This is a genomic window from Chryseobacterium sp. GVT01B (assembly GCF_019970045.1).
Taxonomy (GTDB): domain Bacteria; phylum Bacteroidota; class Bacteroidia; order Flavobacteriales; family Weeksellaceae; genus Chryseobacterium.
In genome coordinates, this window is sequence record NZ_JAHXYI010000009.1 from 1 (window position 1) to 115,343 (window position 115,343).

Below are 115,343 nucleotides of genomic sequence, written 5' to 3' on the forward strand. Positions count from 1 at the left end.
CAATATATTGACTATTATAATAATGATAGGATAAGAATTAATTTAAAAGGAAAGAGTCCGATAGAATATCGAACTCTTTATTATCAAAAGATTATTTAATTTTGTCTAAACTTTTGGGTGCACTCTAAAATGAGGGCTTTTTGTTATTCCTTTATAAATTTCTTTTGTATGGTATTTCCACCATCTTCAATAGAGATAACATAAACACTGTTGATTAATTTACTCATATCAATCTTATTATTTAATATTATTCCACCAGATATAAATTGACCGGAAGCGTTGTACAACTTATAATTAGCTTTTTTACTAATGTTCTTTACATATAACAGAGTTCTTACTGGATTGGGATAAATAAAAACCTCATTCTGGTCAAGTAAATTAAGCACTTGCTTTTTCTGAATGACTACTTTATAGTCTTCCACTTCTCCATTTTTAAAATCTGTACAGTTTACCGGGATACCATCTCTTGACATGGCGACTCTCATTACAACATATTTATAGTCTGCCATACTTACAAAAGCATCTGCAGGTACATTGAATTTCCCTGAAACAGAGCTGTCTGAATTGGGCGAAGAGGCTAATATTCTTTCGTTGATATCAAATTCTCCATTTCTGTTGAAGTCAATCCAAACGGCTATTCCTTCGTTATAAGTGTTTCCTGTCCATTTCTTCTCAATAATGATCTCATTGTCTGTTGAACCCTGAATCAATTCGATGAAAGTTTTCTGGACTCCTGTATAATCTGTATACGTTGATGCCCCCGATTCATTTTCCATTGTTTTCGTACCGCTAGGTTTCACTGTGACTTTGGAAATATGCTCACCTGTAGAATTTTCTCCTTTCATCTTGCAGTAGATTACTGTAGGTGTTGTGAAATAGTACAGAGGAGTATAATTTCCCGGGATCCCATTACAGATATTCACTACCTGCATTTCATATTTTGTTAATTCTGTAAGACCTGTCAATACCAGATTATTAACCAATGATGGTACTTCTGTCCAGCTCGGAATACCTACTTTTCTATATCTAAGAACATAATTTGCCCCAGGGAATGGATCCCACTGGATTGCCGCTGATGTCGGTAACAATTGAGTAATTGTCAAACCCGAAGGTGGAGTTTCGCATATTCTTTCTGTTGTGAATACTTTAGGATTCGAATATGGATTTGTGACTGTATTTCCAATACATTGACTGGCAATTTGTACTTCATATGTTTTATTAGCGCCTAAACCTGTCAAGGTAAAAGTATTGGTTGGCGGTACAGGTAAAGTTACCGGATTCCATGCTGTTGTTCCTACTTCTCTCCATCTCATTATATAGGTAGAACTTGTTGAAACAGGTGACCATTCAATCAGTGCAGACGTTGACGTAATATTACTGACTATTACATTTGGAGGAGAAGGATCACATCTTGTCAAAAACTCAGTATGTGAATAAGTTCCCGTTGTTCCATTACATACTACTGCAATCTCAACTTCATATAATGTGGCAGATAATAAATTGGTTAAATTGAAAATATTCATTGTAGCCGGAGGTAACGCCATAGGTACGTTTGCTACAGTCCAACCAGTAGAACCTACAGGTCTGTATCTTATCTGAAAAGCATCTGCATCATTACTTTGCGGCCAGCTGACGGAAGCAGAATTATAAGTAATGTTACTCAATGTGACTACAGGAGATGTCATATTGCAAGATGGAGTGGTAAAACTTTCCCCGGAAACCCATGGACTTTTATCTGCTGGACTACATACTGAGCGAACCCACCAATAATAAGTGGTATTTTGTGATAATTGGGATAAATTCACAGAAACAAGACTGCTTGTACCTGTGGGATTAGTTCCTGAATTAGGCTGAACATTAGTTGTGTTATAGTAATACTCGTATCCATTCGCTGGAGCTAAAGAAGGAGCAGTCCAGTTTAATACAGCAGTACTTGGAGTAACAGATGACACTGGTATCGGAGTAGGAATAAAACAATTTCCCAATGATATATTGTCTACAGCAGCCGGAGGCTGGTTACCCCCGTTATTATTATTTACCCACTCAAATACCAACCGCATATTTGTACCTGCAAAACTGCTTAAATTCAGATTTGAATTGATGTATGTCTTCCACGTTGCCTGTATGTTGAAATCACTTCCTACTTTAATTCTTCCGGCACCAGGTGCAATATTTGTTCCCGCTGCAGGAGTGAAGGATGTAGGAACAAGCCATACTCTGAGATAATCCTGAGAACCTTCTCCTGATGCTCTCCAATCAAATGATAAAATAGTTGTATTGGTTCCCGCAGGAATAGCAATATCTACATAAGCATGAACGATACTGGCCCCAGCAACATTATAAGTGTTTGCACCTCCGTTTGTATTTGAAATATAAATAGCATTTGGAGGATTTCCTGCTGCACTACCATAAAACCATTTATTTGCCTGGGTAGCATTGACAAAGGTAAAACCGCCATTACCCGCACTAAAGTCCTGTTTGTATGGAAAAGTTGCTGTGGTACAAGAGCCCAATATAAGAACAGCAATCATAATACATAGAAAATTCAGTAAAAAAGAATGTTTTTTTCTCATTTTTTCAGTTTTAATATTCTTTAATAACTTCTAGTGTATGATTCTCCTTATCTATCCGGCCGGGTTCAAAAGAAATCTTATTGTAGACAGGTTTATTTAATTTATTGTCACAGTAATCTAATTCCCTAACTGTACATATTAATTGTTTTTTATCGAGTGCTTTTGCACTTCTCAACTGGGATTTTACTAATGAATTATCAAATGAATCATCTATTATTATTTTTCCGTCATATACTGAAAAGGTCCATTGTATATAAACAATTACGAACAAGAAAATAAAAAATAATGAAATAAAAATTTTCTTCATAGTTGGTTGTTTTTTTTATATTAATATCACAAATTTAATTAATTTATTATCAATAAAAAACACAAATAATCAATTGAATAAAAATATCGCAATAAAAGATTAAAATAATTAAAAATATAAACAGTTTAACAATGTTTAAATGAAAAAAATCAAAATACAGTGATTAATCAATAAATATTAAGAGTAATAAAAAAAAATAAGCCTCCATTTCTGGAGGCTTATTCTATTTGAAATTTAATTTATTTATTCTTTGATAAATTTCTTCTGAACAGTTTTACCGTTATCATCAATATCAATTACATAAACTCCATTAATCAATCTGCTTACGTTGATTTGGTTGTTAAGTAAGATACCATCTCCGATTACCTGTCCGGCAGCATTGTAGATTTTATATTTGGCTCTCTTGCTGATATTTTTCACAAACAGTATTGAACTTACAGGGTTAGGATAAATCATGATACCTGTCTGATCAATTGGATTAGCAACGATTGGCTTAGAGATTCTTACTGTGTAATCCTCTACTTCTCCATTCTTGAAGCTTGTACAGTTTACAGGAATACCATCTCTTTCCATTGCTACTCTCATCACAACATATTTGTAATCTGTCATACTTACAAACGCATCTGCCGGTACATTGAATTTACCAGAGATAGGGCTGTCCGTATTTGGTGGAGAGCTTAATACTCTTTCATTGATATCAAATTCACCATTTCTGTTGAAGTCGATCCAAACTGCGATTCCTTCGTTATAAGTATTTCCAGTCCACTTCTTCTCAATGATGATCTCATTGTCAGTTGATCCCTGGATCATTTCGATGAACGTTTTAGGAACTCCTGTATAATCTGTATACGTTGATGCCCCTGATTCATTCTCCATTGTTTTCTTACCGGTAGGCTTCACAGTAACTTTAGAAATATGCTCACCAGTAGAACTTCCTGAATGCATCTGACAGTAAATTACTGTAGGAGTTGTGAAGTAATATGGAGGAGTATAATTTCCTGGTGTACCATTACAGATATTTACAACCTGCATTTCATATTTAGTTAATTCTGTAAGACCTGTTAATACAAGGTTGTTAACTAATGATGGTACTTCTGTCCAGCTTGGAATACCTACTTTTCTATATCTAAGAACATATGTTGCTCCTGGGAAAGGATCCCACTGGATTGCAGCCGATGTAGGAAGCAATTGAGTGATTGTTAATCCCGGAGGTGGAATTTCACAGATTCTTTCTGTTGTAAATACTTTAGGGTTAGAATATGGATTCAGAGTTGTTTCTCCGTTACACATATTAGCAATCTGCACTTCATAAGTAGTGAACGGCTCTAATGGAGTTACACTACCTAACACATAAGTATTTGCAGGAGCTGCTGGTAAACTGATAAGAGTCCATGCAGTAGTACCTACTTTTCTCCATCTCATTGTATAGGTAGAACTTGCTGCAAGCGGAGCCCATGTAATCAATGCTGTTGTTGGAGTAATGTTCCCTACCGTCACATTCGGAGGAGTAGGATCACATCTTGTCGTGAATGTCTTGATTGGAGTAGCTGTACCCACAATATCTCCACAAATTGCTGCAACTTCAACCTCGTAAGTAGTAGCAGGAGTTAATCCACTAATTACTAATGGAAGGTTTCCTAATTGTGTAGAAGCATATACTGATGTCCATGCTGTTGTTCCCTGAACTCTGTATCTTACTACATAACTTACTCCTCCCCCTGTAATTGTAACAGTAGCTGTTGTATGAGTAGTTGTAAATGTAGGTGAGTTTGGAGTTGCATTGCTACAAGGTCTGATTCTTACTCTGTAGTCTTCCACTTCTCCATCTACAGCATTCTGACACATTACAGGAGCACTTGTACGTTTTAGCACAACTCTCATAGTAGTTGTCAACGGACCTGTATAAGATGTTGAAGGAACGGCAAACGTAGCAGTAACAGGAGTAGTTGTGTTAGCCGGAGAAATTAAAATTCTCTCAGCATCTGTAAACTGTCCGTTTCTGTCAAAGTCGATCCATGCTGTTACAGCATCATTTCCTGTTGCTCCGGTCCAACCTTTAGCTACAGAGATTTTATTATTTTGAGAATTAACATCTAAAGTAATAAGAGTCTCAGGTGTTGTATAGCTGATATAATTAGTTTGTACTGAAGTATTGTTCATTGGAGGAACTCCAAGGTTCGAAGAGGTAATCGTTACATTCGAAATATGGTCATTCGTTCCGGTACCTGTCATCTGGCAGTAAGACAACGGTGGAGTTGTAAACGTTACTGATGATGAATAAGCACCTGTAGAACCTCCACATGTTGTAGAAACCTGAACTTCATAATTTGTCTGTTCGGTAAGACCAGTAATTCCATAGAAGTTTTGACCCGCCGGCACAGTAGCCGTTTGCCATACACCTCCAGGAGTAGTTCTCCATCTAATATTATAAGTAGCTCCTACAGTTGCAACCCAAGATACTGTTGCAGTAGTTGCACCAATATTATTTACTGTAATATTCGTTGGAGCAGCCGTTGAACATGGTTGAGAATCTACAAATTTCACTGCGTAATCTTCTACTTCTCCCTGAGTAAATGTTCCACAAGGGTTAGCGTTGTCAAAATATCTCATTACGACACGCATACGAGTAGGAAGAGTTCCTGTATATACATTTCCACTCGCCACTGTAGGTACAGCAAAAGTTGCCGTTACCGGAGTAGTTGTGTTATATGTTGTATTAAGAATTCTCTCACTTGTTTCAAATGTTCCGTTTCTGTTAAAGTCAACCCAAGCTGAAACTCCATAAGATGTAGGAGAACCCGGCCAGTATTTGTTAACAGAAATTTTATTATTTGCAGAACCTCTTTCAAATATAACAACTCTTGTAGGGTCTGGTGTATAATCTTTATAGTTATCCGATCCTGAATTACTCAACATAATAGGAGTATTCGTAGGAGTAACGGTAACATTATTAATATATCCACTAGTAGCAGTATTACTTGTAGGACCTGCCGTACAATAAGTAAGAGCTGGAGTTGTAAAGGTTACAGTCGGAGAGAATGCTCCTGTAGTACCTCCACAAACAGTAGCTACCTGAACGTCATATGCTGTCTGTTCTAATAACCCTGTAAGCAATTGGTTACTTACCAAAGGTGTATTTACAGCAATCTGCTGCCATGCACCAGAAGGAGAAACTCTGTATCTTACGATATAAGTAGCCCCTGTAGTGGATGTCCAAGTAACATTAGCTGAAGAAGGGGTTACATTGTTTACCTGAATATCAGCAGGTGGAGCTGTAGTACACGCTGATAAATCAATAAGTTTAACAGCATAATCCTCAGTCTCACCATAAGAATATGTTCCACAAGCATTAATAGGACTATATTCATTCATTACAACACGCATTCTGGTAGTAAGGTTTCCTGTATAGGCACCACCTCCAGCATTTGGTATATTGAATGTAGCCGTAACCGGCGTTGTTGTATTACTTGGAGAAGTCAATACTCTTTCAGTCGCTTCAAAAACACCATTACGGTTAAAGTCAATCCAAACTCCTGTTAAGAAGCTGTATTGATAACCCGGCCATGTTTTTGATACAGAAACACTAGCAGTACCACCTCTTACCAAAGTAACTAATCTTGTAGGGTCTGTACTGTAATCTGTATAACCACTTTGATTAGAGTTACTTGTCATTGAAGGAGCTCCTTGTGCATTAACAGAAACCTGGCTTATATACCCATCAATAAAAGTACTTGTAGCAGCTGAATTACAATAGCTGAGTGCCGGAGTTGTAAAGTTTACGCTGGAAGAAAATGCTCCCTGAGTACCCCCACATATAGTAGCTACCTGAACTTCATACTGGGTTTGTTCTGTTAATCCGGTAATGAGCTGATTTCCTACCATAGGTGTTGTTACGTTAATTGTCACCCAAGGTCCTCCTGCTAAAGGTCTGTATCGTACAACGTACGTAGCTCCTGCGGAAAGGTACCAGCCTACATTAGCTGTAGCTGTTGTAAGGTTTGAAACTGTAATATTGGTAGGCGGAGCTGTTGAACAAGCTGGCAACGGATGGCTTTCCAACTGTATTCTAGGAATATCTGCAAGCCTGTCTTTTGCAGCAGGAGGTGCTGCAGGATCTGGGTTTGCAGAGTCTTCATAATAGATCATCCCTCTGTTTGCTCCTGCATTATAAGATCCCCAAGCTGTACCTGGCGAAGACGAATAACCTGGAGTTTTTTCATTTACAGCAATCACAAGATTGTCTGTTCCGTTCCACAAAAACGGAGTAGCCAATTGAAGAGTTACCCAGTTCCCATTTGTTAGGTTAGGTAAAGTTCCGGCGAAAACCTGGGTCAAAGAATTTAATGGAACCCAACTTGTAGTGGTGGCAAAGTTATTCTGGGTTGTGTTTCCCATATATACCACCCAGTCCTTATATACATCCTGAGATGTTGAAACTGTGGTGGAATAAAACTTTACAGCCGTGATATAGTTCGACGTACCTATGGCAGTCGTAAGTTCCGCAGCTGTATAAATCTGCTGGGAATAACTATACCCATAATAGGAACGTATGGGGAGATACACTGAGGTACCCGTTCCTGTCCCGATCTGTCCTGCCTGAGCTGAGACTTTGGATACAAAGCCTGTACATATCAAACAGAGAAACAGAATTAAAGAGGTAAAGAATTTCTTCATAATGTTTTCATTATAATATTAATCATACAAATCTAATCATTTTTTGTTATTAATTTACAGGTACATTTAGGTTTTTTTTGTAAAAACACAACAATATCTCCACTTATGCTTTAAATAAAGAAATCCCCGGGAAAGCCCGGGGATTTACTAATATATAAAGGTTATCTTTATTTTTTGATGAATTTAGATTTGAATTGCTCAATTCCTTTATCATCTATTGTAATTACATAACCACCTTTAACTAAAGTTGAAACATTTACTTTTCCATTATTGATATTTCCTCTATCTACTAACTGTCCAGCAGCACTATAAATTTTATAAGTAGCTTTATCTGAAACTTTAGTAACATTTAGAATATCACTTACCGGGTTTGGATAAATCTGAATACCATTGTTTTTAACAGAAGTTTCAGAAGTAGCAAGGTTACCAGTAATGACTACGTTATAGTCTTCAACTTCACCGTAATCAAAATTATTTCCACATAGATAATCTGCCGGTAATGATAAACCTGCATTTGTACTACCTACAAAAAATAATACAACTCTCATTCTTAATGGCTGCCCTTCCACTGCATTACTTGGAATTGTAACATTCCCTGTTATTACAGTTGGCGACGGAGTAACCGCTACAGGATAATTCAATACTCTTTCTGTTTCGCTGAAAACACCATCCTTATTGAAATCAATAAATGCTGCTACTGTATCATAGTCAGCAACATCCGGGTTACTAGCAGTGACAGAAATAGGGTAAACATTCCCTTTTGTTAAATTAATCTGAAGCGCAGTGTTTGTTGTGTAGTTTGTATATGTACTGCTTGCTGAAGTATTATTAATATTTGCAATTGTTACATTGGAAATATACTCATAGTTAGCATCACTTGTAGAAGCTGTACAATAAGCAAGTTGTGGCGTAGTGAAGTTTACAGAAGCTGAATATGTCCCTACAGTAGTACCACAAACTAATGCAACCTGAATTTCATATGTCGTACCATCAATTAAATTAGCTAAGTTGATTGAAGGAACTGTTGTATCAGCTTCAGTCCAAACTGTTGTACCTACCTTTCTATAACGTACCTTATAAGTTGCCCCAGTATAAGACATCCAAGATGCACTAGCTGAAGATACTGTAATATTGCTCACTGCTACATTCGTTGGAGCAGCACTGCTACATGCAGAAAGAGGTGCAATACTAACAGGTCCTACCGCATAGAAAATATTACCTATTGAAGAAATTCTTACTTTAATAGTCTGTCCGTTCAATGAAGAAGGGAAAGTGAAGTTTTCAGTTCCGTCATTAGGTGTTGATGCTGATAGCACAGTCCAGGTTGCTCCGTTATCTGTAGTATAGTCAATTTTTACAGTAGTAACATTATAAGGAGCAGCATTAGTATTTGCAACAATCCATTGAACTGGAGTTGGAGTATTCACATCAGCATATTGATTAGCTACTCTGAAAGGTCCGTTATCTCCTACAACAACTGTCTGAACTTTAAAAGCAGACTGCTGTTCAGCTACGTTAGAGTTATTATCTCTAACAGTTAATGCAAAGTTTGTTGTTCTTGCTACAGTTGATACCGCTTCCCAAGTATTGTTTGCATTATTTAATACTCCATTCATTACAGATGCAAATTTCGGGAAGTATCTTACTGGATTCGTACTTGGAACAGCAGATCTGAACGAAGCTCCCGACATTGTATTTCCTAAGTTAAACTTGTTAATAGAAACTGATGCATCATCAACTTCTTCCCAAGAATAAGTCATTGGATCATTTTCAGGATCTGTAGCACCACCTGTTAAAACAAATGCAGTCCCTTTAGGTATAGTATATGTTGGCAGATCCGTAATTACCGGAGGATTGTTGGTAATTGTAGTTTCTACATCACAAGTTTTTGCAATTAAATTAGCCTGAACCTGACCTATACTTGCTTTATGGAAATAAGGATCTGAATTAGCCTGAACATCCGTATTAGGACCAGTAATACCTGCATATCCCATAATGGTAGTTCCTGAACCTGGTTCCATATTTACACCACTTCCTTCAAGATTATGAGAGAAAGTATGGTTAGCCCCTAACTGGTGCCCCATCTCATGGGCAACATAGTCGATATCAAAGCTATCACCAGATGGAATTCCATTTGCAGGAGAAGTAAATCCTGAACCTTTTCCTTTAGGAACGGTAGTTGTAGGATTGATACATACACATCCGATACATCCGGCATTTCCTCCACCTCCTGATTTACCGAACAAGTGTCCGATATCATAGTTGAGATTTCCTACATTAGCTGTTAAAGCGGTTTGCAGCTGTGTGTTCCAAGCTCCTCCCGCTCCTGTAGCAGCAGCAGAATATGGATCTGTAGCCGGGTCAATATAAATTACAGCCGGAAAGTTTTGCAAATTCAAATGCAATGCAAAATCTTTCTCAAAAACTCCGTTTACTCTGGTTAAAGTATTATTGATTGCAACAAGTGCCGGAGCTCTTTTCTGATCATCTGTAGCTGTAGCAGGTACACCAGCAAGCCCCATAAAGTATTGAGTATACTCACCTGTAACAGACATTGCCAATCTCATTGTTCTGTATTTCTTATCAGAACTCTTGTTGAAAGTTGTTGCCTGATTTGAAAATGACTGCCCATTTTTCAATAAGGCATCTATTTCTTTTTTAGCAACAGGAGATTCTTCTGTAGAACATAAGAATCCGTTTTTATCCTTTTTAGTTTTAGGATGAACAGCATAAACTGTTTTATCTGTAGAAGCCGGGTCAATAAATTCATAATTATCTCCATGGATGATCATCGACTGAAAATCATTAGGAGCAATACTGAATCTTAAATACTTGGTCGGGTCTTCTACACTTGTTCCAACATAAGATCCTAATTCATACTTGTCTGCCAGTTCTTTTACGACTACTGGAAAACTGTATACATTAAATCTTTCAATCTTCCCGCTCATAGTGGGAAGAGAAATCACTACAGGAGTGGCATTTGTACCCATTTCCTGTGCATTCTTCAGCTGAGATCTCAGTAAGTTCAGGTCTAATTTATAGTACCCGTTACCTCTTACATTAGATTGATCTACTCTAAATCCTGTACTTCTTTTGTTATCGTCTCCTTTTTTAAAGGAAGTTGGTGTCCATTGACCGAACACAGCTCCTCCTATAAAAGTAAACATTAAAGCAGTAAATACTCTTTTCATAAATTAAAACACAATTATAATTTCCGCCAAATATAACTATTTTATAAATCTTATGGATAAAATAAGTTAATATTTTTCAACATAACACATCTATCACCCATATCTATTAAAAAAAATACAAACTTTAGACTCATCTAAAGTTTGTATTTTATATATTTTAAATACTAAGAAATTACACTTCTAAAACTTATAAGCAATATTCCATGCAAATCCCATATTGAATTTTGAAGAACTTCTTCCGAAGCCCGGAACAATCATCGGAGAAATATCATCCTGCTTGGAAGTATATACCATATATCTTGGCTGAAGATTCACATCAATATAGAAATTGGAATCAAATAATTGCACCCTGCCTCCTAGCGTTCCTTCCAGCCAAAAAGATGACTGCGATGATGAAGGAAAGGCTTCAGAAGAATTACTTCCCCCAAATCCACGAACAGGAATTGCCATATATTCCTGATTATAAAATGATCCGGCAGCTTTTCCTCCTGCATAAAATCCGTTGAATTCATTCTCTGCATCTTTTGCAAGCATATAGAATGCTCCCAACTTCACAAAAGGACCGCTTGCCTTTGCATCATACCCATTCTTTTGGTACACATTCTTTTCAAAACCTGCTTCCGCAATAGCATGGAGATTTCCTTTTATCTTTGACGAAATAAATCCCTGATACAGTTTTCTGTCTGAAAAGAATCCGGCTCCGGTATTCAGTACATCAAGGCCAACCATAAAATTGGGTTCATATTTTTCGTGAACCTTCTTTTCTGCTTCCTTTTTTTTGTCTTGTGCCCAGTTTATTATTCCCAATAAACTAAAAAGAAAGGTAAAGATTAGTCTTGTCTTCATTCTCTATTTGATTTTGTCCGGCTTCCAGTTTCAGAACAGGATTCGGAGTTACTAATTCTGAACTTAAATTCTCGTAAGATTTTTTGATTCCGCATCCGGGAGAAACATACGTTGACTTCGTCGTATAATTAATCCTTACTTTAGATTCCACTCCCTTCTTGGTAAGTTTAAAATAAACGTCTGTATACGGTGAGTTGTCTACCCGTAGAGGAATTAACCTGGAATCAATTTTTGCAAGTCCTCCCAGATCTACCTTTCCTGCACCATAATCTACTGCAACATAGAGTGAATCCAGAGTAGTTTCTTTTCCAGAATCCAGTGATCTGAAAGCCACCTTCATTCTTGGAGTTCCTTCTCCACTTTCACAAATATCATCATCTCCCCCACAGGAAAAAAGAATTCCTAAAAAACAGATCGCTATCAGAAACTTAAAGTATTTCATATTAAGATTTGAAATTCAAATTTAAATAAATTATTTTTTAATCAACAACGCGATGTTCTCAACATGGTGTGTTTGCGGGAACATATCTACCGGTAAGATCTTCACCAAAGTATAATGTTCTTTCATCAAAGCAAGGTCTCTTGCCTGTGTTGCTGAGTTACAGCTTACATAAACTACTTTTTCCGGTGAAAGTTTTAAGATTTGTTCTACAACCTTCTGATGCATTCCGTCTCTTGGTGGGTCTGTAATTAATACGTCTGCTTTTGGATGATTTTCTAAAAACTCATCATTAAAGACGTTTTTCATATCTCCACAATAGAAAGTTGTGTTGGTCAAACCATTCAATTCAGCATGTTCGATTGCTGCATCGATTGCTTCCTGAACAGATTCGATTCCGATAACCTGTTTTGCATTTCTTGCCACGTATTGTGCAATCGTTCCAGTTCCTGTATAAAGGTCATACACTACTTCATCCCCTTTCAGATCTGCAAATTCTAATGTTTTTCTGTATAACTCTAACGCTTGTTTGTAGTTGGTCTGGAAGAATGATTTCGGACCTATCTTAAACTTTAGTCCATCCATTTCTTCCATCAGGTAACCTTCTCCGAAATATACGTTGATATTTAAATCATAGATAGAATCATTCTGCTTAGGATTAATAGCATATACCAATGTTTTAATCTGCGGGAATTTTTCTAATAAGAATTCAAAAAGTTTCTCTCTGTTTTCTTTTTCTTCTCTGTAAAGCTGAAAAAGAACCATCCATTCTCCTCTGGAATTTTGTCTCATCATTAAGGTTCTTAAAAAACCTTCCTGGTTTCTTACATCAAAGAAATCCAACCCGTTATTTACTCCATACTCTTTTACAGCCAGTCTTATTGCATTGGAAGGATCTTCCTGAAGGAAACACTCTTTCAAATCAAGAATTTTGCTCCACATTCCAGGAATATGAAATCCTAGAGCATCTTTACTTCCAAAGTTCTCTTCTGAACTGATTTCATATTGAGTAAGCCATCTCGCATTTGAGAAAGAAAACTCCATTTTATTTCTATAAAAATACTGTTCTTCAGCTCCCAGAATTGGCATCGTTTCAAAGTCATCAATTCCGCCGATTCTTTTAATATTATTATATACTTCTTCCTGTTTAAAATCAAGCTGTTTTTCGTAGCTCATGTTCTGCCATTTGCATCCTCCACAAGTCCCGAAATGAATACATTTAGGATCAACTCTGTAAGGTGATTTTTCAAGTACTTCAACCGCTTCCCCTTCATAATATTTTGACTTCGCCTTTTTCACTCTTACATTGACAATATCACCGGGAATTGCGCCTGTTACCATCACAGCTTTTCCTTCTTCTGTCTTTCCTATTGCAACGCCTTTTGCTCCGGCAGTCAATAGCTTTATATTTTCAAGAATCAGATCTCTTTTTTTCTTCCTACTCATTCTAAAATTTTCTATTTTCCTAATTGAAACTTTACGTTTCAGTTTGCAAAAATACAATAAAAAAAACCTTATCCGAAGATAAGGTTTCTATACTGTGTTAAAGTTTATTATTTTGTTGGAGCCGGCTGTGGATTTGCTGGCTGTTGAGCTGCAGAAGGATCAAGCTGTAATTGTGGCTGCATCTGCATATTTGGTTCTGCCTTTGGAGCTGAAAGACCAGTCTGCTTATCCAGAATAGTTACCAATTCCTGCTCACCAAGGTTTACAAATGATCTGCTGGCAATTTTACCATCTTTATCAATGATCACAAAGCAAGGTAATTTGAATCCGTATACTCCATATTTCTTGGCAATATCAGAGTTCAGACCTCCTTCTCCATACACATTTACTCCCTGTACTCCTTTTAAAAGAGAATTACTGGTTTTAATAAACTGATCTTTTGTATCGTCTACGTTTACGAATACAAAATTCATTTTAGATTTATAGAAGTTTACTACTTCTTTTAATACAGGTACTGTAGCTTCGCTGATATAAGGATTCCATGAAGCATAGAAGAATAATATATAAGGTTTTCCTTTGTTTTCAGAAAGTTTATAAGCTTTTCCGTCTTGTTTTGCTAAAGCGGCATCCGGAGCAGCATCTCCTATTTTAAGTCCTGTAATAGCTACCTGCATTTTTAACAGGTCACTTTTAATGGTAGCATCTTTAATATCTGAATCAATGATCTTTTTGATTTTGTCAATATTTGCTGCAGGAGTTGTAGGATGAATATCAGCCTGAGCCATTACAAATGCCAAAAGATAGTCTTTTGCAGTCTGAGATAACTCTTTCTTTGTTTTTAAATATTGAGCAAACATCTCAGAAGTTGTAATTCCTGTTTTTCCTTTGCTGTTTGCTTCTGCATACTTCTGGAAATCTGGAGTCATTTTTACAAGAAGATATTGTCTGTAAAGAGGGATTGTTTTCACCATCGCGTCTTTATCTGTTTCCAACTGAGTCTCGTAATCTTTTAATGCTTTAGAAGCTTTGTAAGATGGATTTCCAGACATTGGCCCGTGAGACATTTCATAGTTGGCAAGCAAATTAAGAATAGTAACTTTCACATCATTTTTCTTCCACTCCAAAAGTGCTTTGCTAGGACTGTTTTTCTTAGCAAGATCATCTACATTTTTATTGATATCTGCTTCAATTTTATGCATCCCTTTCAAGAATGCAGCTTCATCTCCGCCCATCAAAGCACCTATATTAACTTTAGTACCGTACTCAGCTAAGAATTTTTGACTTGCTGTAAGAAAATCATTATTCTTCTTGGCATCTCCTGTAACCACAAATTCATTTGGGAAAGTAGCTCCGTTTCCTGAAATATTCACTTTTTGTCCTCCTTCAAGATAGATCAGGCTTTGTCTGCCCGCATAGTTGATCACGTACATACCGTCTTTAGGAGCATCAAAACTTCCTGAAAAGTTTCCGTCTTTATCTAAACCAATATTAATCAAAGGCAGGGTTCCTACTCCTGAAGCTTCTACAAATTCAATTCTTTCTAATGGAGAACTTCCAGTAATTTTTCCTTTTACTTCTACTTTTTTTGAACAAGACATCACAAAAGCTGTGATGATAAACAATAAAAGATATTTTTTCATTTCAATTTTTAATATTACACAAAAATACGCTTTTTAGGGCTTGTTAATTCACACTAATTATTTTTTTTGAAAATTTTATTCCTGCTGTTCAAAAGGGACATTTCTAGTTATTTTATCCATCTCTTTTGGAATAGCAAACTGTATTTGAAAGTTAAAAAAAAACGATTCAAATACCCTCCAAATATATACTTATTAAATAAAGAATAACTAAAATCCATCAATAAGTTAACAAACTTTAACAGGATAATGGCATTAATAAAAAAATCGCCTTCAAAAATGAAGGCGATTTTTTATGTATTTGAATCAATTCTATCCTTGATCTACAAGAGCAGCCATGTATTCTCTGTTCATTCTTGCGATGTTTTCAAGAGAAATACCTTTAGGACATTCTACTTCACATGCTCCGGTGTTTGAACAGTTCCCGAATCCTTCTTCGTCCATAGCTTTCACCATGTTCAGAACTCTTCTCTTAGCTTCTACTCTACCTTGAGGAAGTAATGCATACTGAGAAACCTTAGCTCCTACAAATAGCATAGCAGATCCGTTCTTACAAGTAGCTACACAAGCTCCACATCCGATACAGGCAGCTGCATCCATTGCTTTGTCTGCATCTTCTTTAGGAACCGGAATTGCGTTAGCATCTAATGTATTTCCAGAAGTATTCACAGAAATGAAACCTCCTGCTGCCATTACTCTGTCAAATGCGCTTCTGTCTACCATCAAGTCTTTGATAACAGGGAAAGCGGCACTTCTCCAAGGTTCAATAACGATAGTCTCTCCATCTTTGAACATTCTCATGTGAAGCTGGCAGGTAGTGATACCTGTATCCGGCCCGTGAGCTCTACCATTGATGTAAAGTGAACACATACCGCAGATTCCTTCACGACAGTCGTGGTCAAAAGCAATAGGTTCTTTTCCTTCGTTAATTAAATTTTCGTTCAGGATATCCAGCATCTCCAAAAATGAAGAGTCTGTAGATACATCTGATATTTTGTAGGTCTCAAACTGACCTTTAGTTTTACTATTTTTTTGTCTCCAAATTTTCAGCGTAAGATGTAAGCCTTTTTTTGCACTCATAATGTTATATTTTAGGTTGGAGATTATTTATAACTTCTAGTTTTAACCTCGATGTTGTCATATATCAGTTCTTCTTTATGCAACACTTCAGCGTTGATATCGTTACCCTGATATTCCCAAGCTCCGACGTATTTGTAGTTTACGTCATCTCTTTCCGCTTCTCCGTCCGGAGTTGAATGGTCTTCACGGAAATGTCCACCACAAGATTCATTTCTGTGTAGTGCATCGATAGCCATTAATTGTCCAAGTTCAAGGAAGTCTGCTACTCTGAATGCTTTTTCAAGCTCAGTGTTCATCCCTTCACCATCCCCAGGTACTTTTACATTTTTCCAGAAATCGTTTCTTACTTCTTCAATTTCTTTAATTGCTTCTCTCAATCCTTCAGGAGTTCTTCCCATTCCTACTTTATTCCACATAATGTTTCCTAATTGCTTATGGAAGTGGTCTACAGAATGAGTTCCTTTATTGTTTAAGAAGAAATCAATTTTTTCTTTAATTCCTTTTTCAGCCTCGTCAAACGCTCCTGAAGTGGTAGGAATAGCGCCTGTTCTGATATCTGCAGAAAGGTAATCTGCAATTGTGTAAGGAAGTACGAAATATCCGTCTGCAAGACCTTGCATCAATGCAGAAGCTCCAAGTCTGTTTGCACCGTGATCTGAGAAGTTAGCTTCACCAATTACGAAACATCCGGGGATTGTAGACTGAAGGTTATAATCAACCCATACACCACCCATTGTGTAGTGAACTGCAGGATAGATCTTCATTGGAGTTTTATAAGGATCATCAGCTGTAATCTTTTCGTACATTACGAATAAGTTACCGTATTTCTCTTCTACCCAGCTTTTACCTAAATCATAGATCTGCTGATCTGTTGGATTATGAATATGTTTTTCGATAGCGGATTCTTTACCTTTTTTCATGATCTCTGTAGAGAAATCAAGGTAAACTCCTTCCTGAGTATCGTTATTTTCGATTCCGAATCCAGCGTCGCATCTTTCCTTAGCAGCTCTTGAAGCAACGTCTCTAGGCACAAGGTTACCAAACGCAGGGTATCTTCTTTCTAAATAATAATCTCTATCTTCTTCTTTAATATTTTCAGGTCTTAATTTACCTTCTCTGATTGCTACTGAATCTTCATGTTTTTTAGGAACCCAGATTCTTCCGGAGTTTCTTAATGATTCAGACATCAAAGTCAGTTTAGACTGCTGTGTTCCGTGAACAGGAATACAAGTCGGGTGAATCTGTACGTAGCAAGGGTTTGCGAAGTAAGCTCCTTTCTTGTGAATTTTCCATGCTGCAGAAACGTTGGATCCCATTGCATTGGTAGAAAGGAAATATACGTTTCCGTATCCTCCTGAAGCAATTACTACAGCGTGAGCAGAATGTCTTTCGATTTCACCTGTTACAAGGTTTCTTGCGATGATCCCTCTTGCTTTTCCGTCAACAATTACAAGGTCAAGCATTTCATGACGGTTGTACATCTTGATTCTACCTTTACCGATCTGACGGCTCATTGAAGAATATGCTCCTAATAATAACTGCTGTCCTGTTTGTCCTTTTGCGTAGAACGTTCTTTTTACCTGAACCCCACCAAATGAACGGTTATCTAGCTGGCCACCGTAATCTCTACCGAAAGGTACACCTTGGGAAACACACTGGTCAATAATATTTGCAGAAACTTCAGCTAATCTGTAAACGTTGGCCTCTCTTGCTCTATAGTCACCACCTTTAATGGTATCATAGAATAATCTGTAAGTAGAGTCACCGTCTCCCTGGTAATTCTTAGCTGCGTTGATCCCCCCTTGAGCAGCAATAGAGTGCGCTCTTCTTGGAGAATCCTGGTAGCAGAACGCTTTCACGTTGTATCCTTGCTCAGCCAATGTAGCTGCAGCAGAACCTCCTGCCAAACCTGTACCTACAACAATAATATCAATCTTATCTCTGTTGTTTGGTGCAACAAGGTTCATATGGTCTTTATGATTTTTCCATTTGTCCTTTAGAGGACCTCCCGGAATTCTTGAATCTAATTTACTCATACTAGTATATTGATATTATTGAGTTATAAAATGAAAAACTGCAACGATGATAAATCCTGCAGGAATAAGGATTGAATACCATTTCCCGAAAGCTTTGATCACCGGCGTATATTTTGGATGTCTTGCTCCGATAGACTGGAATGAAGACTGGAATCCGTGAGCCAGGTGTAATCCTAATAAAACAAAAGAGATCACATATAAAGCCACTCTCCAAAGATCAGCAAACTTCTCATGAAGTTCCGGCCAGAAACGTTCTGCATCCGGAGTTAATCCTTCTACATACTTGTAATTGATTTCATGCAACCAGAAATCATATAAGTGAAGCGCTAAGAAAGCTAAAATAACAGCCCCTGAAATAATCATATTTCTGGACATCCATGAAGAATTCACGGCTGCATTGTTTGCTGCATACTTTACCGGACGCGCTTTATTATTCTTGATCTCAAGTACAAATCCCATAATGAAATGGAAAATTACTGCAAAACCAAGAATAGGCTGCATTAAGAACTGCACAAAAGGATTATAGCCCATAAAATCAGATGCTGTATTGAATGCATCCTTATTCAGAACTGATAACAAATTGGTCGTCAAATGCAGTATAAGAAAAATCAGCAAAAATAGAGCTGATAATGCCATAGCATATTTTCTACCTATCGTAGAACTCGTTAAACCTGCCATATAAGTTTAAATTTGAATTTCTACAAAATTAAGAAAGTTTAACAATATCGAAAAGTGAGAAATCTCACAAATAGACAGTTTGTAATCTTTCTAAATAAGAATTCCATGCATTATAAATGCAGGAAAACATATAAATTATAACCATTATTTCAAATCATAAATCTTATTCCTGAAAACTACTTTTTGAACTGAATTTGAAAAGGTTTTAATCTCAAAATGATGTATTCTTCGTGAAGAACAGTAAGGTTTCACAACAAACTGTAAAACCTTGTCCTTATTTTCCATATCTGATATCCAGAAGCAGGCCCTGTCTCCCCTTTTTATTGAAATGAGGTTGTTTTTACCGAATGTATGAATCAGCACCTCTTCTTTTTGATTTTCAAAGACATTACTTCCTGTTCTTATGATGAGAAATACAATGACTGCCATTATCAATCCTGAAGAGTTTTTAAGATTAAATTTTACGATGACTGATCTTAATAAATAGAGCACCACAAACACTATGAATACCTCTAATCCGTTCATTGGAATATTTTCAAAGAATAATACGTCAACCTCAGCAAACCAATGGATCATTTTCAACAAAATCTGAATAACAAAATCATATACCACATTCATCAATTCGAAGTCAATTCCACAAGAAACAAGAGCCGTCATCAGGAATGAAAAAACGATGATTATTTCTGAAAAAGGAACAATCACAATATTTGCAATGATTGAAATGAATGAAAACTGATGAAAATAATACAGCACCAAAGGAAGTGTTGCCAATTGCGCAGATAAAGATATTGTAATGGTATTAAACAGGAGTTTTTTAAGATAATTATCCTGTTTTGGAAAATATTTCAGGAGAGGCTGATTCAGCCAATAAATTCCTAAAACAGCCAGAAAACTGAGCTGAAATCCCACATCAAAAAACTGCTGTGTATCTCCAATCAAAATAAAAAAAGCAGATAAAGCCAATGAATGAAGCAGATCAGGTTTCCGCTGAAGCAATACAAAAATAAAATAGACACTCAGCATGATACAAGACCGCAGCACTGAATTTCCAAACCCGATAAAAGCAGCAAACAGCCAAATAAAAGCTAAGCTTAAAATAACTGCATATTTTCTGAATTTTAAGGGAATAAAACGAATCAGCAAAAAGTAAAACATCCCGAAAATAACAACAATATGAGTTCCGGAAATAGCGAGAAAGTGAACCATTCCGGATTTGTTGAAATCCTGCACAGTACCTTCATCAATTTCTGTACGATCTGCCAGAATGATTCCTTTTAAAAATTCTTTGGTCTTATCTGACATTCCGGTTTTATCGATATCTTTGAGAACCTTAAATCTATATTGGTGTAACTTATCTGTTGGAGTTAAGTCATCGCGTTCTGTAGATTGAATTTCTTTTGAAACATAAGCCTGATATTCAATATGTTTTCGCTTCAGATACTTTTTATATTCAAACTGAAAATCATACTGAGGCTCTTTAGGTTGTGTTATATAAGCATCAGCCTTGTAGTAGTGAACAAAATCCAGCTCTTTACTATCCTTGGGAACATAAAAAACTGAATTGAAGTTTATATTTTCAATCTGTCCTGCTCCTTCATATTTCTTATATTTTTCAGTAGTATTTAATTTCTGAGAGATTTTAAAAGTAACCGTTTCTTTTTTATTTACAAATGAAGAAACATCTGATGAAAAAGTATTATGATAATGAAGAATAATCCCTGCTCCAAAGAACAGAAGTCCCAGCAAAAAAGCTTTGGTTTTATGTAAAAAATAAGAATGAAAACATATTGCAGCTAGTATGATCAGACAGATTACAATAACCAGGTAAAATGTAATGCCCGCCAATACCATTTTCTCCTGAAAAAGAATTCCAAGAATAAAACAGATCACCAGAAGAAGTAGAGGCTGCTTGTGCAATTTCAATTAATTATCCTTGTAAAATAGATAATTAACCAATGAAGCATTATCTCTTGAGTAGCTAAATAAGTACTCTTCTGCTTATCAAAAGCATCAACAGAACACTTGATTTTTTGCTATGGAATTAAAGTTTGAAAGTATACTATCTCTTTTTCAAAAATTTATCCGTTAAACGCTTCGTTTCTTTGATATAAAATAACGGATCTTTCCCATAATCTTCATATTTGAAATCTCCCGCTTTTTTAGGAATAGCTGGTTCTATTTGTGTTCCTTCATGCCATTCGTTGAAAGACGTGATACCAATGAAATCCGGATTGACTTTAATGGCAGCATCAAACATTTTTTCGTAATACTTTCCATTGTTTCTGCTTTTAAAGTTAGCGTCATTCCATGGGCGGATTCTGGTATCTGAATAACCGGGGCCTACACAAGGAATAAAAATCATATTGTGATCTTTAGCATAGCTGGCCATAAAATTCCAGTTAGCAACTGTGCTTCCATATACAAATCCTTCGCTGGCAAAATAGGTATAGAAACCATCAAAGCCGGATGAATCAAAAAATTTCGCATCATCTTTCTCTACCCATAATCCAATGTAAAGCGCATCCAGTTGTGTATTTCTAACCGTTTTTTCTCCGTCTTTTGCTAACATTTTAGTCCACTCCTCTTTAGGAATTTTATAACTGTCGTAGACATAAAACAATGGCTTTCCTTCTTTTTTATAGAAAGCATGATGACCAGAATATGTTTTTACGAGATAAGAAAGCTGTTCTTTTAATTCTGAAGTATTTTTATAAAATGGCTCAATGTGAAATGCGATTTTTAAATCAAAACGATCAGCAATATCAAGGTATTTGATAAGACTTTTATCCGTGAATGAATCTTTTCCCAACCAACTCACCACTACCACTCCTACTCCGGATTCTTTGATCATTTTCATATGTTTTTCAATGATCTTTGTGTCATTGGAACTGTAGTTTCCAAGCGAAGGATAAAAATTAGCCCCGATATCATTTCCTCCTTTGTAATGCCCAAGATTGTTCCATTTCGGGTTGCTCCAGTGAGGAAGAATTTCGTGGTTCCAATGCTGATAACTTCCGTCCGTTTCAGGATTTCCATACCATCCATAATAGAATATCTGAACTTTGTCTCTTGAGCTACCCTCTTGAGCAGCACTTTTAGAGAAAAACAATGTGAATACCAATAATAACAGAAGACGGTTATAACAATTCATAGTTAAAAAGTAGATTAAATTCTCAAAAACATCGGAAAGACTATACTTTCAATATTACCTCAGCAGCATGATCACTGGCGCCTTTTCCACCAAGCTTTTCTCTCAAAAGTTCGTAATCATTCAGAACCTGTGTTCTTTTTTCACCTGATATAATTTTATTGAGTTCTTCTACCAGGTTTTTAGTATTCAGATCATTCTGAATAAGTTCTTTCACCACTTCTCTGTCCATGATCAGATTAACCAGAGAAATATAATTGATGTTTTTCACTAATCTTTTCGCAATGGCATAGGAAATTTTGCTTCCACGATAACAAACTACTTCAGGAATATTCAACAGTGCTGTTTCCAGGGTAGCTGTTCCGGAAGTTACAAGAGCTGCTTTGGAACACCTCAGCAGATCATAGGTTTTATTGGATACGAAATGAACATTCTCATCCACATATTTCTGATAAAATTCTTTAGGAAGACTCGGTGCTCCGGCAATTACAAACTGATAGTTTTTAAAATGCGGTCTTACGGAAAGCATTATTTCAAGCATCTTTTCTACTTCCTGTTCTCTGGAACCCGGCAAAAGCGCAATGATTTCTTTTTCGTTAAGACCATTATCTGATTTGAATTTTTCAATACTGATTTCCTGCAGATCCGAAATAGCATCCAGCAAAGGATGTCCTACAAAATGGGAATGAACTCCATGTTTTCTGTAAAAATCTTCTTCAAAAGGAAGAATCACCATCATTTCATCCACATATTTTTTGATAATTTCTACACGTCCTTCTTTCCATGCCCAAAGCTGCGGCGAAATATAATAAACAACTTTGATCCCAAGTTCTTTGGCAAATCTCGCAATTCTCAGATTGAAACCGGGATAGTCTACTAAAATCAAAACATCAGGTCTGTTTTTTTGAATATCCTCTTTACAGAATTTAATATTATTCAGAATGGTTCTGAGGTTCATCACCACTTCCAGAAATCCCATAAAAGCAAGGTCACGGTAATGTTTTACCAGTGTTCCGCCCTGAGCTTTCATCAGATCGCCGCCCCAAAACCTAAACTCCGCATTCGGATCCTTTTGTTTTAAGGCTTTCATCAAATTGCTTCCGTGCAAATCACCAGAAGCTTCTCCTGCAATAATATAATACTTCATTTCTATAGTAAGGATAGAGAACAAATTAAAATAGATATGATCTTAATTCGTAAATTTGTTCAAAGATAATGATAAAAAATGTCAGAAGAATTTGAAATCCGGAATAAAGTTGCTGAAAGCGGCCTTATCAATTTTGACCTTGCCACGTTACTTCCAAAAGGAGAAAGAAAAGGAATTGATCTTAAAGATTTTCTTTTTCAGGAAATGATCCTGAAAGAAAAAGATTTTCGTGAAAAGGTAGAGGCAATAGATACTGAACTATACAAAGACTCTTATATATACATTTATAACTCGGTAGATACAATCATCCCGCTTTGGGCTTATTTTGTATTGACAGCAAAACTTACTGATGTTGCAAAAAAAATAGTCTTCGGAAGCCGTGAAGATCTTGATGTTATTTTAATGCACAATGCTATCCAGACTCATGATTTTGAGGAAATGAGAGGTAAAAGAGTTCTGGTAAAAGGCTGTTCAGATAAAGATATTCCTGAAAATGCTTATATAGAACTGGTAGAACAGTTAAAACCAATTGTAAAATCTTTAATGTTCGGGGAAGCCTGTTCTAATGTTCCTATTATTAAAAACTAAGGTCTTCTGAAAGGTTATCAGAAACTTTAACAATAATTATGAAAGTCAGTCAATTCGCGAGGCATATTTTTTGATAACTTTGGTTCACTTAATACTAAATAAACACAAAAAATGAGTTTAATTGACCTACTTACAGGGAACACAGGCAATCAGGTTGCTGAACAGGCTGAAAACAAATTCGGAATCGGCAAAAACCAGGTAATCGCCCTATTAGCAGTAGCTACCCCTCTTATTATTTCTTATCTTAGAAATAAATCTCAGGACGCTAAAGAAGCAGAAGCTTTAAATAATGCTTTAGATAAAGACCATAATGGAAGTATCTTAAATGACGCTTCTCAGATTGAAGCAAGACAGGCTGAAGGCGGGTCTATTCTGGATCATATATTTGGCGGACAAAAAAGTACTGTTGAAAACCAGTTGTCACAAAACACAGGAATTTCAATAGACAAAATAGGTCCTATTCTTGCGATGTTAGCACCTGTAGTAATGGGATATATTGGTCAGCAGAAACAGCAGAGCAATGTAGGTGCAGGTGGCCTTGGAGATCTTTTGGGAGGAATTCTCGGAAATGCTTCCAATCAGGCCCAGGCTCAGCAGTCTAATCCTTTGAATGACATTCTTGGAAGTGTTTTAGGAGGAGGAACACAGTCTCAATCATCAGGAAATCCATTGAACGATATACTTGGTAGTGTATTGGGTGGTGGAAACCAACAACAAGGCGGCGGCGGCTTAGGCAGCATCCTTGGTAATATTCTTGGAAGTAAATAATTAATTTAATTTTCATAAAAAAAGACCGGAGATAAATCTTCGGTCTTTTTTATTTTAATTATTTTTTAGATTTTTCTTCTGAAGCTGTAAAAGATTTTGAGGCTTTCTTAGGTCTTCTTTTACCATAACTTCCGGAATTGATTTTTCCTCTTCTTGATTTTTTGTCTCCTTTTCCCATAGTAATTATGTATTTGTTAATCACGAATTTATAAAATACAGCTCTAAAATCCAATTAATGAAGCTGTTAAAGTTTTATAAAATAAGAAGGGAAGCTGGGAGAAGGAGGCTGGATGTTATTAATAGGTTACTATTTTTCAATTCTCAGCCAGCACATCAGTTCTCTCAATACTGCTGACAAAAGCTATTTTTAGATATTTCACACTTCATTACTTCTCTCTTCCAGCTTCCATCATCCAGCATTTAAACTTTTATCGTCTTCCATTTTCCTTTTTTGAATAAGATAAAAGCAACTATGGTAATCAGCGTTTCTGCGGCAGGAATTGAAATAAACACTCCTCTTGGACCCATTTCAAAATATTTTGACAGAAAATACGCCAGAGGAATCTGAAACAGCCAGAATCCAAAAAGATTAACCCAGGTAGGTGTCCAGGTATCTCCGGCTCCGTTGAATGCATTAATCATTACCATCCCGATTCCATAGAAAATAAATCCTGTGCTCATAATCTGAAGAGCATTTTTAGCAAAGTCTTTAATAGCCGTTTCCTGAGTGAAAAAACCAACTAAAAAATTTCCCATAAAAATAAAGATCAGGCTTACAATCAGCATAAAGATGACATTATATTTCACAGTCTTCATTACCGATTGTTCCGCTCTCAGCATTTCATTGGCACCCATATTCTGCCCTACAAGTGTAGATGCCGCATTACTCAGTCCCCAGGCAGGAAGCATAAAAAACATCATCAGTCTTAAAGCTGTCTGATAGCCAGCGGACGCATTTTCTCCCCCAGTAGTTGCTACCAATTCTGCAAGGAAAATCCAGCTGCATGAAGCAATGACAAACTGAAAGATTCCGGGAGTTGCAATCTTTATAATGGATTTTATTAATTCATAATTCGGTTTAAAATAAGGAATCTTTATACGGATTTGGGTATCTGCTACTAAAAGATGATACAACTGGTAGATCACCCCGATACTTCGGCCTATAGTTGTTGCCAAAGCTGCTCCGGTCAACCCCAAAGCAGGAACAGGTCCTAATCCTTTTATCAATATTGGACATAGAATAATATTGGCAATATTCGCTATCCATAAGCTTTTCATAGCAATCATTGCATTTCCAGCACCTCTGAAAATACCATTAATTAAAAATAACAGCATAATAATTGTGCTGCTGCTCATCATAATTCTGGTAAAATTCTTTCCATAGGCTGCTGCTTCCGGCTTCGAGCCCATCAATATCAGGATTTCTTCAGCATAGATAACTCCCAGTAAACTTAAAACAAAAGTAATAACAAATGAAACCAGCAATACCTGCGCAGCACTTCTGGAAGCCTGCTCGGGATTTTTCTCACCGATTCTTCTCGCCACCAAAGCTGTTGCCGCCATACTCATACCAATCGCAATAGAATACATCACAGAAAGTACAGATTCTGTAAGCCCAACAGTCTGAATAGCAAAACCACTTTCTTTCAAATGTCCGACAAAATACAGATCAACAAGGGCAAATACAGATTCCATAGCCATTTCCAGCATCATGGGAATCGCTAAAAGCAATACAGCACTTCTGATATTCACCTTCGTGAAGTCAGTTTCTTCGCCACTGAATGCTTTTTTCAAAAACTCAACATATTTTGTCATGATTTCTTTTAGTTTACTTAGCAAAAGTATTCATTCAAAAGCAATTAAAAGTTGGCATATGGAAAGTTTTTAATAAGATTGCTCTTGTAAGAAAATCAAAATTGTAATAAAAACCTAACGTGATATGATAAGCTTTGAAAGAGTATCAGTCATCTATCAGTAATACAATTGAGGATTATACCTGGAAATATGTGAAACCTGCAATCATTAAGCTCCTGGAATAATTTTAAATTTATGACATTCAAAACAGCAGTTTTACAATTCTATAATTAATACGAGAATAATCTGATTAATAGAACGATAATTATTATCAAAACTTAGCAATTGGTAATAAAATTTAATTTAGATTTGTATATTCTTAAAAAAGTATCCTTATGAAAAAAATAATCTCTACTACCTTTCTATTTGGAATGTTACTGTCTGGCGGTATGTTTTCTGCTCAGAAGATGACTCAGGAAAAGATGAAAGCCATCTATTCTGATGATGTGGCAACATTTAAAAAACAGTTTGCCCCGGGAGATTACAACAAATGCTTCCTCGTTGGAAACATAGCTTATTCACCTCTTGGTTTTAGTGTAATGTCTGATAGAAAAAATATTATAAATTTCCTTCTGGACAACAAAGCTAATGTTAATAAAAAATGCCAGAACAAAACACCTCTTGAAGTAGCTGATGATACAAAAGGTACTGAAGAAATAAAGAAAATTCTGACAGAAAAAGGGGGTAATAGAAATTAAAAAACCTGAAAACAACATATGAAACTTCCGAAAGGAAGTTTTTTTTATTTATAAAACCTGCAAAAATCTTATCTTTGCCAACGAAAAATTCAAGGTTCGGAATTGAACCTTAAACATTGAACTTTAAACAAATAATTATGTTTCGATCACACACCAACGGAGAGCTATCTCTGAAAAATCTGAATGAAGAAGTTACACTATCAGGATGGGTACAAACTATCCGTGATAAAGGATTTATGATTTGGGTAGATCTTCGAGATCGTTACGGAATTACCCAGCTGGTTTTTGACCAGGACCGCTCTTCTGCACAACTGATGGAAGAAGCTAAAAAACTGGGCCGTGAATTTGTTATTCAGGCTACCGGAAGAGTTATTGAAAGAGTAAGTAAAAACCCTAATATTCCAACAGGGGAAATTGAAATTCTGGTAGAAAAACTGACTATTCTAAATGATTCTCAGCTTCCTCCTTTCACTATTGAAGATGAAACAGACGGCGGTGAGGAATTAAGAATGAAATACCGTTACTTGGATATCAGAAGAAATCCGGTAAAAGATAAACTGATCTTCCGCCACAAAATGGCACAGAAAGTAAGAAATTATTTATCTGAGGAAGGTTTCATTGAGGTGGAAACCCCTGTTCTGATCAAGTCTACTCCGGAAGGAGCAAGAGATTTCGTTGTACCAAGCAGAATGAATCCGGGGCAGTTTTATGCATTGCCACAGTCTCCTCAAACTTTCAAACAGCTATTGATGGTAGGCGGAATGGATAAGTATTTCCAGATCGTAAAATGTTTCCGTGATGAGGATTTAAGAGCAGACAGACAGCCGGAATTTACACAAATCGACTGTGAGATGGCGTTTGTAGAGCAGGAAGATGTCATGAACGTATTTGAGGGAATGACTAAAACTCTGATAAAAGATATTACAGGTCAGGAATTCGGAGATTTTCCAAGAATGACTTTCGCAGATGCGATGAGAAAATACGGAAATGACAAACCGGATATCCGTTTCGGAATGGAGTTCGTAGAACTGAATGAGCTGGTAAAAGGAAGAGACTTTAAGATATTTGACGATGCAGAATTAGTAGTAGGAATCAATGTAGAAGGATGCGCAGAATATACAAGAAAACAGATCGACGAGCTTGTTGATTGGGTAAAGCGTCCTCAGGTTGGAGCTTCAGGGATGGTTTGGGCTAAATTCCAGAATGATGGAGTAAAAACCTCATCAGTAAACAAATTCTACAACGAGGAAGATTTAACAAAAATCATCGAAAAATTCGGCGCTAAAGAAGGAGACTTAATGTTGATTCTTTCCGGAAATGAAAACAAAGTAAGAGCCCAGCTTTCTGCTTTAAGAATGGAACTTGGGAACCGTTTGGGATTAAGAAAAGGAAACGAATTTGCACCACTTTGGGTAGTTGATTTCCCTCTATTGGAATTTGATGAAGAAAGTGGACGTTACCATGCGATGCACCACCCTTTCACTTCTCCAAAGCCGGAAGATATCCACTTGTTGGAAACAGATCCAGGAAAAGCAAGAGCTAATGCTTATGATATGGTTCTGAACGGAAACGAAATTGGAGGTGGTTCTATCAGAATTTTTGACAGAGATCTTCAATCTAAAATGTTTGATTTATTAGGATTCACCAGAGAAGAAGCAGAAGCTCAGTTTGGATTCCTGATGAATGCCTTCAAATATGGTGCTCCGCCACATGGAGGTCTGGCATTCGGGTTTGACCGTTTGGTAGCAATCCTTGACGGAAACGAAGTGATCAGAGATTATATCGCATTCCCTAAGAACAATTCAGGGCGAGATGTAATGATTGATGCACCGGCTTCGATTGCTGATGCACAGCTCGATGAACTGGAATTACAATTGAACTTAAAAGCATAAATGTAAAGCGGGGTATTTGCCCCGCTTTTTTTATACACTAAATTTCAGCACACTTTATTAATTTGTTAATAGAATAAACTTTACGCTAGTATAAAGTAAGGTTTTAGCTACCATATCAATCATTAGTGAAATAACTTAATTTGAAATCTGATAGTAAAAATTAATATAAAAACAGGAAATTATCGAAATTAATACACATTTAAAACAAAAACACAACAAAACAATCATTATATTATGTTATATACAAACATAATCTTTTATTAATATATTTACACTATACAGCTGAATTATAATGAAGGCTTAATCAAACTCAGGATTTGATTAATTTTATAATCTTTTGCGTAGGGTAATAATATAGCTGTTCATATTCAATCTGATCACCAAACCAAAATTAAATAATATGAAAAGTAAACTATTACTCTTATCAGCATGCCTTGTTTTGGCACTGAATTCATGTAGGTCGGATATTGAAAATACACAGGCAGATTCAATAGACCAAACAACGACAAAACTGGACAATGCAAAGATTCACAAATTATTAATTAACGGGAAATACACGTATGTTAATGAAGTAAATGGTGAATATTTTTATGCAGATGATATTACTATTAGCTCCGAGCAGTTTGATAAATTAAAGATGCAGGCCAATTCTGAAATGTCAACAGCTGAGAAAAGCACTATTGTAAGCTCCTTTATTAAGACATGGCCGAATGCAACGGTTTATTATACATTACCCAGCCAGGGAAGTCTGAGCACTCAGAATTACAATACATTCCTTACCAATATCAACAAAGCATTTGATATGATCTCTTCTCAAACCAGTATGCAGTTTGTTGAACGCACGAATCAAACAGAATACATCACCTTTACTTATACAACAAGCAACAGCTCACCACTTGGATGGCAAAAAAACAGAGTGAACGGGATTAAAATTTATAATATTACTTATCCCGCAATTATCGCTCACGAAATCATGCACTCAATGGGAATCATGCATGAACAGTGTCGTCCGGACAGAGATCAGTATATTATTGTAGATGTTAACAAAGCCGTGGAAGGCAGCCGTCATAACTTCAACCTTTACAATGATTACGCAGGACATGGTGCATTTGATTTTGGTTCAGTCATGATGTATCAGTCTACAGACTTCGCGATAGACTCAAGCCAGCCCGTAATGACTAAGCTGGACGGATCTACTTTTACAAAGCAAAGAACAGGTTTGTCTGCCGGTGATTATGCAGGAATAAATCATTTGTACGAACCTGTTAATGCTACTTCTGCAATCAACGGAACCTATACAATGAGAACAGCTTTAGCGAATGATAAAAATGTGGATATTACCGGAAGTTCCACTACAGATGGCACCAGTATCATTCTGTATTCAGCTTCTACAGGGAATAACCAGAGATTTACTTTCAGCAAATCAGATCATGGATATTATATCATCAAATCTATATTAGATCCTACAAAGGTGTTAACCGTAAAAGGTAACGGAACAACGAATGGAACAGCTGTTGAATTAAGAACCAATTCCAATACAGATTCTCAGAAATGGTTATTATTCAACCTGGGAAACAATGGTTTTGGATTTGCTCCCAAAAATGCGCCAGCACTGAGACTAGAAGTAAAAGATGGCTTAACAACCAATCTTACTCCTATTGTAATCGGCACTACAGATCAAACGGTTCAGCCTTCCACAAAACAACGCTTTATCCTTACAAAAGTTAACTAAACTTTTTTACATAAATAAAGAGGTTAGGAAATGTATTTCCTAACCTCTTTTGTTTTTATATAATTCCTGTTAAATCATTTTCAACATCTGCTCCCTTCCCGGCCCTGTCGAAAGATAAGCCACCGGAATACCTAATTCTGTTTCCAGAAATGATAGAAACTCATTTAATTCTTTTGGTAGCTCCGAAGGACTTTTCATTGTGGAAAAATCAGCATCCCATCCATTCACCCATTTCAGTATAGGCTTTCCGTTTTCAGGAAGCAATCCCGAAACCTCAACTGTATTTCCATCCTCCAGTTCATAATGAGTACAAACCGCTACAGATGGCAGACCGCTTAAAACATCAGCTTTAGTCAGAACTAACTGAGTAACTCCGTTGATCATTACAGCATACTTTAAAGCAGGTAAATCTAACCAACCTGTTCTTCTCGGACGTCCGGTATTGGAACCAAACTCATTTCCTTTTGTTCTGATTTCTTCACCCAACTCATCAAATAATTCTGTTGGAAATACTCCGTTTCCTACTCTTGTACAATATGCTTTAGCGATTCCAAATATTTCACCGATCTTTTTCGGTGAAATACCTAACCCACTGCTCGCACCTGAAGCGGTAGTTGAAGAAGAGGTGACATAAGGATAAGTTCCGTGGTCAATATCCAGCATTGCAGCCTGGGATCCTTCTGCTAATATTTTCTTTCCTTCTGCCAGCGCATTGTTTAAATATATTTCTGTTTCAGTACATCTGAATCTCTTCAGAAAATCTACAGCCTCAAAAAACTCATTACTTATTTCCTCCAGAGAAGGAAGTTCTATGCCTCCTGCTGACAGCATTTTATAATCTCTTGCTAAAATATGCTGAACTCTGCTTTTAAAATCAGGAGCAAACATATCTCCTATTCTTACATTCTGTCGTAAAATTTTATTTGAATACGCCTGTGCAATTCCGTTTTTCGTAGTTCCGATGGTTGTATAATCCGGGCTTTCTTCCATAAAAATATCCAAAAGTTTATGAGTAGGCAGCACAAAGTGAGCTTTCAATGAAATAATCACATTCATTTCCGGCTGAACTGTCTCATCAAAAGTCCGAAGATTGATAATTTCTTTTTTAAAACTCACAGGATCCAAAACGGTTCCTGTGCCAATTACATTCTCTACCCCGTTCATAAAGATTCCCGAAGGAATCATTTTAAGCGTTATTCTGCGTCCGTTTCTTTCAATGCTGTGCCCAGCATTAGATCCGCCATTAAAACGAGCTGTAATGTCATAATTTTCACTGATAAGATCAATGAACTTTCCTTTACCTTCATCTCCCCATTGTAATCCTAATACAATATCCATATTCGTACTTTAAATTTTATGGAACAAAGCTATGACAATCAATGAGAAAGACCATTGTCATTTGGCAAAAAGGAACTCAATTGTACAAAGTATAATGTAAAATGTATTAATGACTAAAAACCATCATTAATCAATTATCACCTATCATTAATAATTCTAGATGATATTCCTCCTGATCCTGCTCAGGGATGAAGGTGTCACACCAAGATAAGATGCCAGCATAGATTGCGGAACCCTGTTGGCAAGACCTGGATAATGATTTAAAAAGTGAATATAACGTGATTTTGCATCCTGATTCAGCATGATACTCGCTACCTTCAGTTTATTCTCCACTACAAAAGCATGGATTCTTGCAAATAAAACCGGCCAGACAATTATTTTCTCTTCCAGTATTTTAAAATGCTTAAGATCTATCACAAGCAACACAGCATCAGTAATAGCTTCAATATCTTCGTGAGCAGGCAGTTGATCAGTAAAACCCTGAAAATCTCCGATAAACCTTCCTTCGTAAATAAAATAACGGGTAAAATCATCACCCTGTTTATTATAATACAAAGACCGGAAGACCCCTTCTTTCACAAAAGCAATTCTTTGGCTCACCTTTCCTGCTTCTATAAAAGGTTCTCCTTTCTTCACAGTAATTTCCTGAATTCCTTCAGCAATTAAAAGTTCATCCTGAGGATTAAGTGTCCCGAATTTTTTGATATAATTAAAAAGTTCTTCCATATTTTTTGTAACCACAGATTACGGAAATATAAAGGTATAAAAGTCCGGGCTAAAAACAATTGTCATTTGACAAAAAGCCTATTAAAGGTACCACACGAGCCTCCAACGGCATGTTAATTGCTTGATTTTTAAAAACGTAAGACAATGAAAGCAATTTGGAACGGCGCCATTGGCTTCGGTTTAGTTAACATTCCTGTTAAAATTTATTCGGCAACGGAAACCACAAAACTGGATCTCGATATGCTCGACAAATCTGATTTTTCCAATATCCGGTTCAAAAGAGTAAATGAAAATACGGGAAAAGAAGTAAAATGGGAAAATATCGTCAAAGGTTATCTCATGGACGACAAATATATCGTTATTGATGAAGAAGATTACGAAGCGGCAAGCCCCGAAAAGACAAAAATACTCTCTATTGACCAGTTTGTAAAAGAGGTGGAAGTAGACAGTATGTATTTTGAAAACCCTTATTATCTGGAACCTCAGAAAAATGGGGAAAATGCATATAGACTTTTACTGAAAGCTCTTGAAAAAACAGGTATGGTAGGAATCGGAACGTTTGTGCTCCGTGAAACGGAAGCTATTGGAATGATCCGTCCTTACAAAGATGACATCCTCGTTCTCAACCGTTTGAGGTTTGATCAGGAAATAAGAGATTATAAAGATTTAAAAATCCCCACTCAAAAAGCTCCGAAACCGGCAGAACTTAAAATGGCGGTTAATCTTATTGAACAGCTTTCCCAGGAATTTGATCCTGCGATGTATAAAGACACCTATTCTGATGAACTAATGAAAATCATTAAGCAGAAAGCAAAAGGTAAAAATATAAAAGCTAAAAAAGCACAGCCTGCAAAAGAAGGTAAAGTGATTGACCTCATGGCACAGTTAAAAGCCAGTCTGAATACTTCTAAATCCAAATCTGCATCATAATGGCTCTCAAAGATTATAATAATAAAAGGAAGTTCGATGAAACCAGCGAACCGAAAGGAAAAACGAAGAAAAGCAAAGACAAACTTATTTTTGTAATTCAAAGGCATGCTGCGAGCAGACTTCATTATGATTTCCGGCTTGAAATGGAAGGTGTACTGAAAAGCTGGGCTGTTCCGAAAGGTCCTTCTTTAGATCCAAAAGATAAACGCCTGGCCATGATGGTGGAAGATCATCCTTACGATTATAAAGATTTTGAAGGGAATATTCCTGAGGGAAATTATGGTGCCGGACAGGTGGAAGTATGGGACAGCGGAACCTATGAGCCTTTGGAAGAAAACACTAAGCTTTCTGATGAAAAAGAGCTGCTGAAAGAATTACATGCAGGATCTTTAAAATTCATTTTACACGGTAAGAAACTGAAAGGTGAGTTTGATTTGGTTAAAATGAAAAATACGGATGACAACTCATGGCTGCTGATCAAACATAAAGATGATTTTGCAGAAAGTCCATATGATGCTGAAGAAAACACCTCGTCAAAATCATTGGTCACAAAATTTTTAGAGGAAAAAAAAAGCCTAAAAATAAAGGAAAAAAAGAAGTCATAACTTCCGAAAAAACTTTCAGAAATTTCAATTCTTTAACGAACGAAAAAAAATTAAAGTCTTACATCAAACCCATGCTGGCTAAGCTTTCCGAAGAAGCCTTCAATGATAAAGACTGGATTTTTGAAATAAAATGGGACGGCTACAGAGCTATTGCCGACTTAAGTAATGACGTTCCGCTCTTCTATTCCCGAAACGGGATTTCATTTTTATCCAAATTTGAAAAAATAGCACTGGAATTTGAAAAACAGAAACATCATATGCTTCTGGATGGTGAAGTGGTAGCGTATGACGAACAGGGAAAGCCTAATTTCCAGTTTTTGCAGCAAATTGGGGATAATCCTGATGCAGCCCTTGTCTATCATATTTTTGACCTTCTATGGCTGAACGGCCATTCTACCGAAGAGCTTCCCCTTATTCAACGAAAGGAACTTTTAAAAGAGGCTCTGACAGAAACCGACCATATTAAATATTGTGATCATATTCCGGAAAAAGGTATTGAGTTTTTTGCGCAGATGAGAAAAATGCAATTGGAAGGGATGATTGCAAAACGAACAGAAAGCCCATATATTGAAAACCACAGAACCAATGACTGGCTTAAAATCAAATTTTCCAACACCGAAGAGGTTATTATTTGTGGATTCACAGAACCCAGAGGTTCAAGAAAGAGTTTCGGGGCTTTAATTTTAGGAAAATATCTGAATGGAAAACTTACTTACTGTGGACATACGGGAACTGGCTTTAATAATGCTTCTTTAAAAGAGCTTTACCAGAAACTTCAGAAGCTGGTTGTGAAAGCATCTCCATTCGAGACTATTCCCAAAACCAATATGCCGGTAACATGGACAAAACCTGAACTGGTATGTGAAATCAAATATTCTGAAATTACACGAGACGGAATTTTCAGACATCCTGTTTTTATCGGGATACGAGAAGACAAAGATCTTAAAGAGATCAAAGATTCATCCTTCACCGAAAAATCTAAAGAAATGAAAACGAAAGCATCATCAAAAAAAACTGAAGTTTCTGGAAAAGAAAAAGAGATTACTTTGGACAAACATTCGGTAAAACTTACAAATCAGGATAAAATCTATTTCCAAAAAGATGGCATTACTAAAGGAGACGTTATTGATTACTATCAATCAGTAGCCGCTTATATTCTGCCTCATTTAAAAAACCGACCGCTTTCTCTGAACCGTTTTCCGAATGGGATTGAAGAACAAAGCTTTTATCAGAAAGACGCCGGAGATCATATTCCGGACTGGATAAAAACCACACAGGTATATTCTGAATCCAATGATAAATACATCGACTATATTTATTGTAATGACAAAGCAACTTTAGCCTACCTGAATAATTTAGGATGTATAGACCTAAACCCATGGAACAGTTCTTTACCGGATCTTGAGCATCCTGATTACTTGGTATTAGACCTGGATCCTTCTTCCAAAAACACATTTGATGAGGTGATTGAAACAGCGCTTCAGGTGAATGAGGTTTTAAAAACAATTAAAGTAAAAGGGTATTGCAAAACCTCCGGCAGTACAGGAATTCATATTTATATTCCCATGGGATCTCATTATGATTTTGACCAGGTAAAAGATTTTGCCCATATTCTTATGAAACAAGTGAATGAAAGGCTTCCTAAGATTACTACTTTAGAACGAAGTCTTCAGAAAAGAGATAACAAAAAAATCTATCTTGATTATCTTCAAAACAGAACAGGACAAACATTAGCAAGTGCCTACAGTCTGAGACCTAAACAGGGCGCATCAGTTTCAATGCCATTGGATTGGGATGAACTAAAGCCCAGACTGAGACCTACGGATTTTAATATTAATAATGCTTTGGACAGAATCAAAGAGAAAGGAGATTTGTTTAAGCCGGTTCTGGGTAAGGGAATTGATATGATAAAGGCTTTGGAATTGCTACAAAATAATAATGAATAAAAAAGACGAGAAAAATCCCGTCTTATATTTATTCTTTTATAAACTTATTTGTTATACTTCCAAGTTTCAGGTAATATACACCCTGTTCAAGGTTACTAACATCTATTGTATTATCTTTAATGATTGTTTTCAATACATTTCGTCCATTCACATCTATTATTTCAGCACTATAATCCTTCAATTGTCTGATATTAATATTCAGAGTATTCTTTACAGGATTAGGGTATATGATTAAATTCTCACTCTTAATTTTCTCATCTTTTACAGTCAAAATATTTCCGTTGTTTAAAACTTTCGTAATAATACCTTTATTCGGTGTCTGATGATTTCCAAAAATCAGGATTTTCTGATCAGAAGTCAGGATTGCAGATCTCATAAACTCTTTACTATTTAAGTCAACATCAACTATTCCATTATTTCCAAAACCAGAATCTACAGAACCATCAGGATTAAACTTTTTTACAAATTGATTAAGGTCTGCAGCATTTCCTGTTGGACTGGCCATGCACACTAAAAATAAATGGTTGCTATTATCTAATAATAAAGTAGGGTAAAGAATATTATTATCAACATAATAATTATTAGTATTATAATAGGATTCATTAACAACACCATTAATTCCAAAGCTATTGTCTAAATCTCCATTTTGATTCAATTTCATTAAAGTAATAGTAGATACTGGTGAGCTTGCAGAAGACGAAACTCCATACAGATAAGTATTATTATCTTTACCTGTAGCGGTACAGAAATAGGTTGAATAATTTTGAATCGGAGTATAAGATATTGAGTTATTATTATACGTATTATCCAAAATACCATTTTCCGAATATCTTGATTTTACAAAAGTCCCATCTGCTTTTTGTCCAATTAATATTAATTTAGAATCATTTTGAACTACCAGGCGCCCCAAATTTGCCTCTTGTAGCACAATCCCATTATTTCCAAACGCAGTATCAATAGAACCATTTTCGTTAAGACGAAGAACCGCCAATTTTGATGACTGACTATCTACGACAGTTGTACACAGCAAAATTTTGTTATTACTTGCTAAAATAACATTATGAAAATTAAAGGGCCCGGACAATCCAAGATTATCAAAAAATGAATTGAAAGTAGAACTAACAACCACTCCATTACTACCAAAACCTGGATCATAAGTCCCATTTTCATTTAACCGAATTAACTTAGTACCCAAAATATCCCCAAGAACAATTTTCTGATCAGGTTGAATATACATTTTGATTAAACGTGAAATTGGGCTGGAAGAAAGTGGAGGAATAAACACTGTATTAAAACTGTTATCTATGCTGCCATCAGCATTCAGTCTCTGAATAACATTAGTGGTAGATTGATTATTATTAGGTATATTAAGATAAGTTCCACTTACCATAATTTTCTGCTGTACAGTTAAAGCTCCGGTTTCATAAATAAATCCGTAAGCATTGTTAGGTGTATATGTATATACTCCATTAGTCCCAAAAGATGTGTCTAAAAATTGACTTTGGGCTGTTACCGATGATGTTACAAAGCAAATACCTATAAAAAGAAGTAATTTATTGATCATAGTTATTATTTTTCCGGCAAATATAATGTAATATTTTAGCAGAAGAGCTTAATTCTAAATATTCTATAGTAGAATCAATTGTACATTAACTAAACAATAAAAAACTCCTGCATTAAAATAATACAGGAGTTTTTATTATATCGTTTGATTATAAACATGAATATCTCGTTGTGGAAAAGGAATTCCAATTCCGGCTTTATCGAGAGCTTCTTTACAGCCTATAATCAGTTCTTCATTCATTGCCCAAAAATTCTCTGTAGATGTACTTACTCTTATTGATAAATTGACAGCACTTTCTCCAAGCTCAGTAACCACTACCTGTGGAGCAGGTACTGTAAGGGCATATTGATTATTTTTAATAACATTCATTAAAAGTTCTTTGGTCTGCTTAAGATCAGCATCATATGCAACTCCTATATCCAATGATGTTCTTCTTGTTCCCAGATGTGTAAAGTTGGTAATACTGTTGTTTGAAACCACCCCGTTAGGAATAACGATCAATTGGTTTTGCGGGGTAACCAGTTTCGTATGGAAAATATCTATTGCCTGCACGGTCCCTGAAACCCCGGAATTGGTAGAAATAAAGTCACCAATTTTAAAAGGCTTTAATAATAAAATTAAAATTCCACCTGCAAAATTCGTCAGAGAGCCTTGTAAAGCTAAACCTACCGCCAAACCTGCAGCACCAATCATCGCAACAAATGCAGAGGTCTGCACTCCCAGCTGAGTTACAACAACGATAAACAACAGAATATTCAGTCCCCAGTTAATAATATTCAGGAGAAAATGCTGCAGAGAAGCTTCCATATTTCTTTTTTTGAAACCTTTCTCCACCAGCTTTTTGATCATTCTTATCATCCATGATCCAATCAGATAAATCAATAATGCAGAAATAACTGCAGTAAAAACTCTTGGTGCCCATGAAATTGCTGAAGAAATTAACGTGTCCCAGTGTTGTTGAATCTTGTTCAATTCTAAATCGTCCATTTTTATACTATGTGTTTACTAATTATATCAATGAGATATTAAGCTCTGCAGGATTTAAAAATGAAATCGAGATATCTGTCTAAAAAGAAAATTGCCTTCCACTTCAAAAGTGAAAGTAAATGATATTATAGATTAAAATAGATTGACAGCAGAACAGATTGTTTCAGCTTTACTCAATAATCATTCAGAAATTGAATCTTGCAGGAAGAAATAATTTTCGGGTCATAGAATTACAAAAACGATACCGAAGTACTATAATTATCAAAATTAACGCTCTTTAAAACTAAAATTATTAATAAAACAGTGCCTGCTGGTGAATATTTTTATGGTAGTTTTGCTGCCAGATTTTCAGGCAACAGTCTAAGAATATGATAAATAATTTTCCATTTAAAATTCGGAACGATGGTAAAGGAATTTCCTGCATTGACAATATATTTTGCCACATAATCCGGCTCCATAATCAAGGATTCATTCAATTCTAATCCTTCATTGATTTTTGTTCTGATGTAGCCAATGACTAAAGCATTCACAATAATTTTCCGGGAAACTAATTCCTGCCTCAATCCGGCCAGAAACTGAGTAAATGCAGCTTTTGTACTTCCGTAAACAAAATTACTTTTCCTTCCTCTTACTCCGGACAGTGAAGAAAGACCGATTATTCTTTCCAGGTTTTTGTTGTCTTTATCCATTGCAATGATACTCAGGATAGATACTCCACCCATATAATTCACTTCCATCATTTGCTTAGCGCCTTTAAAATCAATTAATGCTTTTTGATTATCAACTAAGAAACCCGCAGCATATACTACAATATGAGGTTTCAAAGGAAGTTCAGAATAAAACTTCTGATGTGAATCAAAATCTGCTGCATCAAAATATAAAACAGAAACTTTTGAAGAGTCCAGATCATTTGACTTAATAAAATCTTCCAGAGATTTTGTATTTCTGGAGGCTGCAATCACGGCAAAGCCTTTTTCAACATATTGCTTTATACATTGTTTTGCTACATCTGAATTTGCTCCAAGAATAAGAACCGTTTTGTTTGTGTTTTGATTCATAGGACAAAGATAATTTTATTAAATACTAATCCCAAATGTTAGTAAACTGTATAAAAAGACTGCGGTGGGTGAACTTCGTTCACCCACCGCAGCTACATATTTTCAGACTGAATTATTTCTTTTCTTCAGTTGCTGTTTCTTTTTTGTCATCTGCTTTATCTGCAGATTTTGTTTTATCTCCAAAACGAGATTCTGTCATTTCTCTGGAAACGGCTGCTTTTTCAAATTTCAGTTTTCCTGATAATGTTTCAATAACAAAACCATCATCCTGAACCTGAGCAATTCTTCCGTGAAGACCGGAGGTAAGAACTACTCTTGTACCTACTTTAAGGTTTTCCTGAAAGTTTTTCTCTTGCTTTTGCTTTCTCATTTGAGGTCTTATCATCAGGAAATAAAATCCTACAAACATCACCCCCATCATGATCAGCATCATAGGTGAAGACCCGCCTGCTGCCTGTAAAAATAGTGTCAACATATTGTTATTATTATGGTTGGATATTCGCTGTGAATGTTAATCTGATTGGAGCTTTTTCTACGTTTACAAAAACATCCGCATACTTCTGAACGTTTCCGTCAAAGCTTGAAGAATCAAAATGCAATGTAACTTTTCCTTTTTTACCTGGCATAATAGGCTCTTTTGTGAAATCAGGAGCTGTACATCCACATCCTGGCTTAACTTCAGAAATAATTAAAGGGTTTTTACCTGTATTGGTAATTTCATATACGTGCTGTACTTTGTCTCCTTTTTTGATTTTCCCAAAATCGAAGCTGTTTTCAGATAAAGCAACAGAAGTAGATGGTTCGTTAGAAACCGGAGCAGCTACGTCACCCGCTACAGGTGTTGCCACAGAATCAGTGGTTACCGGAGCCGCAACAGCAGCAGAATCAGTAGTTGCAGTTTCAGTACTTTGAGTTTCTTTGTTTTCTTTTTTACATGAAACTAACCCAAAGCCTATAATAGACAAGGCGATAATTGATAACGTCTTTTTCATTTTATATTCTATTTTGATCTTTACAATATTTATCTAAAATACCATTGATGAAAATATTGGAACGGTCTGTAGCAAATACTTTTGCAATTTCAATATATTCATTAATAATAACTCTTGAAGGCGTGAAAGCAAAATTATCAAGTTCTGCAATCGCTGTAGACAAGATTACTTTATCCATTAAAGAAACTCTTTCAAGATCCCAGTTTTCAAGTCTCTCTCCCAGTTTCTTTTCATTGTTTTCCCAGTTGTTCAGAGTATCTTTCAACAGTTTTGCAGCGAAAGTCTTATCTTCTTCATCTTTAATCATTTTAATTAAAGTTCTGCTTTCTTCATCTTCTCTCAGGAAACCGATTGTTTTTTGTACCATGGAGTTAGCAATATGAATATCATCATACCATGAAAGTTCTTTATCTCCCAGATAATCATGAAAATCTTCATTTTCAGCAATATATCTTAAAAATAATTTTCCGATAAATTTCTGATCTTCTTCAAAAGAGTATCCATCTTCTTTCATGAAATCCTGATAACGCTTTCCAGCAGTAATTCTTTGGAAAGTTTTTACCAATAGATCATCATGCATATCCCATTTCAACTGCTTATGCTGGCCTGTAAAAAATAATCTTTCAGGATTTTCTTCCAGTTTAAGCAATACCTGGTTGTTGATGAATTTTTGGTTAGGATTAATGTCAGAATCAGTTTTAAGATATTTGTTCTTCCCAATTTCGATCTGGTGTTCTGCCAATTCTTTAAGAGCCACCAAAAAATTGAGCTGATAAATGTATAGATAATAGATTTTCTCTATACCAGCAAACATGTTTTTCTCTAAAACATCAAACTTTACAGGATTTTGGTAGTATGAATACACTGTCTGTACTACTTTTTCACGGATTTGTCGTCTTCCTAACATTCAAAGAGCTTTTTTATGGGTGCAAAGATACAAAATTTAAAATTGATGAAATTCGTAGTGTGATGACATTTTTGTAATTTTGTACAACTATATGAAAGCGCTTAAAACCTTAAACCCCTATTTTTGGAAACACAAAATACTGCTGTTTTGGGGAGTACTATTTATTATTGCCAGTAATTTCTTCAATATATATAAGGTTCAGTTTGTAGGAAAATCTGTGGATGAACTTACAAAAAACGGTAACCTTGGCTTTAACAATCAGGTTTTGATCTATGTTGGAATCATTGTTGGATGTTCTCTGCTAACTGGATTCTTCACTTTTATGATGAGACAGACTATTATTGTGGCTTCCAGAAGAATAGAATATGAACTTAAAAATAAAATTTACAGACATTATCAGGATTTATCTTTAACGGATTATAAACAGACAACCATTGGGGACTTAATGAACAGATTGAGTGAAGATGTGGTTGCCGTAAGAATGTATCTTGGTCCCGGCGTGATGTATGTTGCCAACCTGATCGTTCTGGTAGTGATCACGGCAATTTATATGGTGAAAACGGATGCATCCATGACGATGTGGACCTTGCTTCCGCTTCCGATTTTGTCTTTTGCTATTTATAAGGTAAGCTCAATTATTAATAAAAAGTCGAAGATCATGCAGAAAAGTCAGTCTGCAATTTCAACTTTTGTTCAGGACAGTTTTTCAGGAATCCGTGTAGTAAAATTTTTCGCAAGAGAGAAATACATTGAAAAAAACTACGGAATTAAGGTAACTGATTATCAGAATAAGGCATTGGATCTGGCAAAAACAGAAGCCTATTTCTTCACCATTATTCTCTTTGTAATCGGGCTTCTAAATGTAGCTATCATCTGGATTGGAGGTACAAAATATATTGCCGGAGAATTAAGTATCGGTAAGATTGCAGATTTCTTCATGTATATCAATACCCTGATCTTCCCTTTCTCTATGGTTGGCTGGGTAACTTCTGTGAACCAAAGAGCTGAAGCATCCATGCAAAGAATCAATGAATTCATGGATAAGAAATCTGAAATCATTAATACTAATTTTGAAACCTATCCTATCAAAGGAGATATCGAGTTCAGGAATGTTTCTTATGTATATCCTAATACGGGAATTAAAGCACTGGATAACTTAAGCTTTAAAGTGAAGGCCGGAGAATCTTTGGCCATTATGGGTAAAACCGGAAGCGGAAAATCAACGATTGCTCTTCTTCTATGCCGATTGATAGATCCGAGTGAAGGAGAGATTCTGATTGATGGTAAAAACCTGAAAGATCATAATCTGAGCAACTACAGAAACTTCATTGGATATATTCCTCAGGAGAGCTATTTATTCTCTGATTCTATAGAAAATAATATCGGTTTTGCTATTGATCATCCTTCTCATGAGAAAGTGGTAGAATATTCAAATATTGCAGATGTTCACAAAAATATTATAGAGTTTAAAGAGCAATATAAAACACTTGTAGGTGAACGCGGAGTAATGCTTTCGGGAGGACAAAAACAAAGAATTTGCATTGCAAGAGCCTTAATTAAAGACCCGAATATCATCATTTTTGATGATTCATTGTCTGCTTTAGACACCGAAACGGAGCAGAATATTCTGGAAAATATCGATAAAAAAATAAGTAACGCTACTTCCATAATCATCACACACAGAGAGTCTAGCGCTCAAAAAGCCGATCAAATAATCAACCTCACGGAAATTGCCAATTCTGTAACCGCTTAGCCATTTCGTTCTCAATTGTTAAATAAATCATAAAAAAAATTTTGTGATTAAAAGAATTCTTTTATATTTGTTCTTAACAAGATTAAAAAATATCTAACAATGAGTGAATACAAGGAACGCCATGAAAATGAGATTTTCACGAAGGTGTTAAAAGCAGGGAGAAGAACTTATTTCTTTGATGTGCGTGAGACGAAAGCAGGAGATTATTATCTTACAATCACTGAGAGTAAGAAAAATTTCGGAGAGAATGGGGAAGCTACATTCGAGAAGCATAAAATTTACCTTTATAAGGAAGATTTTAAGAGTTTTCAGGAGATGTTTAATGAGTCCACAGATTTCATCATTAATGAAAAGGGTGAGGATGTAATTTCAGAAAAACATGATAAAGACTTCAAAAGCAAATCATTCACAATTGATTCTGACGACGAAGTTTAAAAAAGAATATCTAAAAACACAAGCATCTGAAAAAGATGCTTTTTTTATGCCATACAATCAAAATTCAACAAACACTTATTACTACATAAAAAAACGGACTAAAGCCCGTTTAATATTATATTGAATATTTATATTTAATTTACCGTGAGTGATTTCCTATCTTATAGTTACCATTTCTTTTGATTCCTCCTTATTATAAGATGCTGATTTCAGAAAACTGAATAACACGTCTGGCACTTCATTCTGACATGGATCTGATTGTTTACTAGACTGAAGAGGGTTTCTAACAACTTGTGCTGCTGAAAACATAACTATGCCTCCATCTTTTCTAAGAGTAACCAATTCATCATTTTGAGAGCTTAAATCAAAATTCCCAAAACACATAACATTGTCTTTAGTTTGTAAGACAGGAAAACTTTCTGCGCCGAAAGCGCCTAAAATATTCCCATTTAATTTAAAAACTTTATAATCTCCATCAAAATTTCTGTGAGCAAAAATCTCGTCTACTCCATTTGCATCAATATCTCCTACAGCTAATCCTCTCCATTCTGAACCCGAACCCCAACCTGTAGATTGTGCTATTTTTGTCATAACCCCATTATCATCTATATTATAAACATATATACCATTTTGCATATTATCTTCAGCATCTACAAGCAGAACAATCTCATCTTTACCAACATTATCAAGGTTACCTGAAGCAACTGCCGTAATTTTCGAATTCACTGGTAGATTAAGAGCGTTAGTATGAACTAACTGAGGAGTCGTTCCATTAAAATTAAAAACAAGAACTTCTTTATTTAAATTTTTGACAGCAATAAAATCATCCTTTCCTCCGGTGATAAAGTTTCCTGCTGCAGCTCCTACCCAATCAGATTGTGCATCCCAACCTATAGATTTTGTATGTTCAACAATATTATTGTTTTCAATTTTTAAAATATAAGCCCCATTATTACTGGCATCGGAATGATTACTTAAAGCAATAATCTCACTTTTGCTATCTCCAAAAAAATCACCGGCAGCTATACCTCTCCAATCGTACTGTCCACTATAATATTTGTCGTTTGTAACGGAATGAAATTTTTTACCATAAGGTTGCATAGTTCCTATCATCCCATCATAATTTCTGATGACAACAAATTCATTAGCACTATCTCCATCAAAATTACCGCTCGCAATTCCTCTCCAATCGGAACCAGATCCCCATCCATGTTCCGTATTGACAGGTACAATTAAGTTTTCATAATAAGCCAAATAAGCAACTACTAAAGGAAAATTTTCAGGTGTCAAAGGTGTATAATAATTTTCTGCCGTTTGCATTTCAGCAAGTAACTGATATATTTTTTCATCATATTCAGATAAGCTCGCCCATTGAAAGCAGGTATAGGTACTTACGTCTTCGTCAACAGGGTGTGGATTCTTAAGATTCCAGGGTGAATTAAGATAATTCACTCCATTATTTATATACAAAGGAGCCTTATAGATATCTTTCGTTAAGGTGTTAGCATAGGCCTTCATATCCAAATCTGTATAAATAAGTGTTCCGCCCTTAGAGATATCATATTTACGGCACTCATAAGGAAAAGAGATTGTTAATCCGCCGTGAGAAATATCTTCCCGTAAAGTATTTTTTTTCCAATATGTCCATTTATTAGATTGTAAACCAGAATCAAAAGAGGTATTTGCTTTTAAAAAATTGGCAATTTTATCAAGCTGCCTAAGATAACTTTGATCATCCGTCGCCCTGTACATCTGTACCAAAACCCTTCCCATGGAGCTTTGCATATTAAAAGGAGAAATCACTCCCTTATTGTATATTGGAGGGGTATTAGCATTAATAGAATCTCTTTCTTTATAATAACCTATACTATCATTAGAATTAGGATTAGGATATGGCTCCTCATGCCATTGATCTTTATGATAAAGAAGAGTTTCTCTTACCTTTTGTTTAAGATCATCAGAAATAGCTTTAAAACTCATATCATTATAACGCCCTCCCCCAATATATTTTAAATGATGAAGAGTAGAGTCTTTCTTAACTATTGCGGCAAACTTAGCCATAGGGTAAGTTATGTTAGCGCTATGTACCATATGCGCATAAGTTTTTCCTGAGTCCGCCTTTGGATAATTGTAGTGATTATGAGACCAGGCAGCACCTGAAACATTACGATAATCAAAAATTTGACTTAGACCCGGCATCTGGCCCCTAAGATCATCTCTTCTGTCAATCACATTTCCAATAGTCCCTATTAAAACATTAGCATATTTCACGTCATGTGTTTTTTCATACATCATTACCAATGCTTCCATATGGGCAGATACTATCCATGAAAATTCTAGTTGGTTTGAGCTGGTTGAGTTAATAGGTACTACAGCATATCCCTTACTATCAAAAAGGTCTTTATAATAAGATTGAGCATAAGACTTTATTACGAATAAGAAAGCGAGAACTGTGAGGAGTTTTTTCATATTTTATTTTTGTGATTATTTCAAATGTATTTTAGAATAACTTCAGTTATTATGAGCCGGGCTCAGGAAACTAAACAACACTTCCGGCAGCTCATTCTTACATGGATCTAATTGTTTATTAGTAGGAGGAGAAGGACTTTTAACAACTTTTACTGCAGAAAACATCACTATTCCACCATCTTTTCTAAGGGTAATTAGTTCATCATTTTTTGAAGCAGGATCAAAGTTTCCGAAACACATTACATTGTCTTTGGTTTGCAAAAGAGGAAAACTCTCTGACCCAACACCATTCAAAGTATTTCCATTTAATTTATATACATTATATTCTCCATCAAAATTTCTATGAGCAAGAATCTCATCCGTTCCATTTCCATCCAGATCTCCGACGGCTAATCCTCTCCATTCTGAATCAGATCCCCAATTTGTACGCTCAGCAATCTTTGTCATTATTCCACTATCATCTATATCGTAAACATGTATTCCGTTATATGCTGTATTAGGGGAATTAACAAGTAATACAATCTCATCTTTATCATCATTATCCAAATTCCCAGACGCTACTGCTACAATTTTTGAATTTGCAGGAAGATTAAGTGCATTACTATAGACTGGCTGGACAATAGTTCCATTAAATTTATATACAATTACTTCTGTATTATAGTTTCTGGCTACAATAAAATCATCTTTTCCTCCATTGATAAAGTTTCCGGCAGTTACTCCAGCCCAATCAGAACCCATTCCCCAACCTGTGATTTTATCACTTTCAACAATGTTATTATTTTCAATTTTTAAAACATAAATACCATTATCAGCACTATTAGCATGGTTACTTAATGCTATCATTTCACTTTTAGTATCCCCAAAAAAATCACCGGCAGCTATCCCTCTCCAATCATATGAGTTTCCATAAACTTTGTTATTTGGAAACTTATAAAATATTCTGCCCTGAGGCTCCATAATACTTATCACACCATCAAAATTCCTGATTACAGCAAATTCATCTTTACTATCACCGTAAAAGTTCCCTTTTGTAACTCCTCTCCAATCAGAACCTGTACCCCATTCATGATCTGTATTGGTAGGTACAATTAACTTTTCATGAGTTGCCAAAAGTGCAATTGTCAGAGAAGAATAATAAGACAGATTATCTATAGGTATATTAGTATAGTAGTTTTTAGCCGCATATAGATCATCAACTAACTGATATATTTGTCTATCATAATCTGAAAGACATAACCATCTATAAGAAATATAATTATCCACTGATGCTTGAGGAGATATAACAGTTTTAACATCCCAAGGTTTACTATGATCACCAACTCCAAAATTGATGAACAAAGGAGAGGGAGAAATATCCTTAGTTAAAGTATTAGAATAGGCTTTCATATCCGAATCTTTATAAATAAGGTTTCCATTATTCAGAATCCCATACTTCCAACATTCGTATGGAAAAGCTATGGTTAGCCCTGAGTGAGAAATATCATCAGAAAGCGAACCATTCTTTTTCCAATATTTCCAAGTATTCGCTCCCAGATTGGCATCAAGAAGTGTATTTAATTTTAAAAAATTAGCAATTTGATTAAGCTGATTAAGGTACTTCACATCTTTTGTCGCCCTATACATTTGTACCAAGACCCTTCCCATAGAACTTTGCATATTAAAGGGAGAAATAATACCCTTATGCTTTATTGGAGGGGTATTAGCATTAATTGAATCTCTTTCTTTATAATAACCTATACTATCATCTGGATTTAGATTAAGAGGGGGCTCTGTATGCCATTGGTCCTTATGATAAAGAAGGGTTTCTTCCACCCTCTGTATGAGATCATTAGCAATAGTAAGATATTTTTTGTTAGCATAGCGACCAGGAGGATATGAGTCCGAGTTCAAATTGTGAAGTGTGGAATCTTTCTTTACTATTGCTGCAAACTTAGCCATAGGATAGGTTATGTTAGCACTATGCACCATATGAGCATAAGTTTTTCCTGAGTCCTGAATGATGTTATAATGATTGGTTGACCATGCAGCACCAGAAATTCCACGGTAATCAAATATATTACTTACACCTGCTTGCGGAGGTTGCAGCTGATTTCTAAGATCATCTCTTCTATCAATTACATTACCCATACATTGTATTAAAGTATTAGCATATTTATCATCATGCGTTTTTTCGTACATTAATACCAATGCTTCCATATGAGCAGATGTTGCCCATGAAAAATCGGTTTGGCTTCCACTTTTAGAATAACCAAGGTGTACATCATATCCCATGCTGTCAAACAAATTTTTATAATAGGACTGAGCATGGAATTTTATTACAAATAGCAGGGTAAGGATTGTAAAGAACTTTTTCATGTTAATAGTTTTGATTTAAGATCATTTTAAAAGAATTATTTCTCATGATTTTGGCAAAACAAATATAAAAGTTTCAATCACCAAACCCTGAATTTATTTTCAAGAACTTAAAGAGACCCATTTTTGTGTATTGACTTACAAATTATAAGCGCAGAGTGGAAAAAATTTTTAGAAAGGATATGAAAAAAGAAGTATCTGTTATTATTGAAACAGGCATAAAATAAAAAAGTACACTTGTAAAAAGTGTACTTTCTTTGGGTGAATGAGGGGTCTCGAACCCCCGACCTTCGGAACCACAATCCGACGCTCTAACCAACTGAGCTACAATCACCGTTTTGTGAGTGCAAATATAGAACATTTTCCTCAACTACCAAACAATTCCATCAAAATTTTTCAAAGAAATTAACTTCTCAGACGTAAATCCCTCAGCATAAGCAACTCCCGATAACCGCCCTAAATCCTGAGCGCGGTAAGTTAAGCTTTCATAAAAGTCTTTTGTTGTAATCGGAGTTTCTGGTTCTTTAGAAGCCGGATCATAAAACTGAGTTTTATAGGCCATGCAGGATGCAATTTTTGTCTCCAGAAATTCTGAAATGTCAATAACAAATTCCGGTTTGATATCTTTCCATTGAATATAATGAAAAACATGCTTCGGTCTCCACACCTCCTGGTTTTCGCCTTCTTCTACTGTTTCTATTTTTCTCAGTCCGGACAAAAAGCACGCATCCGATACTAATTTCGCTCCTTTTGCATGGTCTGGATGTCTATCATCAATTGCATTAGCTAACACGATTTCCGGGCGGTATTTGCGAATCATTTTTACGATCCTCATTTGGTATTCTTCAGAATTTACCAGAAAGCCATCTTTCATTCCAAGATTCTCTCTTGCTGAAAGTCCCAGAATTTTAGCAGCATCTGCCGCTTCTGCCTTTCTTGTTTCATCTGTACCTCTTGTTCCGAGTTCACCTCTTGTAAGGTCCACCACTACACATTTTTTACCCTCAGAAACCATTTTAGCAATAGTTCCGCCACATCCCAGCTCTACATCATCAGGATGTGCTCCAAAAGCAAGTATATCAGTTTTCATATAATCAAAGATAAGTTTAAAATAAAAACTTCCCAAACATTACGAATGGGAAGTTTTAATATCTGTAATTTACATTTTAAATTACTTATTGATCTCTGCATTTAATTTTACAGCATCCTGATAAGTAGGATCTAACTGTAGAGATTTAGCTACATAATCTTTAGCTTTTGCAAGATCAGTATCTTTATTCATATAAGCCACAGCAAAGTATGCATAAGCAAGAGTCTGCTTGTTGGCTTCCTGATCAGCAGGTTTTACTGTACTGATGAATTTTTCGTAAGCCATTTTTGCCGCATCATTGTTTCCTGCCTGTTGGTAAGAATACCCCTGGCTGTAATAAGCTGGAGCCCAATCAGGAAGTAGAGCTGACATTTTCTGCCATGTAAGGATTGCTCCGTTCCAGTTTTTAATATCCTGGTAAGCTGTAGCTAACTTAAATAATGAATCAGAATCCTGGCTGTTAGCAGCAACTTTCTGTTTCAATGCTTCAATAGCAGGGTTAGTAGGTCCTTTGTCAACTTCTGACTGAGAAACACCTCCACCGCCAGCGATGTTAGCTAATTCAAGATCCCACTTCATTGTTTCATCTTTTGCAGCTTTTGCAATAGCAACTTTCTGCTGAGCCTCCGTCATTAAAGCCGTTTTTTTAGCAGCATCTTTTTCATCTTTTGCCAGACCTGCAGCAATAAGTCCTTGTAAACCTTGGTCAGCAGGCTGTACTCTTGTTTTCTCAGCTTGAGAAACGAAAGTATCCATGTTTTGCTTAGCATCCGCATAGTTTTTATCTGCGTATGCATTGTAAGCTCTTAATTTGAACTTGATAGGATCCTCAATTTTATCAAAAATCTTATCTAATACCATTTTAGAGTTTGCATAATCTTCGTTTGTGAAGTATAGTTTTGCAATTTCTAATTGAGTATATGGATCTTCATCAGCATATTTTGTATAGTTGATAAGGTCTTGTGTAGCTTTTGCATTCTGTTGGTATCTGATATCATAACCAGCCAATGCTTTATATGCAGGAGCATAAGTAGCATCTACACCGATCGCTTTATCGATATTCTGCTTAGCTTGCTGCCATTGCTGTGCTGCCATCCATAAAGTTGCCATTCTTGTATAAACGGAAGCCTTATTTTTAGCAGTAGGTAATGCCTTATCATAAGCAGACATAGCCTCTCCCGGCATTCTTTTTAATCTGTAAGCATCTCCTAATGTATAATAATAATGTGCAGGAACACCTTTTTTCTCTGCTTTCTCAATAGCTTTAGTCAAAAACTGGATAGCAAGATCAGGTGAACTGTTCTTTTCAAATAAAGTTAAAGCTTCCGCAGCTCTGAAAAGAACTTCAGCATCTTTTTCTCTTGAATCAGTTACTACTTTCTGAATTTCAGCAACAGCATTTTTATCACCTTTGCCTAATTTAACAGCAGCTAAACCGATTTTGTTAAGATAGCTTTTTGAATCAGCAGCTAATCCTTTATTGAAGCTTTCAATTGCTTTAGCATAATCTGGCTCTCCCTGTCTTAAGAAAGTATTTCCCAAATAGAAGTAGTTTTCAGCTGTAGGCTCTTTAGCGATCATTTCAGTGAAGTTCGTTTTTGCCTGAGCAAATTTATCACTGTCTATACTGTTAATACCATCCTGCAGTGTCTGTGCAGAGGCAAAACCGGTAAAAAATACCACGGCTGCTCCAAAAGCAATCTTCTTTACATTCATATTCATTATATCTTTCATTTTATATTTTCTAATAATTGAGTTATATTCTACACAATTTTCAGACCAAATCAATATTTTTAATAAGGCTAAATTGTGAATTTAATATTTTTTAACGCATCTGAACTTCTCTCTTATAAATATTATAAGGCTGAAGACCTTCTTTCTGTACAATTTTCTGACCTAAATGGGTACATGAAAATCTAATAAATCCATTGGCAATATTGAAATTACCTTCGTTAATCAAGAAATAAAGAACTCTTGTAAATGGATATTCCATGGTGCGGAGCCCTTCAAAATCTGCATTGTAAAGTTTTCCTTTTTCTACAACAGGAAGAACTTTCACCATTTCTCTCAGTTTCTCAGAAGCTTTATCATAAGGACGGCTAAAAGTATTAAGCCCCACAACCCCTATTTTATTGGGATATTTTCCTAATTCCTCTATGATCTTCTGATTTCCAGGAATAATGGAAAATTGGAGATCTTTTGGCTGTTTTTTAAATTTTTCAGCAACAAAATTCAGATTACTTGAATTGGTTCCATCGAAAATGAATTCTTTTTTATCAGACATCAGTCCGCTGTTGATTTCCTCCATTGAAATACTTTCTTTCGGGGAATCTTTAGGAACAACAAAAACTACTGCATCAGCAGCAAATTTAGCAGGAAGAAACTTTAAATCGGTTCTTTCTTCGTATGTTTTTATTTCTTCAGGAGTAAGATTTCTGGACATTACCACCACTTTAGCACTTCCTTTCAGAAGATCCAGAAGTCCTAAATCTTCTTTTTTGGTTTCTACTTTGATGTGGGTTTCAGGGTAGTTGATCATATAGCCGTCAGCTAATGCTTCTGTGACACTTTGAAAGGACTCGTCAGTAAAAATTGTAAGATCACCTTTGTGATAGGAAGGAGCATTTTTCTCCTTTTTGCAGCCTGCAAGCATGATGCTTAAAACAAAAATTACTGCAAGCTTAAAACTATTCTTCATTTCTCGATTTTTTAATTCTTGAGATGGCCCTGTAAATTCTGAAAATACCATATATAACCAGTACTACACCTAGTGCATAGGCAACAGCAGGTTCTAAAATAGTAAAGAAGAATTTGTAGACAATCACTACAATTCCTAAAACGATATAAAACAATCCCGTAACCAGGGATAACCAATTGAACATCATGTAACAAAAATACCAAAAAAAATAAAAAGAGAAGCATATGCTTCTCTTTTTATTTATATTTTGAATAAATAAGTCTTATTCAAAGTTCATAGTAAATGGTACACTATAGTAAGATCTAACGCTCTCCCCGTTTCTTTTCGCAGGAGTCCATTTTTTAAGTTTCTTAACTACACGTACAGCTTCACTATTGAAGTCGCCATTTGGAGATTTCTCTTCAATAGTAACTGCAGAAACAGTTCCGTCTTTTTCTACAACGAACTTAAGCTTAGCTTTAAGCGTTCCTTCACCTCCTTCCATTAAAGAAGTATCGAAATTATCTCCCAAGAACTTTCTTAATGCTCCCATACCTCCAGGATATTCTGCAGATTGGTCAACATCTTTATAGATCTCGTTAGGATTATTTGCTTTTACCTCTACAGTACTAGCTTTAGTACCTGTAGATGGTGGCGGTGGCGGTGGCGTATAAGCCGGAGCCTTTACCCCCTCCTGATTCTGCAAACCAGTTGTTGTTTCCAACTGCTTAGAGATTGGCGGCGGTGGAGTTTCAATTTTCGGAGCTTTTACAGGCTCAGGAACTACGTTCTGAATCACCTCAATTTTCTCTTCTTCTTTTGGAGGAGGAGGAGGTGGTGGTTCTTCATCCTTAGGCTGCTCGATAATCGGTTCTTCTTCGATAATATCTACTAGATCTGCCTTTACTTCTTGCTTAGGCGGAGCTGTAAGATTTTTAATCGTAAGATAGATGAACGGAGACAAAGCTGCCAAAAGGAATAATGCTGTTCCGATGATAAAAGACTTTGTTAAAAGTCTCGGATACTGATGTCTAATATCGTAGGCACCATATTCCTTGTTTCTATTTTCAAATACAATCTCGTCTAAAGTAAGATTCTGACCGTATACATTTTCATCTGCCATAGATTAGATATACAATTTTATGGTTAAATTACTTTGTAGCAGCCGGTGCAGCAGCACCTCCTACTTTCTTGTCATAAATAGCTTTTTCCCAAGGCTTCACATCAGTAACACCGTACTGCTCACTTTTGGTAATTGCCATTTCGTCAAGAATATCAACAAAGTTCTTATATATAGCATCGTCAGTTGGCTTAATGATCACGGTAAATTTCGTTTGATCTGCAGCTCTAGATTTTGCCTGCTGAATTACTTTTCTAATTCCTTCTCTATCAAGAGTAGTTTCCATAAGCGTTTGGTCATTCAAGGATGTAGCATCCTGCTGGTGCCAAAACACTCTGTTATTTTTTCCTAATAAAATAGAAATTGAATTAGAAAGTTTAATTTCTGTTGGAGGTGGTTTTTGTTTTTCATCTTTCGGTTTAGCCGGAAGACCCAAATCCATAACATTCGGTTTACTGAATGTAGTTGTGAACATAAAGAAGGTAATCAATAGAAAACCCAAGTCCACCATCGGAGTCATATCGACTCTGGTACTTTGCTTCTTGGAACGGACCTTGCCGCCCTTGCCGCCTTTTTCCTGTACTTGTACTTCTGCCATTTCTAATGATATATTATGGTTTACCTTCTTGTGATGTAATCAACCAAAATTTAAGAAAATCAATATCTCTTAAACCCTCAAATAGGCTTTTAACTTTAGGGTACTGAGTAGTAACGTCACCTTTAATAGCTAACTTGTAGTCAGGGTTAACGCTCAAACTTTCTTTTACCCAATCAATTAATTGCTTATTTGTACTGTCCATAGGAATACCTGTAGGACTCTTATAATTTTTCTGCTCATCTCCAGACATATCCAAGTAACCTTTAAGTTGGTTCATTGGAACTCCAATTGCCTGAACTTTCTGGAAAGCTACTTTTTGGTTGTTGTCAAAAGTAATACCATACTTTTGTCCCATTTTTTCCAAAAGAGCAACTCTTTCTGATGCATTATCTACTGGTTGGAAATAGAATTTTCCGTCCGGTGTAGCGTTGATAGTCATTAAACTAGCATCAGGAAGTAATTTTTCCGAAATTGAAGATGGCGGTTTGATCTGCTCCACGTCAGGTTTTTTAAACTGAGTGGTCAATATAAAGAACGTAAGAAGTAGGAACGCAACGTCACACATTGCCGTCATGTCCGTAACTACTCCATGTCTTTTTGGTTTGACTCTCGCCATTATTATAAAATATTTTTAATTAAACTTCTTTTAATTGCTAATGCAAATACCTTGCTAATTCTTAGTTGAATTCAGCGAAAGATTGTTGGATACTCATAGAGATCTCATCGATCTTGTAAGTTAATCCGTCAATTTTAGAAGTAAAGAAGTTATAAAGGATAATAGCGATTGCTGAAGTACCAATACCTAATGCCGTGTTGATCAAGGCTTCAGAGATACCTGTAGATAGAGCAGCAGCATCTGGAGTACCACCTCCTGAACCTAATGCGAAGAACGCCTTGATCATCCCGATTACCGTTCCAAGTAGTGCTACTAACGTTGCAACAGTACCTAAAGTAGAAAGGATCATCATGTTTTTCTCAAGCATTGGCATCTCAAGAGTAGTAGCTTCTTCGATAGCTTTGTTAAGCGCTACCATTTTCTGCTCCTTATTTAATGTAGTATCGTGAGATAGTGCTTTGTAAGTAGTAAGACCTTCTTTTACTACGTTACCTACAGAACCTTGTTGTCTGTCACACTCTTCGATAGCTTCGTCAATTTTGTTTTGGTTTAGTAAGCTTCTTACTTGTACAACGAAGTTGTCTAAGTTTCCTTTTCCAGCAGCTTTACCAAGAACGAAATATCTTTCAAAAGAGAAAACGATTACAGTAATCATGAAAGTAATCAAGATTGGTACGATAACCCCTCCTTTGTAGATAATACCTAAAAACGATTCTGGGTGAATGTCTTTTCCTTCAACACTTGAAAAAGCTACAGATCCACTTCCTAGTTTATCTGCATCTTTAAAGTTTCCTGGGCTACCAAGAACGAATAAATAAATACATACTCCTATAATAAATAGAATAGGAATAATAACAGCTGGATTTAAACCTCCTGCCTTTCTAGCAACTACTTGCTCATCATTTTTTGAAACATTCATTTCCATATTTAACTAAATTATATTGTTTTAAAATTTTACAGGGTGTAAATTAAAGGCAAAATTAATTAAAATGCAAGAGTCTTAATTAAACATTTTGCTTTTTTTTGATAAAGAAATTTTAATACGATTTCGATATAATAATTATTTTTAATTATTTTATTTATTTTCCCCAAATTTAACATTTGAGTTAAAAAATCAAAAAAATAAGACACCCATTTTTTTTAATTTCCCAATGTTAAATTTTATTTAAATTACGATATTCACAATACGGTGAGGGACTACAATGATTTTTTTAGGGGTTTTGCCCTCCAAAATCTGTTGCATTTTATCACTTGAAATCACCAAATCTTCCACTTCCTTGGCAGATAATTGAGCTGAAAGTGAAATTTTGAACTTCATTTTACCATTTACGCTTACCGGATATTCAATTTCATCTTCTACCAGATAATCTTCATTTAATACCGGGAACTTTTCAAACTCAATAGATGCATTGTGTCCCAATAAACTCCACAGTTCTTCACAGATGTGAGGAGCATAAGGAGAAATGATAACGGCCAGCGGTTCTAAAATATTGCGCTTGTTGCATTTTATTTTCTGAAGCTCGTTTACAGCAATCATAAATGATGACACAGATGTATTGAAAGAGAAGTTTTCAATATCATATACTACCTTCTTTATTAAGGTATGTAAAACTTTGTATTCTGCTTTTGTTGGTTCTTCTTCTGAAACTTCAAATGAGTCTTCGTTGAAATACAGATTCCAGAATTTTTTAAGGAAGCCATATACTCCACTTAATCCTTGAGTATTCCAAGGCTTGGATTGCTCTAATGGTCCCAGGAACATTTCATACAATCTTAAACCGTCAGCTCCGTACTCTTCACAGATGTCATCAGGGTTTACCACATTGTATTTTGACTTGGACATTTTCTCTACTTCACGGTCTGTGATGTATTTTCCGTCTTCCAAAATAAATTCTGCATTAGCATAATCTGGTCTCCAGGCTTTGAATGCTTCAGTATCCAATTCGTCAGAAGTTCCTTTTAATAAGGATACGTCAACATGAATTTGCTGAGTCTGGTAATCTTTAGCTAAATTTTTAGATACATACTGGTTGGTTCCGTCAATTCTATATACATATGCACTCATTCCTAAGATCATCCCCTGGTTGATCAATTTCTGGAACGGCTCATCGTGATTGATATATCCTCTGTCTTTTAAGAACATATTCCAGAAACGGGAATATAATAGGTGCCCCGTTGCGTGTTCGCTACCACCAATATATAAGTCTACCTGTCCCCAATAATCTGAAAGATCTTTAGCACAGAACTCTCCGTCATTCTGAGGATCCATATATCTAAGGAAATACCATGAGCTTCCTGCCCATCCCGGCATTGTAGATAATTCTAAAGGGAAAATAGTTTTATCATCAACAAGATCTGTAGCAACTACTTTCTGGTTAGCTTCATCCCATGCAAATTCTTTCGCATTTCCTAATGGTGGATCTCCGTCTTCTGTTGGTAAATATTTTTCAACTTCAGGAAGTTCCAATGGTAAAGCAGAAGTCGGCAACGTGTAAGGCATCCCATCCTTATAATATATAGGAACAGGTTCTCCCCAATAACGTTGTCTTGAGAAAATTGCATCACGCTGTCTGTAGTTTGTTGTTCCATGACCGATACCTTTAGTTTCGATCTCAGCAATGATTTTTGATTTCGCTTCATTATAACTCAATCCGTTTAAGAAATCAGAGTTTACGCAAACTGAGTCTTTAGAATCAAAAGATTTCTCCTGAACGTCTTCTTCAGTTTCTACAACTTTTTTAATTTCAAGGTTGAATTTCTTTGCAAATCTGTGATCACGTTCGTCATGTGCCGGAACAGCCATAACCGCTCCTGTTCCATATCCCATCAATACATAGTCTGAAATATAGATCGGCATTTTCTCATTACTGAACGGATTGATTGCATAACTTCCTGTGAAAGCTCCACTCACGTTTTTCACGTCAGACATTCTGTCTCTTTCCGTTTTTTTGGAAGTTTCTTCAATATAAGTATCTACTTCTACTTTCTGAGCATCGGTAGTAATAGTTTCTACTAAAGGATTTTCCGGAGCCAATACCATAAAAGTTGCTCCAAAAATAGTATCAGGTCTTGTTGTAAATACCTCAACGATTTCATCGTGGTTTTCTACCTTAAACTGAACCTGTGCTCCCTGAGATTTTCCAATCCAGTATTCCTGGGAATCTTTCAAAGGTTGTGGCCAGTCCAAAGTATTTAATCCTTGTAATAATCTTTCAGAGTAAGCAGAAATTCTCATACTCCACTGCATCATTTTCTTTTGGAAAACAGGGAATCCTCCTCTTTCAGATTTACCGTCTTTCACTTCATCATTTGCCAATACAGTTCCTAATGCAGGACACCAGTTCACCGTAGTTTCAGCTCTGTAAGCAAGACGATAGTTTAACAGGATATCTTCTTTATCAAGATCGGAAGCTATTTTCCATTCTTCTGCTGTGAAATTTAATTCGTCGTTTTGATTGGCATTTAATCCTTCGGTTCCTTTTTCTTCAAAATGTTGGATTAATGAATCAATAGATTCTGCCTTGTCGGTATTTTTATTATACCAAGAGTGATACAGCTGGATAAAGATCCACTGTGTCCATTTATAGTAAGAGGCATCTGAAGTTCTTACTTCTCTGCTCCAGTCGAATGAAAATCCGATTTTTCTTAACTGCTCTTCATATCTGTTGATATTTTGTTCTGTAGTAATAGCCGGATGCTGTCCTGTCTGGATCGCATATTGTTCAGCAGGAAGTCCAAAGCTGTCATATCCTACCGGGTGAAGAACATTAAACCCCTGATGTCTTTTGTATCTTGCATAGATATCCGATGCTATATATCCCAGCGGATGACCTACGTGAAGACCTGCTCCGGATGGGTACGGAAACATATCGAGTACATAAAATTTGGGTTTATCTGTATTATTAGAGGTTTTATAGGTTTGATTTTCCTCCCAGTATTTCTGCCACTTTTTTTCTATCTGCTGATGATCGTAAAACACTTTATATATATGTTATATGTTAGACTTTAAAATATCGAATTATTTTCTCTTTTAACAAGATTCACAAAAATAATGATTTTAAAGTAAATGGAAATTTAATTTATGATGAATTGCAATTCTGTCCTCAACAAAAAAATCCCATCCGGAGATGAGATCTGTTTTATATCCTGAAGTATATACTATTATTGAATAACTCTTTTGAAGGTATATGTTCTTGTCTGGAATATAGTAGGATCCTGAGTCTCCTCTCTCACAGCAAGATTGAGCGTTGTATCATCCAAAGTAATGATCTTTGCATTTTGCGGCTCTACGATCCCCTGAATTTTCATTTGAACGTCTTTTCCTTCCTTATTATAAGTATAATTGAATTTTATATCAGAAAGAATAGCACACTGACCAGGTGTAGCGGTATCTCCCCAGTTTGTTTTCCCTCCTTTGGAGTCAGCGCTGAACCACCATCTTGTTTGTTTCTGACAGTCAGTATAAGTAATCGTGTTAGAAACCGGGTCTTCACCCACCTCAACAGTAGTAACTACTTCTTTTAACGGTTGCCAAGTCCCAACTAGAGGAGCTTCCAGAACAGGATCATTATCACTGCTACATCCTGTAGCGGCAAACAGAGACAAACCTGCAAATAGTAATGCTAATTTCTTCATAGATCAATTTTTTCAAGCGCTAAAATTATAATTTTTTTGATTTATATTACTATTTTTTATGAAAAATTATTTCATCGACCTTTATTTATATATATTTTAAAACCCTCAGACCTCATTTTCCCTTTATTTAACAAATAATGAATACAGGCACCCATTCATTTTATTAAAAAAGTTATTTTTGCAAGAAAGAAAATACAAATGCAGGATATTACGAAAAACAATTTTGATTTCATACGTGTTCTCCTTGCCTTTATTGTCTTTCTTGGACATCTTGGCACCCTCAGCGCTTCTCCCGATCTTAAAATTTTTGAGCACAGCCCTATAGAAATTGCTGTTTTCGGTTTCTTTGCAGTGAGCGGATTTCTTATTGCGAGGAGCTATGACAGGTCTTCAAGCCTGAAAAGTTATTTAAAAAAGAGAATCAGAAGAATTGTTCCCGCTTATTTATTGGTTATTTTCTTATGTGCAATTTTATTAAGTTTGGTTAGCACGTATTCTCTCACCGAGTATTTCAGCAATACACAAGTTTATAAATATCTTTTCTGGAATTCATTATTTTTAAATTTTAAAGCACCGTGGCTTCCCGGAGTTTTTGGAAATCAAGCAGTGAATGGTGCCTTATGGACACTGAAAATAGAAATGTGCTATTATTTCTCAGTACCATTGTTGTTTTTGCTTTTTGGAAAGAATAATAAATACAGGAATATAAGCTTGGTTATTTTATACTTCTTATCACTTATTTATCTTAATTATTTTGAATCTTTACATAAAATTTCAGTTGCCAAGCAGCTTCCAGGAACATTATCCTATTTTATCCCCGGAATGCTGATTTACTTTAATTTTGATAAATTCATCAAATATAAAAATATGCTCTTCATCATTGCGCTCGCTACGGTGTGGATTGATTTATATTTAAATATTCAACTTTTTTCCCCAATGATGATTGGTGTTATCGTAATGTATATTGCCTATTCATTCAAATTCTTAAACAATTTCGGAAAATATGGTGATTTCACCTACGGAATCTATATTTTCCACTTCCCTATTATCAGAACTTTCCAGACTTTAGGGCTGTTTGAAGATTACAATCCATTTGTAATGGCTTTGGTATGTATGTTGGTGGTTATTGCGGTAGGGGTAAGCTCCTGGCATTTTTATGAAAAAAGATTTTTATAATTTTACAGTCTCAAAAAGCATAAATGAAAGATCTTGTCTCCATTATCACTCCCTGTTATAATTCTGCTGAATTTATCGAGGAAACCATACAGTCTGTTCTTAACCAAACCTATGAAAACTGGGAATGGCTGATCACTGATGACCTTTCCAAAGATAATACTGTTGAGATCATCAGAAAATATAATGATCCCAGAATAAAACTGCAGGTACTTGAAAAAAACGGTGGGGCAGGAAATGCCAGAAATAACAGTCTGGAAAGAGCACAGGGAAGATATATCGCTTTTCTGGATTCTGATGATTATTGGTATCCCGAATATCTGGAAACAATGACAGATTACATGCAGGAACATAATGCAGAACTGGTTTACTGCAATTATTCAAGATGTGATGAACAGCTTCAGCCTATTCTGAAAGATTTTCTGGCTGACAAAGTCGTTACTTTCTCCAATCTGCTGAAGACATGCCGCCTGGCACCGGTTTCCACAATGTATGACACCAAAAGGGTTGGAAAGTTTTTGTTTCCTGTAAAAAGCAAGCGTGAAGATCATGTGATGTGGCTTAATCTTTTAAAAGTAATTCCTGAAGGGATTCCTGTAAAAAAAACACTGGCAAAATACAGAATGCGCGAAAACAGTGTTTCCAGAAAGAAAAAAAACATCATCAAAGATCAATATCTTGTTTATAAAGATTTCATGGGCTTTTCAACATTAAAATCATTGTACTATACGGCAAACTGGGCACTGAACGGATTCATGAAGTATTCGAAAATTTTCAATTAATGGAGTATTCAAAAGAGTTCAAAGCCGCTCTGAGCGCTTTTTCCAGTACCGAGAAAGACAAACTTATTTTCAGACTTCTGAGAAAGGATAAATTATTGTCTAAAAAGCTGTATTTTGAGCTTATTGATCCGGAAACTACAGATGACAAGAGAAATGCAATGGAGGAAATTGTAACTGAAAAGATTCTTCTAGCCTCAAAATATACCGGAAATGCTCCTTATTTTCTGACTATTATCCGAAAGATAAGTGCAGAAATCACTGAACACATCAAAATTACCACCGATAAATTCGGGGAAGTTTCACTGAATCTTCTTCTTATCAATAAAATTCTGGAAAACAACAGTGACCTCAGCAGACAGAGGTTTGACAATGTTTATAAACTTTATATTTATATCATCAACAAAGTATTCAAGTCTTTGACTCTTATTAAAAAACTGGATGAGGATTACTGGATGGAAATTGATGAATATTTGCGTGACACTCAAGAGAAAATATTAGAGAACCATTATCTTCAAAAACTCTGTATTAACAATGGTCTTGACTTCAATTGGTTTGAATGTGAAAAAATACCAGAAAATATTGATCAAATCATGAAGGAAATAAAAAGTCAGGGATTTTTAAGATAAAATTTTCTGCAGAATCATTTGGGTAGAATTAGGTTTTCCGTCTACGAATTTTCCTGCATTCTGAGACATTTCTGTTAGCTCTTCCTGATTATCTTCATTCATAAGAAATAAAACAAATTCTGCTGCTGTATATTCGTCTGGAAATGATTTTCCGCCATTCGCAGCGATCAGATCATCGGCTTCCGGATTCTTTTTATAATGATTTCCAAAAACCACAGGAACACCAAAAGTTGCCGCTTCCAGAATATTATGAAGTCCGGCATCATGAAATCCTCCTCCTACAACAGCTGCATCTGCATAAGAATATAGTTTTGATAATAAACCGATACTGTCTATAATCAGAATTTGAGCATTGTTGGTTAATGGCTGAGCATTTTGTATCTCACTGTATAATAATACATTCGGAAATATACTTTTCAAATGCTCTACTCTTTTCAGATCATGTGGGGCGATAATAAGTTTCACCTTATTATTTTTACGGGAAACTATTTCTGCTATTTTTTCTTCGGCCTGCCATGAACTCCCAAAAACCACAGCTTTATTTTCTCCTATAAAATCCGCTATAAAATCAACGTGATTGTTTCGATCACGAAGTTGCTTTACTCTGTCAAACCTTGTATCTCCCGTTACGGAAGACTTCATCAACCCCACGCTTTTAGCCAGGGCTAAGGAAAACTGAGTCTGATGAAAAAACCAATCTACATCTTTCTGAAGCTGCTTTACAAACCATTTACCATAGGAAGTAAAGAAGGATTGTCTTTCATAGAACAGAGCTGAAATAACGTAGATTTTTGTCCCTTTACTTTTCAGTTCAGCTAGCAGATTATACCAGTAATCATATTTAACCGTAAAAAATAGTTCAGTATTAAACTGTGATATAAATTCTTTCACAGTGCTTTTTTTATCGAATGGCAAATAACAAATGACGTCTGCGATATGTTTCTTTTTAACGACATTCTCATACCCTGATGGAGAAAAAAATGTCACCAGAACTTTATAATGGGGAAAATTCTCCTTAAGCTTTTCCAAAACAGGCAGTCCCTGCTCATATTCTCCCAAACTGGCAGCATGCATCCAGATTACTTTATCTGTTTTTGTAAATGCAGATTTTACTTTATCTAGCGACTGCTTTCTTCCTTCAACGCCTTTTTTAGTTTTGCTGTCAATTAATGCAAAAACCTTCATTCCGAAAGTAAGGAGACTGATAAATATATTGTATAGAAAAGCCATGTTTATTATTCTTTTATTTCAATTCTATCATGATCCGCAGGTGGATTGGATATGACTAAAAATTCGATTTCTTCGGTGGATTCATTGGAGATAAAATGTTTTGATTCCGGTGCAACAGAAATAGATTCTCCTTGTTTAACCGGGTATTTCTCTTCATTAATATAGAATACAGCCTCTCCTTTCAGAATATAAAAAAACTGTTCTGACACTTTATGATAGTGTGGTTTTTCTGACGTTCCTGCAGGCATCTTTTCCTGCTTCACAGATAAGCTTTGCGTATTTTTCAGGATCCAGCTGTCACAATGGTTTCCCCAGGTATAGTGTTCTGAATTATCTTTAGAATATATCATTTGAATAGATGGGCAATAAAAAGCAGTGTTGGAGTAAATAACACGACTGATATAAAAATAGTGGCAAATGAAATTCTGGGTTTAGCTTTATCATCAACAGCATATCTGAACATATAGTCCTGAATATTTGTAAAAATGACTGCCAGAACCACAAAAAGAATTCTCAATCCAATTTTCATAATTAAAAACTGAGCATTCATATTCTGATCTGTAATTTCTACAGGGAAATTAGTATCTTCAGGATGTTTTAATCCATACACGAACACAGCATATAGTCCAAGAGCTAATACAGGCATCAGAAATGCATATATTTTCCCACCAAATCCATCAGCTTTTCCTTCCATATCAAAATGTACCGGAATTCTCTCCGGCAATGCGATATAGTTTTTCAGGGTAAACCACCACAAGAAAGCGACCCATCCAAAATTAAAAATATCAAAAATTGTAAAAAGAATATTTTCCATTTCAGATGAGATTGAATGAGAATTAAATTACACTTTTCAACACTCTCAGTTTGTGAGTATGTTTGTTCATTTCTTTGTTGAAAATCCCTGTAGAATCCAACGTGTCAATTCTTACTTTTCCGGAAGCGTGAATGATCTTTTGATTATCCAGCATAATCCCTACGTGAATAATTTTTCCTTCTGCATTTTCAAAGAAAGCAAGATCTCCTGGCTGTGCTTCTTCTACAAAGGTAAGTGGTTCTCCTACCTCAGCCTGTTGTGAAGCATCTCTTGGAATTTTAATATTGTGAATTTTATAGACCAATTGAGTAAATCCTGAGCAGTCTACTGCAAAAAAACTTTTGCCACCCCATAAATAAGGTACATTAAGGAATTCTTTTGCCGCCATAGCAATACTTTCACGCACATCATGACTTCTCCTTGAAGCAACCACCGGAAACTCCACTTCTGACCCCATAGACAATAGTGTCTTCCCGTCATTCATCAATACAGAGGAAAAATCTTCAGTAACCACAGTCACTTTTCTTGCTGCCAGTTCTTCATCTGTTACCGGTTTCAACTGTTTGGTATCCATCCATCCTTCATAGCCGTCATAGTGCATTTTTATTTTGGTCCAGTTTTTATCTACTTCCAAAATATCTGCACTTTCTCCAAACAATATTTCCGTAACAATTTCAGCTCTGTCAGAATTCTCTGCACGAACCGGCGCTACTGTAACAATACAAATTCCTTTATTCATTAACTCTCAGTTTAAAGATTGAATAATTTAAAGATTAAAAATACGATATGTACCTCTTTAAATGTTTAATCCTTGAATGTTTTAATTACTTTCTGCGAAGAAAGTTGACTCCATCACGCAAAGGTAAAATAAGATTTTCAAAATCTTCGTCTTTTGCCGCCAAATCATTCAATTCCTGGATAGACTGGGTAGATTTCAGCTTTGGATTTTCTTCAAGTACTTTTCCATACCACAAAACATTATCAAACAGGACTACCGTTCCGGACTTAGTGTGAGGTTTTATCAGTCTAAAATATTCCGCATAATTTTCCTTATCAGCATCCACAAAAATCAGATCAAAAAACTCGTCTGTTTCTTTTAAAAATTCTTTAGCATCCTGAAGTTTAAAATCAATCTGACTGGCATATTCACTGGACTCAAAATATTTTTTCGGCAGATAAGCAAGATCTTCGTTCACATCCAGCGTAGTAATTTTCCCGCCTTTCGCTAGTCCTGATGCAAGACATAGTGTAGCATATCCTGTGAAGGTTCCTATTTCCAAAATACTTTTTGGCTGCAGCATCTGGGAAATAATAGTCAATAACCTTCCCTGCTGATATCCGGAAATCATATGAGGCTGTGTCGTCTTCTGGTAAGTCTCTCTTCTCAGTTTTTTCAGCATTTCGGATTCTGAAGAAGCGTGTGCTTCCAAATATCTGTCCATTTCAGGATTCTTTTCTTCAAAAAAACTCATACCATTTTAATTTAAAACAAATTTAAGGATTTTAAAGCTAGTTTTTAAATTCAACAATAAGATACAAAAAAAGAGAGAAATTAATCCCTCTCTTTTTCTTAGCCAGATCTAAATTTTATATAAAAATCATTATACGGCTATACAATATTGTCTTATACCAGCACAAACCCATCCCGGGCAGCACTCTGTTTGTGGGCTAGTACAAAATATCTGTGGGTTACACCCTCTGATAGCACCTTGTACAGTTTTCATTTCCACTCTTGAAAGTTTTTTTGAATTTTTCATAATTATTTTGTTTAGTATTAATTTCCTACTCTTTAGATTTTCGGATACCTCTTTAATTATTTCCTTTAATAGAGATTTAAATATACATATTCTTTTATTAATCAACTAATTAAATGCATAAAAATCTACATATCAGTGAAAACCCCATATAAAATACCGTGAAAACACGGATGGTATTTTTGTGGTATTAGTTATAAGTTTGCAATGAGAATAAGGGGTAAAAACACTAAGAGAAACAAGATGATTGCAGGAGAGACACAAACTAACCATGAGAATCACAAAAAAGTTATGCTGAAAGGCACAACTGATTCTTCTGCAGCAAAAACTAAGAAAGAAATATCCACTTCATTTTTGCTACGAATTATTTCGCTCCTGAAAAAGGAAGAATTAATTTGATTAAAAATAAATCCCGGCCACCTTCGGGATTTGTTTTTTTTAAAGTCATCCTATTTCTATTTAAGCCACTTCAGTTATTCTATCTGATCTTCTGATCAAAACCTAATTCCATTCCGAAATTACGTTTTCCCAAACTTCAACTCAAAAAAACTTTTCTGAGTTCATCCAAAAAAATATTTCTTCCAAGCATCAACAAAAACAGTCTGAATTAGCCTTGGACAGCCCGTTCTTTCGGGATTCTCATTCTTTACATTCTTTACATTTCAATCTTAACAGGGTAAAGTCCTTGTAAAAAAACAGGATAAACACTTATTCTTAAGCACTCACATAATTCTACATTTGATCTAAGTTTCTCGACCATGAAACACTCATACCAAGGAGGTATCCGAAAATCCTAAAAACAGAGTAGGGATATTTTAAAACAACCACATGAAAACAAAGACTTTATTTTTAATTGGAGCAATAGTGGGAATTGTGATGATATTTTCCCAGCTAAAGCCTCAGGAAATGTCTTTTTATAAAGAAAAAGGCAATTACATTGTAGACAACAATTACATCCTTAAAGATGTCAAAAAAATTTCTGATGAAGACATAAAGAGTTTACTAAGACTACAAAAACTCCATCAGAACAGTTTGGGTACCAATTTTATTATTTACAAAATCAACAGACAGTATATCATCCGCGGATGTTTAATGAAAGCGAATATTGACTGGAAAAAATATGGAGATCTGAGAGCTAAGGTAGATGGCATCCTGAAAAAATACGGAGCCAAAGAACTTGGAACAGATTATTATGCCATTCAAAATAATCAGGTGGCCACTAATGTGGCATTGTTGACTCAGAAAGATATTGCATCTTTAGGTAAACTTACCATAAGAGGAGCTGAAGAATACACGATCTGTCCGCCAACTATGGGAAGAAAGAATCTTACCAATGTGATTATAAAATCTTACAAAGTCAATACAGCTATTGATCCAAGAATCAATGTTAAGCTTAATAATGTATTGGTTAACTACAAATAACCGTTAAAGGCTGTTTTTGTTCTGAAGGCAGCCTTTTTTTTAAATCTTTTGTCATGAAAAAAAAGCTTCAGTTATCGGGAATTTTTATTGTTCTTTTGATCGTATTTACAATAGGCATGAAGGGAACATTTGATGGCTACTACGGTTTTTATTATGAAAACAAGAATTATGATAAACCTCTGGCGTATGTGATATCAGAGAATATTGCCCAATCAAAACCTATCAATATGCTTACTTCTTATACCGGTTTTGATACAGGATATGGTTTTTATGCACCGAATGTTGCCAGTGACTTTGTGATGAGCTTTGAAATGAAAGATAAAAATGGAAATATCTTAGAACAAAAGAATATGCCTTATTTCAAAAGTAAGGAAAGCAGAGTGAGATATACTACCGTCTTCAATATGTTTCTGGATAAAATTTCCGACAAGAACACTTATGACCGCAAATATTATCAGTATCTGGACATTATTATCAAACAGATTGCAACACATGTGATGAAAGAAAATCCAAAAGCATCAAGTGTTACGACAAAACTTTATCTGTACGACTACCCCACCATTGCAGATTTCAAACAGGGAAGAACGAATGAAAATCTTATTCTTATTGATGAATTCAAACATTAAAGTGATGAAAAAGCTAGATGTACTTTATACCAAAATTGAAAACTTCTTTTTCAAACAGGATAATCAAACGGAATTCTTAAGCTTCTTCCGCGTTGCTATAGGAAGTGTTATCCTTCTACAATTTATCGCAGTGATACCGGATTTTGACAAATTATTTTCAAGCAGCAGTATCATTCCACAGGATATTATGAGTGTTTTCACGCCCGACTGGCTGATTACTTTCTCAAAAATCGTCACCTTTTTACAGGGTTTCGGTATTGAAGAAAGCACAACAATTATAATGACCAAAATATCATTTATTACGTTGTGTATTTTGATTATTACCGGATTTTATTCCAGAGTTTCTGCACTTCTTTTACTTATACTGCAGATTGCATTACTCAAGGGTAGTTCTTTCTTTGCGTATGGTGCAGACTTTTTCACAAGCATGTCTTTATTTTATCTGATCCTATTCCCTTCAGATCAATATTTTTCACTCAGGAATTTTATTTTCAACAGAAAACCACGGGAAATAAATATCACACCTGCCAAAAGGTTATTTCAGATTCACATTTCTATTGCTTATTTCTTTTCCGGACTGGATAAAGCTTTAGGTTTCAACTGGTGGAACGGCGAATCCATCTGGAAAGCCATTCATCTACCCTATTCCAACAGAGATCTGAATTTTGATTTCAGTTGGCTTATAGAACATTCTTATGTCTTAAGCTTTATTGGGTGGAGTACGATTATCATTGAGATGTGCTATCCGTTTTTCATCTGGTACAAACCGACTCAGAAGACATGGCTGTTTCTAACTGTTTCTATGCATCTGGGAATTGCACTCGTTCTCAATTTATATTACTTTTCAGCCATTATGATCGTATGGAATATCACCAATTTTTATTTTGAGCAAACCGCTAAAAAAGCAGTTCCTTCATCAAAGAAGAAAATATCAACTCAATATATTCCAAAACAGATTAACTCATAAAAAAATAAATCCCGAATTGCTTCGGGATTTACTATTATGTATGGTTGAGTGATTATTTCTTAGGAGCGATATCCATCAGTTTCATAAACTCATCCAGCTTAGGCATAATGATGATTTCCGTTCTTCTGTTTTCACCTCTGCCTGAAACACTCATGTTTGTCGCTTTAGGGTTATACTCAGAACGACCTCCAGCTGTAATTCTTGCAGGATCTACTCCAAACTGAGTCTGAAGAACTTTAGCTACAGAAGTACCTCTTAATGCAGAAAGATCCCAGTTGTCTCTTGGAAGATTTGGAGAATTCAACGGAGCGTTATCCGTATTACCTTCAATCAATACTGAATATTTATCATAATCATTGATTACTTTAGCCACTTTTCCCAACACTTCCTGAGCAGCAGGCAAAATATTGTAATCTCCTGTTTTATACAACATATTGTCTGAAAGAGAGATCATTACAACTCCTTTCAATACCTTCACCTGTACATCCTGATCTGATACATTATCCAATGATCTTTTCAGCTTGTTAGATAATGCCAGATTCAAGCTGTCATTCTTAGCATTATTAGAGATCAATTGTTTGATATAAGAATTGGAAGCATTGATTTCTCCTACCAATTTATCAATGTTAGCAGAGCTTTTCCCAGTGTTGGAAAGACATGCATCAAGTGATGATTTTAAAGCATCATGCTGGCTTTTCAGCAAGTTGTTTTCACCGGACAATGCAGAGTTCTGAGACTTCAAATCCTGGATTTCTCTCTGTCTTTCTCCGATATTTTCAATACACTGCTTATAGTTTGTGCTCAAAGCATCATATTGCTTCTTGCTGACACAAGATGTCATTCCCAGCGCCATTGCAGAAACTGCTACAATTTTTAAAATCTTCATAAATAATCATTTTTAGACTACTCAAAGTTAGGAAAATTCAATTGAATTATATCGGTTATCTTTGCATAAAAGAAATTCTCAACATCTATGTTGGAAAAATCAAGCTTTATCAGTCAATTAAAAAATCTTGTTCACGAACCGGAAAATCATACGTATCTTCTGGCAGTAAGCGGAGGTGCAGACTCTATGGTTCTTGCCTCTTTGTTCAAGGATTTAGGGAACAAAATCAAAGGCTCAGAATTCAAATTTCAGGTTGCCCATATCAATTATAAACTCCGTGGTAATGATTCGGATCTGGATCAGAAAACGGTGCAGGATTTTTGTGAGAAAAATCATATAAAATTTCATTTGTATGAAGTTTCGGAAAAAGATCGAAAGCCTGACAATTCTATTCAGCTTTGGGCGAGGGAACTCCGATATGCTTTTTTTAAAGAAATTCAGGAAAAGGAAAACCTGGAATTTATGGTTACTGCTCATCATCTGAATGACCAGCTGGAAACTTTTATCATCAATCTTTCCAAAGCTGCGGGCATCAACGGACTAAGTGGAATTCCATCCAATGATAATTATATTCTCAGACCGCTTTTAAATTTTTCGAAAAAAGAAATTTATCAGTTTGCGAAGGAGAACACGATTGAGTTCAGGGAGGATCTGTCGAATAAAAAAAATGATTATCTGAGGAATAAGATTAGAAATGAGATTGTTCCGATGCTGATGGAAACCAACGATCATTTTCTGGAAAACTTCAAAAAAAGTTCTTTGTATCTGAATCAAACCAAAGATTTTGTTCAGAAACAGATTCAGGAGATAGAAAATCGTATTACAATATTTAACCAAAACAATAAAATCTTATCAAAGGAAAAGCTGGATCAGGAAAGCGATTTCGTAAAATTTGAAATTTTAAAAAAATACGGATTCAACCAGGAGGAAGAAATCCCCAAAATTTTTAAAGCCGAAAACAACAGTTCATTTTTTTCAAAAGAATATCAGTTGATTGTCAACCGTGATGAGCTGATTTTTATTGACAAAAGCAACGAAAAAGAAATTGAAGAAGAAATTGTACTGATCAATCATTTTGATTTTTCCGAAAACCAAATCAACATCAACCTCGTAGATTATATTGAAAGCATTGATGGAATCAATAAGGGGTTTGAATGGGATTTTGATGCTGACAAACTTCATTTCCCACTACGTTTGAGAAAACAAAAAGAGGGTGACGAGTTGTATCCATCCGGTTTTTCCGGGAAAAAGAAAGTTTCTAAGTTTTTTAGGGACGAAAAATTATCTATTTTAGCGAGGCAAAAAATCTGGATACTGACGGACAGTAATGATTCTGTACTTGGGATTATCCCTTTCAGACAGGATAGAAGATATGCAAAGAATGAGAAGACAAAATGGAGTCTCAAAATTTTTAATGAAATGAACAATGAAATTTAGAAATTGGTTTTTATTAATTCTACTATTTTTAGCGACAGGGATTAATGCGCAGATAAAAAATCCCGTAAAGTTTAAATTCACCATCAATGACCTGGGAAACAATCAGTACGAAGCGGTATTGAATGCTACTATGGAAAGCGGATGGCATATTTACTCAAAAGATTTACCGGAAGACACCGGAATTCCTACTGAATATAAGGTTACAGGAAAGAATATTGAACTTATCGGGAAATTTACCGAAGTTGGTAAAAAGCATGAAGAGTTTTCTGAAGCTTTTGGTGGAACAATTGTTTTTTACTCCAATTCAGCAGGATTTAAGCAGAAATTTAAATTAAAAGATCCTGCAAAACCTGCGGATGTCACTTCTGAAATTACGTATCAGACCTGTGATGACAGGGTTTGTCTGGCTCCCAATACATTAGAATTCAACCAAAAAGTTACCCCAAAAGGAGCAACGGAAGAAGTTGCAACTGAGGAAACCACAGGCCCTGTAAAAGATTCAGTGAAAATAACGGAGACTGTTACCGAAAACCCTGCAAAAATAGAAGCTACAGTCACAGAAACGTCAAAACTGGATCCTAAGCAGCTGAAAATTGCAACGATAGATTTCAAAAAACCATTGACAGATTGCGGTACAGCATCTACTAAAGTGGATGAAAATTACTGGACCTATTTATTCCTAGGGTTTATTGGCGGTCTGATCGCTTTGCTTACACCTTGTGTTTTCCCAATGATTCCACTGACTGTTTCATTCTTTACAAAAGGAAGTAAAAACAAGGCGAAAGGAAAAAGAGATGCTCTTATTTATGGGTTTTTCATCCTTCTTATTTTCGTGTTATTAAGTATTCCTTTTCATGTTATTGACGGAATTGCAGGGAATATCTTTAACGAGATTTCTACAAGTGTATGGCTGAACATCGCTTTCTTCATCATATTTATCTTCTTTGCCGGAAGTTTCTTTGGGTATTATGATATCACGTTACCAAGTTCAATCGCTAATAAATCTTCTAAAGCGGAAGAAGCTGGAGGACTTATCGGTATTTTCTTCATGGCATTGACATTGGTTATTGTTTCTTTCTCTTGTACAGGACCTATTTTAGGAAGTTTACTGGGAAGTGCAGTAACCGGTTCTACCAATGTTCCGATGTTATTGACATTCGCATTGGCAGGTTTTGGTCTTGCATGGGCAATCGTTTTCGGATTATTGGCTCTATTCCCGCAAGCATTACAAAGTCTTCCGAAATCCGGAGGATGGATGAATACGGTAAAAGTAGTTTTAGGTTTCGTAGAATTGGCTTTAGCCTTGAAATTCTTATCTAAAGCAGATCTTGTTTCTAAGACATTCTTCTTAAAAAGAGAACTTTTCATCGCCATCTGGATCATCGTTGCATTAGGATTAGCATTATACTTATTAGGATTCATCAGATTCCCGCATGATGATAAAAAACCTAAAATATCCATTACAAGAAAGATATTAGGCGTATTAGGAATTGGTTTTGTAATCTACCTAATTCAAGGTTTAATACCATCTGACCGTCCTAAGCTTCAGTTATTAAGTGGAATTTTACCTCCGCTGAACGTAAGCTACTTCCATGATGAGAAAGACGGAATTTTGGGAATGCATCCGGAACACGACTTCTTTAAAGCAATAGAACTTGCTAAAAAAGAGGATAAACCAATCCTTATTGACTTCACCGGATACGGTTGTGAAAACTGTAGAAAAATGGAGGAGTTTGTATGGAGCGAACCGGATATTTTACCTATCCTTCAGAATGATGTAGTATTAGCATCTTTGTATGTGGACGACAAAGAAGAGCTTCCAGAGGATCAAAAAACTAAAATTGACCTTGGTGAAGGACAGATCAAAAAGGTAAAAACAATTGGTGACAGATGGAGCTTATTCCAGCAGGTTAACTTTAACAATAACTCACAGCCTCACTACGTTTTGATAACTCCGGATGGAAAAGTAATCAACACGCCCGTTTCAGGATATATGCCCAAAGAGGATTTCAAGAAATTCTTAGAATGCGGGGTTAATTACTATAAAAAGAGTAAATAAACCATTTACATATTATTTTAAAAACTCACACTTTATCGTGTGAGTTTTTTTATTTTGAATTAAATAAACCATAAAACACCAAACGTAGTGTAAAATTAATTATATTTGAATAACTATCACCAATTCAAATACATATGAGATATTATACATTTACTTTTTTATTTCTTACCTGTTCATTACTCACAGCTCAGACTGCTCCATCCATAGAGTGGCAAAAGGCATTGGGAGGAACCCAAAGCGACACTGCCTATTCTACCCAGCAAACTTCTGATGGGGGTTACATCATGGCTGGAGCTTCATCATCCAACGACGGAGATGTAAACGGAAATCATGGCGAAGGAGATGGATGGGTGGTAAAAATGAATGGCAATGGAAATATAGAATGGCAAAAAGCACTGGGAGGAAGTAATAATGATATAATCCAGTCTATCCGTCAGACTACAGATGGAGGATACATTGCCGCCGGATCTTCCAAGTCCAGTGACGGAGATACTACAGTAAACCATGGAAATTTTGATTTCTGGGTGATAAAACTTGATAGCTCCGGAAATATACAATGGCAGAAATCTTTAGGAGGAAGCGGTTCTGATGAAGCGCAATCTGTTCAGCAGACTAGTGAAGGAGGATATATTGTAGCCGGAATCTCCAGTTCTAACGATGGGGATGTGAGTGGAAATCAGGGAGCACAGGATTATTGGATCGTAAAACTGGATAACACCGGGAATATACAATGGCAGAAGTCATTGGGAGGAAGTGACAGCGATCAGGCGCTTTCTGTTCAGCAAACTTTTGACGGCGGATATATTATTGCAGGAAATACAGTTTCTACAGACGGACATATTACCATAAGCTATGGAAACTACGATTATTGGGTTGTAAAACTTGATTACTCCGGAAATATGCAATGGCAAAAAACACTGGGTAATTTTGGTGACAATATGGGATATTCTGCACAACAGACTTTCGATGGCGGTTATATTGTGGTGGGTACTTCTTATGATCCTTCTAATATTGAAAATGGTCTTCCTGATTATTGGGTTGTTAAATTAAATAATAGCGGAGTCATCCAGTGGGATAAATATCTGGGCGGAAGTGCTCACGATAACGCCATCACAATACGGCAAACTCCTGAATGGGATTATATCGTTGGTGGCTGGACCTTTTCCAACAACGGACAGGTAACCGGAAATCATGGTTATCTGGATTACTGGATTGTAAAACTGAACAGTAATGGAAACCTGAAATGGGAAAAGACCTTGGGAGGACCAAATGTTGAATACTTTAGCTCTATTGAACCAACCAGTGATAATGGTTATATTGTTTCAGGAAATACGCTTTCTACAAGTGGAGATGTAACGGGAAATCATGGTAGTATTGATGCCTGGATTGTAAAACTAAGCCCAGAACAATTAGGAATCTCAGAAAACCAACCTATAAATAAACCTAATCTCTACCCTAATCCGGCAAAAGATTTCTTTTATGCAGATCATCTTCCAAAAGAAACTATTATCAGCATCACCGATATGTCAGGAAGAAAACTCTTCTCTCAAAAATATAACGAAGAAAAAATTAAGATCAGTACATCAGCATTCACTGAAGGAATTTATATTGTACAGATAAAAAACAAAGAAGAAATTATTGTTTCAAAGAAAATAACAATCAACCGATAAAACTTCTTGAAAATATTACAAAATCAATTCACAAACAATCAATAGATTCATGAATTTATAAAGTTTTTAATAATCGAGGCATATGTTTTGTATGAATTTTACAAAAAAAATACCGTTTAACATTTAAAAACTTTAATCATGGCAGAAGTAATTGCACAAGAAAAACAGGGCAGCAAGCAAAAGAAAAAAATGATCAGAGTAGATATGACTCCTATGGTAGATCTGGGATTTTTACTCATCACATTCTTTATGTTCACCACCAATTTTACAAAACCTAATGTAATGGATTTAGGGCTACCCGCAAAAGATCCAAACCCTCATCCTATAGATAATCCTGTAATTGGAGATAAAAACCAGATTACATTTATCCTCGGAAAGGACAACCGCGTATTTTATCATCAAAGCAATGCTACAGATCTGAATTCCGCTAATCTTAAAGAAACCGATTTCAGTGGAATAAAAATTTCAAAAATCATTGCAGAAGCTTATAAAAATGCTCCGGCACCTAACAAATTCACAGTGATTGTAAAACCAACGGATGACGCAAATTATAAGAATTTTGTGGATATGCTGGACAACCTTGCGATTTCCAAAAAGGAACGATATGGCGTAACAGATATCAAGCCTTGGGAAACAAAGATTTACAAGGAATTAACTCAATAAAACACAAAGGGCATTTTTAAAATGCTCTTTTTTGTTTATTTTTGAAAGAAGAAATGGATCTGCAGCAGATAACCTGCTGTATTATTTTTAACCTTCTATAATTTTGGAATTATGCTGAACTTTGAAAGAACAGGAAACGGAAAAGAAACGTTGGTACTTCTTCACGGATTTATGGAGAATTTATCCATCTGGAGCGATATGGAACACCATCTTTCCAAAGATTTTTCACTGCTTAAAATTGACCTTCCCGGTCATGGACAGTCAGAAATTCTAGCTGAAGTTCATACCATGGAACTGATGGCAGAGGAAGTAAAAAAAGTTTTAGATCAGCAAAATTTAGAAAAAGTACACCTTCTGGGACATTCTATGGGAGGATATACTTCACTTGCCTTTGCTGAAAAATATCCCAATTCTTTAAAAAGTCTCACTTTATTTTTCTCTACTTACTTTCCTGACGACGAAGAGAAAAAACAGCAGCGTATTAAAAGCTATAGAATCATAAAAGATGCATTTGCTCATTATGCGAGAGCCGGAGTTCCTAATTTATTCAATCCGAACGAAAGAGATATTCTGGAAGGAAAAATAGAAACCGCTCTTGAAACTGCACTATCTACCAACAATCTGGGAGCACTTGCCTGTGTGAAAGGCATGGTAGAAAGAACCGACAAAAAACATATCCTGGAAAATCTGGAGGCTAAAATTTTAGTATTGGCAGGGAAGCACGATAATGCTGTAAAAACAGATGTGATGATCAAACACCTTCCGGACAGAACCAATATTAAATCTTATATTCTGGACTGCGGGCACAACGGACATTGGGAAAAACCAGGCATCTGTGCAGAAATTATCAATACGGAACTTCTTCACAACCTTCCTAAAAAACTGGTTTTATAAAATAGATTACCTCACAAATTAAAACCACCCTTAATGAAAAATCCTGTATATTAGTAGAGGATAATTTTGGTAATGGCTTTATTTTCATTCAAAAAAAAGAAACCACCGGCACCACCGGTTATCGGGCTTACACTTTCAGGCGGAGGAATGCGTGGAATTGCGCATATTGCTGTATTGAAAGCGCTGGAAGAATATAATCTGAAACCGCACATTATCTCCGGAACCAGTGCAGGTTCTATCATTGGTGCTTTTTATTCTTTTGGAAAAACACCGGATGAAATGATGGAAATTGTAAGACAGACCTCTTTCTTTTCCCGATCAGCTTTAAAATTATCAAAAAACGGAATTTTCAGCTCCAATTTCATTTTAAAACTGCTTAAAGACTATTTACCGGAGGACAATTTTAATATTTTGGAAATCCCTGTATATGTTGCTGCAACAGAGATGACTCATGGTATTGTCGACTTCTTTTCTGAAGGAGAACTTTTCGGACCGTTGCTGGCCTCTTCCAGCGTTCCTTTTATTCTTCCTCCGGTAAGGATAGGGGAAAAAATCTATGTGGATGGTGGCGTTCTCGACAATCTTCCCATTGAACCTATCATGGATAAATGCAATTTTCTGATTGCCTCCCATGTGAACTCCATCAGCTACGATCAATTAAACAAAATGAGTCTGATGAAAGAATTCGACAGGATCCTTCACTTAGCCATCGCAAAATCGGTGTATTCTAAAGCAAAATACTGCAATATTTTTTTAGATCCGCCTAAGATGACGAAATACAGTCTTTTCAACAAACGGTATATGGATGAAATGTTTCAGCAGGTGTATGAATATACCTGTCAGGAACTCGAAGAGAAAGGGTTTCGTAAAAGTGTCTAGAATTTGAGATACGGAGAATTTACAGATCTTCCCTCCTACAAACCTTCCTCTTTTACTTTCTCTTTAAAGTTGGCTATAGTTCCGGATAAAGAGTCTAAAGATTTTCCTCCGGCTGCGTTGATGTGTCCTCCACCGCTAAAGTACTTCCTGGAGAATTGGTTTACATCAACATCATCTTTACTCCTGAACGAAATTTTAACAAAATCCTCATACAAATCTTCCATAAAGAATGCAGACATTTTTACACCGCCAATACTTAAACCATAGTTTACAAAACCTTCCGTATCTCCTTTCTGGAAACCAAATTCTTTCAATTCGTTTCTTGTAAGGCTTAATACTGCTACTGTTCCATCGTTCACCACTTCTATTCTTCCCAGAACCAAAGCAAGCAAATGCAGACGGGAAACTGTGTTGGTATCCCAGGTATTGGATGTAATCATCGCCGGATCTGCACCATTTTCGATCAAATTGGCAATAATTCTATGTGTAGTCGCGCTGGTAGAACGAAAACGGAAACCACCTGTATCGGTCATAATTCCCGTATAAAGACATTCCGCCATATCCTGATTCACCAGCTTTTCATCATTCATTGCTTCAATGAAATGATAGATCATCTGTGAAGTTGCCGGAATTACGGTATCGGAATAAACAAAATCAAATTTTTCCGGTTGTTGGTGGTGGTCAATAAGAATTTTTTTTCCCTGAGCTTTCACCAGCCAGTCTCCTAATAATCCAATTCGTGATGGAGAATTAAAATCCAGACAGAAAATAACATCCGCTCCTGCAATCATGTCAGAGGCCAGCTTTCTTTTATATTCTGCAATAATAACTTTTTTAGACTCCGGCATCCATTTCAGAAATTTAGGAAAATCATTAGGCACGATAACTTCTGCATGAATTCCTTTTGCTTTCAGATAATGTTTCAATCCCAGACTTGAACCAATAGCATCTCCATCCGGATTGTAGTGGGTAAGGATAACTATTTTGCTTTCTTGAGTAAGTAATGTATTGATATCTAAAAGTTCTGCTGGTGTAAACATCTGGTGTTTATTTTCGTTAAAATTAAAGTTTTCAAAGATAGAGCTTTTATATAAATCATTTAAATATTATTTTTGCACAGAGAAATGGTATTCTTATCAGGGGTTTGCCATTGTCCGGTAAAAAAACATTGCATTTAATTTCAAAAAAAAATAATTAAAGTTTGTAACTTATAAAAATTTATATATCTTTGCAACCTGAAAATTAATAGATTAATTACGATTTAAACATATAGTAATGAGTAAAAGAACATTCCAGCCATCAGAAAGAAAAAGAAGAAACAAACACGGTTTCAGAGAAAGAATGTCTACGCCAAATGGAAGAAGAGTTTTGGCTGCGAGAAGAGCTAAAGGCAGAAAGAGTTTAACTGTAAGTGCTGCACGCGCTAAGAGATAATCTTTTTATTATCATATACAAAACATGCTTGAGAAGTTTCTTTTCAGGCATTTTTTGTTGTTAAAATTTACTAAAATTTAGGCTAAATCAACATCTTTTTCTATTTTTAAAAGTTGAAATATTTTTGCTAGAAACAGCCTTTAAAATTAAATTATGCCACATACAAATATCTCCGGAGACAATATTATAAGTTTACAAAACGCAAAGATTGCGCAAAAAAACTTTACTGTACTTTCTGATGTAAATCTTAACATTAAAAAAGGTAGATTCTGCTATCTTATCGGAAAAACAGGTTCCGGAAAAAGTTCTCTTCTGAAAACGCTTTACGGACACATTCCATTGGCATCAGGACACGGAGCTGTTGTAGGATTTGACCTGGCAAAGCTAAAACCTTCTGATATTCCTAACTTAAGAAGAAAATTAGGAATCGTATTCCAGGATTTCCAGTTACTTTCTGACAGAACAGTTGAAAAAAACTTAAAATTTGTTCTTGAAGCAACAGGCTGGAATGATAAAGTAAAAATAGAAGACCGTATCAATGAGGTTTTGGGAAGCGTGAACATGAAAAGCAAAAAGCACAAAATGCCACACGAGCTTTCCGGAGGTGAGCAGCAGCGTATTGCCATCGCAAGAGCCCTTCTTAACCACCCGGATCTTATCTTAGCGGATGAGCCTACGGGAAACCTGGACCCTGAAACTTCTAACGAAATTATGACGCTATTGAAGCAGGTTGCCCTTGAAAATGGTGCTGCAGTAGTAATGGCGACACACGATTACCACATGATTCAAAACTTCCCTGGTGAAGCTATCAGATGCGAAGATGGAAAAGTATCTGTACTGGATACGGCAGAATTGTTTGAGTAAGAATTAAAAAATTGAGAGATTAAGAAATTCAGGCTTACAGAATTTTTAACCCTTTCTAATTCTATTTAAAAACATGAAACTCTTTAGTGAGTTCAAGATATTGGTCCGAGTATTGCCTCGGACTTTTTTCTATAATAAAGTAAGATTCATCGATTTCTTTTTCTTGTGATGAAAATTCCAGAATCAGCCTTTTAGCTTTTGAATTTTCAATTCCTTTGATATTAATCCTCCTGTTTAAAAACAGATGATTCTCTTTACCTATTGAAATAAAAACTTCTCCCGCTTCAACAGGAATAATCACGGAAAAAATCCCATTTTCAGATAATAATCGAGCCGCATTAGCAATTAACTGTCCAAAGTTTAATTCTACAGTCTGGCGTGCAATCTTGTCTTTTTCGGATCCTGATTCTTCAAAATAGGGAGGATTGGAAACAATAAGATCAAACCGCTCTTCTGTCTCGAAAGTTTTAAAATCCTGATGTCTATTTTTCAACCTTGCATGAAAAGGCGCGTTTTTAAAATTAAGCTTAGTAAGCGCTGCTGCATCTTCATTAATATCCAGTCCTAAAAAATAAGCCTGCGGATTTCTTTGCGCCAGCATTAAGGAGATCAATCCAGTTCCCGTTCCTACTTCCAAAACATTGAACGCATTGCCAACACTTGCTAAAGCACCAATCAAAACTCCGTCTGTTCCTACCCGGAAGACGTCTTTGGACTGTTCTATTTTAAATTGTTTAAATGTAAAAGGTTTCACTATAAATTGGTAGGCAGTGTAATGATGAATGTAGATCCTTTTCCTATTTCAGATTTTACAGAGATTTCTCCTTTATAATCTTCAATCATCTTTCTTACCATAGATAAGCCCAGCCCCATTCCGCTGCTTTTAGACGTAAAATTCGGCTCAAAGATTCTTTCGTACATACTTTCAGGAATTCCTATTCCGTTATCCTGAACAGAAATAATCACTCTCCTCTGATGCTGCTCCACATCTACGTTAATGATGAGTTTTCTCTCATCGCTTTCGGCCTGTTTTGCATTGGTAACAAGATTCGTTATAATTCTGGAAAGATAAATTCTATCCATATTGATCATAATATTACTCTTATTGGCATGCATAAAGATACTGTCATCATTGAAAACACGGAGAATATCTTCAACCTCTGTATTCAGATTGATAACCTCATTATTTTTTTCAGGAAGTTTCGCAAATTCTGAAAAGGCTGAAGCTACCGTTGCAATCAAATCTATCTGATCTACAATTGTTTTACTCATCTGTTTTACCCTTTCTCTGATATTCGGATCTTCAGGATCAAATTTTCTTTCAAAATTCTGAATGGTCAGTTTCATCGGAGTCAATGGGTTTTTCACCTCATGAGCTACCTGCTTGGCCATCTCTCTCCAGGCTTCTTCAGACGCTTTGAACCTAAGTCTTTCTTTCTGGTCCTGGATCTGCAGAATCATTCTGTTATAAGCTCTTGCCAAGGCATTAAGCTCATCGTTTTTATAATATCTGATAGGCCGCATTTCATTTTCGAATAATGTAATACGGGTAATCATATCAGAGAACTTTGTAATTGTTTTCGCAAGACTGTTGGAAGTCACCCAACTGATCCAGATACTGAACAGAATAAGAAATATATCGACTAAAAGAATGTATTTTACATATTGATGAAGAACTCCCAGGTAAGCAGACTCATCATGATATAAAGGAATATAAACAACCCCTATTGGTTTCAGTTCATTGTTTTTCAAAAGAAGGTAAGAAGAGGTAAGCCTGGCATCTTTAGCAGCGTCATACCTTGTCAAATCAACCCTGGCATCTGTTGCCAATATCCTGTTAATGATTTCCATGGGAATTGTTTTCTGCTCAACCAAAGCTTCGTCTTTATTGGAAAGCAGATAATCTCCCTTTAGATCATAAATAATAATATCATGTTGGTTAATATCCCCTATTTCGAAAATTTTATTTCCTAAAACCGTTGGTAAATCTTTAGTTTCTACAAGGGTACGGCTTACGGCATAATCCAGATACCTCATTACGGCAGTAGTCTTCTCCTGCATGTCAATATTACTTTGCTTTAAAGAATTATTCCTTAAAACAAAGTAGGGAACAAGTGAAGTCGCTACAACACTTAAAAAACATACCAGCAGGAAACCGAAAAACACACGATTCCTTAAGCTATATCCTTTATACTTATTAATTGACATTCTACTTTTTAATTAACCTAGCAATATACTTACCAATGATGTCAAATTCCAGGTTTACTTTATCACCAATTTTTAAATGTTTCATATTGGTAAATTCCCATGTATAAGGAATAATGGCTACAGAAAACTGAGCATCTTCACTTTTTGCAACAGTAAGGCTGATTCCATTTACCGTGATTGATCCCTGCGGTACCGTTACAAAACTTCCGTCATGAGCATATTTCATGGTAATAAAATAGCTTCCGTCTTTGTTTTCAATTCCCACAACTTCACCGGTTTTATCAACATGCCCCTGAACGATATGCCCATCCAGTCTTCCATCCATCTTCATGCATCGCTCCAGATTCACTACGGTTCCCAATTCCCATTTTCCAAGGTTGGTTTTTTCCAGAGTTTCGTTGATGGCTGTTACCACATATTGATTATCTTTTATTTCAACAACTGTAAGGCAGCAGCCGTTGTGTGCAAGACTTTGGTCTATTTTTAATTCGTTTGTAAAGGGGCATGTCAAGGTAAAATCTATATTGCTTCCTTTTTCTTCAATCTTCTCAATAACACCAACTGCTTCAATAATTCCTGTGAACATATTATTTTTTGCTAAATTTGTAAATTATAATCTTCAAAGATAATCAAAATGAGCCCAAAAAACCATAAAGTACGAGTAGGAATTTCAATCGGTGATTTCAACGGCATCGGCCCGGAGATCATTATGAAGTCTCTGAAAGACAAAACTATTACGGATTTTTTCACTCCTGTAATTTTTGGTTCGGGAAAATTATTCACTTATCAGAAAAACATTTTTAAGCTGAATCTTAATTTCAACTATATTAATGAGGCTTCACAGGCTCAGGCAGGGAAACTTAATATGCTTAACCTGACGAAGGAAAACGTTAATGTAGAATTGGGAGTTCCTACAGAAGAATCTACCAAAATGGCTATTGATTCTCTGGAAGCAGCAACTGAAGCTTTGATGAAAGGAGAAATTGATGTTTTAGTAACCGCTCCTATCAACAAAGATGAAATGGTGAAAATGGGCTTTAAACATGCCGGACATACAGGATACTTCGAGGAGAAATTCAGTAAAAAAGGATTGATGTTCCTGGTAACAGAGGATCTTAAAGTAGCTGTATCTACACATCATATTCCAATTTCGCAGGTAGCTGAAAATATTTCCAAAGAAAAAATAAAGAAACAGATCAGAGTACTAAACCAAACCCTTATAGAAGATTTCTGTATCCAGAAGCCTAAAATTGCAGTATTAGGATTAAATCCTCATGCCGGAGATGGCGGTGTTATTGGAAATGAAGAAATTGAAATCATCAGCCCGGCAATCAAGGAACTTTCTGACAACGGAACATTGGCATTTGGTCCTTTCCCGGCAGACAGCTTTTTCCAGCCAAGCAAATACAAAAATTTCGATGCGGTTTTAGCAATGTATCATGATCAGGGATTAGCTCCTTTCAAAACATTAGCCTATGAAGAAGGTGTAAACTATACAGCAGGACTTCCTTTTATCAGAACCTCTCCGGATCACGGTGTAGCTTATGATATTGCAGGAAAAAATATTGCTGATGAGCAGAGTTTTACAGAAGCAATATTCACAGCTATTAAGATTTTCAAGAACAGAAGTGAATACAGCGAACTCATGAATGACCGTATGCAGCCTAGAAAAATGGTTGTAGACAACGGAATAGATGAGGATCTACCGGAGGAAACTGAAGGATAAATCTTTAAAACAAATTTTAAATTAATTTGTTTCAGATTTTATTTGTTATTATAAAAAAAATGCATATTTTTGCACACTCATTTTATGGACAAGTTAAGAAACTATGACGTAAGCTTTTCCGGACTAAAAAACGGAAAACACGAGTTCAAGTTTGAGATAGATAAAACGTTCTTTCAATTATTTGACACTGAGCAGGAATTTACAAATCCTAGAATAGAAGTGAATGTATCGCTTGATAAACACACTACTTTTCTAGAATTTGAGATTAAAATTAATGGATTGGTTGAGTTGGTTTGTGATATTACAAACGAAGATTTTGACTATCCTATTGAGAATGAAATCAAGATTTTGGTGAATTTCGGGGAAGAATATGATGACAGCAATGAAGATGTCATTACCATTCCTACTGCAGAGCATGCTTTCAATGTAGCACATTTGATTTATGAAAATGTAATGCTTTCTATCCCTATGAAAAAGATTTCACCCAATGTAAATGATGAAGATCTTGAAATTCTTGACCAGTTCAGTCCGAAAGATATTGAGGAAGCAGAAGAGGAAGAACATGAAAGTGATCCCAGATGGGATGCTTTAAGAAAGTTAAGAGACAATAATTAAATAGAATAATTTAAATATGATGAGATGATGAATCTCATCGCTCATCAATTAAAAAAGTTATTAGAAAATGGCACATCCAAAGAGAAGACAGTCGTCGACAAGAAGAGATAAGAGAAGAACTCACTACAAAGCTGTAGTTCCTCAATTAGCTAAAGATGCAACAACAGGAGAGCTTCACCTATACCACAGAGCTCACTGGCATGAAGGAAAACTTTACTACAGAGGTAAAGTAGTATTGGAAAAAGAAGTAGCTGCTACTGAAGAAAACTAAGAGTCGCTTTTCATTGAAAAAGCCTCGTTTTAATACAAAAACCGCCCAATTTTGATAAAATTTGGCGGTTTTTTGTTGTTTTTTACGTTTTTTTGGTATCTTTGACCCAAAATCAAATATCAAATTTATGGACATTAAAGACATACAAAATCTTATTAAGTTTGTATCTAAAGCTGAAGTTTCAGAAGTAAAATATAAGACTAAAGATTTCGAAATCACTATTAAAACTCCATTAGCTGGAAGCGATGCTGTATATGCACAGCCAGCAGTATACCACACTGCACCACAAGCTGTAGCTGCTCCAGCACCTGTTGCAACTCCTGCTGCTCCTGCTGCTGAGAAAGCTGAAGCTGCATCTGATGACAGCAAGTATGTAACAATCAAGTCTCCTATGATTGGTACTTTCTATAGAAAACCATCTCCTGATAAAGATGTATTTGTAAATGTAGGTGACGAAGTTTCTGTTGGTAAAGTAGTTTGCGTTATTGAAGCAATGAAGCTATTCAACCAGATTGAATCTGAAATCAGCGGAAAAATCGTTAAAATCTTAGTTGACGATGCTACTCCTGTAGAATATGACCAACCTTTATTCTTAGTAGATCCATCTTAAGGAATTTTAGATTAAAGATTATAAATTTTAGATGAATCTTTTTCATTTAAAATAATTTAAAATTCAAAATTTATAATTTAAAATTTCGGAGAGATGTTCAAAAAAATATTAATAGCCAATCGTGGCGAAATTGCAATGCGTATTTTACGTACTTGTAAAGAAATGGGGATCAAAACCGTTGCAGTATACTCTACTGCTGATAAAGACAGTCTTCACGTAAGATTTGCTGATGAAGCGGTATGTATTGGCCCTGCAATGAGTAAAGACTCCTATCTTAAAATCCCTAACATTATTGCGGCTGCGGAAATTACCAATGCCGACGCCATTCACCCGGGTTACGGATTCTTATCTGAAAATGCTAACTTCTCAAGAATCTGTCAAAAGAACGGTATCAAATTCATTGGTGCTTCTCCAGAACAGATTGAAAAGATGGGAGATAAAGCGAACGCTAAGGCTACCATGAAAGCTGCAGGTGTACCATGTGTACCAGGTTCTGACGGATTGATCGAATCTTACGAGCACGCTGTAAAAGTGGCTGAAGAAACAGGATATCCGGTAATGATCAAAGCAACTGCCGGTGGTGGTGGAAAAGGAATGAGAGCTGTATGGAAAGCTGAAGACCTTAAAGATCACTGGGAATCTGCAATTCAGGAAGCTGTAGCTGCCTTCGGAAATGGAGGTATGTATATGGAAAAACTGATTGAAGAGCCCAGACACATCGAAATTCAGGTTGCCGGTGACCAGTTCGGTAAAGCCTGCCACCTTTCTGAAAGAGACTGTTCTGTACAGAGAAGAAATCAGAAATTAACTGAAGAAACACCTTCTCCTTTCATGACAGATGAACTTCGTGAAAAAATGGGTGACGCTGCTGTAAAAGCTGCTGAATTCATTGGATACGAAGGGGTAGGAACTATCGAATTCCTTGTAGACAAGCACAGAAATTTCTATTTCATGGAAATGAATACAAGAATCCAGGTAGAACACCCTATTACTGAGCAGGTAATTGATTATGACCTGATCAGAGAACAAATTCTTCTTGCAGCAGGAACTCCTATTTCAGGAATCAACTATTACCCTAAATTACATTCAATCGAATGTAGAATCAATGCAGAAGATCCTTACGCAGACTTCAGACCGTCTCCAGGAAAAATCACAGGATTAAACATCCCTGGCGGACACGGAATCAGAGTAGACACTCACGTATATTCAGGATACAGTATTCCTTCTAACTATGACTCGATGATTGCTAAGCTTATCACCACGGCTCAAACCCGTGAAGAAGCTATCGCGAAAATGAGACGTGCTCTTGAGGAATTCTATATTGAAGGAGTAAAAACTACCATTCCTTTCCACAGACAACTGATGGATAATGAAGATTATCTTGCAGGAAACTATACTACAAAATTCATGGAAGATTTTGTAATGGATAGAAAATATGATAATCACTAAGATTATTTTAAATATAAAACGAAACTGCCTCTTTTTGAGGCAGTTTTTTTTCGTCCATTACTATCAAATATTTCAGACTACATATCATAAAAATTATTGGCAGCATTCCATCGTTAATGATTAACAAAAAGTTAATAAAGAAGCAGAAAATAAAATTCTGTTATTAGAAAGATATAAAACCTAAAACAAACCGTCAACAAAGAAAATATTTTCTGATACGGCATTATTACGCCTTAAAATCTACTTCAATTACACCTCCATACGACACTAGTTATTTGTTCAGGCATATCATTAATATTATGTAAATTTGTTGAAAACCAAAATATATGTCAACAGCAGAACAAACAAAAAACTCACAGTATTTTATTGACCTTGAAGACAAACATGGAGCACATAATTATCACCCGCTTCCAGTAGTTCTGGACCGCGGAGAAGGTGTTTTCGTTTGGGATGTAGAAGGCAAAAGGTATTATGATTTTCTTTCAGCATATTCTGCTGTAAACCAGGGACACTCTCACCCTAAAATTGTAGAAGCATTGGTAGAACAGGCAAAAAAACTGGCTTTAACATCAAGAGCGTTCTACAACTCTAAATTGGGAGAATATGAACAAAAAATCACGACTCTTTTCGGGTTTGATAAAGTTTTACCTATGAACTCCGGAGCTGAAGCTGTGGAAACTGCAGTAAAACTGGCGAGAAAATGGAGTTATGAAGTAAAAGGAATTTCTGAAAACGCAGCCAAAATAATTGTTTGCGAAAATAATTTCCACGGAAGAACAACAACTATTGTTTCTTTCTCTAACGATCCGGATGCTAATCAAAACTACGGACCTTTTACCCCAGGATTTATCAAAATTCCTTACAACGATATTGCAGCCCTAGAAGAAGTTCTGAGCAGAGAAGCAGATACTATTGCGGCGTTCCTTGTAGAACCTATTCAGGGAGAAGCCGGAGTATATGTTCCGGATGAAAACTTCCTTAAAAAGGCTTCTGAACTATGTAAAAAACATAATGTTCTTTTTATTGCTGATGAAGTTCAAACTGGTATTGCAAGAACAGGAAGACTGATTGCATGTCATCATGAAGATGTACAACCGGATATCTTAATTTTAGGAAAAGCTCTTTCCGGAGGAATGTACCCCGTATCAGCAGTTTTAGCTAACGACAGCATTATGAATGTTATCAAGCCGGGACAGCATGGTTCTACATTCGGAGGAAACCCTATTGCCTGTGCAGTAGCAGTAGCAGCATTGGACGTTGTAGCTGAAGAAAAATTATCTGAAAGAGCTGAAGTGCTTGGACAGTTATTCAGAGCTGAAATCAATAAGCTGATCGGAAAGACAGATCTTATTACCAAAGTAAGAGGAAAGGGACTTTTAAATGCGATCCTGATCAATGACACTCCTGAAAGTTCCACTGCATGGAACCTTTGCTTACAGTTGAAAGAAAACGGATTACTGGCAAAACCTACCCATGGTAATATCATCAGACTGGCGCCGCCATTGGTAATTACTGAAGAGCAATTACTGGATTGTGTGAAGATTATTGAAAAGACTATTCTTGAGTATAAATAAATGGCTCTTTCCCTTGCAATCATTACTTATAATGAAGAAGAGAACATCGTAAGACTTTTAGATTCGTTAACAGATACTGTTGATGAGATTATTATTGTTGACAGCTTTTCGACTGACAGAACCAAAGAGATTTGCACTCAAAAATATCCTCAGGTAAAATTCTCTGAGAAAAAATTTAACGGGTATGGTGAACAAAAAAACCATGCCCTTACTTTATGCTGTCATGAATGGGTTCTGTTTCTGGATGCTGACGAAGTTCCTGACGAAGACATGAAAAGATCCATAACGGAAATTGTGTCTTCAGAAAGAACAGAGTTCAATGTGTATAAAGCAAGATTTAACAATCATCTTGGAGTTCACCTGATCAGATTTGGAGGATGGGGAAATGTATGCCGTGAAAGATTGTTCAGAAAAAAATACGCCAGGTATTCTGATGATAAAGTTCATGAATTTCTGATTACCGATCAGAAAGCCGGTCTTCTGGAAGGAAAACTGAATCATTATACCTACAAAAGCATTCATCATCATGTCTCGAAAATCAATAAATATTCTGATATGATGGCTGAGAAAATGTATGAGAGAGGAAAAAAAATCAATAGATTTAAAATTATTGTAAGTCCTATCTTTGAATTTATCAAAGTATTTATTTTCAAAAGAGGCTTTTTGGATGGATTTCCCGGTTTTTACATTGCCAAAACGATGTCTTATTACACTTTTTTAAAATATATTAAATTGCGTGAAAAAATAAGACTAGTGGAAATAGAAAAGGAAAAAAACAGAATAAAATAGTATGATTCTTTATCTTATTCCTGTTATATTGGCGGTATTTATCGTTTTATATTTCCGTCTCTATCTATTTGCTTTCCCGCACAACAGACTGGTCATTCTTATGTACCATCAGATTGAAAAGGAAAGCCATGAAGATCTTACGGTAAGTTTAAAAAATCTTGAACAGCAGTTTTCTTACCTGAGCCGTAAAAGATTTATTTCGCATTTTTTTTCAGAACTTACTGCTTCCACGAAAAAAAACATCATCATCACCTTTGATGACGGCTACAGAAATAACCTTGAATATCTGCCGTCTTTACTGGAAAAATATAATCTGAAAGCTACTATTTTTATTCCAACCGGATTTATTGAAAAGGGATATAACAATTATCCTATGATGACCTTTGATGAAATCAGAAATCTGGATAAAAAATATTTTGAGATTGCCCTTCATAGCCATGCTCATGAAAATCTAAAAAATGCTTCTCTTGATTTTATAGAAAAAGATCTAAAAAAAAATATGGAAATTCTTGATGCCCAAAACATCAGGTATTCAAGAGTTTTAGCATATCCGTATGGAAAATATCCACAAAAAAAAGATGATAAATTAGCATTTTTTTCTATTTTAAAAAAAATAGGAATCGATTTTGCAGTAAGAATTGGAAATAAGGTGAATTATTACCCTACCCGGCATCCATACGAGCTATGTAGAATTGATATAAAAGGCAAAGATTCGATCATAAAATTCAAATTAAAACTTATCTTTGGCAGATTAAAACTATTTTAAAAACAATATTAAAGGAGTATTCACGTACTTCTCTATCAAACAAATCGTTGTGATGAATATAAGTGGTTTGATCATAACATATAATGAGGAAAAAAATATACAGGATGTCCTTGAGTCTTTTGATTTCTGTGATGAAATAGTAGTGATAGACTCATTTAGCACGGACAAAACTGTAGAAATTGCAAAGAAATTCCCTAATGTAAAGGTGGTTCAAAATAAATTTGAAGACTTTACAAAGCAAAGAAATTTGGCTCTGGATTCTGCAAAAAATGACTGGGTGCTGTTTTTAGATGGTGACGAAAGACTTACACCGGCCCTGAAGCAGGAAATTATAGATGAGCTGAATAAACCCGGGCAAAAAGATGCCTACTATTTTTACAGGAAATTCTTTTTTGCTCAGAAACCGATTCATTTTTCAGGAACACAGTCTGATAAAAATTTCAGGCTTTTCAGAAAATCGAAGGCCAGATACATGGCAGGAAAAAAAGTACACGAAACTCTGGAAGTCAACGGAACCATTGGGATTTTAAAAAATAAATTACTACATTACTCCGTTTCAGATTATGAATCTTATAGAAAAAAAATGATTCATTACGGAGTTTTAAAGGGGAAAGAACTGGCTGCAAAAGGGAAAAAGTACAATGTTTTAATGCAATATCTTAAAACAGCTTTTAAATTCTTTAAGGCCTATATAATGAGACTGGGTATTTTAGACGGAAAAGAAGGGTATCAGTTATCTTACCTGCAATCTTTAAGCGTTTATGAAACCTATGAATCATTAAAAAAAGAGCAAAATTAGTTGAATGAAGATTTGTATCATTAGTTATGATTTTTGGGATTATGATAAGTATATTGTTGAAGCATTATGCAAACGGGGTATTGATGCCCATCATATAAAGATCAGCTCAGTTACTCATTCCAATTTCAATGAAAGAGCTGTAAATGCTTTAAGCAAAACCTTTTTAAACAAAAATCTTAAGACTGAGAAAAGACAGAAATATGTTCTGGATGCCCTGGAAAAATTAGGACATCAAGATCAGATACTGGTGATGAACCCTGATACATTTGATCTTTCAACGCTTAAAAAAATCCGAAAATATACAGACCGTCTGGTTACTTATCTTTATGACAACCTTGAAAGAGTACCTGTAGAAGATAAGCTGTACCTTTTTGACAAAGTATTTTCCTTTGATTATATAGATGTTAAAAAGCATGGTTTTGAAAAGCTGACGAATTATATCTATCTGCCGCACTGCGCAAAAGAAATTCAGCAGCCTGAAATGGATCTTTTCTATATCACTTCTTATGATAACAGAAGGGTTTCACTGATAAAATTACTGGCTAAAAAGCTGATTGAACAAGGTCTGAAGTTTCAGATTATGATCATCGGAAAAAAATCATGGAAACATCAGCTGACGAATATTTTCATGACAGTACCTAAAAACCTATTTCTGATTTTCAGCATCAAAAAGATCCCTCATAATGATCTTCCTAAATATTATAAAAATTCAAAAGTATTGCTTGACCTGATGCGTGAAGGTCAATATGGGCTTAGTTTCAGAGTTTTTGAAGCGATGTCTCTGGAGAAGAAAATCATTACTGATAATGAAGCCATTAAAACCTATGATTTTTACAACCCCAATAATATTTTGATTTTAAACAAAAATATTAGTAATCTTGACAAATCTTTTTTTGAAACACCTTACGAAAAAATTCCTGAGGAAATCTACTACAGATATACTTTGGATAGTTGGGTAAATAAAGTTTTTGAACTTGATACTAAAAGCTAGCAAATGGGAATCTTAAAAAAAATAAAAAAACACTTCGAAAGAAAAGAAAAGCTTAAATATCTTCAGTCTAAGGATATAGTCAATATCAATCTGTATGACGATTCCCAAAAAACAATCCTGTTTGCTTCAAGAGATTTCCCTGCCCATGATAAAGAATCCGGGGCTAACAGACTGAAAGAACTTATATTAATCTACAAAGAATTAGGTTACAACTGCATTTTATTTGCTCCTCATATTTTTGAAGACGATTCTTATGTGAAATTTTATCAGCATCACCAAGTTATGGTGTATGTAGAGAACAATAAATATAAGAATATCTATGATTTCCTGTCTGCTTTCAAAAAGATAGATTACGTTTGGTTTAATGGACCTCTTGCCCTGAATCTGTTTTACAAAAAGATGAAAGCTATCCTGCCTTCTACCCGATTCATTTATGATATGGTAGATATTCATTTTTTAAGGTTTAAAAGAGCAATTGAACTGGAACCTACCCGCATTTCTTTAAAGAAAAATTATAAACACTTCTTCCGTTTGGAAACAGTTGTTGCCCCACAGCTGGACTACATTATTGCCATCTCCGATAAAGAGAAAGAAATCATGAGCCAGTACGCAGATAAAAACAAGATCATTACCATATCGAATATTCACTATCCTAAGATTGATATTTCGGAAAGGAAGAACTTTAGTGAAAGTAAAGGAATTACCTTTATTGGATCTATCCATGAACCGAATATTGATGCGGTAAAATTCCTTTATGAAAAAATAATGCCCATTGTCTGGAAAACCAATCCTGAGCTGGAAGTAAGCATCATTGGGAATGTTTCTGAAAAACTGGATCTTAAACTATATCCTAAGTTTAAATTTTTAGGATTTGTAGAAAGTATTGAAGAGCATTTCATGAATTCTAAAATCATGGTGGCTCCTTTACGGTTCGGAGCTGGGGTAAAAGGAAAAATCGGGCAGGCCTTTGAATATTTTTTCCCGGTGGTCACTACAGAGATCGGCGCTGAAGGAATGAAGCTTACAGATAAAAAGAATGTGTTGATTGCCAATGATGAAAATAGTTTTGCAGAAGCCATCATTCAGCTAAATACTAATGAAGAGCTTTGGAACACATTAAGCCAAAATTCTGTGGACAGCCTGAGAGCATTTTCACCAGAAGAAGTAAAAGAAAAACTTAAAACACTATAATATATGTCATTAAGCGTAAACTATCACGGTTTTTTTGAGGGAAATTTTGGGATAGCAGAGGCAACAAGGCTTAATGCTGCTGCTATGGAAAGCCAGGGCATTACAGTAAACCGCATCAGCTACTCAAGTGACACTCTTGAAAAGTCTAAAAGTGACGCACAGCCCAATGCATTAATTAATATTTTTCACATTAACAGTAATGTGACCCACGAATTTTTTTCAAAAAACCAAAATATCAATCTTGCAGGTCATTACAACATTGTTTATTGGGCCTGGGAATTTCCCGAAGTTTCAGATAAAACAGTTGAGTTTCTGAATATTTTTGATGAATTATGGGTTCCTAGTGATTTCTGTGTCAATATTTTTACAAAATATACTGGGATTCCCGTGATGAGATTCTCCCACCCGATTCAGAAGCTGCCTCCTTCTGATGAATTTAATTTTGAAGAATATAATATTAAGCCCGGAACCAATGTATATATTACAATTTTTGATTCGTTAAGTACTACCATCAGAAAAAATCCTGAAGCTACAATTGAGGCCTTTATGAATGTTTTCAAAAATGATCCGGAAAGTGTTCTCATTGTAAAAACGCATAATCTTGACAGGAGTAAAGATGCACAGACAGTATTGGAAAAATACGCCGGCATTTCAAATATTATCATTATTAATGAGCATTTCTCAAAAGAAAAACTTCATTCATTGATTCAGAAATCTGATGTTCTTATTTCTTTACATGGTTCTGAAGGCTTCGGACTCACTATGGCAGAGGCTATGTCGTACGGAAAAATTGTTGTAGGAACCGGATATTCCGGAAATCTGGACTTTATGAATGTGAACAACAGTTTTCTTGTTCAATATGATTTTATTAAAACTTCAAACACAAAAGGATTGATTGCTGAAGGACTTACTTTAGCAAGGCCAAATTTGGAGGATGCTACCCAAAAGCTTCAGTATATAAAAAATAATTTCAAGTCCTTAACTTCTATTAAGCAGAGTGCAGAGGCTCAGATCAGAGATCACTTTTCTCTTGAAGCTATAGGAAAACTGCTTAAGCTAAGACTTTCTTTTATTGACCAGATGGATAAAAAAGAAAATACTTCAGAAAATAGTGTCGGGAACGTTTTTTATCTTGCTGAAATAGACAGATTGAGTGGCAGAGTAAATTACCTGGAAAAAACATTGTACAATAAAATCAGGAAAAAAGTAAATATCTTTTTGAAGAAAATAAAAGGCAAAAAATAAAGAGAGCGGTGGTTTCATTTGAATCTACCGCTCTTCAATTTTACTGGAAACTATTTTTTCCCTTTCCTATTTCTGAAATACATTTTGATATCATATATCCACTGAATAGGTTTACTCTTTTTATAAATTCTCAGATCTTTTTTCAAAAATATACTGTCTGCATATAATTTTATTAATGCCGATCTGCTTTGTTGAATCTTACCTTCAGAAATCAGTTCTTCGGATCTTTTTCTAATCAATTTCCCTACTCCTTCGAGTGAAAAGTCATTGGTAATTGTTTTACGTGCATTATCTGATGCGGCTTTTACATCATCTCCACCCTGATATATTTTTTTTAGATATTTTGAAGCTTCTTCCAGGGAAGGCTCAGACCAGATGGTATTGGAATCATAATTAAGATCATCTGAACCGTAAGATACTTTCTCAGCATTCACTAAAAAGCTGTTTTCAGCGTTCATAAATTGTAAATTTCCGGAATATCCTGTAGCAATAACAGGTTTTCCAAAATACATAGCCTCTGCCATAGTGAGTCCGAAACCTTCAGATCTGTGAAGAGAAATATAGCTATCACAGGTACTGATCACATAGTTCAGAGCATTTTTATCAAAAATCTTTTCTACCACTTTGATCTTCACAGAGTCTCCGATGGCATCTTTTATCTGTTGTTTTTCCAAAGAAAACTTATCAGATTTAGAGGTTTTAATGGTTAAAAAAGCATTGTTTTCTTTTCCATCAAAAGTCTCTCTGAACACCTTAATAAGATTGAGTACATTTTTCCTTTGGATAGAGCTATTATAATCGAATATGAATAAAAAATTAAAGAAGTCGGTGTTATAAAAATTCAATGCATCAACATCTTCCGTCGGTTTCAGATTAATATCAATGGGATGAGGAATCACTTTTACCGGAGAAGCGATATATTTTTCAATACATTTTTTGCAATATTCTGAAGGAGTCCATACCTCATCGAAAAGATTAATATTCAAAAGATAATCTTCCGGAATAGTTTCTGATTCCCAGGCCATATACAGAATATTGTATTTTCTTTCAAAAAGAGAATAATCAAAATATTCAAAGAAGTTCGACATTTCCGAAACAGATGCTGAAACCTGAACCAAATTGATAGGATGATCTGCTTTATCAGAAAACTTGGTAAAGGTCTGATCATTAGCTTCATGATTGGTTCTCACATCATAATTCATCAAATTAATGGGAATATCTGCACTCTGCATTGCTTTACAATTAAGCCTTGTTGCTTCCGCAATACCAAATTCGCCATTAATAAATCCAAAAACGTTAATTCCTAAATCTGCCATTTTAGTTGTGTAATAAATTCAATCTGATTAATCTTCCAAAGTTTCATAAAAATTATTCTGCTTTTGCTGTTTTTCAAAATTCTTCTTATGAATCAATGATAGCTCATATTTTTTGGGAATTTCTGTAAAATTTTTATTTCCATAGAGTACTTCATGTACTTTGTTTTTCCAGAAGATTTTTTTATTATTCTTAATAATCCTTGCCTGGTAATCAGGAAAATTAATGTAACCTTCATTATTCATATTCCAGCCCATTTGCTGCACATATTCTTCTGTAATTCCTTCTACGATATTAATTCTGGGAACGTAAAATATTTCGACACTTTTTTCTTTTTTAAGGTAAGGTTTCAATGTTTTGATGAAATGTTCAGTAGGATATTCATCTGCATCAATCTGAAATAGGTATTGACAGGTTGCCTTTTCTATTAATCTGTTTTTAAAAGTAGCAAAGTCTCCTTCCAGTTTTGCTTCAAGTTTTATAATATTATCATAGTTACCCAGCAATTCTGTCACCTCTTTATTTTTATTGGTAATATCCTGAAGAACAATGACCTCATCATTCTTGTCAATCAAAGGAAGAAGGACATCCAATAAATTTTTCAGTTCGTTTGCTTCATCATTGACCGTAATACCATAAGAAACTGTTATAAATTTGCTGGAAATTCGTGAAAGTAGGCTCATAATTTAATTGTAGATTATAGGATAATTGCCGGAAAAATGAGTAAAATAATTTTCAGCAATGACTTGTTGTACGTAATTCTTATACTTCTTTGTGGGATAAAAACAGTATCCTGATTTTTTGTAATAATATTTCCTGAAAAACTGCGGAAGTTTTTTCTCACCATGTTCTACCTCTTTTCCTTTTTCCGTTCCTTTTATTTTGTATAAAATCTGAACATTGAAAGCGGGTGGTAAGGCTTCAAACCAATTATTAATCTGGGAAAAATAAGCGAATGGTGTTTCTTCAAAACTATTCAGTTCACCTTGATTATGTGCTGAAAAATAATATTCTTTAAAGATATCAGCTACTTTTTCCGGTCTGAAAATAAATACACCACCATTGATACTTCCCTGCAGTAAAGGATTCGCTTCAAAATGACGGTCAGTAAAATACATCTCGCTGGTCTCTTCCAGTATTCTCGGAATATGCCCCCAGGTTTTGTTAAATTCTTCAGTACCTCTCGGATCAAGGATAGCCCCGAAATATTTATCTTCCGGAAGATAATCAAAAACAGAAGGTGCTTTATCCGAAATAATGATATCAAGGTCTAAAAAAAGAACCATATCATACTCCTTTGTTTCTGAAGGAATCAAAAGCTTCTGAGAAAGAAGCGGACGATGAAAACTATCATCCATAGGTTTATCAATGATCTTTAAATCTGCACCACACTTTTTAGCATAGCTTTCAAATCCAGCTCTGTTTTTATTATACATTTTCCAGTACTTCTCTCCTACGATAAAAAGGCAGATTGCTTTTTTCATTGATCATCTAAATTTATAAGCTACAAAAATACATTTTTAATGATAAGACTACCGGAAATATTCATACAGACAACAAAAATCACTTCCATTTATCATCTTAATCCATAGTTTATACAGGAAAAACTGCCCCAGATGAGACGTTTCTTTTATCAGTATGAAATACTTCTTTACTTAATAAGTATAAACTCAATATTTTCATATACATATCTTGGACATTTTGCTTTACTTTTTGTGTAATAGAGATCTTTTCCATTCTAATATCTGTAAATAAGAATAGTATTAGGTTGCTTACTAGGGAATTGCAATAATAAGTGCAAAATAATGATAAAAGTCATACATGTAAAAATCCCCAACCTGTGATCTTTATATAATTTAGCCTGAAAATAATTAATAACCATGCGAAAAATAATTTTAAGCTCTTTATTGGGCCTATCAGTTTTAGGTCTATTCTCTTGTTCTAGTGAAAATGATATCACCAATGATTTAAATCAGAGCGATTTAAAAAATTCACAAAAGGAACAGCTTGTATCTAGGGCTTCTTTGGGGCCAAATGATGATCCCAGACAAGATGGGGCATTTATAAAAAATTATGATAACGGAAAAGTTTACATAAAATTTGAAGGTAAGCTTAGACATGTTATGTCCTTACAAACTTTAGAAGGTTTGTTTAAAAGGAGCGAGATTGAAATATTTCCGGCTAACTCCCAATCTCTTCTTACAAACGCTAATGCAACTATGGGAGAGCCGATCGGTCCGGATAATGAATTAATCAACCATGTCCCTACAGGTAAGGTATATTTTAGAGAAGGCAATATTATTCGACACATTCCTACGATGCCAATACTTAATAGATATAGATTCGATTTAGGAAATGTAAGACACGTATCCGATATCAGTAATTACACTGAACATCAGCCAATTTTTATTACATATTAATCTGAAATTATATAGAGTCTTCAGAAAAATTTAACAAAATACAAAAGGTGATCTCCACATGAGATCACCTTTTTCTATCCTTAAACCGTATAAAAACATATTGGTTAAGATATTGAGAATACAACTCAGAATTAATCATTCTTAAAAACGCATAATTTTAAGTAAATTTGCAAAAATTAAAATTGAAATGGAGAAAGTAAGAGTACGTTTTGCTCCAAGTCCTACAGGGCCATTACATTTGGGAGGCGTAAGAACCGCATTATATGATTATCTTTTTGCTAAAAATCAAGGGGGAGAATTTGTATTGAGAATAGAAGATACAGATACTGCCAGATATGTAGAAGGTGCTGAAGAATATATTGAAGAAGCTTTGGAATGGTGCGGAATCATCCCGGATGAAAGTCCTAAGAAAGGAGGAAAGTTTGCTCCTTACAGACAATCTGAAAGAAGAGACATCTATGACCGATATACAGAGCAGATCCTAAAAACAGATTATGCTTACATCGCTTTTGATACAGCTGAAGAATTGGATGCCATTCGTGCACAGTACGAAGCTAAAGGTGATGTTTTCTCATACGATAACAAAACCAGAAACGGTCTTAGAAACAGCCTGACTCTTTCTGAGGATGAAGTTGAAGCTTTGTTGCTTAACAAAACACCTTATGTAGTAAGATTCAAAATGCCTGTTGACAGAGTATTGAATCTGGAAGATATCATCCGTGGAAAATTCTCTGTAAATACCAATACTTTAGATGATAAAGTTCTGGTAAAGAATGACGGAATGCCAACTTATCATTTCGCCAACATCATTGATGACCACGAAATGGAAATTTCTCACGTAATCCGTGGAGAAGAATGGCTGCCATCTTTAGGACTTCACACTCTATTATATGAAGCAATGCAGTGGGAAGCACCACAATTTGCACACCTTTCTTTAATTTTAAAACCTGAAGGAAAAGGAAAACTAAGTAAAAGAGATGGGGATAAATTCGGATTTCCGGTATTCCCGCTTGATTTCAAAGATCCGGCAACGGGTATAGTTTCCAAAGGATACAGAGAAAACGGTTATCTTCCTGATGCTTTCATCAACATGGTTGCATTATTAGGCTGGTCTCCGGCAGACGATAAAGAAATCCTTCCTTTAGAAGAAATGATCAAGGAATTTGACCTTCATAAAGTACATAAAGCGGGGGCAAGATTCAGTAAAGAAAAATCAGAGTGGTTCAACCATCAGTATATTCAGATGAAGTCTGACGAAGAACTTCTTCAGATATTGAAAAACACAGCTATTGATTTTGCAGGTGCTTCTGATGAAAAACTGTTGAAGGTAATTCACCTGATGAAAGAAAGAGCAACTTTCCCGAAAGATATTTATGAAAACGGAAAATTCTTCTTTGAAGCTCCAACTTCTTATGATGAAAAAGCTTCGAAAAAAGCATGGAACGATGAAACATCTGCAATTTTAGCAGAATTGGCCACTGCTTTTGGTTCTACAGACTTTACTGCAGAGACATTAAAGAAGACCATGCATGATTTTGCGGAAAGCAAAGGGCTGGGTATGGGTAAAGTAATGATGCCGTTACGTTTATCTTTAGTAGGAGAATTGAAAGGACCAGACGTTCCGGACATTCTGGAAACCCTTGGTAAAGAGGAAAGTACCTCCAGAATAAACAATGCAATAAATAATTTTAAATAGAATAACCATAATTTTTCATACATTTGAAAGATTTAATTTACTTCAAGAAATGGAATATTTAAGTTTCGAACTTCCTATCAAAGAATTGATGGATCAATACCAGACGTGTTCTTTAGTAGGAGAAGAAAGTGGTGTTGATGTAAAATTAGCATGCAGCCAGATTGAGGATAAGATTTTAGAAAAGAAAAAAGAAATCTATGGAAATCTTACACCTTGGCAAAGAGTACAACTGTCCCGTCACCCGGATCGTCCTTATACATTGGATTATATCAATGGGATGGCAGACAAAGGCAGTTTCTTAGAACTTCATGGAGACAGAAATTTCGCTGATGATCCGGCAATGATTGGAGGATTGATTACCCTTGATGGTCAAAAAGTAATGATCATAGGTACTCAAAAAGGAAGAACAACTAAAGAAAGACAATACAGAAGATTTGGAATGCCAAATCCTGAGGGATACAGAAAAGCTTTAAGACTAATGAAGCTTGCTGAAAAATTCAATATTCCTGTGGTAACTTTAGTAGATACACCGGGAGCTTATCCAGGATTGGAAGCTGAAGAAAGAGGACAGGGAGAAGCTATTGCAAGAAATATTTTTGAAATGGTGCAGCTGAAAACGCCTATCTTCACTTACATCATCGGAGAAGGTGCCAGTGGTGGCGCATTAGGAATAGGTGTTGGAAATAAAGTATATATGTTGGAAAATACATGGTATACTGTAATTGCACCGGAAAGCTGTTCTTCTATCTTATGGAGAAACTGGGATCACAAGGAAGATGCAGCCAATGCATTGAACCTTACTCCAGCAGATGCTTTAAGAGAAAAGTTCATCGACGGAATCATTGAAGAACCACTTGGTGGGGCTCAGTATGATCAGGAGACAACTTATTTAAACCTGAAAAATTCAATCTTACAGAATATCAAAGCTTTCTCCAAATTTACAGGACAGGAGCTTGAAACCCAGAGACAGGATAAATTCATTGCGATGGGTCAGTTTAAAGGATAAAAAAATAAAAAGGTTAAGAATTTCTTCTTAACCTTTTTTCTTTAGCTTTCTTCTATCTGTTTTATTCGGCAACATTCAGTGCAATTTCAATATCCTGTGTAATCTTCTTCGGGGCAGAATATTTTGCATCACATACCATCGTTGTCATTATATACTCTCCTTTATCTACCAGAATAAAGTTTTCTCCTTTTGCAGGGACACTCAGATTATAATATTTTTTACCACTTATCTTAACAATAAGATTACAGGAAGATCTGTTTTTAATATTGATATATGCTTCATTTTTGTTAATATCATTATTAAAAAGGTGTGTAAGCATTGCTGCTGTTCTTTTATTTTCTTCACTTGGCCCTGCTTTAGAAGTACCGGCACTTTTTGCTGAACCTGCAGAACCTACCGATGCAAAAGTGGTTGTTCTCCTTTCTTCTTTTAAGGCTTCAATAGCAGCTGCTGTGTTATTGGAAACAGGCTTTCCGTTCGCCGTATACGTTTTATTTGCAGCAATTGTTTTACCGCTGTTTAACTCATTATTCTTAACGATATTTTCAATTTTATCTTTACTGATCGGCCTGATCGTAGGTTTTGCTTCAGGAGAATTACCTGCCATGATAATATCAATCAGTTTTCTTTTAAAATAATCTGTTTTAGCATGTCCCGGATTCTGTTTCAAAAAGCCTGCAATGACTCTGGCTTCTTTTGAAATCTCAGCTTCCTGCTCTGTATAGATAATTACAGTTTCTTTTTCAACAACAGCTTTAGATTTTGTTTTCTTCTTTTTTTGGGAAAAACCAAGTGAGAAAATGCATATAAATAGAAGGAATAAGATTTTTTTCATTAATCAAATCTTTAAAATAGTATTAAATATATTAATAACGTGAAAAGTCATTTTTTAGTTTATCATTAAAATCATTATCTTTGCACTGCTCTAAATTTAAGCTAAAAATTAATACTAATCTTAAATAAAAAAAATAATAGATATTATGTCTTATACACCAGCTGCTGCAGACGTAGCAAAATTGAGAAACCAAACAGGTGCAGGTATGATGGACTGCAAAAAAGCTCTAGTTGAAGCTGAAGGAGACTTCGAAAAAGCGGTAGATATCCTTAGAAAAAAAGGACAAAAAGTTGCTGCTAACAGAGCTGACAGAGAATCTGCTGAAGGTGCAGTAATCGCAAGAGTAAACGAAGACAACACTTTAGGTGTAGTAATCTCTCTAAACTGTGAAACTGACTTCGTTGCTAAAAATGAAGCTTTCATCGAGCTAGCTTACGAATTAGCTGAAATGGCTATCTTCGCTGCTACTAAAGAAGAACTTTTAGCTACTGATTTCCACGGAATGACTGTTGCTGAGAAATTAGTAGAGCAAACAGGAGTTATCGGTGAGAAAATCGAAATCGGATCTTTCGAAAGAATCCAGGGAGATTTCTTAGGAGCTTACATCCACGCTGGAAACAAGATCGCTGCAATCTCTTCTCTTTCTGCTAAAGTAGACGGAGCTGACGAAGCTGCTAAAGCTGTTTCTATGCAGGTTGCTGCTATGAACCCAATCGCTTTGGACGAAACAAGAGTTTCTCAAGAGACTATTGATAAAGAATTAGAGATCGAAAGACACAAACTTACTGAAGAAGGTAAGCCTGCAAACATTATTGATAATATCCTTAAAGGTAAAATGCAGAGATTCTACAAAGACAACACTTTGGTACACCAGGACTTCATTAAAGACGGAAGTATCTCAGTTGCTGACTATGTAAAATCTGTAAATGCAGATCTAAAAGTAACAGGATTTGTAAGAGTAAGCCTATAAGCTCATCTTCAAAAAAAATATTGAATCCCGGTGAATTTCACCGGGATTTTTTTATACTTCTGTACTCTCAATCATACAGAATATTACTATTAAAATTAATGGCAGGCAAAAGCATTCTCTCATAGATTTTTTATGACTTGGAAAATCAACCAAAATAAGTCTTACAAATAAGTCTTACAAAAGGGATATATCAACATATTATCTGATAGTGTGATCAGAAGCCCAATTACCAGTTTGACACTCAGGATAGCTTTTATTTAGAAATCGATAATATTTTTTTAACATTTATTTACATTTTATTAAAAGTATTTCATTTTTTATTTTAATTTTGTAGAAATCCTAATTCCATACACATGAAAAGATTTCTACTCAGTCTGGTATTAATTTTTTTTACAATTAATACACTCTTTGCACAAAGGGATAGTGAGCACTGGATTGCTCCTTACTTTGACAGTGTCGGAGGATATAACAATATGATATACCTTTCCACTGATTCAACCACTCCTTTTGATGTAACCATTTACAATAACAATGCTGTAGTTACTACAGTTACCATCAGTAAAGGTAGCCCACAAACCTACAAGGTTGCCAACAACCTTATTTCTACAGGCACCACTACTGAAGCATTCAATGTGGGTAATAAAGGACTTTATTTAAAAGCAGCAAAACCTTTTTACTGCAGTTTAAGACTTGCCCAAAGTGTTCACGGGGAAGTAATCACCAGTAAAGGAAGAGCAGGAATTGGAAAAACATTTTTCGTTGCTGCCGCTCCCAATACCAATACCAGCAGTATTCAGAACTTTACAGCAGGGGTGCTTGCCACTGAAGATAATACCAATGTAACAGTATCATGGAACCCTACTGCCGGAGTAGTTTTCATCAATGGAAGCCCTACCGGAAATACTCAAACTTTTACATTACAGAAAGGACAGTCTTTCATTCTTGCAGGATCGGGATCCCAGTCTGGAAACAAGACGGGTTTTATTGGTGCAAAAATAGTTTCTGATAAGCCAGTAACTCTTACCAATGGAAGCTGTAATGCTAACTTTTCCGCCAGTACAACGGGAAGTGACCCGGTTTTGGATCAATCTGTACCGGTTGACAGACTTGGAAATACCTTTGCAATGGTAAAAACAAGATCTACTGCTCCAAATTTAAATATGGAGGGCGGGCTTATTGTTGCTACTGAAGATAATACTGAAGTGTTTTTAAATGGAGGAGGAACTTCCGTTGCTACACTTGCAGCAGGAGAATGGTATAGAATTAATGAAACCAGCTATGTGGCTCAAGGCACTTCAGGACATTCAAACATGTTCATTTCAACTACTAAAAATGTATACTTATATCAATTTATTGGAATATTATCAAGTGATGCAACCAATGGATTCAACTATATCCCACCATTAAACTGTTTCCTTCCAAGGAAAATTGATGAAATCGGGAAGATTAACGAAATGCCTCTTGGATCAGGAGGAGCCAGTACAACACCTGGCGACCTTGTGGTTAAATTAAATATTTTAACAGAAACAGGAGCGACTGTAATGGTAAATGATACCCCAGTTGCAGCGACAGACGGACCATATCCAGTAACGGGAAATACGAACTGGGTAACATATGGAATCACCGGAGTAAGCGGAAATATTAAAATTACTTCTACAAAGGCTGTAACAGCTGGTATCAACGGAGGATTCAGTTCTGCAGGATACGGAGGTTACTTTGCAGGGTTCTCGTCAATCCCTGTAATTGCGAAAAAAACAGGAGAATGTGTACCGGGAATCATTCTTGAACTGGATGACGGATATGAAACATACCAATGGTACCGCGACGGAGTTGTAATACCGGGTGCTACTTCTTATACATATACTCCTACACAATCAGGAAACTATACTGTAAAAGTAACGATGGGAACATGTCCTCCTGTGACAACTCCTATCTATAAAGTACAAACTTGTTTAAAAGAAACAACTCAAGCCCTTAATGCTTGTTCTACTAAAATTATTACCCCTACGTTTACTTCGTCTACACAGACAGTGGTACCAACTACAGTAGTAATTTTAACTCCCCCTACAAAAGGAACAGCAGTGGTTAATCCAAACGGAACAATCACTTATACTCCAAATCCTGGATATTTAGGACCCGATAAAATAGTTTATAAATTCTGTGGAAACTCAGTTGAGTTTACAGATTGTGAGCAGGTAACCCTAAACCTTACTGTAGTACCATTCATTGTAACGGATACTTCTATTAAGGCATGTTGGTATGATGTAGATCCTTATGCTTACTTTGATCTTACAAAAGCTAAGGTAACAGATTATAATGCCGTTACTAAAAAATACTACCGTACACTGAATGACCTTACTGCAGGTATCAACGAAATCACTACGCCAGATAACTTCCCTTCAACAGGAGGATTTGTATACGTGAAAGTAACTACTGCTGAAGGATGTACGGCAAATGCAAAAATTGAATTGATTGTACTTCCAATCAAAAAATCTCCGATATTGGTAGATCAGTATATCTGTATGGATGCTAAAACCAATCTTGACGCAGGTTCAGGATATGACTCTTACCAATGGAGCACAGGTGCTACCACTTCAGGTATCAGAGATATAGGTGTTGGAGAATATACTGTAATACTTGGAAAGAACGGATGTTTCCTTACTCAGACAGTAAAAGTTAAAAAAGTTGAAGATCCGGTAATCCAAACAATTGAGATCAACAACAATACAGCAACAGTAATTGTAAGCGGGGGTAAAGCACCTTTCAAATATGCGGTTGACGGAACTGCCAACTGGCAGGATTCGAATGTCTTCACAGGTTTAAGCAGAGGACAACATACATTCTATGTAAAAGATTTCTACAACTGTACTCCTACTTCCGTAGAAATTACAATCCCTAATCTATTGAATGCCATTACACCTAATGGAGATAACGTAAATGATTACATAGATTACAGCGAACTTGCTTACAAAGAAAACCTAAGTTTTGTAGTATATGACAGATATGGAAATATGGTATTTACCGGAAATAAATTCAACAACTACAGATGGGATGGAAAACACTTTGATAAGAAACTTGGAACAGGAACATACTGGTATCATATCAACTGGAATGAATCCAACAAAGAAAAGACTCCAATAAAATACACAGGTTGGATTCTTGTTAAAAACAGAGAGTAATAATTAGTTAAAACCATATTGGTAAGCCACGATTTCATAATCGTGGCTTTTTTATTAATAATGCCCATTGCATCTACAGTAATGATCTTCTACTGAATGTTATAAAGATTTCGCTATCAGACTATAACAAATCATCTCTTCAGCATTTTCAATGAAGAGATAAAGAAATTGATGAAAAATATACAACCAATTGAGTTTTTATAATTAATTTTTCAATCAAAATCACATATAACAAACCTGTATGCAATAAAATAAACAATTAATTAAACAATTACTATAAATCAAGTATTTATTATAATATATTTGCAATAAACCAATCACTAAAAAACACACATATTGACTTAATTAAGCTCCCTCCGTTACTTACTGCAATTTTATCTGCCCACGAAAGAAAATTATTTATAAAAAAAACACTGAAAATATGTTAAAAACATTATTATTTAAAAAACTGCAGACAATGGCTGCACTCCACCAAAAAACGTTTATTTTCCTACTCACCATACTCACCCTGAATACAGCCTATGCTCAAAGAGATACAGATCACTGGTTTGCCCCAATGATGAAAAGAAATACAAATGCAACAGAACAGCAGGGATTATATTTTTCAACAGATTCTGTGACTCCTTTTCCCATAGAGATCTATAGCAACAATACCTTAATAGGAACAGTCACAGTCAGCAAGGGTAATCCACAGGTATTTAATGTTCCTTTTCAAAACATGATGACGACTTCTGAGGCAGATTTATTTAAACCTGTCAAAATGGGATTGTATACAAAAGGAACCAAACCTTATTTCGTAACGTTTAGATTTTCGTCGGTAAATCATGCAGAAATATTAACATCTAAGGGTAAGGCAGGAATAGGAAAAATCTTCTATGTTGCAACGGCTCCTATAACAGATGCGAACCCTAATGGTATAAATTTCACTACAGGAATACTAGCTACAGAAGACAATACCACTATTACAGTCTCCGGATATTCGCCCAATGTAATATTTGCTAATAATATGACAGGTACCACAAATCCTACCATGACTTTTACTCTTAATAAGGGACAATCATACATCATAGAAGGTGATGGGACTTTAGCTCAGAACCGTAAAGGTTTTATCGGTGCAAAAATTACCGCAGACAAACCGGTTTCTGTTACCAATGGTAATTTCAACGGACAATTTACTCTTACTCCCAATTCTTTTTTGGGTTTCGGAACGGATATTATTATGGATCAATCTGTTCCGGTGGATAGACTAGGCAATGAATTCGTGCTAGTAAAAGGAAATGCCAATATTAGTGAACGAATGGAGGATGCGCTGATCATCGCAACAGAAGATAACACACAGGTATTTATCAACAATGCCACCACTCCTGCAGTAACCCTTGATGAGGGACAAAGTTACAGAGTTAATGAGGTATCAAATACAAACTACATTAACCAGGGTAACAACCATTATAATATGTACATCAGAACGACTAAAAATGTTTATGTATATCAGCTGCTGGCAGGTGTTGCCAATGATATTCAGGCTGCCACAGGCGGATTCAATTATATTCCTCCCCTCAATTGTTTCTTACCCAGAAAAATTGATGAAATCGGAATGATTAATATCCTTCCTCCTTCTACCAATACTGTGAAACTAAATATTCTAACAGAAACCGGGGCTACTATTATGGTTAACGGGAATCCCCCAGCTGCTGCCCAGGGTCCCTATCCGGTAAGCGGAACCAGTAACTGGGTTTCTTATTCGATTCCTAATATTACAGGAAATGTAACAGTGACTTCCAATAAAGCAGTAACCGCAGGAATTGCCGGCGGAAGCGGTGCTGTAGGATATGGCGGATATTTTGCCGGCTTTTCTTCCATTCCCGTTATTGCCAAGCAGACAGGTGATTGTATTCCCGGAATCATACTAGAAGTAGATGACAGTTTTGATACTTATCAATGGTATAAAGAAAACGTTCCTGTTCCCGGAGCCAATACCAATACCTACACTCCCACCCAATCAGGAAATTATTCAGTAAGAATTACTATAGGATCATGCCCTCCTGTTGAAACTCCGGTATACAAAGTATACACCTGTCTTACTAACACAACAGTAAATGAAACTATGTGTGATGGAGTGAAACAGATTATTCCTACGTTTACCAATTCTACACAAACCGTAGTTCCGGCAACAGTAAAAATCATTACCCCTCCTACGAATGGTACAGCAACAATTGACCCAACTACCGGATTTATAAGCTATTCCCCCAACTCTAATTATCAGGGACCAGAAACTATTGTTTATCAATTTTGCGGAAATAATCCTGATTTTACAGATTGTGAAAAAGTAACTTTGAATATAACAGTATCTGAAAAGCCTAAAGTAAATGATACCTCCATAAGAACCTGCTTCCTTGAATCCAATATTGCAACAGGATTATTTAATCTTACCAATGCGAATGTAACAACAGCTACAAACATCACTAAAAAGTATTATCCTTCCCTTGCAGATGCTCATGCAGGAACCAATGAAATTTTAACGCCGGTCAATTACATTGCTCCCAATGGAGTCGTTTATGTAAAGGTTATTAACGGAAATAGCTGTTATAATATTGCAATAATAACTCTGATTGTAATGCCTCCCGTAAAGTCTGATATTCTCTCAGATAAAACCATCTGTATGGAAAGTAAAACCACTCTTGATGCAGGTCCGGGTTTTAAAAGCTATGAATGGAGCACTGGAGCTACAACTCAGACCATTAAAGATGTTGGAGTGGGAACTTATTGGGTTAAACTTAAAACCGGAGAGTGTACTGTCACACAAACAGTGAAAGTTTATTCTTCAGAAAATCCGGTTATTTCAAATATTGATATCTCAAATAATACCATTACATTAAATGTGACCGGAGGTACACCTCCCTATAAATATTCTATTGACAATATTAACTGGCAGGATTCTAATGTATTCACCAATGTTGCAAGAGGAAATGCAAGTGTATATGTAAAGGATGATAATAATTGTGACCCTGTAAAAGTAGATATTACCATTCCTAATCTGATCAATGTGATTACTCCTAACGAAGACGGGATTAATGATGTTATAGATTACTCTTCACTGGCAGTGAAAAATAATCTGGTAATTAATATTTTTGACCGCTATGGAAATAAGATCTTTCAAGCAGATAAGACGAACGGATACAAATGGAACGGAACATTTGATGGAGGAAAGAGAGCTCCTACCGCAACATATTGGTATCAGATTTCATGGAATGAGCCTAATAATAAGCAGACCATAGTGAAATTCACAGGCTGGATCCTGGTAAAAAACAGAGAATAATAATGGATAAGTAAAATTTTCAAAACCACGATAACGAAATCGTGGTTTTTTATTACATTTTCAAGCATTTAATACTTTTTATTGTTAAATTTGTGATAAATACTACTACTGAATGAAGAAAATTCTATCTTTTTTATTTATATTTTATATTTTCACCTCTGCTTTTGCCCAATTGGACCGAGAGCATTGGTTTGCTCCGATGGTAGACAGGACTGGTGCACCCAATCCTTATCAGAAACTGTATTTATCCACCAGCAGAACAACTCCTTTTCCTGTAAATATTTACAACAATAATGTTCTGATCGGAACAGTGAATATCAGTAAAAATAATCCACAAAAATTTGATGTATTAAGGAATTATATAATTACCACACAACAGACGGATTTATTTACCCCTACAACCAAAGGATTATATCTTAAAGCAGAATTCCCTTTTTATGCCAATTTAAGGTTTTCGGTATTCAATCATGCGGAAATCATTACTTCCAAAGGAATTCCTTCCACGGGAAAATCGTTTTATGCAGCCTCCGCTCCTATCACTGTGAGCAACAATATTCTGAACTTCATGACCAGTGTACTGGCAACTGAAGATAACACAACCGTAACCATCTCCGGATACACCCCTACGGTTCAATTTTCTAACGGAACTACCGGAGCAACCAATCCGACAATGACTTTCACTTTAAATAAAGGACAGTCTTATATCATTGACGGAATCGGGGATATAGCAGGAAACTCTGATGGTTTCATCGGCTCCAAAATTATTTCAGACAAGCCCATCAATGTCACTAATGGAAATTTTAACGGACAGTACGCAGGAAATTTCCCTTCCAGTTCTGATATTTTAATGGACCAGGCAGTTCCTGTCAATAGACTTGGAAATGAATTTGCCCTAGTAAAAGGTAACGGACCGATAGGTGCCAATATGGAAGGTGCTGTTGTTATTGCCACTGAAGACAACACTCAGATCTTTGTTAATAATGAAATACCTCCTGTAGCGACCATTAATGCCGGGAAATATTTCGTTATTCCTGATTCAAAATATATCCTTCAGGGAAACGGACATTATAATTTATATTTAAAAACATCAAAAAATGCTTATGTCTACCAGATTTTAGCCGGAGATTCAAATTCGGGGAATGAAACGGCTACTGGAGGATTCAATTTCATTCCAGCTTTGAACTGTTACTTACCCAAACAGATTAATGAATTGGGACTTATCAATGAAAACTTTGTTCATTCCAATGGTAATCCCGGAGGTATTCTGAACATCCCGACAAAACTAAATCTTATAACTGAAAGAGGAGCTATTATTACAGTAAACGGAGCTAATCCACCTGCAATAACAGGTCCTTACAATATGACAGGAACCACTAACTGGGTTACATATGGAATTCCCAATGTGACGGGTACTATTACAGTGGTTTCAAATAAGGCTATTATGGCTGGCATCACTGCCGGAAGTGATGCCGTAGGATACGGAGGTTTTTTCGCTGGTTTTCCTACGCAGCCTGTTATTTTACAATCAGGTGTCGGCTGTATTCCTGGTATTGTTCTTACTGTGGATCCACTGATATATGACTCTTATCAATGGTACAGAAACGGAACGCTTGTTCCGGGAGCTACGGCCTCTTCGATAACCCCTACACTACCCGGATATTATACATGTTCTGTAACAATGGGAAGCTGCGCACCTTTAGTTACTGAAAAGTTTAAAGTTCTGAATTGTACAAAACTTACCAATGCTTCTTACAATGTTTGTACTTCACAGACCATAACACCTGCTTTCAGCAGCTCATCACAAACTCCTGTTCCCGGTACAGTAGCAATTACAACAGCACCTTCTTTGGGTACTGCAGTGATAAATCCTGTTACAGGAATCATTACTTATACTGTAAATACTCCCGGTACCTCAGGAACAGATACATTCACTTATACATTCTGCGGAAATGATCCGGATTTCCCGGATTGTGAAACGATAACAGTTACCATCAACATTCAGGCTCTTACGGTAATGAATACCACGTTATCTGCCTGTGATATAAACGGACAGGGAACATTCAATTTGACAACCGCCAATATCACCAACAACTCCCCTGTTACCATCACTTATTACCCTACTCTTACAGATGCTCAGAATGAAAATGCCGCAGCACTGATCACCAATACAACATCATATACAGCACCCAATGCAACTATCATATACGCTGTTGTCAAAAACAATATCGGATGTAAAAGTATTGCACAGATTACTTTATCTCTTTTCAATAAAGCGATCGTTCTGGATAACTACAATGGTATTTTCTGTGATGATAATCTGGATGGAACAGTTACTCTCATCCTTTCCAATATCACTCCTATTGTCCTTAATAATCCTAATTATTTTACCAATGTAAGATATTATGCAAATCTGGCAGATGCTAATGCAGGAAACAACAATACTCTTCCTAACAGCTGGAGCTATACAGCAACAACTACAATTTACATCAGAGTAGATTCTCCTGACGGCTGTGCCTCTGTGATCAAGCCTTTACAGTTCAGTATCGGGGCTAAAATAACATTGATTACCAAAACCGTTACGGAAAGTGTTTGTGATGATGATCTGGACGGAATAAAAAGCGTGAACTTAGCTCAGTTTATTCCTCAGTTTACATTAGATCCCAATGTTACTTTCACTTTTCATGCAACCTTAGCGGATGCTCAGAATAATGTAAATATTGTTTCATCACCGGTTAATATTACAACATCCCAAACATATTATATCCGTTTCGAAAAAAATGGAGTATGCCCGGAAGTAGGCACTCTTAAAATCAACATTAAAATTCCTAAAAAATCGGATGTATTACAAGATAAAGCTATTTGCCCTAAAACAACTACCACACTGGATGCAGGACCCGGTTTTGAAAGGTATTTGTGGAGCACCGGAGCTACCACTCCTTCCATCACCAATGTAGCTCCTGGAAGTTATTGGGTAGAACTCACTTTCAATGGCTGTGTTTACAAACAGTATGTAAATGTTACCGAACTGCCACTTCCTATGATTACATCTATTGAAATTGATGGAACAACGGTAAAAGTCGGAGTAAGTGGTGGTACACCTCCTTATGAATATTCTTTGGATGGTGTGGTGTGGCAGAGTTCCAATATTTTCTACAACGTACCAAGAGGTGCACACAATGTATTTGTAAGGGACTCTAAAATGTGTGAAGAAGTCAAAAAACCATTTGCCATTATTAACCTGATCAACACGATTACTCCGAATGGAGATGGCTATAACGAAGGAATAGATTATTCTGCTTTAATGGCCAATGATAATCTTGTATTCAGGGTCTTTGACCGATATGGCGCAGAAGTATTCAGAGGAACTCCGGAAAACAGATATACCTGGGACGGAAGAATAGGTGGAAGATACGTACCTACAGCAACCTACTGGTATTTCATCACCTGGACAGAATACGGTTCATCCCTCACTGTAAAATACTCGAGCTGGCTGCTTGTAAAACATAGATAAAAAAGAAGCCGCAAGAAGGCACCGCTGAAAATTCAGTATTCTTTCTTCCGGCTTCTTTACTTATATACACTCTTTTTTAAGGGAATTGCAGATTTCTAACAGTCCTTAACAGTTTAATGTTAAAGTTTAATATAACTTTAACCACTATTCTTTATCTAACTAGGGAAAATTGCTTTATTTCTATGTAATTTTGCGCATTATATGAAGAAACTGTTTACTCTACTGCTATTGGTTTTTCTGGCAAAAATTAATGCTCAAATATATTCCGGGGAGGTATTTCTGAGAGACAACTCTATTTTATATCTCAATCAGGTATATGTCACAAACCTGAACACCCAGAAAACCGTTCTTACGGACTATAATGGTAATTTTAATATCCCTGCCAATACCGGAGATGTAATCCGGTTTACCTCTATTGTTACTGAAAGAAAAGATATTAAGCTAACTCCTCAATCCATGGTACAAAAAAATCTGGTTGAGCTTAAAATTGCTTACTATGAGATTCAGGAAATTGTACTCAGCAGGTTCAAACCTACCGGAAACCTTCGGTATGATGTCAATTCTTTAAGAAAAGAAGATAAGGCATATGCTCTTAAGAAAGTAATCGGGCTTCCTGAACCAAAAGGTGACGGAACTCCTCCTGAACTTCCTGTTGCCGGATTACGAGATGGCGGTCTTACCTTCAGTCTTGAAAGTATCTATGATATCCTTTCCGGGGAGAGAAAGAAAAAACAACGTTATCAGGCCTACGAAAGAATGAACAGTTCTGTTGCACAGATCAAAAACTATCTGGGGAAAGATTATTTTACAAGGTTTAAAATTCCTGAGAATTTAATTGATAACTTCCTTCAATTCGTTTATACTTCTGAAAATATTCAGGCTTATGTATTAGCCGGAAACTTTGAAGCCGTAAAAGTTCCTATTGAAAAATATCTGCCAATCTATCAGAAGAGACTTAGAAGCTCACATCTTCAGGAAGTTGTAAGCAATAATTAGAGAAATGACTCCCAATATAGATAAAATAATCCATGTCCTTCACATGGATTATTTTTTTTGAAATAAACATAAATCCCGTGGAATCTCCCTTCCACACTGTATCCAATGCAGATTATTCAACTTTTATTGCATATCATTCTTCAATATTCAAAAATATGTTTAATTTTATCTCACAAACAAGTGTTTAAAATAAAAACACTGGTATTTCGTTATCCAAATAAAAACTAACCGACCCAAAACGCAAATTAAAAGAGAAGCACCTATTTTTTAAACTTAATATTAATTAATGAAACAAGTACTTTTACTTCTTTGCTGTATGTTTTTCTTTACTATGTCTGCTCAAAAAAAAGGGAAAGACTATAGTAATATTCTGAAAAGTAATAATATCTACGAGATCAATGCTTTCTTAAGAGATGCCCATCCTGATGATCCCCGGAGGTCTGTTCTGAAACCAAGGGTAATGGAAATGATGAAAGAATACATTAAAAATGCTCATCCTGCCGATCAGAAAGTAAAAGACATGCAGGAAATGCTTGCCATGCTGAGGAGAAGACCTTCCACAAAGATCACTTTTGATGAAATGAATGCTATCATCAAACAGAAACAGATAGCAAAATATAAGGCGGAACTGGCAGCAAAACAGCCTACTACCGTTTATACACCAAGTACTGCCCAAAATACATTTGTTGTAAATGCTGCAGCCAATACGGCAATTCCCAATGCAGAAGCTGAAGAATTTAATATGCTTATGGCAGTTTCTCCCATAGAACACAAAAATAAAACTGTAAAAATCCTCAACTCTTTATTTGATAATGACCCAAATGCTAAAGAATGCATAGTTCTGATTCAAAATAAATCTGACTGTAATATCATTGTAAGAATGGAGGGTGTAGGAACTACCAAATACAGACTTGCTGTTCCGGCCCAGGGAGAAGGCTCCATTGTTATAGAAAAGGGCCAGTATCTTTTCACCAGTTTGGTTTGCGGAGCACAATATGCCTCACAAAAGACAATACAAAGACCTATTATGGTGGCTTTAGGAAGTCAATAACCTCAATCATAAACGGATTATCTCTCTGTCTTTTACCTCCAAAAGGCAGAGATTCTCCATAAATTTTCACTATTTTTGCACTCATTTTATAACTCAATGGGCAAGAATAAATTAGCAAGATTTGCAGAAAACAAAATATTACCAAATGTAATCCAACCTACAAGGGAGGATGCCTTACAAGGTTTCGAACTGAAAGGAAAATGGAGAGAAAGTTTCTTTAAAAATGACAATCCGATTGTATTGGAATTAGGTTGTGGAAAAGGAGAATATTCTGTAGGACTGGCAAAAACATTTCCTGAAAAAAACTTTATCGGAATTGATATTAAGGGGGCAAGATTTTGGTTTGGTGCTAAAGAAGCGGTAGATAACAACATGACTAATGTCGCTTTTCTGAGATCACAGATCGAACTTGTTGATCACTTTTTTGCTGAAAATGAAGTAGATGAAATCTGGATTACGTTCCCGGATCCACAAATCAAATACAGAAGAACAAAACACAGATTGACCCATCCTGATTTCTTAAACCGATATAAAAAGTTTCTGAAACCTGGCGGTATTATTCATTTAAAAACCGATTCAGAGTTTTTACATGGGTATACACTGGGGTATTTGCAGGGAGCCGGCTATGAAATTATTAGCGCTCATCATGATATCTACGGAGCGCCGGAATATAATCCTGATACCGAACACCTTAGAGATATCAAAACCTATTATGAAGAACTTTTCTCAGCAAAAGGAAAAACAATTACTTACATTAAATTCCGGATAAGCTGATGAAATAAAAATAACAATTGATGAAAAAAAAACTTTTAACTGTTTTCTTTTTATTCTTCACATTTCTGTTCCCCAACTTGATATCCGCTCAGAAGAAAGGTAGTAATGACATCCTGAAAAGCGTTGATATTAAAGAAATTGAAGAGTATATTAAGAATACCCATCCGGATGATCCGAAAAAAAGCGTGCTGAAACCTAAGCTTATCGCTTTAAAAAACGCAGAATGGACTAAAGGAGCCCGTACCGCCAAGCCTATGGAAGCAAGGCCTATTATCTCCGATATTCCTAAAAGCATCATGAGAAACCCTCATTCAGATGATGCTGAGGAG

The 115,343-nt window shown here is 35.6% G+C and carries 98 protein-coding genes and 1 tRNA gene (1 of these 99 running past the window's edge); 48 read left to right on the forward strand and 51 right to left on the reverse strand.

Annotated elements, in window-relative coordinates; translation table 11 throughout:
- Positions 1–6 precede the first annotated feature (6 nt).
- A complete protein-coding gene (locus tag LC457_RS23530) occupies positions 7–99 on the forward strand; it encodes an IS3 family transposase (RefSeq protein ID WP_223599152.1) in 93 nt (30 codons plus the stop codon).
- Positions 100–143: 44 nt separating this feature from the next.
- On the opposite strand, the gene LC457_RS20250 is transcribed toward LC457_RS23530, so the two are convergent.
- The 14 genes from LC457_RS20250 to lpxB form a co-directional block, all read right to left on the reverse strand.
- Positions 144–2,573, reverse strand: coding sequence for a fibronectin type III domain-containing protein (locus LC457_RS20250; protein WP_223601464.1), 2,430 nt, complete (start codon positions 2,571–2,573; stop codon positions 144–146).
- A 10-nt stretch (positions 2,574–2,583) separates the two neighbouring features.
- Positions 2,584–2,880 carry a hypothetical protein gene (locus LC457_RS20255; RefSeq protein ID WP_223601465.1) on the reverse strand — a complete coding sequence of 99 codons (297 nt, stop codon included), beginning with the start codon at positions 2,878–2,880 and terminating at the stop codon, positions 2,584–2,586.
- Positions 2,881–3,123: 243 nt separating this feature from the next.
- Positions 3,124–7,554, reverse strand: a complete 4,431-nt coding sequence (locus tag LC457_RS20260) for a GEVED domain-containing protein (protein WP_223601466.1) — start codon at positions 7,552–7,554, stop codon at positions 3,124–3,126.
- 167 nt (positions 7,555–7,721) lie between these two features.
- Complete coding sequence (locus LC457_RS20265) at positions 7,722–10,745, reverse strand: reprolysin-like metallopeptidase (protein ID WP_223601467.1); 3,024 nt, start codon at positions 10,743–10,745, stop codon at positions 7,722–7,724.
- 180 nt (positions 10,746–10,925) lie between these two features.
- Positions 10,926–11,591 (reverse strand): DUF6048 family protein, encoded by a 666-nt coding sequence (locus tag LC457_RS20270; RefSeq protein ID WP_223601468.1) that lies wholly within the window; start codon positions 11,589–11,591, stop codon positions 10,926–10,928.
- Positions 11,557–12,033 carry a DUF6452 family protein gene (locus tag LC457_RS20275; RefSeq protein WP_223601469.1) on the reverse strand — a complete coding sequence of 159 codons (477 nt, stop codon included), beginning with the start codon at positions 12,031–12,033 and terminating at the stop codon, positions 11,557–11,559. Before LC457_RS20275 ends, LC457_RS20270 begins: the two co-directional genes overlap by 35 nt.
- A 30-nt stretch (positions 12,034–12,063) precedes the next feature.
- On the reverse strand, positions 12,064–13,476 hold the full coding sequence (rlmD, locus tag LC457_RS20280; RefSeq protein WP_047425122.1) for a 23S rRNA (uracil(1939)-C(5))-methyltransferase RlmD: 1,413 nt from the start codon (positions 13,474–13,476) through the stop codon (positions 12,064–12,066).
- Positions 13,477–13,583: 107 nt separating this feature from the next.
- Positions 13,584–15,116 carry a TlpA disulfide reductase family protein gene (locus LC457_RS20285; RefSeq protein ID WP_223601470.1) on the reverse strand — a complete coding sequence of 511 codons (1,533 nt, stop codon included), beginning with the start codon at positions 15,114–15,116 and terminating at the stop codon, positions 13,584–13,586.
- A gap of 309 nt (positions 15,117–15,425) precedes the next feature.
- Complete coding sequence (locus LC457_RS20290) at positions 15,426–16,193, reverse strand: succinate dehydrogenase/fumarate reductase iron-sulfur subunit (protein ID WP_062675785.1); 768 nt, start codon at positions 16,191–16,193, stop codon at positions 15,426–15,428.
- 23 nt (positions 16,194–16,216) lie between these two features.
- Positions 16,217–18,229 carry a fumarate reductase/succinate dehydrogenase flavoprotein subunit gene (locus LC457_RS20295; RefSeq protein WP_223601471.1) on the reverse strand — a complete coding sequence of 671 codons (2,013 nt, stop codon included), beginning with the start codon at positions 18,227–18,229 and terminating at the stop codon, positions 16,217–16,219.
- Positions 18,230–18,244: 15 nt separating this feature from the next.
- On the reverse strand, positions 18,245–18,907 hold the full coding sequence (locus LC457_RS20300) for a succinate dehydrogenase cytochrome b subunit (protein WP_047425117.1): 663 nt from the start codon (positions 18,905–18,907) through the stop codon (positions 18,245–18,247).
- A 144-nt stretch (positions 18,908–19,051) separates the two neighbouring features.
- Positions 19,052–20,830: a ComEC/Rec2 family competence protein gene (locus tag LC457_RS20305; protein WP_223601472.1), complete on the reverse strand. Its 1,779-nt coding sequence runs from the start codon at positions 20,828–20,830 to the stop codon at positions 19,052–19,054.
- A gap of 136 nt (positions 20,831–20,966) precedes the next feature.
- On the reverse strand, positions 20,967–22,058 hold the full coding sequence (locus LC457_RS20310) for a glycoside hydrolase family 99 protein (protein WP_223601473.1): 1,092 nt from the start codon (positions 22,056–22,058) through the stop codon (positions 20,967–20,969).
- Positions 22,059–22,098: 40 nt separating this feature from the next.
- Entirely contained in the window at positions 22,099–23,202 is a 1,104-nt protein-coding gene (gene lpxB, locus LC457_RS20315; RefSeq protein WP_213277176.1) for a lipid-A-disaccharide synthase, read from the reverse strand.
- Between the two features lie 78 nt (positions 23,203–23,280).
- Here lpxB and LC457_RS20320 point away from each other — a divergent pair, with 78 nt between their 5' ends.
- Both LC457_RS20320 and LC457_RS20325 read left to right on the forward strand, forming a co-directional pair.
- Positions 23,281–23,790, forward strand: a complete 510-nt coding sequence (locus LC457_RS20320; RefSeq protein WP_047386039.1) for a DUF2480 family protein — start codon at positions 23,281–23,283, stop codon at positions 23,788–23,790.
- Positions 23,791–23,901: 111 nt separating this feature from the next.
- Positions 23,902–24,558, forward strand: a complete 657-nt coding sequence (locus LC457_RS20325) for a DUF937 domain-containing protein (RefSeq protein ID WP_223601474.1) — start codon at positions 23,902–23,904, stop codon at positions 24,556–24,558.
- A 58-nt stretch (positions 24,559–24,616) separates the two neighbouring features.
- Here the strand turns inward: LC457_RS20325 and LC457_RS20330 are convergent, their stop codons facing one another.
- Together LC457_RS20330 and LC457_RS20335 are read right to left on the reverse strand one after the other, a co-directional pair.
- Complete coding sequence (locus tag LC457_RS20330) at positions 24,617–24,736, reverse strand: 30S ribosomal protein THX (protein WP_081983639.1); 120 nt, start codon at positions 24,734–24,736, stop codon at positions 24,617–24,619.
- Between the two features lie 242 nt (positions 24,737–24,978).
- A complete protein-coding gene (locus LC457_RS20335) occupies positions 24,979–26,373 on the reverse strand; it encodes an MATE family efflux transporter (protein WP_223601475.1) in 1,395 nt (464 codons plus the stop codon).
- Positions 26,374–26,747: 374 nt separating this feature from the next.
- Here LC457_RS20335 and LC457_RS20340 point away from each other — a divergent pair, with 374 nt between their 5' ends.
- The 3 genes from LC457_RS20340 to LC457_RS20350 all read left to right on the forward strand — a co-directional run bounded on the left by LC457_RS20340 (position 26,748) and on the right by LC457_RS20350 (position 30,734).
- A complete protein-coding gene (locus LC457_RS20340) occupies positions 26,748–27,110 on the forward strand; it encodes a hypothetical protein (RefSeq protein ID WP_223601476.1) in 363 nt (120 codons plus the stop codon).
- A gap of 137 nt (positions 27,111–27,247) precedes the next feature.
- On the forward strand, positions 27,248–29,002 hold the full coding sequence (gene aspS, locus LC457_RS20345) for an aspartate--tRNA ligase (protein WP_223601477.1): 1,755 nt from the start codon (positions 27,248–27,250) through the stop codon (positions 29,000–29,002).
- Between the two features lie 400 nt (positions 29,003–29,402).
- Entirely contained in the window at positions 29,403–30,734 is a 1,332-nt protein-coding gene (locus LC457_RS20350; RefSeq protein ID WP_223601478.1) for a M12 family metallopeptidase, read from the forward strand.
- Positions 30,735–30,803: 69 nt separating this feature from the next.
- Here LC457_RS20350 and LC457_RS20355 read toward each other — a convergent pair whose 3' ends face one another.
- Positions 30,804–32,072 carry an adenylosuccinate synthase gene (locus LC457_RS20355; protein WP_223601479.1) on the reverse strand — a complete coding sequence of 423 codons (1,269 nt, stop codon included), beginning with the start codon at positions 32,070–32,072 and terminating at the stop codon, positions 30,804–30,806.
- 156 nt (positions 32,073–32,228) lie between these two features.
- Complete coding sequence (locus LC457_RS20360) at positions 32,229–32,798, reverse strand: Crp/Fnr family transcriptional regulator (RefSeq protein ID WP_223601480.1); 570 nt, start codon at positions 32,796–32,798, stop codon at positions 32,229–32,231.
- A gap of 144 nt (positions 32,799–32,942) precedes the next feature.
- Between LC457_RS20360 and LC457_RS20365 the strand changes: the two genes are divergently transcribed.
- From LC457_RS20365 to ligD, 3 genes are all read left to right on the forward strand, one after another.
- On the forward strand, positions 32,943–33,728 hold the full coding sequence (locus LC457_RS20365; RefSeq protein WP_223601481.1) for a Ku protein: 786 nt from the start codon (positions 32,943–32,945) through the stop codon (positions 33,726–33,728).
- Positions 33,728–34,333: a DNA polymerase ligase N-terminal domain-containing protein gene (locus LC457_RS20370; RefSeq protein WP_223601482.1), complete on the forward strand. Its 606-nt coding sequence runs from the start codon at positions 33,728–33,730 to the stop codon at positions 34,331–34,333. The genes LC457_RS20365 and LC457_RS20370 overlap by 1 nt, the downstream gene beginning before the upstream one ends.
- A gap of 71 nt (positions 34,334–34,404) precedes the next feature.
- Complete coding sequence (gene ligD / locus LC457_RS20375) at positions 34,405–36,279, forward strand: DNA ligase D (RefSeq protein WP_223601483.1); 1,875 nt, start codon at positions 34,405–34,407, stop codon at positions 36,277–36,279.
- 28 nt (positions 36,280–36,307) lie between these two features.
- Here ligD and LC457_RS20380 read toward each other — a convergent pair whose 3' ends face one another.
- The 6 genes from LC457_RS20380 to LC457_RS20405 all read right to left on the reverse strand — a co-directional run bounded on the left by LC457_RS20380 (position 36,308) and on the right by LC457_RS20405 (position 41,787).
- Positions 36,308–37,843, reverse strand: coding sequence for a T9SS type A sorting domain-containing protein (locus tag LC457_RS20380; RefSeq protein ID WP_223601484.1), 1,536 nt, complete (start codon positions 37,841–37,843; stop codon positions 36,308–36,310).
- 135 nt (positions 37,844–37,978) lie between these two features.
- Positions 37,979–38,830: a mechanosensitive ion channel family protein gene (locus LC457_RS20385; RefSeq protein WP_223601485.1), complete on the reverse strand. Its 852-nt coding sequence runs from the start codon at positions 38,828–38,830 to the stop codon at positions 37,979–37,981.
- Positions 38,831–39,153: 323 nt separating this feature from the next.
- Positions 39,154–39,888 carry an SDR family NAD(P)-dependent oxidoreductase gene (locus LC457_RS20390; protein ID WP_223601486.1) on the reverse strand — a complete coding sequence of 245 codons (735 nt, stop codon included), beginning with the start codon at positions 39,886–39,888 and terminating at the stop codon, positions 39,154–39,156.
- A 112-nt stretch (positions 39,889–40,000) separates the two neighbouring features.
- Positions 40,001–40,363 carry a preprotein translocase subunit YajC gene (gene yajC / locus LC457_RS20395; RefSeq protein WP_149387236.1) on the reverse strand — a complete coding sequence of 121 codons (363 nt, stop codon included), beginning with the start codon at positions 40,361–40,363 and terminating at the stop codon, positions 40,001–40,003.
- Between the two features lie 10 nt (positions 40,364–40,373).
- Positions 40,374–40,880: a DUF1573 domain-containing protein gene (locus LC457_RS20400; RefSeq protein WP_223601487.1), complete on the reverse strand. Its 507-nt coding sequence runs from the start codon at positions 40,878–40,880 to the stop codon at positions 40,374–40,376.
- Position 40,881: 1 nt separating this feature from the next.
- On the reverse strand, positions 40,882–41,787 hold the full coding sequence (locus LC457_RS20405) for a transcription antitermination protein NusB (protein ID WP_223601488.1): 906 nt from the start codon (positions 41,785–41,787) through the stop codon (positions 40,882–40,884).
- Positions 41,788–41,878: 91 nt separating this feature from the next.
- Between LC457_RS20405 and LC457_RS20410 the strand changes: the two genes are divergently transcribed.
- Positions 41,879–43,540: an ABC transporter ATP-binding protein gene (locus LC457_RS20410; RefSeq protein WP_223601489.1), complete on the forward strand. Its 1,662-nt coding sequence runs from the start codon at positions 41,879–41,881 to the stop codon at positions 43,538–43,540.
- Between the two features lie 99 nt (positions 43,541–43,639).
- Complete coding sequence (locus LC457_RS20415; RefSeq protein ID WP_034701927.1) at positions 43,640–43,975, forward strand: DUF3276 family protein; 336 nt, start codon at positions 43,640–43,642, stop codon at positions 43,973–43,975.
- A 156-nt stretch (positions 43,976–44,131) separates the two neighbouring features.
- Here the strand turns inward: LC457_RS20415 and LC457_RS20420 are convergent, their stop codons facing one another.
- From LC457_RS20420 to LC457_RS20480, 13 genes are all read right to left on the reverse strand, one after another.
- Complete coding sequence (locus tag LC457_RS20420; protein ID WP_223601490.1) at positions 44,132–46,444, reverse strand: hypothetical protein; 2,313 nt, start codon at positions 46,442–46,444, stop codon at positions 44,132–44,134.
- 42 nt (positions 46,445–46,486) lie between these two features.
- Positions 46,487–48,799, reverse strand: a complete 2,313-nt coding sequence (locus LC457_RS20425) for a VCBS repeat-containing protein (protein WP_223601491.1) — start codon at positions 48,797–48,799, stop codon at positions 46,487–46,489.
- A 256-nt stretch (positions 48,800–49,055) separates the two neighbouring features.
- Positions 49,056–49,131 (reverse strand) — tRNA-His (locus tag LC457_RS20430).
- Positions 49,132–49,166: 35 nt separating this feature from the next.
- Entirely contained in the window at positions 49,167–49,886 is a 720-nt protein-coding gene (gene bshB1 / locus LC457_RS20435) for a bacillithiol biosynthesis deacetylase BshB1 (protein WP_213277193.1), read from the reverse strand.
- Positions 49,887–49,967: 81 nt separating this feature from the next.
- Entirely contained in the window at positions 49,968–51,620 is a 1,653-nt protein-coding gene (locus LC457_RS20440; protein WP_223601492.1) for a tetratricopeptide repeat protein, read from the reverse strand.
- 91 nt (positions 51,621–51,711) lie between these two features.
- On the reverse strand, positions 51,712–52,584 hold the full coding sequence (locus LC457_RS20445; RefSeq protein ID WP_223601493.1) for a PstS family phosphate ABC transporter substrate-binding protein: 873 nt from the start codon (positions 52,582–52,584) through the stop codon (positions 51,712–51,714).
- Positions 52,574–52,771 (reverse strand): DUF308 domain-containing protein, encoded by a 198-nt coding sequence (locus LC457_RS20450; protein WP_172617109.1) that lies wholly within the window; start codon positions 52,769–52,771, stop codon positions 52,574–52,576. Before LC457_RS20450 ends, LC457_RS20445 begins: the two co-directional genes overlap by 11 nt.
- Before the next feature lie 75 nt (positions 52,772–52,846).
- Positions 52,847–53,686, reverse strand: coding sequence for an energy transducer TonB (locus LC457_RS20455; RefSeq protein ID WP_223601494.1), 840 nt, complete (start codon positions 53,684–53,686; stop codon positions 52,847–52,849).
- A 28-nt stretch (positions 53,687–53,714) separates the two neighbouring features.
- Complete coding sequence (locus LC457_RS20460; RefSeq protein ID WP_223601495.1) at positions 53,715–54,281, reverse strand: biopolymer transporter ExbD; 567 nt, start codon at positions 54,279–54,281, stop codon at positions 53,715–53,717.
- Between the two features lie 13 nt (positions 54,282–54,294).
- The gene (locus tag LC457_RS20465) at positions 54,295–54,897 is read right to left on the reverse strand and encodes a biopolymer transporter ExbD (protein ID WP_223601496.1); all 603 of its coding nucleotides are present in this window, start codon (positions 54,895–54,897) and stop codon (positions 54,295–54,297) included.
- A 61-nt stretch (positions 54,898–54,958) separates the two neighbouring features.
- On the reverse strand, positions 54,959–55,822 hold the full coding sequence (locus LC457_RS20470) for a MotA/TolQ/ExbB proton channel family protein (RefSeq protein WP_047373530.1): 864 nt from the start codon (positions 55,820–55,822) through the stop codon (positions 54,959–54,961).
- 240 nt (positions 55,823–56,062) lie between these two features.
- The gene (gene leuS, locus LC457_RS20475) at positions 56,063–58,876 is read right to left on the reverse strand and encodes a leucine--tRNA ligase (RefSeq protein WP_223601497.1); all 2,814 of its coding nucleotides are present in this window, start codon (positions 58,874–58,876) and stop codon (positions 56,063–56,065) included.
- Positions 58,877–59,058: 182 nt separating this feature from the next.
- Complete coding sequence (locus LC457_RS20480) at positions 59,059–59,532, reverse strand: lipocalin family protein (protein ID WP_223601498.1); 474 nt, start codon at positions 59,530–59,532, stop codon at positions 59,059–59,061.
- 198 nt (positions 59,533–59,730) lie between these two features.
- Between LC457_RS20480 and LC457_RS20485 the strand changes: the two genes are divergently transcribed.
- Genes LC457_RS20485 through LC457_RS20495 form a run of 3 tightly spaced genes read left to right on the forward strand, consistent with a single transcriptional unit; the run spans position 59,731 to position 62,113 of the window.
- A complete protein-coding gene (locus LC457_RS20485) occupies positions 59,731–60,708 on the forward strand; it encodes an acyltransferase (RefSeq protein ID WP_223601499.1) in 978 nt (325 codons plus the stop codon).
- Positions 60,709–60,731: 23 nt separating this feature from the next.
- The gene (locus LC457_RS20490; protein ID WP_223601500.1) at positions 60,732–61,487 is read left to right on the forward strand and encodes a glycosyltransferase; all 756 of its coding nucleotides are present in this window, start codon (positions 60,732–60,734) and stop codon (positions 61,485–61,487) included.
- Positions 61,487–62,113: a deoxyuridine 5'-triphosphate nucleotidohydrolase gene (locus LC457_RS20495; RefSeq protein WP_223601501.1), complete on the forward strand. Its 627-nt coding sequence runs from the start codon at positions 61,487–61,489 to the stop codon at positions 62,111–62,113. Before LC457_RS20490 ends, LC457_RS20495 begins: the two co-directional genes overlap by 1 nt.
- On the opposite strand, the gene LC457_RS20500 is transcribed toward LC457_RS20495, so the two are convergent.
- The 5 genes from LC457_RS20500 to LC457_RS20520 all read right to left on the reverse strand — a co-directional run bounded on the left by LC457_RS20500 (position 62,105) and on the right by LC457_RS20520 (position 65,629).
- A complete protein-coding gene (locus LC457_RS20500; RefSeq protein WP_223601502.1) occupies positions 62,105–63,343 on the reverse strand; it encodes a 3-deoxy-D-manno-octulosonic acid transferase in 1,239 nt (412 codons plus the stop codon). The two genes, LC457_RS20495 and LC457_RS20500, sit on opposite strands and share 9 nt — an antisense overlap.
- A gap of 5 nt (positions 63,344–63,348) precedes the next feature.
- Positions 63,349–63,693, reverse strand: a complete 345-nt coding sequence (locus LC457_RS20505; protein ID WP_223601503.1) for a cupin domain-containing protein — start codon at positions 63,691–63,693, stop codon at positions 63,349–63,351.
- Positions 63,690–64,157, reverse strand: coding sequence for a DUF1648 domain-containing protein (locus LC457_RS20510; RefSeq protein WP_223601504.1), 468 nt, complete (start codon positions 64,155–64,157; stop codon positions 63,690–63,692). The genes LC457_RS20505 and LC457_RS20510 overlap by 4 nt, the downstream gene beginning before the upstream one ends.
- Before the next feature lie 22 nt (positions 64,158–64,179).
- Positions 64,180–64,896 carry a C40 family peptidase gene (locus LC457_RS20515; RefSeq protein WP_223601505.1) on the reverse strand — a complete coding sequence of 239 codons (717 nt, stop codon included), beginning with the start codon at positions 64,894–64,896 and terminating at the stop codon, positions 64,180–64,182.
- A gap of 85 nt (positions 64,897–64,981) precedes the next feature.
- Positions 64,982–65,629: an O-methyltransferase gene (locus LC457_RS20520; RefSeq protein ID WP_223601506.1), complete on the reverse strand. Its 648-nt coding sequence runs from the start codon at positions 65,627–65,629 to the stop codon at positions 64,982–64,984.
- A gap of 1,110 nt (positions 65,630–66,739) precedes the next feature.
- Here LC457_RS20520 and LC457_RS20525 point away from each other — a divergent pair.
- Genes LC457_RS20525 through LC457_RS20535 form a run of 3 tightly spaced genes read left to right on the forward strand, consistent with a single transcriptional unit; the run spans position 66,740 to position 68,926 of the window.
- Positions 66,740–67,333 carry a hypothetical protein gene (locus LC457_RS20525; RefSeq protein WP_223601507.1) on the forward strand — a complete coding sequence of 198 codons (594 nt, stop codon included), beginning with the start codon at positions 66,740–66,742 and terminating at the stop codon, positions 67,331–67,333.
- A 53-nt stretch (positions 67,334–67,386) separates the two neighbouring features.
- A complete protein-coding gene (locus LC457_RS20530; RefSeq protein ID WP_223601508.1) occupies positions 67,387–67,959 on the forward strand; it encodes a hypothetical protein in 573 nt (190 codons plus the stop codon).
- A 4-nt stretch (positions 67,960–67,963) separates the two neighbouring features.
- Positions 67,964–68,926, forward strand: coding sequence for an HTTM domain-containing protein (locus tag LC457_RS20535; RefSeq protein WP_223601509.1), 963 nt, complete (start codon positions 67,964–67,966; stop codon positions 68,924–68,926).
- A 52-nt stretch (positions 68,927–68,978) separates the two neighbouring features.
- On the opposite strand, the gene LC457_RS20540 is transcribed toward LC457_RS20535, so the two are convergent.
- Positions 68,979–69,812 carry an OmpA family protein gene (locus tag LC457_RS20540; protein ID WP_047425041.1) on the reverse strand — a complete coding sequence of 278 codons (834 nt, stop codon included), beginning with the start codon at positions 69,810–69,812 and terminating at the stop codon, positions 68,979–68,981.
- A gap of 87 nt (positions 69,813–69,899) precedes the next feature.
- On the opposite strand from LC457_RS20540, the gene tilS reads away from it, so the two are divergent.
- The 6 genes from tilS to LC457_RS20570 all read left to right on the forward strand — a co-directional run bounded on the left by tilS (position 69,900) and on the right by LC457_RS20570 (position 77,414).
- On the forward strand, positions 69,900–71,249 hold the full coding sequence (tilS, locus tag LC457_RS20545) for a tRNA lysidine(34) synthetase TilS (RefSeq protein WP_223601510.1): 1,350 nt from the start codon (positions 69,900–69,902) through the stop codon (positions 71,247–71,249).
- Positions 71,239–73,308, forward strand: a complete 2,070-nt coding sequence (locus LC457_RS20550) for a thioredoxin family protein (protein ID WP_223601511.1) — start codon at positions 71,239–71,241, stop codon at positions 73,306–73,308. Before tilS ends, LC457_RS20550 begins: the two co-directional genes overlap by 11 nt.
- A 134-nt stretch (positions 73,309–73,442) precedes the next feature.
- Positions 73,443–74,978 carry a T9SS type A sorting domain-containing protein gene (locus tag LC457_RS20555; protein ID WP_223601512.1) on the forward strand — a complete coding sequence of 512 codons (1,536 nt, stop codon included), beginning with the start codon at positions 73,443–73,445 and terminating at the stop codon, positions 74,976–74,978.
- Positions 74,979–75,116: 138 nt separating this feature from the next.
- Entirely contained in the window at positions 75,117–75,641 is a 525-nt protein-coding gene (locus tag LC457_RS20560; RefSeq protein ID WP_223601513.1) for a biopolymer transporter ExbD, read from the forward strand.
- 111 nt (positions 75,642–75,752) lie between these two features.
- Positions 75,753–76,535 (forward strand): alpha/beta fold hydrolase, encoded by a 783-nt coding sequence (locus tag LC457_RS20565; protein ID WP_223601514.1) that lies wholly within the window; start codon positions 75,753–75,755, stop codon positions 76,533–76,535.
- 72 nt (positions 76,536–76,607) lie between these two features.
- Complete coding sequence (locus LC457_RS20570; RefSeq protein WP_223601515.1) at positions 76,608–77,414, forward strand: patatin-like phospholipase family protein; 807 nt, start codon at positions 76,608–76,610, stop codon at positions 77,412–77,414.
- 35 nt (positions 77,415–77,449) lie between these two features.
- Here the strand turns inward: LC457_RS20570 and LC457_RS20575 are convergent, their stop codons facing one another.
- On the reverse strand, positions 77,450–78,454 hold the full coding sequence (locus tag LC457_RS20575; RefSeq protein WP_223601516.1) for a bifunctional oligoribonuclease/PAP phosphatase NrnA: 1,005 nt from the start codon (positions 78,452–78,454) through the stop codon (positions 77,450–77,452).
- A gap of 235 nt (positions 78,455–78,689) precedes the next feature.
- On the opposite strand from LC457_RS20575, the gene rpmH reads away from it, so the two are divergent.
- Both rpmH and LC457_RS20585 read left to right on the forward strand, forming a co-directional pair.
- Positions 78,690–78,848, forward strand: a complete 159-nt coding sequence (gene rpmH / locus LC457_RS20580; protein ID WP_039365072.1) for a 50S ribosomal protein L34 — start codon at positions 78,690–78,692, stop codon at positions 78,846–78,848.
- A gap of 153 nt (positions 78,849–79,001) precedes the next feature.
- On the forward strand, positions 79,002–79,712 hold the full coding sequence (locus LC457_RS20585) for a cell division ATP-binding protein FtsE (protein ID WP_047373550.1): 711 nt from the start codon (positions 79,002–79,004) through the stop codon (positions 79,710–79,712).
- Between the two features lie 61 nt (positions 79,713–79,773).
- Here LC457_RS20585 and LC457_RS20590 read toward each other — a convergent pair whose 3' ends face one another.
- From LC457_RS20590 to LC457_RS20600, 3 genes are read right to left on the reverse strand one after another with little or no spacing between them, the layout of a single operon-like run.
- Positions 79,774–80,466: a tRNA1(Val) (adenine(37)-N6)-methyltransferase gene (locus LC457_RS20590; RefSeq protein WP_223601517.1), complete on the reverse strand. Its 693-nt coding sequence runs from the start codon at positions 80,464–80,466 to the stop codon at positions 79,774–79,776.
- Positions 80,466–81,920, reverse strand: coding sequence for a HAMP domain-containing sensor histidine kinase (locus tag LC457_RS20595; RefSeq protein ID WP_223601518.1), 1,455 nt, complete (start codon positions 81,918–81,920; stop codon positions 80,466–80,468). Before LC457_RS20595 ends, LC457_RS20590 begins: the two co-directional genes overlap by 1 nt.
- Before the next feature lies 1 nt (position 81,921).
- A complete protein-coding gene (locus LC457_RS20600; RefSeq protein ID WP_223601519.1) occupies positions 81,922–82,506 on the reverse strand; it encodes a riboflavin synthase in 585 nt (194 codons plus the stop codon).
- 48 nt (positions 82,507–82,554) lie between these two features.
- Here LC457_RS20600 and pdxA point away from each other — a divergent pair, with 48 nt between their 5' ends.
- From pdxA to LC457_RS20660, 12 genes are all read left to right on the forward strand, one after another.
- Entirely contained in the window at positions 82,555–83,646 is a 1,092-nt protein-coding gene (gene pdxA, locus LC457_RS20605) for a 4-hydroxythreonine-4-phosphate dehydrogenase PdxA (RefSeq protein ID WP_223601520.1), read from the forward strand.
- An 84-nt stretch (positions 83,647–83,730) separates the two neighbouring features.
- Positions 83,731–84,261, forward strand: a complete 531-nt coding sequence (locus tag LC457_RS20610; RefSeq protein ID WP_223601521.1) for a DUF177 domain-containing protein — start codon at positions 83,731–83,733, stop codon at positions 84,259–84,261.
- A gap of 67 nt (positions 84,262–84,328) precedes the next feature.
- Entirely contained in the window at positions 84,329–84,532 is a 204-nt protein-coding gene (gene rpmF, locus LC457_RS20615; protein ID WP_002976251.1) for a 50S ribosomal protein L32, read from the forward strand.
- Between the two features lie 127 nt (positions 84,533–84,659).
- Positions 84,660–85,142 carry an acetyl-CoA carboxylase biotin carboxyl carrier protein gene (gene accB / locus LC457_RS20620; RefSeq protein ID WP_047385964.1) on the forward strand — a complete coding sequence of 161 codons (483 nt, stop codon included), beginning with the start codon at positions 84,660–84,662 and terminating at the stop codon, positions 85,140–85,142.
- A 93-nt stretch (positions 85,143–85,235) separates the two neighbouring features.
- Positions 85,236–86,591, forward strand: a complete 1,356-nt coding sequence (gene accC / locus LC457_RS20625) for an acetyl-CoA carboxylase biotin carboxylase subunit (RefSeq protein ID WP_047385963.1) — start codon at positions 85,236–85,238, stop codon at positions 86,589–86,591.
- A gap of 326 nt (positions 86,592–86,917) precedes the next feature.
- Entirely contained in the window at positions 86,918–88,165 is a 1,248-nt protein-coding gene (gene rocD / locus LC457_RS20630; protein WP_223601522.1) for an ornithine--oxo-acid transaminase, read from the forward strand.
- Positions 88,166–88,954 (forward strand): glycosyltransferase family 2 protein, encoded by a 789-nt coding sequence (locus tag LC457_RS20635; protein ID WP_223601523.1) that lies wholly within the window; start codon positions 88,166–88,168, stop codon positions 88,952–88,954.
- A gap of 1 nt (position 88,955) precedes the next feature.
- Complete coding sequence (locus LC457_RS20640) at positions 88,956–89,720, forward strand: polysaccharide deacetylase family protein (protein ID WP_223601524.1); 765 nt, start codon at positions 88,956–88,958, stop codon at positions 89,718–89,720.
- A 52-nt stretch (positions 89,721–89,772) separates the two neighbouring features.
- Entirely contained in the window at positions 89,773–90,519 is a 747-nt protein-coding gene (locus tag LC457_RS20645; RefSeq protein WP_223601582.1) for a glycosyltransferase family 2 protein, read from the forward strand.
- 4 nt (positions 90,520–90,523) lie between these two features.
- Positions 90,524–91,510, forward strand: a complete 987-nt coding sequence (locus LC457_RS20650; RefSeq protein ID WP_223601525.1) for a hypothetical protein — start codon at positions 90,524–90,526, stop codon at positions 91,508–91,510.
- A 3-nt stretch (positions 91,511–91,513) separates the two neighbouring features.
- Complete coding sequence (locus LC457_RS20655) at positions 91,514–92,701, forward strand: glycosyltransferase family 4 protein (RefSeq protein WP_223601526.1); 1,188 nt, start codon at positions 91,514–91,516, stop codon at positions 92,699–92,701.
- Positions 92,702–92,704: 3 nt separating this feature from the next.
- On the forward strand, positions 92,705–93,946 hold the full coding sequence (locus LC457_RS20660) for a glycosyltransferase (RefSeq protein ID WP_223601527.1): 1,242 nt from the start codon (positions 92,705–92,707) through the stop codon (positions 93,944–93,946).
- 50 nt (positions 93,947–93,996) lie between these two features.
- Here the strand turns inward: LC457_RS20660 and LC457_RS20665 are convergent, their stop codons facing one another.
- From LC457_RS20665 to LC457_RS20675, 3 genes are read right to left on the reverse strand one after another with little or no spacing between them, the layout of a single operon-like run.
- On the reverse strand, positions 93,997–95,262 hold the full coding sequence (locus LC457_RS20665; protein ID WP_223601528.1) for a glycosyltransferase: 1,266 nt from the start codon (positions 95,260–95,262) through the stop codon (positions 93,997–93,999).
- Between the two features lie 27 nt (positions 95,263–95,289).
- On the reverse strand, positions 95,290–95,943 hold the full coding sequence (locus tag LC457_RS20670; RefSeq protein ID WP_223601529.1) for a glycosyltransferase: 654 nt from the start codon (positions 95,941–95,943) through the stop codon (positions 95,290–95,292).
- A gap of 3 nt (positions 95,944–95,946) precedes the next feature.
- Entirely contained in the window at positions 95,947–96,744 is a 798-nt protein-coding gene (locus tag LC457_RS20675; RefSeq protein WP_223601530.1) for a hypothetical protein, read from the reverse strand.
- Between the two features lie 396 nt (positions 96,745–97,140).
- Here LC457_RS20675 and LC457_RS20680 point away from each other — a divergent pair, with 396 nt between their 5' ends.
- The 3 genes from LC457_RS20680 to LC457_RS20690 all read left to right on the forward strand — a co-directional run bounded on the left by LC457_RS20680 (position 97,141) and on the right by LC457_RS20690 (position 100,382).
- Positions 97,141–97,680: a hypothetical protein gene (locus tag LC457_RS20680; RefSeq protein ID WP_047373568.1), complete on the forward strand. Its 540-nt coding sequence runs from the start codon at positions 97,141–97,143 to the stop codon at positions 97,678–97,680.
- 187 nt (positions 97,681–97,867) lie between these two features.
- The gene (gene gltX, locus LC457_RS20685; protein WP_223601531.1) at positions 97,868–99,376 is read left to right on the forward strand and encodes a glutamate--tRNA ligase; all 1,509 of its coding nucleotides are present in this window, start codon (positions 97,868–97,870) and stop codon (positions 99,374–99,376) included.
- Positions 99,377–99,425: 49 nt separating this feature from the next.
- Positions 99,426–100,382, forward strand: coding sequence for an acetyl-CoA carboxylase carboxyltransferase subunit alpha (locus LC457_RS20690; RefSeq protein WP_047385949.1), 957 nt, complete (start codon positions 99,426–99,428; stop codon positions 100,380–100,382).
- 61 nt (positions 100,383–100,443) lie between these two features.
- Here the strand turns inward: LC457_RS20690 and LC457_RS20695 are convergent, their stop codons facing one another.
- Positions 100,444–101,217 carry a DUF6759 domain-containing protein gene (locus LC457_RS20695; RefSeq protein ID WP_223601532.1) on the reverse strand — a complete coding sequence of 258 codons (774 nt, stop codon included), beginning with the start codon at positions 101,215–101,217 and terminating at the stop codon, positions 100,444–100,446.
- 145 nt (positions 101,218–101,362) lie between these two features.
- On the opposite strand from LC457_RS20695, the gene tsf reads away from it, so the two are divergent.
- The 8 genes from tsf to LC457_RS20735 form a co-directional block, all read left to right on the forward strand.
- Positions 101,363–102,187: a translation elongation factor Ts gene (gene tsf, locus LC457_RS20700; RefSeq protein ID WP_047385945.1), complete on the forward strand. Its 825-nt coding sequence runs from the start codon at positions 101,363–101,365 to the stop codon at positions 102,185–102,187.
- 353 nt (positions 102,188–102,540) lie between these two features.
- Positions 102,541–105,366, forward strand: coding sequence for a gliding motility-associated C-terminal domain-containing protein (locus tag LC457_RS20705; protein WP_223601533.1), 2,826 nt, complete (start codon positions 102,541–102,543; stop codon positions 105,364–105,366).
- A gap of 421 nt (positions 105,367–105,787) precedes the next feature.
- Positions 105,788–108,682: a T9SS type B sorting domain-containing protein gene (locus LC457_RS20710; RefSeq protein WP_223601534.1), complete on the forward strand. Its 2,895-nt coding sequence runs from the start codon at positions 105,788–105,790 to the stop codon at positions 108,680–108,682.
- Between the two features lie 112 nt (positions 108,683–108,794).
- Positions 108,795–112,193 carry a T9SS type B sorting domain-containing protein gene (locus LC457_RS20715; RefSeq protein WP_223601535.1) on the forward strand — a complete coding sequence of 1,133 codons (3,399 nt, stop codon included), beginning with the start codon at positions 108,795–108,797 and terminating at the stop codon, positions 112,191–112,193.
- Positions 112,194–112,394: 201 nt separating this feature from the next.
- Positions 112,395–113,189, forward strand: coding sequence for a hypothetical protein (locus tag LC457_RS20720; RefSeq protein WP_223601536.1), 795 nt, complete (start codon positions 112,395–112,397; stop codon positions 113,187–113,189).
- 286 nt (positions 113,190–113,475) lie between these two features.
- Positions 113,476–114,240, forward strand: coding sequence for a DUF6759 domain-containing protein (locus LC457_RS20725; RefSeq protein ID WP_223601537.1), 765 nt, complete (start codon positions 113,476–113,478; stop codon positions 114,238–114,240).
- A gap of 96 nt (positions 114,241–114,336) precedes the next feature.
- The gene (gene trmB, locus LC457_RS20730) at positions 114,337–115,014 is read left to right on the forward strand and encodes a tRNA (guanosine(46)-N7)-methyltransferase TrmB (RefSeq protein WP_223601538.1); all 678 of its coding nucleotides are present in this window, start codon (positions 114,337–114,339) and stop codon (positions 115,012–115,014) included.
- A gap of 20 nt (positions 115,015–115,034) precedes the next feature.
- Positions 115,035–115,343, forward strand: the 5' end (the start) of a protein-coding gene (locus LC457_RS20735) for a DUF6759 domain-containing protein (protein ID WP_223601539.1). 393 nt of this gene lie beyond the right edge of the window; the window shows 309 of its 702 coding nt (coding positions 1–309); its start codon is at positions 115,035–115,037; its stop codon lies beyond the right edge, outside the window.

What these genes read in the sequence shown, in the direction of transcription:
- LC457_RS20250 (WP_223601464.1), bottom strand. Translation starts at nt 2,573, where the DNA reads ATGAGAAAAAAACATTCTTTTTTACTGAATTTTCTATGTATTATGATT.
- LC457_RS20255 (WP_223601465.1), bottom strand. Translation starts at nt 2,880, where the DNA reads ATGAAGAAAATTTTTATTTCATTATTTTTTATTTTCTTGTTCGTAATT.
- LC457_RS20260 (WP_223601466.1), bottom strand. Translation starts at nt 7,554, where the DNA reads ATGAAGAAATTCTTTACCTCTTTAATTCTGTTTCTCTGTTTGATATGT.
- LC457_RS20265 (WP_223601467.1), bottom strand. Translation starts at nt 10,745, where the DNA reads ATGAAAAGAGTATTTACTGCTTTAATGTTTACTTTTATAGGAGGAGCT.
- LC457_RS20270 (WP_223601468.1), bottom strand. Translation starts at nt 11,591, where the DNA reads ATGAAGACAAGACTAATCTTTACCTTTCTTTTTAGTTTATTGGGAATA.
- LC457_RS20275 (WP_223601469.1), bottom strand. Translation starts at nt 12,033, where the DNA reads ATGAAATACTTTAAGTTTCTGATAGCGATCTGTTTTTTAGGAATTCTT.
- rlmD (WP_047425122.1), bottom strand. Translation starts at nt 13,476, where the DNA reads ATGAGTAGGAAGAAAAAAAGAGATCTGATTCTTGAAAATATAAAGCTA.
- LC457_RS20285 (WP_223601470.1), bottom strand. Translation starts at nt 15,116, where the DNA reads ATGAAAAAATATCTTTTATTGTTTATCATCACAGCTTTTGTGATGTCT.
- LC457_RS20290 (WP_062675785.1), bottom strand. Translation starts at nt 16,193, where the DNA reads ATGAGTGCAAAAAAAGGCTTACATCTTACGCTGAAAATTTGGAGACAA.
- LC457_RS20295 (WP_223601471.1), bottom strand. Translation starts at nt 18,229, where the DNA reads ATGAGTAAATTAGATTCAAGAATTCCGGGAGGTCCTCTAAAGGACAAA.
- LC457_RS20300 (WP_047425117.1), bottom strand. Translation starts at nt 18,907, where the DNA reads ATGGCAGGTTTAACGAGTTCTACGATAGGTAGAAAATATGCTATGGCA.
- LC457_RS20310 (WP_223601473.1), bottom strand. Translation starts at nt 22,058, where the DNA reads ATGAATTGTTATAACCGTCTTCTGTTATTATTGGTATTCACATTGTTT.
- lpxB (WP_213277176.1), bottom strand. Translation starts at nt 23,202, where the DNA reads ATGAAGTATTATATTATTGCAGGAGAAGCTTCTGGTGATTTGCACGGA.
- LC457_RS20320 (WP_047386039.1), top strand. Translation starts at nt 23,281, where the DNA reads ATGTCAGAAGAATTTGAAATCCGGAATAAAGTTGCTGAAAGCGGCCTT.
- LC457_RS20325 (WP_223601474.1), top strand. Translation starts at nt 23,902, where the DNA reads ATGAGTTTAATTGACCTACTTACAGGGAACACAGGCAATCAGGTTGCT.
- LC457_RS20330 (WP_081983639.1), bottom strand. Translation starts at nt 24,736, where the DNA reads ATGGGAAAAGGAGACAAAAAATCAAGAAGAGGAAAAATCAATTCCGGA.
- LC457_RS20335 (WP_223601475.1), bottom strand. Translation starts at nt 26,373, where the DNA reads ATGACAAAATATGTTGAGTTTTTGAAAAAAGCATTCAGTGGCGAAGAA.
- LC457_RS20340 (WP_223601476.1), top strand. Translation starts at nt 26,748, where the DNA reads ATGAAAAAAATAATCTCTACTACCTTTCTATTTGGAATGTTACTGTCT.
- aspS (WP_223601477.1), top strand. Translation starts at nt 27,248, where the DNA reads ATGTTTCGATCACACACCAACGGAGAGCTATCTCTGAAAAATCTGAAT.
- LC457_RS20350 (WP_223601478.1), top strand. Translation starts at nt 29,403, where the DNA reads ATGAAAAGTAAACTATTACTCTTATCAGCATGCCTTGTTTTGGCACTG.
- LC457_RS20355 (WP_223601479.1), bottom strand. Translation starts at nt 32,072, where the DNA reads ATGGATATTGTATTAGGATTACAATGGGGAGATGAAGGTAAAGGAAAG.
- LC457_RS20360 (WP_223601480.1), bottom strand. Translation starts at nt 32,798, where the DNA reads ATGGAAGAACTTTTTAATTATATCAAAAAATTCGGGACACTTAATCCT.
- LC457_RS20365 (WP_223601481.1), top strand. Translation starts at nt 32,943, where the DNA reads ATGAAAGCAATTTGGAACGGCGCCATTGGCTTCGGTTTAGTTAACATT.
- LC457_RS20370 (WP_223601482.1), top strand. Translation starts at nt 33,728, where the DNA reads ATGGCTCTCAAAGATTATAATAATAAAAGGAAGTTCGATGAAACCAGC.
- ligD (WP_223601483.1), top strand. Translation starts at nt 34,405, where the DNA reads ATGCTGGCTAAGCTTTCCGAAGAAGCCTTCAATGATAAAGACTGGATT.
- LC457_RS20380 (WP_223601484.1), bottom strand. Translation starts at nt 37,843, where the DNA reads ATGATCAATAAATTACTTCTTTTTATAGGTATTTGCTTTGTAACATCA.
- LC457_RS20385 (WP_223601485.1), bottom strand. Translation starts at nt 38,830, where the DNA reads ATGGACGATTTAGAATTGAACAAGATTCAACAACACTGGGACACGTTA.
- LC457_RS20390 (WP_223601486.1), bottom strand. Translation starts at nt 39,888, where the DNA reads ATGAATCAAAACACAAACAAAACGGTTCTTATTCTTGGAGCAAATTCA.
- yajC (WP_149387236.1), bottom strand. Translation starts at nt 40,363, where the DNA reads ATGTTGACACTATTTTTACAGGCAGCAGGCGGGTCTTCACCTATGATG.
- LC457_RS20400 (WP_223601487.1), bottom strand. Translation starts at nt 40,880, where the DNA reads ATGAAAAAGACGTTATCAATTATCGCCTTGTCTATTATAGGCTTTGGG.
- LC457_RS20405 (WP_223601488.1), bottom strand. Translation starts at nt 41,787, where the DNA reads ATGTTAGGAAGACGACAAATCCGTGAAAAAGTAGTACAGACAGTGTAT.
- LC457_RS20410 (WP_223601489.1), top strand. Translation starts at nt 41,879, where the DNA reads ATGAAAGCGCTTAAAACCTTAAACCCCTATTTTTGGAAACACAAAATA.
- LC457_RS20415 (WP_034701927.1), top strand. Translation starts at nt 43,640, where the DNA reads ATGAGTGAATACAAGGAACGCCATGAAAATGAGATTTTCACGAAGGTG.
- LC457_RS20420 (WP_223601490.1), bottom strand. Translation starts at nt 46,444, where the DNA reads ATGAAAAAACTCCTCACAGTTCTCGCTTTCTTATTCGTAATAAAGTCT.
- LC457_RS20425 (WP_223601491.1), bottom strand. Translation starts at nt 48,799, where the DNA reads ATGAAAAAGTTCTTTACAATCCTTACCCTGCTATTTGTAATAAAATTC.
- bshB1 (WP_213277193.1), bottom strand. Translation starts at nt 49,886, where the DNA reads ATGAAAACTGATATACTTGCTTTTGGAGCACATCCTGATGATGTAGAG.
- LC457_RS20440 (WP_223601492.1), bottom strand. Translation starts at nt 51,620, where the DNA reads ATGAAAGATATAATGAATATGAATGTAAAGAAGATTGCTTTTGGAGCA.
- LC457_RS20445 (WP_223601493.1), bottom strand. Translation starts at nt 52,584, where the DNA reads ATGAAGAATAGTTTTAAGCTTGCAGTAATTTTTGTTTTAAGCATCATG.
- LC457_RS20450 (WP_172617109.1), bottom strand. Translation starts at nt 52,771, where the DNA reads ATGATGTTCAATTGGTTATCCCTGGTTACGGGATTGTTTTATATCGTT.
- LC457_RS20455 (WP_223601494.1), bottom strand. Translation starts at nt 53,686, where the DNA reads ATGGCAGATGAAAATGTATACGGTCAGAATCTTACTTTAGACGAGATT.
- LC457_RS20460 (WP_223601495.1), bottom strand. Translation starts at nt 54,281, where the DNA reads ATGGCAGAAGTACAAGTACAGGAAAAAGGCGGCAAGGGCGGCAAGGTC.
- LC457_RS20465 (WP_223601496.1), bottom strand. Translation starts at nt 54,897, where the DNA reads ATGGCGAGAGTCAAACCAAAAAGACATGGAGTAGTTACGGACATGACG.
- LC457_RS20470 (WP_047373530.1), bottom strand. Translation starts at nt 55,822, where the DNA reads ATGGAAATGAATGTTTCAAAAAATGATGAGCAAGTAGTTGCTAGAAAG.
- LC457_RS20480 (WP_223601498.1), bottom strand. Translation starts at nt 59,532, where the DNA reads ATGAAGAAATTAGCATTACTATTTGCAGGTTTGTCTCTGTTTGCCGCT.
- LC457_RS20485 (WP_223601499.1), top strand. Translation starts at nt 59,731, where the DNA reads ATGCAGGATATTACGAAAAACAATTTTGATTTCATACGTGTTCTCCTT.
- LC457_RS20490 (WP_223601500.1), top strand. Translation starts at nt 60,732, where the DNA reads ATGAAAGATCTTGTCTCCATTATCACTCCCTGTTATAATTCTGCTGAA.
- LC457_RS20495 (WP_223601501.1), top strand. Translation starts at nt 61,487, where the DNA reads ATGGAGTATTCAAAAGAGTTCAAAGCCGCTCTGAGCGCTTTTTCCAGT.
- LC457_RS20500 (WP_223601502.1), bottom strand. Translation starts at nt 63,343, where the DNA reads ATGGCTTTTCTATACAATATATTTATCAGTCTCCTTACTTTCGGAATG.
- LC457_RS20505 (WP_223601503.1), bottom strand. Translation starts at nt 63,693, where the DNA reads ATGATATATTCTAAAGATAATTCAGAACACTATACCTGGGGAAACCAT.
- LC457_RS20510 (WP_223601504.1), bottom strand. Translation starts at nt 64,157, where the DNA reads ATGGAAAATATTCTTTTTACAATTTTTGATATTTTTAATTTTGGATGG.
- LC457_RS20515 (WP_223601505.1), bottom strand. Translation starts at nt 64,896, where the DNA reads ATGAATAAAGGAATTTGTATTGTTACAGTAGCGCCGGTTCGTGCAGAG.
- LC457_RS20520 (WP_223601506.1), bottom strand. Translation starts at nt 65,629, where the DNA reads ATGAGTTTTTTTGAAGAAAAGAATCCTGAAATGGACAGATATTTGGAA.
- LC457_RS20525 (WP_223601507.1), top strand. Translation starts at nt 66,740, where the DNA reads ATGAAAACAAAGACTTTATTTTTAATTGGAGCAATAGTGGGAATTGTG.
- LC457_RS20530 (WP_223601508.1), top strand. Translation starts at nt 67,387, where the DNA reads ATGAAAAAAAAGCTTCAGTTATCGGGAATTTTTATTGTTCTTTTGATC.
- LC457_RS20535 (WP_223601509.1), top strand. Translation starts at nt 67,964, where the DNA reads ATGAAAAAGCTAGATGTACTTTATACCAAAATTGAAAACTTCTTTTTC.
- LC457_RS20540 (WP_047425041.1), bottom strand. Translation starts at nt 69,812, where the DNA reads ATGAAGATTTTAAAAATTGTAGCAGTTTCTGCAATGGCGCTGGGAATG.
- tilS (WP_223601510.1), top strand. Translation starts at nt 69,900, where the DNA reads ATGTTGGAAAAATCAAGCTTTATCAGTCAATTAAAAAATCTTGTTCAC.
- LC457_RS20550 (WP_223601511.1), top strand. Translation starts at nt 71,239, where the DNA reads ATGAAATTTAGAAATTGGTTTTTATTAATTCTACTATTTTTAGCGACA.
- LC457_RS20555 (WP_223601512.1), top strand. Translation starts at nt 73,443, where the DNA reads ATGAGATATTATACATTTACTTTTTTATTTCTTACCTGTTCATTACTC.
- LC457_RS20560 (WP_223601513.1), top strand. Translation starts at nt 75,117, where the DNA reads ATGGCAGAAGTAATTGCACAAGAAAAACAGGGCAGCAAGCAAAAGAAA.
- LC457_RS20565 (WP_223601514.1), top strand. Translation starts at nt 75,753, where the DNA reads ATGCTGAACTTTGAAAGAACAGGAAACGGAAAAGAAACGTTGGTACTT.
- LC457_RS20570 (WP_223601515.1), top strand. Translation starts at nt 76,608, where the DNA reads ATGGCTTTATTTTCATTCAAAAAAAAGAAACCACCGGCACCACCGGTT.
- LC457_RS20575 (WP_223601516.1), bottom strand. Translation starts at nt 78,454, where the DNA reads ATGTTTACACCAGCAGAACTTTTAGATATCAATACATTACTTACTCAA.
- rpmH (WP_039365072.1), top strand. Translation starts at nt 78,690, where the DNA reads ATGAGTAAAAGAACATTCCAGCCATCAGAAAGAAAAAGAAGAAACAAA.
- LC457_RS20585 (WP_047373550.1), top strand. Translation starts at nt 79,002, where the DNA reads ATGCCACATACAAATATCTCCGGAGACAATATTATAAGTTTACAAAAC.
- LC457_RS20595 (WP_223601518.1), bottom strand. Translation starts at nt 81,920, where the DNA reads ATGTCAATTAATAAGTATAAAGGATATAGCTTAAGGAATCGTGTGTTT.
- LC457_RS20600 (WP_223601519.1), bottom strand. Translation starts at nt 82,506, where the DNA reads ATGTTCACAGGAATTATTGAAGCAGTTGGTGTTATTGAGAAGATTGAA.
- pdxA (WP_223601520.1), top strand. Translation starts at nt 82,555, where the DNA reads ATGAGCCCAAAAAACCATAAAGTACGAGTAGGAATTTCAATCGGTGAT.
- LC457_RS20610 (WP_223601521.1), top strand. Translation starts at nt 83,731, where the DNA reads ATGGACAAGTTAAGAAACTATGACGTAAGCTTTTCCGGACTAAAAAAC.
- rpmF (WP_002976251.1), top strand. Translation starts at nt 84,329, where the DNA reads ATGGCACATCCAAAGAGAAGACAGTCGTCGACAAGAAGAGATAAGAGA.
- accB (WP_047385964.1), top strand. Translation starts at nt 84,660, where the DNA reads ATGGACATTAAAGACATACAAAATCTTATTAAGTTTGTATCTAAAGCT.
- accC (WP_047385963.1), top strand. Translation starts at nt 85,236, where the DNA reads ATGTTCAAAAAAATATTAATAGCCAATCGTGGCGAAATTGCAATGCGT.
- rocD (WP_223601522.1), top strand. Translation starts at nt 86,918, where the DNA reads ATGTCAACAGCAGAACAAACAAAAAACTCACAGTATTTTATTGACCTT.
- LC457_RS20635 (WP_223601523.1), top strand. Translation starts at nt 88,166, where the DNA reads ATGGCTCTTTCCCTTGCAATCATTACTTATAATGAAGAAGAGAACATC.
- LC457_RS20640 (WP_223601524.1), top strand. Translation starts at nt 88,956, where the DNA reads ATGATTCTTTATCTTATTCCTGTTATATTGGCGGTATTTATCGTTTTA.
- LC457_RS20645 (WP_223601582.1), top strand. Translation starts at nt 89,773, where the DNA reads ATGAATATAAGTGGTTTGATCATAACATATAATGAGGAAAAAAATATA.
- LC457_RS20650 (WP_223601525.1), top strand. Translation starts at nt 90,524, where the DNA reads ATGAAGATTTGTATCATTAGTTATGATTTTTGGGATTATGATAAGTAT.
- LC457_RS20655 (WP_223601526.1), top strand. Translation starts at nt 91,514, where the DNA reads ATGGGAATCTTAAAAAAAATAAAAAAACACTTCGAAAGAAAAGAAAAG.
- LC457_RS20660 (WP_223601527.1), top strand. Translation starts at nt 92,705, where the DNA reads ATGTCATTAAGCGTAAACTATCACGGTTTTTTTGAGGGAAATTTTGGG.
- LC457_RS20665 (WP_223601528.1), bottom strand. Translation starts at nt 95,262, where the DNA reads ATGGCAGATTTAGGAATTAACGTTTTTGGATTTATTAATGGCGAATTT.
- LC457_RS20670 (WP_223601529.1), bottom strand. Translation starts at nt 95,943, where the DNA reads ATGAGCCTACTTTCACGAATTTCCAGCAAATTTATAACAGTTTCTTAT.
- LC457_RS20675 (WP_223601530.1), bottom strand. Translation starts at nt 96,744, where the DNA reads ATGAAAAAAGCAATCTGCCTTTTTATCGTAGGAGAGAAGTACTGGAAA.
- LC457_RS20680 (WP_047373568.1), top strand. Translation starts at nt 97,141, where the DNA reads ATGCGAAAAATAATTTTAAGCTCTTTATTGGGCCTATCAGTTTTAGGT.
- gltX (WP_223601531.1), top strand. Translation starts at nt 97,868, where the DNA reads ATGGAGAAAGTAAGAGTACGTTTTGCTCCAAGTCCTACAGGGCCATTA.
- LC457_RS20690 (WP_047385949.1), top strand. Translation starts at nt 99,426, where the DNA reads ATGGAATATTTAAGTTTCGAACTTCCTATCAAAGAATTGATGGATCAA.
- LC457_RS20695 (WP_223601532.1), bottom strand. Translation starts at nt 101,217, where the DNA reads ATGAAAAAAATCTTATTCCTTCTATTTATATGCATTTTCTCACTTGGT.
- tsf (WP_047385945.1), top strand. Translation starts at nt 101,363, where the DNA reads ATGTCTTATACACCAGCTGCTGCAGACGTAGCAAAATTGAGAAACCAA.
- LC457_RS20705 (WP_223601533.1), top strand. Translation starts at nt 102,541, where the DNA reads ATGAAAAGATTTCTACTCAGTCTGGTATTAATTTTTTTTACAATTAAT.
- LC457_RS20710 (WP_223601534.1), top strand. Translation starts at nt 105,788, where the DNA reads ATGTTAAAAACATTATTATTTAAAAAACTGCAGACAATGGCTGCACTC.
- LC457_RS20715 (WP_223601535.1), top strand. Translation starts at nt 108,795, where the DNA reads ATGAAGAAAATTCTATCTTTTTTATTTATATTTTATATTTTCACCTCT.
- LC457_RS20720 (WP_223601536.1), top strand. Translation starts at nt 112,395, where the DNA reads ATGAAGAAACTGTTTACTCTACTGCTATTGGTTTTTCTGGCAAAAATT.
- LC457_RS20725 (WP_223601537.1), top strand. Translation starts at nt 113,476, where the DNA reads ATGAAACAAGTACTTTTACTTCTTTGCTGTATGTTTTTCTTTACTATG.
- trmB (WP_223601538.1), top strand. Translation starts at nt 114,337, where the DNA reads ATGGGCAAGAATAAATTAGCAAGATTTGCAGAAAACAAAATATTACCA.